96 protein-coding genes, 1 tRNA gene and 4 pseudogenes (2 of these 101 running past the window's edge) are annotated in these 115,343 nt (G+C 64.8%); 50 read left to right on the top strand and 51 right to left on the bottom strand.

Going from position 1 to position 115,343, the window contains the following annotated elements; translation table 11 throughout:
- The 4 genes from xseA to V7E00_RS14395 form a co-directional block, all read left to right on the top strand.
- Window positions 1-1,280, top strand: partial view of an exodeoxyribonuclease VII large subunit gene (gene xseA / locus V7E00_RS14410; protein WP_333573319.1) — the 3' portion only. It extends 229 nt beyond the left edge of the window; 1,280 of the gene's 1,509 nt are visible here — the last part of the coding sequence; its start codon lies off the left edge, out of view; it ends in the stop codon at window positions 1,278-1,280.
- 40 nt (window positions 1,281-1,320) lie between these two features.
- Window positions 1,321-1,521: a DUF2093 domain-containing protein gene (locus V7E00_RS14405; RefSeq protein WP_333573318.1), complete on the top strand. Its 201-nt coding sequence runs from the start codon at window positions 1,321-1,323 to the stop codon at window positions 1,519-1,521.
- A complete protein-coding gene (locus V7E00_RS14400; RefSeq protein ID WP_333573317.1) occupies window positions 1,518-2,360 on the top strand; it encodes a M23 family metallopeptidase in 843 nt (280 codons plus the stop codon). The genes V7E00_RS14405 and V7E00_RS14400 overlap by 4 nt, the downstream gene beginning before the upstream one ends.
- Before the next feature lie 398 nt (window positions 2,361-2,758).
- On the top strand, window positions 2,759-5,689 hold the full coding sequence (locus tag V7E00_RS14395; RefSeq protein ID WP_333573316.1) for a TonB-dependent receptor domain-containing protein: 2,931 nt from the start codon (window positions 2,759-2,761) through the stop codon (window positions 5,687-5,689).
- A 74-nt stretch (window positions 5,690-5,763) separates the two neighbouring features.
- Here V7E00_RS14395 and V7E00_RS14390 read toward each other — a convergent pair whose 3' ends face one another.
- Entirely contained in the window at window positions 5,764-6,003 is a 240-nt protein-coding gene (locus V7E00_RS14390; RefSeq protein ID WP_333573315.1) for a hypothetical protein, read from the bottom strand.
- A gap of 612 nt (window positions 6,004-6,615) precedes the next feature.
- Between V7E00_RS14390 and V7E00_RS14385 the strand changes: the two genes are divergently transcribed.
- Both V7E00_RS14385 and V7E00_RS14380 read left to right on the top strand, forming a co-directional pair.
- The gene (locus tag V7E00_RS14385) at window positions 6,616-9,795 is read left to right on the top strand and encodes a TonB-dependent receptor domain-containing protein (RefSeq protein ID WP_333573314.1); all 3,180 of its coding nucleotides are present in this window, start codon (window positions 6,616-6,618) and stop codon (window positions 9,793-9,795) included.
- 67 nt (window positions 9,796-9,862) lie between these two features.
- Window positions 9,863-10,840 carry a 2OG-Fe(II) oxygenase gene (locus tag V7E00_RS14380; protein ID WP_333573313.1) on the top strand — a complete coding sequence of 326 codons (978 nt, stop codon included), beginning with the start codon at window positions 9,863-9,865 and terminating at the stop codon, window positions 10,838-10,840.
- 43 nt (window positions 10,841-10,883) lie between these two features.
- On the opposite strand, the gene clpB is transcribed toward V7E00_RS14380, so the two are convergent.
- Window positions 10,884-13,463 carry an ATP-dependent chaperone ClpB gene (gene clpB / locus V7E00_RS14375; protein ID WP_333573312.1) on the bottom strand — a complete coding sequence of 860 codons (2,580 nt, stop codon included), beginning with the start codon at window positions 13,461-13,463 and terminating at the stop codon, window positions 10,884-10,886.
- A gap of 266 nt (window positions 13,464-13,729) precedes the next feature.
- Here clpB and V7E00_RS14370 point away from each other — a divergent pair, with 266 nt between their 5' ends.
- Window positions 13,730-16,081, top strand: a complete 2,352-nt coding sequence (locus V7E00_RS14370) for a TonB-dependent receptor domain-containing protein (protein WP_333573311.1) — start codon at window positions 13,730-13,732, stop codon at window positions 16,079-16,081.
- A gap of 57 nt (window positions 16,082-16,138) precedes the next feature.
- On the opposite strand, the gene V7E00_RS14365 is transcribed toward V7E00_RS14370, so the two are convergent.
- From V7E00_RS14365 to V7E00_RS14355, 3 genes are read right to left on the bottom strand one after another with little or no spacing between them, the layout of a single operon-like run.
- Window positions 16,139-16,366 (bottom strand): hypothetical protein, encoded by a 228-nt coding sequence (locus V7E00_RS14365; protein WP_333573310.1) that lies wholly within the window; start codon window positions 16,364-16,366, stop codon window positions 16,139-16,141.
- The gene (locus V7E00_RS14360) at window positions 16,366-17,316 is read right to left on the bottom strand and encodes an aldo/keto reductase (RefSeq protein ID WP_333573309.1); all 951 of its coding nucleotides are present in this window, start codon (window positions 17,314-17,316) and stop codon (window positions 16,366-16,368) included. The genes V7E00_RS14365 and V7E00_RS14360 overlap by 1 nt, the downstream gene beginning before the upstream one ends.
- Before the next feature lie 38 nt (window positions 17,317-17,354).
- Window positions 17,355-17,588, bottom strand: coding sequence for a hypothetical protein (locus tag V7E00_RS14355; protein WP_333573308.1), 234 nt, complete (start codon window positions 17,586-17,588; stop codon window positions 17,355-17,357).
- 116 nt (window positions 17,589-17,704) lie between these two features.
- Between V7E00_RS14355 and V7E00_RS14350 the strand changes: the two genes are divergently transcribed.
- The 4 genes from V7E00_RS14350 (at window position 17,705) to metH (ending at window position 23,493) form a co-directional block, all read left to right on the top strand.
- Window positions 17,705-18,655: an ArsR/SmtB family transcription factor gene (locus tag V7E00_RS14350; protein ID WP_333573307.1), complete on the top strand. Its 951-nt coding sequence runs from the start codon at window positions 17,705-17,707 to the stop codon at window positions 18,653-18,655.
- Window positions 18,656-18,669: 14 nt separating this feature from the next.
- A complete protein-coding gene (metF, locus tag V7E00_RS14345; RefSeq protein WP_121073296.1) occupies window positions 18,670-19,569 on the top strand; it encodes a methylenetetrahydrofolate reductase in 900 nt (299 codons plus the stop codon).
- A gap of 134 nt (window positions 19,570-19,703) precedes the next feature.
- Window positions 19,704-20,750, top strand: a complete 1,047-nt coding sequence (locus V7E00_RS14340; RefSeq protein ID WP_333573306.1) for a homocysteine S-methyltransferase family protein — start codon at window positions 19,704-19,706, stop codon at window positions 20,748-20,750.
- Between the two features lie 142 nt (window positions 20,751-20,892).
- Window positions 20,893-23,493: a methionine synthase gene (gene metH / locus V7E00_RS14335; RefSeq protein ID WP_333573305.1), complete on the top strand. Its 2,601-nt coding sequence runs from the start codon at window positions 20,893-20,895 to the stop codon at window positions 23,491-23,493.
- A 19-nt stretch (window positions 23,494-23,512) separates the two neighbouring features.
- Here the strand turns inward: metH and V7E00_RS14330 are convergent, their stop codons facing one another.
- From V7E00_RS14330 to mdh, 9 genes are all read right to left on the bottom strand, one after another.
- Window positions 23,513-25,513, bottom strand: a complete 2,001-nt coding sequence (locus tag V7E00_RS14330; RefSeq protein WP_333573304.1) for a TonB-dependent receptor plug domain-containing protein — start codon at window positions 25,511-25,513, stop codon at window positions 23,513-23,515.
- Between the two features lie 189 nt (window positions 25,514-25,702).
- A complete protein-coding gene (locus V7E00_RS14325; protein ID WP_333573303.1) occupies window positions 25,703-26,887 on the bottom strand; it encodes an NAD(P)/FAD-dependent oxidoreductase in 1,185 nt (394 codons plus the stop codon).
- 89 nt (window positions 26,888-26,976) lie between these two features.
- Window positions 26,977-28,371: a dihydrolipoyl dehydrogenase gene (gene lpdA, locus V7E00_RS14320; protein WP_333573302.1), complete on the bottom strand. Its 1,395-nt coding sequence runs from the start codon at window positions 28,369-28,371 to the stop codon at window positions 26,977-26,979.
- A 103-nt stretch (window positions 28,372-28,474) separates the two neighbouring features.
- Window positions 28,475-28,750 carry a GIY-YIG nuclease family protein gene (locus V7E00_RS14315; RefSeq protein WP_333573301.1) on the bottom strand — a complete coding sequence of 92 codons (276 nt, stop codon included), beginning with the start codon at window positions 28,748-28,750 and terminating at the stop codon, window positions 28,475-28,477.
- A 118-nt stretch (window positions 28,751-28,868) separates the two neighbouring features.
- Entirely contained in the window at window positions 28,869-30,089 is a 1,221-nt protein-coding gene (gene odhB / locus V7E00_RS14310) for a 2-oxoglutarate dehydrogenase complex dihydrolipoyllysine-residue succinyltransferase (RefSeq protein WP_333573300.1), read from the bottom strand.
- A 2-nt stretch (window positions 30,090-30,091) separates the two neighbouring features.
- Window positions 30,092-33,022 (bottom strand): 2-oxoglutarate dehydrogenase E1 component, encoded by a 2,931-nt coding sequence (locus tag V7E00_RS14305; protein ID WP_333573875.1) that lies wholly within the window; start codon window positions 33,020-33,022, stop codon window positions 30,092-30,094.
- A gap of 64 nt (window positions 33,023-33,086) precedes the next feature.
- A complete protein-coding gene (gene sucD, locus V7E00_RS14300; protein ID WP_333573299.1) occupies window positions 33,087-33,971 on the bottom strand; it encodes a succinate--CoA ligase subunit alpha in 885 nt (294 codons plus the stop codon).
- Complete coding sequence (locus V7E00_RS14295; protein WP_333573298.1) at window positions 33,972-34,574, bottom strand: hypothetical protein; 603 nt, start codon at window positions 34,572-34,574, stop codon at window positions 33,972-33,974.
- Window positions 34,544-35,506: a malate dehydrogenase gene (gene mdh, locus V7E00_RS14290; protein ID WP_333573297.1), complete on the bottom strand. Its 963-nt coding sequence runs from the start codon at window positions 35,504-35,506 to the stop codon at window positions 34,544-34,546. Before mdh ends, V7E00_RS14295 begins: the two co-directional genes overlap by 31 nt.
- Window positions 35,507-35,771: 265 nt before the next feature.
- Between mdh and V7E00_RS14285 the strand changes: the two genes are divergently transcribed.
- Both V7E00_RS14285 and V7E00_RS14280 read left to right on the top strand, forming a co-directional pair.
- Window positions 35,772-36,113, top strand: a complete 342-nt coding sequence (locus V7E00_RS14285) for a hypothetical protein (protein ID WP_333573296.1) — start codon at window positions 35,772-35,774, stop codon at window positions 36,111-36,113.
- Window positions 36,113-37,303 (top strand): glutathionylspermidine synthase family protein, encoded by a 1,191-nt coding sequence (locus V7E00_RS14280; protein ID WP_333573295.1) that lies wholly within the window; start codon window positions 36,113-36,115, stop codon window positions 37,301-37,303. The genes V7E00_RS14285 and V7E00_RS14280 overlap by 1 nt, the downstream gene beginning before the upstream one ends.
- Here the strand turns inward: V7E00_RS14280 and V7E00_RS14275 are convergent.
- The 4 genes from V7E00_RS14275 to rsmI all read right to left on the bottom strand — a co-directional run bounded on the left by V7E00_RS14275 (window position 37,261) and on the right by rsmI (window position 40,192).
- The gene (locus V7E00_RS14275; RefSeq protein ID WP_333573294.1) at window positions 37,261-37,848 is read right to left on the bottom strand and encodes a DedA family protein; all 588 of its coding nucleotides are present in this window, start codon (window positions 37,846-37,848) and stop codon (window positions 37,261-37,263) included. The two genes, V7E00_RS14280 and V7E00_RS14275, sit on opposite strands and share 43 nt — an antisense overlap.
- Window positions 37,849-37,863: 15 nt before the next feature.
- Window positions 37,864-38,820, bottom strand: coding sequence for a glutathione synthase (gene gshB, locus V7E00_RS14270; RefSeq protein ID WP_333573293.1), 957 nt, complete (start codon window positions 38,818-38,820; stop codon window positions 37,864-37,866).
- A gap of 30 nt (window positions 38,821-38,850) precedes the next feature.
- Window positions 38,851-39,210, bottom strand: coding sequence for a YraN family protein (locus V7E00_RS14265; protein ID WP_333573292.1), 360 nt, complete (start codon window positions 39,208-39,210; stop codon window positions 38,851-38,853).
- 148 nt (window positions 39,211-39,358) lie between these two features.
- Window positions 39,359-40,192 carry a 16S rRNA (cytidine(1402)-2'-O)-methyltransferase gene (gene rsmI / locus V7E00_RS14260; RefSeq protein WP_333573291.1) on the bottom strand — a complete coding sequence of 278 codons (834 nt, stop codon included), beginning with the start codon at window positions 40,190-40,192 and terminating at the stop codon, window positions 39,359-39,361.
- Between the two features lie 11 nt (window positions 40,193-40,203).
- Between rsmI and V7E00_RS14255 the strand changes: the two genes are divergently transcribed.
- Window positions 40,204-41,403, top strand: coding sequence for a penicillin-binding protein activator (locus tag V7E00_RS14255; RefSeq protein WP_333573290.1), 1,200 nt, complete (start codon window positions 40,204-40,206; stop codon window positions 41,401-41,403).
- 59 nt (window positions 41,404-41,462) lie between these two features.
- On the opposite strand, the gene hemW is transcribed toward V7E00_RS14255, so the two are convergent.
- From hemW to V7E00_RS14240, 3 genes and pseudogenes are all read right to left on the bottom strand, one after another.
- Window positions 41,463-42,605, bottom strand: coding sequence for a radical SAM family heme chaperone HemW (hemW, locus tag V7E00_RS14250; protein WP_333573289.1), 1,143 nt, complete (start codon window positions 42,603-42,605; stop codon window positions 41,463-41,465).
- A gap of 277 nt (window positions 42,606-42,882) precedes the next feature.
- Window positions 42,883-43,176 (bottom strand): hypothetical protein, encoded by a 294-nt coding sequence (locus V7E00_RS14245; protein WP_333573900.1) that lies wholly within the window; start codon window positions 43,174-43,176, stop codon window positions 42,883-42,885.
- Between the two features lie 145 nt (window positions 43,177-43,321).
- Window positions 43,322-43,486: pseudogene (locus tag V7E00_RS14240) on the bottom strand (transposase); the annotation flags it as partial.
- 187 nt (window positions 43,487-43,673) lie between these two features.
- On the opposite strand from V7E00_RS14240, the gene V7E00_RS14235 reads away from it, so the two are divergent.
- Window positions 43,674-43,952, top strand: coding sequence for a transposase (locus V7E00_RS14235; RefSeq protein WP_333573288.1), 279 nt, complete (start codon window positions 43,674-43,676; stop codon window positions 43,950-43,952).
- A 9-nt stretch (window positions 43,953-43,961) separates the two neighbouring features.
- On the opposite strand, the gene V7E00_RS14230 is transcribed toward V7E00_RS14235, so the two are convergent.
- The 7 genes from V7E00_RS14230 to V7E00_RS14200 form a co-directional block, all read right to left on the bottom strand.
- Window positions 43,962-44,624 (bottom strand): ABC transporter ATP-binding protein, encoded by a 663-nt coding sequence (locus tag V7E00_RS14230; RefSeq protein WP_333573287.1) that lies wholly within the window; start codon window positions 44,622-44,624, stop codon window positions 43,962-43,964.
- A 158-nt stretch (window positions 44,625-44,782) separates the two neighbouring features.
- A complete protein-coding gene (locus tag V7E00_RS14225; protein WP_333573286.1) occupies window positions 44,783-46,006 on the bottom strand; it encodes a glycosyltransferase family 4 protein in 1,224 nt (407 codons plus the stop codon).
- Window positions 46,007-46,083: 77 nt separating this feature from the next.
- Window positions 46,084-46,866: a methyltransferase domain-containing protein gene (locus tag V7E00_RS14220; RefSeq protein ID WP_333573285.1), complete on the bottom strand. Its 783-nt coding sequence runs from the start codon at window positions 46,864-46,866 to the stop codon at window positions 46,084-46,086.
- A 39-nt stretch (window positions 46,867-46,905) separates the two neighbouring features.
- Window positions 46,906-47,499: a D-glycero-alpha-D-manno-heptose-1,7-bisphosphate 7-phosphatase gene (locus tag V7E00_RS14215; protein WP_333573284.1), complete on the bottom strand. Its 594-nt coding sequence runs from the start codon at window positions 47,497-47,499 to the stop codon at window positions 46,906-46,908.
- Window positions 47,496-48,965, bottom strand: coding sequence for a D-glycero-beta-D-manno-heptose-7-phosphate kinase (rfaE1, locus tag V7E00_RS14210; RefSeq protein WP_333573283.1), 1,470 nt, complete (start codon window positions 48,963-48,965; stop codon window positions 47,496-47,498). The genes V7E00_RS14215 and rfaE1 overlap by 4 nt, the downstream gene beginning before the upstream one ends.
- A complete protein-coding gene (locus tag V7E00_RS14205) occupies window positions 48,958-50,157 on the bottom strand; it encodes an AGE family epimerase/isomerase (protein WP_333573282.1) in 1,200 nt (399 codons plus the stop codon). Before V7E00_RS14205 ends, rfaE1 begins: the two co-directional genes overlap by 8 nt.
- An 8-nt stretch (window positions 50,158-50,165) precedes the next feature.
- On the bottom strand, window positions 50,166-52,715 hold the full coding sequence (locus tag V7E00_RS14200; RefSeq protein WP_333573281.1) for a glycosyltransferase: 2,550 nt from the start codon (window positions 52,713-52,715) through the stop codon (window positions 50,166-50,168).
- A 176-nt stretch (window positions 52,716-52,891) separates the two neighbouring features.
- On the opposite strand from V7E00_RS14200, the gene V7E00_RS14195 reads away from it, so the two are divergent.
- The 22 genes and pseudogenes from V7E00_RS14195 to V7E00_RS14100 all read left to right on the top strand — a co-directional run.
- A complete protein-coding gene (locus tag V7E00_RS14195; RefSeq protein ID WP_333573280.1) occupies window positions 52,892-54,376 on the top strand; it encodes a glycosyltransferase family 9 protein in 1,485 nt (494 codons plus the stop codon).
- Window positions 54,373-54,900, top strand: a complete 528-nt coding sequence (locus tag V7E00_RS20100) for a glycosyltransferase family 9 protein (RefSeq protein WP_443019200.1) — start codon at window positions 54,373-54,375, stop codon at window positions 54,898-54,900. The genes V7E00_RS14195 and V7E00_RS20100 overlap by 4 nt, the downstream gene beginning before the upstream one ends.
- Window positions 54,901-55,062: 162 nt before the next feature.
- Window positions 55,063-58,212, top strand: coding sequence for a glycosyltransferase family 2 protein (locus tag V7E00_RS14190; protein WP_333573279.1), 3,150 nt, complete (start codon window positions 55,063-55,065; stop codon window positions 58,210-58,212).
- Between the two features lie 18 nt (window positions 58,213-58,230).
- Window positions 58,231-59,556 (top strand): polysaccharide biosynthesis/export family protein, encoded by a 1,326-nt coding sequence (locus V7E00_RS14185; protein WP_333573278.1) that lies wholly within the window; start codon window positions 58,231-58,233, stop codon window positions 59,554-59,556.
- 67 nt (window positions 59,557-59,623) lie between these two features.
- The gene (locus tag V7E00_RS14180; RefSeq protein ID WP_333573277.1) at window positions 59,624-61,564 is read left to right on the top strand and encodes a hypothetical protein; all 1,941 of its coding nucleotides are present in this window, start codon (window positions 59,624-59,626) and stop codon (window positions 61,562-61,564) included.
- 40 nt (window positions 61,565-61,604) lie between these two features.
- On the top strand, window positions 61,605-62,237 hold the full coding sequence (locus V7E00_RS14175; RefSeq protein ID WP_333573276.1) for a hypothetical protein: 633 nt from the start codon (window positions 61,605-61,607) through the stop codon (window positions 62,235-62,237).
- 10 nt (window positions 62,238-62,247) lie between these two features.
- On the top strand, window positions 62,248-62,880 hold the full coding sequence (locus V7E00_RS14170; protein ID WP_333573275.1) for an HAD family hydrolase: 633 nt from the start codon (window positions 62,248-62,250) through the stop codon (window positions 62,878-62,880).
- Window positions 62,881-62,891: 11 nt separating this feature from the next.
- Window positions 62,892-64,385, top strand: coding sequence for a glycosyltransferase family 2 protein (locus V7E00_RS14165; protein WP_333573274.1), 1,494 nt, complete (start codon window positions 62,892-62,894; stop codon window positions 64,383-64,385).
- On the top strand, window positions 64,385-65,080 hold the full coding sequence (locus V7E00_RS14160) for a hypothetical protein (RefSeq protein ID WP_333573273.1): 696 nt from the start codon (window positions 64,385-64,387) through the stop codon (window positions 65,078-65,080). The genes V7E00_RS14165 and V7E00_RS14160 overlap by 1 nt, the downstream gene beginning before the upstream one ends.
- A gap of 130 nt (window positions 65,081-65,210) precedes the next feature.
- The gene (locus V7E00_RS14155; RefSeq protein ID WP_333573272.1) at window positions 65,211-66,023 is read left to right on the top strand and encodes an ABC transporter permease; all 813 of its coding nucleotides are present in this window, start codon (window positions 65,211-65,213) and stop codon (window positions 66,021-66,023) included.
- 31 nt (window positions 66,024-66,054) lie between these two features.
- Complete coding sequence (locus V7E00_RS14150; protein ID WP_333573271.1) at window positions 66,055-67,230, top strand: lipopolysaccharide biosynthesis protein; 1,176 nt, start codon at window positions 66,055-66,057, stop codon at window positions 67,228-67,230.
- A gap of 128 nt (window positions 67,231-67,358) precedes the next feature.
- Window positions 67,359-68,510: a hypothetical protein gene (locus tag V7E00_RS14145; RefSeq protein ID WP_333573270.1), complete on the top strand. Its 1,152-nt coding sequence runs from the start codon at window positions 67,359-67,361 to the stop codon at window positions 68,508-68,510.
- 57 nt (window positions 68,511-68,567) lie between these two features.
- Window positions 68,568-69,605 (top strand): methyltransferase domain-containing protein, encoded by a 1,038-nt coding sequence (locus tag V7E00_RS14140; protein ID WP_333573269.1) that lies wholly within the window; start codon window positions 68,568-68,570, stop codon window positions 69,603-69,605.
- Window positions 69,602-71,647 (top strand): glycosyltransferase family 9 protein, encoded by a 2,046-nt coding sequence (locus tag V7E00_RS14135; protein WP_333573268.1) that lies wholly within the window; start codon window positions 69,602-69,604, stop codon window positions 71,645-71,647. Before V7E00_RS14140 ends, V7E00_RS14135 begins: the two co-directional genes overlap by 4 nt.
- 1,031 nt (window positions 71,648-72,678) lie before the next feature.
- Window positions 72,679-73,923, top strand: coding sequence for a hypothetical protein (locus V7E00_RS14130; RefSeq protein WP_333573267.1), 1,245 nt, complete (start codon window positions 72,679-72,681; stop codon window positions 73,921-73,923).
- An 85-nt stretch (window positions 73,924-74,008) separates the two neighbouring features.
- Window positions 74,009-74,458: an IS66-like element accessory protein TnpA gene (gene tnpA / locus V7E00_RS14125; RefSeq protein WP_333573266.1), complete on the top strand. Its 450-nt coding sequence runs from the start codon at window positions 74,009-74,011 to the stop codon at window positions 74,456-74,458.
- Window positions 74,455-74,553: pseudogene (gene tnpB / locus V7E00_RS20095) on the top strand (IS66 family insertion sequence element accessory protein TnpB); the annotation flags it as partial. The gene tnpA and the pseudogene tnpB (V7E00_RS20095), both read left to right, overlap by 4 nt.
- Window positions 74,554-74,602: 49 nt before the next feature.
- Window positions 74,603-75,827, top strand: a pseudogene (locus V7E00_RS14120) (IS256 family transposase).
- Window positions 75,828-75,833: 6 nt separating this feature from the next.
- On the top strand, window positions 75,834-76,136 hold the full coding sequence (gene tnpB, locus V7E00_RS14115) for an IS66 family insertion sequence element accessory protein TnpB (RefSeq protein WP_333573874.1): 303 nt from the start codon (window positions 75,834-75,836) through the stop codon (window positions 76,134-76,136).
- 61 nt (window positions 76,137-76,197) lie between these two features.
- The gene (tnpC, locus tag V7E00_RS14110) at window positions 76,198-77,790 is read left to right on the top strand and encodes an IS66 family transposase (RefSeq protein ID WP_443019199.1); all 1,593 of its coding nucleotides are present in this window, start codon (window positions 76,198-76,200) and stop codon (window positions 77,788-77,790) included.
- 121 nt (window positions 77,791-77,911) lie between these two features.
- The gene (locus tag V7E00_RS14105; RefSeq protein ID WP_333573265.1) at window positions 77,912-78,253 is read left to right on the top strand and encodes a hypothetical protein; all 342 of its coding nucleotides are present in this window, start codon (window positions 77,912-77,914) and stop codon (window positions 78,251-78,253) included.
- Window positions 78,229-79,017, top strand: a pseudogene (locus V7E00_RS14100) (IS66 family transposase); the annotation flags it as partial. The gene V7E00_RS14105 and the pseudogene V7E00_RS14100, both read left to right, overlap by 25 nt.
- 76 nt (window positions 79,018-79,093) lie before the next feature.
- Here V7E00_RS14100 and V7E00_RS14095 read toward each other — a convergent pair.
- On the bottom strand, window positions 79,094-79,669 hold the full coding sequence (locus V7E00_RS14095; RefSeq protein WP_333573263.1) for a hypothetical protein: 576 nt from the start codon (window positions 79,667-79,669) through the stop codon (window positions 79,094-79,096).
- A gap of 10 nt (window positions 79,670-79,679) precedes the next feature.
- Window positions 79,680-82,514, bottom strand: coding sequence for a Ti-type conjugative transfer relaxase TraA (traA, locus tag V7E00_RS14090; protein ID WP_333573262.1), 2,835 nt, complete (start codon window positions 82,512-82,514; stop codon window positions 79,680-79,682).
- A 172-nt stretch (window positions 82,515-82,686) separates the two neighbouring features.
- Between traA and V7E00_RS14085 the strand changes: the two genes are divergently transcribed.
- A complete protein-coding gene (locus V7E00_RS14085; RefSeq protein ID WP_333573872.1) occupies window positions 82,687-83,010 on the top strand; it encodes a conjugal transfer protein TraD in 324 nt (107 codons plus the stop codon).
- A gap of 16 nt (window positions 83,011-83,026) precedes the next feature.
- On the top strand, window positions 83,027-83,254 hold the full coding sequence (locus V7E00_RS14080; protein ID WP_333573261.1) for a conjugal transfer protein TraD: 228 nt from the start codon (window positions 83,027-83,029) through the stop codon (window positions 83,252-83,254).
- Between the two features lie 20 nt (window positions 83,255-83,274).
- Here the strand turns inward: V7E00_RS14080 and V7E00_RS14075 are convergent, their stop codons facing one another.
- The 4 genes from V7E00_RS14075 to V7E00_RS14060 all read right to left on the bottom strand — a co-directional run bounded on the left by V7E00_RS14075 (window position 83,275) and on the right by V7E00_RS14060 (window position 86,264).
- Complete coding sequence (locus tag V7E00_RS14075; protein WP_333573260.1) at window positions 83,275-84,114, bottom strand: GIY-YIG nuclease family protein; 840 nt, start codon at window positions 84,112-84,114, stop codon at window positions 83,275-83,277.
- Window positions 84,115-84,127: 13 nt separating this feature from the next.
- On the bottom strand, window positions 84,128-85,057 hold the full coding sequence (locus tag V7E00_RS14070; protein ID WP_333573871.1) for a HEPN domain-containing protein: 930 nt from the start codon (window positions 85,055-85,057) through the stop codon (window positions 84,128-84,130).
- Window positions 85,058-85,155: 98 nt separating this feature from the next.
- Window positions 85,156-85,380 carry an RNA polymerase subunit sigma gene (locus tag V7E00_RS14065; RefSeq protein ID WP_333573259.1) on the bottom strand — a complete coding sequence of 75 codons (225 nt, stop codon included), beginning with the start codon at window positions 85,378-85,380 and terminating at the stop codon, window positions 85,156-85,158.
- Window positions 85,377-86,264, bottom strand: a complete 888-nt coding sequence (locus V7E00_RS14060; RefSeq protein ID WP_333573258.1) for an ArdC family protein — start codon at window positions 86,262-86,264, stop codon at window positions 85,377-85,379. Before V7E00_RS14060 ends, V7E00_RS14065 begins: the two co-directional genes overlap by 4 nt.
- 577 nt (window positions 86,265-86,841) lie before the next feature.
- On the opposite strand from V7E00_RS14060, the gene V7E00_RS14055 reads away from it, so the two are divergent.
- Entirely contained in the window at window positions 86,842-87,051 is a 210-nt protein-coding gene (locus V7E00_RS14055) for a helix-turn-helix transcriptional regulator (protein ID WP_333573257.1), read from the top strand.
- Window positions 87,052-87,419: 368 nt separating this feature from the next.
- On the opposite strand, the gene V7E00_RS14050 is transcribed toward V7E00_RS14055, so the two are convergent.
- The 7 genes from V7E00_RS14050 to V7E00_RS14020 form a co-directional block, all read right to left on the bottom strand.
- On the bottom strand, window positions 87,420-88,640 hold the full coding sequence (locus tag V7E00_RS14050; RefSeq protein WP_333573256.1) for a tyrosine-type recombinase/integrase: 1,221 nt from the start codon (window positions 88,638-88,640) through the stop codon (window positions 87,420-87,422).
- 195 nt (window positions 88,641-88,835) lie between these two features.
- Window positions 88,836-88,909 (bottom strand) — tRNA-Gly (locus V7E00_RS14045).
- Window positions 88,910-88,946: 37 nt separating this feature from the next.
- Window positions 88,947-90,476: an efflux transporter outer membrane subunit gene (locus tag V7E00_RS14040; RefSeq protein ID WP_333573255.1), complete on the bottom strand. Its 1,530-nt coding sequence runs from the start codon at window positions 90,474-90,476 to the stop codon at window positions 88,947-88,949.
- On the bottom strand, window positions 90,473-93,673 hold the full coding sequence (locus V7E00_RS14035; protein WP_333573254.1) for an efflux RND transporter permease subunit: 3,201 nt from the start codon (window positions 93,671-93,673) through the stop codon (window positions 90,473-90,475). The genes V7E00_RS14040 and V7E00_RS14035 overlap by 4 nt, the downstream gene beginning before the upstream one ends.
- Window positions 93,674-93,679: 6 nt before the next feature.
- Window positions 93,680-94,915 carry an efflux RND transporter periplasmic adaptor subunit gene (locus tag V7E00_RS14030; protein ID WP_333573253.1) on the bottom strand — a complete coding sequence of 412 codons (1,236 nt, stop codon included), beginning with the start codon at window positions 94,913-94,915 and terminating at the stop codon, window positions 93,680-93,682.
- A gap of 205 nt (window positions 94,916-95,120) precedes the next feature.
- Window positions 95,121-96,047 carry a Gfo/Idh/MocA family protein gene (locus V7E00_RS14025; RefSeq protein ID WP_333573252.1) on the bottom strand — a complete coding sequence of 309 codons (927 nt, stop codon included), beginning with the start codon at window positions 96,045-96,047 and terminating at the stop codon, window positions 95,121-95,123.
- A gap of 345 nt (window positions 96,048-96,392) precedes the next feature.
- Window positions 96,393-96,773 (bottom strand): winged helix-turn-helix transcriptional regulator, encoded by a 381-nt coding sequence (locus V7E00_RS14020; protein WP_333573251.1) that lies wholly within the window; start codon window positions 96,771-96,773, stop codon window positions 96,393-96,395.
- 95 nt (window positions 96,774-96,868) lie between these two features.
- On the opposite strand from V7E00_RS14020, the gene V7E00_RS14015 reads away from it, so the two are divergent.
- Window positions 96,869-97,930: an SDR family oxidoreductase gene (locus V7E00_RS14015; RefSeq protein WP_333573250.1), complete on the top strand. Its 1,062-nt coding sequence runs from the start codon at window positions 96,869-96,871 to the stop codon at window positions 97,928-97,930.
- Here the strand turns inward: V7E00_RS14015 and V7E00_RS14010 are convergent.
- On the bottom strand, window positions 97,927-98,667 hold the full coding sequence (locus V7E00_RS14010) for a FadR/GntR family transcriptional regulator (RefSeq protein WP_333573249.1): 741 nt from the start codon (window positions 98,665-98,667) through the stop codon (window positions 97,927-97,929). The genes V7E00_RS14015 and V7E00_RS14010 overlap by 4 nt on opposite strands.
- Before the next feature lie 193 nt (window positions 98,668-98,860).
- Between V7E00_RS14010 and V7E00_RS14005 the strand changes: the two genes are divergently transcribed.
- From V7E00_RS14005 to V7E00_RS13995, 3 genes are read left to right on the top strand one after another with little or no spacing between them, the layout of a single operon-like run.
- On the top strand, window positions 98,861-100,480 hold the full coding sequence (locus V7E00_RS14005; RefSeq protein ID WP_333573248.1) for a sodium/sugar symporter: 1,620 nt from the start codon (window positions 98,861-98,863) through the stop codon (window positions 100,478-100,480).
- A complete protein-coding gene (locus V7E00_RS14000; protein WP_333573247.1) occupies window positions 100,471-101,349 on the top strand; it encodes a 2-dehydro-3-deoxygalactonokinase in 879 nt (292 codons plus the stop codon). Before V7E00_RS14005 ends, V7E00_RS14000 begins: the two co-directional genes overlap by 10 nt.
- Entirely contained in the window at window positions 101,346-101,972 is a 627-nt protein-coding gene (locus V7E00_RS13995; protein ID WP_333573246.1) for a 2-dehydro-3-deoxy-6-phosphogalactonate aldolase, read from the top strand. Before V7E00_RS14000 ends, V7E00_RS13995 begins: the two co-directional genes overlap by 4 nt.
- Window positions 101,973-102,011: 39 nt before the next feature.
- Here V7E00_RS13995 and V7E00_RS13990 read toward each other — a convergent pair whose 3' ends face one another.
- From V7E00_RS13990 to V7E00_RS13970, 5 genes are all read right to left on the bottom strand, one after another.
- Window positions 102,012-102,263 carry a hypothetical protein gene (locus V7E00_RS13990; protein ID WP_333573245.1) on the bottom strand — a complete coding sequence of 84 codons (252 nt, stop codon included), beginning with the start codon at window positions 102,261-102,263 and terminating at the stop codon, window positions 102,012-102,014.
- Window positions 102,264-102,401: 138 nt separating this feature from the next.
- Entirely contained in the window at window positions 102,402-103,454 is a 1,053-nt protein-coding gene (locus V7E00_RS13985) for a ribonucleotide-diphosphate reductase subunit beta (RefSeq protein WP_333573244.1), read from the bottom strand.
- 15 nt (window positions 103,455-103,469) lie between these two features.
- Window positions 103,470-103,787 (bottom strand): hypothetical protein, encoded by a 318-nt coding sequence (locus V7E00_RS13980; protein WP_333573243.1) that lies wholly within the window; start codon window positions 103,785-103,787, stop codon window positions 103,470-103,472.
- On the bottom strand, window positions 103,784-104,005 hold the full coding sequence (locus V7E00_RS13975; protein WP_333573242.1) for a hypothetical protein: 222 nt from the start codon (window positions 104,003-104,005) through the stop codon (window positions 103,784-103,786). The genes V7E00_RS13980 and V7E00_RS13975 overlap by 4 nt, the downstream gene beginning before the upstream one ends.
- The gene (locus V7E00_RS13970; protein WP_333573241.1) at window positions 104,002-104,337 is read right to left on the bottom strand and encodes a hypothetical protein; all 336 of its coding nucleotides are present in this window, start codon (window positions 104,335-104,337) and stop codon (window positions 104,002-104,004) included. The genes V7E00_RS13975 and V7E00_RS13970 overlap by 4 nt, the downstream gene beginning before the upstream one ends.
- 98 nt (window positions 104,338-104,435) lie before the next feature.
- Between V7E00_RS13970 and V7E00_RS13965 the strand changes: the two genes are divergently transcribed.
- Window positions 104,436-104,699, top strand: coding sequence for a DUF2171 domain-containing protein (locus tag V7E00_RS13965; protein ID WP_333573240.1), 264 nt, complete (start codon window positions 104,436-104,438; stop codon window positions 104,697-104,699).
- Window positions 104,700-104,825: 126 nt separating this feature from the next.
- Here the strand turns inward: V7E00_RS13965 and V7E00_RS13960 are convergent, their stop codons facing one another.
- A complete protein-coding gene (locus V7E00_RS13960; protein ID WP_333573239.1) occupies window positions 104,826-106,715 on the bottom strand; it encodes a ribonucleoside-diphosphate reductase subunit alpha in 1,890 nt (629 codons plus the stop codon).
- A gap of 243 nt (window positions 106,716-106,958) precedes the next feature.
- Here V7E00_RS13960 and V7E00_RS13955 point away from each other — a divergent pair, with 243 nt between their 5' ends.
- Window positions 106,959-107,096: a hypothetical protein gene (locus V7E00_RS13955; RefSeq protein WP_333573238.1), complete on the top strand. Its 138-nt coding sequence runs from the start codon at window positions 106,959-106,961 to the stop codon at window positions 107,094-107,096.
- Window positions 107,097-107,151: 55 nt separating this feature from the next.
- Here V7E00_RS13955 and V7E00_RS13950 read toward each other — a convergent pair whose 3' ends face one another.
- The gene (locus V7E00_RS13950) at window positions 107,152-108,033 is read right to left on the bottom strand and encodes an AraC family transcriptional regulator (protein ID WP_333573237.1); all 882 of its coding nucleotides are present in this window, start codon (window positions 108,031-108,033) and stop codon (window positions 107,152-107,154) included.
- A 140-nt stretch (window positions 108,034-108,173) separates the two neighbouring features.
- On the opposite strand from V7E00_RS13950, the gene V7E00_RS13945 reads away from it, so the two are divergent.
- Window positions 108,174-109,742 carry an amidase gene (locus V7E00_RS13945; protein ID WP_443019198.1) on the top strand — a complete coding sequence of 523 codons (1,569 nt, stop codon included), beginning with the start codon at window positions 108,174-108,176 and terminating at the stop codon, window positions 109,740-109,742.
- A 134-nt stretch (window positions 109,743-109,876) separates the two neighbouring features.
- Here V7E00_RS13945 and gpmA read toward each other — a convergent pair whose 3' ends face one another.
- On the bottom strand, window positions 109,877-110,563 hold the full coding sequence (gpmA, locus tag V7E00_RS13940; RefSeq protein WP_333573236.1) for a 2,3-diphosphoglycerate-dependent phosphoglycerate mutase: 687 nt from the start codon (window positions 110,561-110,563) through the stop codon (window positions 109,877-109,879).
- Window positions 110,564-110,639: 76 nt separating this feature from the next.
- Here gpmA and V7E00_RS13935 point away from each other — a divergent pair, with 76 nt between their 5' ends.
- The 3 genes from V7E00_RS13935 to V7E00_RS13925 all read left to right on the top strand — a co-directional run bounded on the left by V7E00_RS13935 (window position 110,640) and on the right by V7E00_RS13925 (window position 115,153).
- On the top strand, window positions 110,640-111,365 hold the full coding sequence (locus V7E00_RS13935; RefSeq protein WP_333573235.1) for a dienelactone hydrolase family protein: 726 nt from the start codon (window positions 110,640-110,642) through the stop codon (window positions 111,363-111,365).
- 1 nt (window position 111,366) lies between these two features.
- Entirely contained in the window at window positions 111,367-112,473 is a 1,107-nt protein-coding gene (locus tag V7E00_RS13930; RefSeq protein ID WP_333573234.1) for an FUSC family protein, read from the top strand.
- 133 nt (window positions 112,474-112,606) lie between these two features.
- A complete protein-coding gene (locus V7E00_RS13925; RefSeq protein WP_333573233.1) occupies window positions 112,607-115,153 on the top strand; it encodes a TonB-dependent receptor in 2,547 nt (848 codons plus the stop codon).
- Between the two features lie 102 nt (window positions 115,154-115,255).
- On the opposite strand, the gene V7E00_RS13920 is transcribed toward V7E00_RS13925, so the two are convergent.
- A protein-coding gene (locus tag V7E00_RS13920) for a LytR/AlgR family response regulator transcription factor (RefSeq protein WP_125976632.1) crosses the window boundary here: on the bottom strand, window positions 115,256-115,343 show its end. It continues 716 nt past the right edge of the window; 88 of the gene's 804 nt are visible here — the last part of the coding sequence; the start codon falls outside the window, past its right edge; the stop codon is at window positions 115,256-115,258.

Genomic DNA, 115,343 nt, shown 5'->3' with positions numbered 1-115,343 from the left:
TGATCTGGCGCGGTGCCGCGTCCGCGCTGCCCTTCCAGCCGCAGGATGGTCTGGAGGTGATCGCCACGGGCAAGCTCACCATCTATCCGGGCCGCTCCAAATACCAGATCGTCATCGAGCGGATGGAGCTGGCCGGCGAAGGCGCGCTGATGGCGCTGCTGGAGAAGCTGAAGGCGAAGCTGGCGGGCGAGGGGCTGTTCGACGCGCGCGCCAAGAAGCCTTTGCCGTACATGCCCAGGGTGATCGGCGTAGTGACCTCGCCCACCGGCGCGGTGATCCGCGACATCCTCCATCGGCTGGAGGATCGCTTCCCCAGCCACGTTCTGGTCTGGCCGGTAAAGGTGCAGGGCGACGGATCGGCGCAGGAGGTGGCGCGAGCGGTCCGCGGCTTCGACGCGATCCGGCCCGGCGGCCCGGTACCGCGCCCGGACCTGCTGATCGTCGCCCGCGGCGGCGGCTCGATCGAGGATCTCTGGTCGTTCAACGAGGAAGTCGTCGTCCGTGCGGTCGCCGAATGCTCCATCCCGGTGATCTCCGCCGTCGGCCATGAGACGGACACCACCCTGTGCGACTTCGCGGCCGATCTCCGCGCACCCACGCCGACGGCCGCCGCGGAAATTGCGGTGCCGGTGCTGTCCGAGGTCCGCCACGGCATCGCCACACTGGCGCACCGCACCGAGCGCTGCGTGCGCCGGTATCACGAACGCGCAGGCGAGCGGCTTGCGGCGCTGGTGCGCGTGCTGCCGCGGCGCGATGCGCTGCTCGGTCCCCAGCGCCAGCGACTGGACGACGCTGGCGCGCGCCTCGGCCTTGCGCTGGAGCGACGCGTGGCAGTGGCGCGCGGGCACCTGGATCGTGCGGGGGCGGCGCTGCGCCCCGCCACGCTTGAGCAGCGGCTGGCCGCGGCGCGCCAGCGGCTGGGCGGAATCGCGCTCGATCGCGCGGCCGACCGCGAGCTGCTACTTCTGCGCCAGCGCTTCGCCCGCCCAGCCGAAGCGCTCAAGCTCGCATCGCTCGAACGCCGCTTCGCCACGGCCGCCGAGCGGCTTGCGGCGATGGGGCGCCATCTCGAACTGCTCGATCCCGAACTGCCGCTCAAGAAGGGCTATGCCTGGGTCGAGGGGCGCGGCACCGGCAAGGTGGTCGCCTCGGCCGAGGATGCCCGCGCCGCGCAGGCCGTGACGCTGCATTTCGCCGACGGTTCGGTGGATGCCCGGGTTGAGCGTGGCGCGGCCAAGGCCTATGTTCCGCCCAAGCCCGAACAGCCGACGCTGCTGTGAGGCGCATCCAACCCACTCGAACGCAGGAATGGCGCCGCCCATGCTGATGTCCAACACCGCTCGCGTCGCCAAGCTGCACTATATGGCCAATGGCTTTCGCGTCCTGTCGCCCGGCGACCATGTGCTGTGCGCGGTAACGGGTGAGCGCGTGCCCCTCGACTCGCTGCGCTACTGGAGCGTGGCGCGGCAGGAAGCCTATGCCACGCCCGAGGCGGCGACCAAGGCATTGCTCGACGCATGATCGACCGCCGGCGGTTCGCCGCGGCGATGCTGGCGACGACGCTTGCGGCGCGGACGGCGCGGGCGGGGGGTGATGCCTTCGCGCTCGACGGCAGCTTCGAGCAGGGCGGCATCGCGCGCGGGCAGGTGCCCCCCGGCACCACCGAACTGCAGTTCAACGGCCAGCCGATCCCCTTCGCGCCCGATCGCCGCTTCCTTGTTGCGTTCGATCGCGATGCGGCGCCCCTTGCGGTGCTGGAGGCGAGGGCTGGCGCCGGGCGCACGGTGCGCGAGGAGCTGCAGATCGCGCCGCGCGGCTGGAACATCTCCAGGCTGGACCAGCTGCCGAAATATCCGGTGCCCAGCGCGGAATTCGAGGCGCGGCGTCCGGCCGAACTTGCCCGCATCAAGGCCGCCCGGGCGCTGCAGACTGCAGCGGAGGGGTGGCGCCAGCGCTTCGCTTGGCCAGCCACCGGCCGCATCTCCACGCTATTTGGTTCGCAGCGAATCTATGCCGGCGAGCCCGGCGCCTATCATTCTGGCATCGACATCGCGCTGCCTACAGGCGCCCCCGTACGTGCCCCGACCGATGGCGTCGTGATTCTCGCCGCGGACGCGCCGTTCACACTGGAAGGCAATCTGCTGATGTTCGATCACGGCATGGGCCTGTCGAGCGCGTTCCTGCACCTCTCGCGGATCGACGTGGCGGAGGGGGCGGTGGTTCGTCAGGGCCAGCTGCTCGGTGCAGTTGGGGCGACCGGTCGCGCGACGGGACCGCATCTGCACTGGGGTCTGATGTGGCGAGGTGCGCGGGTCGACCCGCTGCTGGTGGCAGGGGCGATCCCGTTCCGATCGCCATAAGGGCCGATATCTCCGATAGCTTGCATGATTCGCGCCGCCAAATTGCAGCGCGGCGCTTCCGGCTCTTCGCAGTTACAATCAGTTCTGCCCGGTTCCTCAGCAACAGTGCGCATTGCTCCGAAATTTTATTACCTAGCCAAGCGATTGCCGGACATTTCTGATTAAAGCTGTTGCGTTTTAGAGACATGTACGGAAAACCGTAGACGTCGTTGCGTTCGCAACTTTACACTTTGCTAGCTTCCTTGCTTCCTTGCCTCCCATCTCGATCCGGCCCGCTTACGGTCGGGTGCTGGGGAGGCATTCCTTGCCCATGAATAAGGGGTAGGGCAGAATGAGGGAATCCAATGAAAAGAGCGTATAGTAAGTTGCGTGGTGGGATTGCGTTGTCCGCAGTTGCCGTGGCAAGTGCGTTGGCAGCGACACCGGCTGCGGCGCAGGACGCGCCCGCGCCTCGCAGCGACACGACGGTCGCACCGGCCGATCCGGCACCGGCCCAGGCTGCGGATACCGGCAGCGAAGTTGTCGTCACGGGAACGCTTATCCGCAATCCCAATCTCACGTCCTCCAGCCCCGTTAACGTTGTTGGGCAGCAGGAGCTGTCCCTACGGCAGAGCAACGTCGCCGAGGAGGTGCTGCGGTCGCTGCCGGGCGTCGTGCCTAGCATCGGTTCGTCGGTAAACAACGGCAATGGCGGTTCCTCCTTCGTCGATCTTCGGGGCCTGGGCCCGCAGCGCAATCTGGTGCTGCTGAACGGTTCGCGCCTGGTGCCGGCGGACTTCAACGGCCAGGTCAATCTGAACATCATTCCCCTGGCGCTGGTCGAGCGGATCGATGTCCTCACTGGTGGCGCCACCACCACCTATGGTGCGGACGCCGTTTCGGGCGTGGTGAACTTCATCACGCGCAAGGATTTCAAGGGCCTCGAAGTCAATGCTTCCGAGCAGCTCACCGAGCGCGGCGACGGCAACGTCTTCCGCGTCGATCTGACTGCCGGTGCCAATCTTGCTGATGGGCGTGGCAATGTTACCCTCAGCCTCGGTTATCAAAAGGCCAATCCGGTTTACCAAGGCGATCGCGCCATTTCGGTTGCGCAGATCGATTCGGTGAGCGGTGAGGAGGCAGGATCCGGTACGACTGTTCCGATCCGCCTGAACCTGGGCGACGGCAACGGCACCAAGCAGTTCAACCCGGCCTCGGGTACGCTGGATCCGACCTTCGCGCTCTTCAACTTCAATCCGTACAACGTCTTCCAGACGCCGTTCGAGCGTTACAGCCTGTACAGCACCGGCCGTTACGAAGTGAAGGACGGGATCGAGGCCTATGCGGAAGGGCTGTTCTCGAAGACCAAGGTGTCGACGATCATTGCGCCGTCGGGGACCTTCGGTCTTACCTATCAGATCCCTTACAACAACCCGTATCTGCCCGCGGCCGTTCGCAACGCCGCTTGCGCCGCCAACGGTCTGAATGCGGCTGCCTGCGCCGCGGCAGCTTCGTCGACGGCGGCGCCGGTGATTGGCCAAAACACATTTGGTGCCACGCTGTCCCGCCGTTTCGTCGAAGGCGGCTCGCGCATTTCGGAGTACACGACGCAGCTGTTCCAGCTGCGTGCCGGCCTTCGCGGCGACATCACCAGCACGATCAACTTCGACCTGTCGGGCAGCTATGGCGAGAGCGAGAACACCTCGCGCAGCACGGGGCAGGGCCTGTTCTCGCGCGTGCAGTCGGCATTGCTTGCGAACAACACCCAAAGCTGTGCCAACGGCGCATCGGACTGCGTGCCAATCAATCTGTTCGGCGCGGCCGGGTCGATCACGCCGCAGATGTTTGCCTATCTGAACATCCCGACCAGCTCGGCCACCAAGACGTCGCTCACCACCGTTCGGGGCGTCGTCTCGGGTGACCTCGGGGTCGCGGTGCCCGGTGCGAACGATGCAATCGGCTTCGCCATCGGTGGCGAATATCGGCGCTACGTGGCCGAGAGCAGCTCCGATCTTTCGAGCCAGACGCCGGACGAAGTGCTCGGCGCGGGCGCTGCCAACCCGGATTCACGTGGTACCTACAACGTCAAGGAAGCCTTTGCGGAGCTCATTGCGCCGTTGGTTCAGGACAAGCCGCTCTTCCATAACCTGACTCTTGAACTCGGCGCGCGCTATTCGGATTACTCGATCGCGGGTACCAACTGGACCTGGAAGGCGGGCGGTAACTGGGAGCCGACTAGCTGGCTGAAGATCCGCGGCAATTATCAGAAGGCCGCGCGTGCACCGAACATTAGCGAGCTGTTCAGCCCGCAGGTGACCGGCCTCGACAACTTCGCCACCGACCCCTGCCAAGGCGTGGCGCCGGTGAACAATGCACAGCTTCGCGCGATCTGTATCGCGCAAGGTGCCCCCGCTTCCTCGATCGGCAGCATCGAAGCGGAACCGTCGGCGCAGCCGAACAATCGCACCGGCGGTAATCTCCGCCTGGGTGTCGAAAAGGCGACTACGTGGACGGCTGGCGTGGTGCTGAACCCCACCTTCGTGCCGGGTCTGACCATCACGGCGGATTACTACAATATCCGCGTGCGCGATGCGATCAGTCAGCCCTCGTTCGGTGATGCGCTGAACGCCTGCTTCCTCACGGCCAACAATCCTGGCCTGAACCCGAGCAACCCTGCCTGCACCGCGATCCGTCGCAATCCCGCCACGGGCTCGCTGTTCGGCACGGCTTCTGCTTTCGTCCCGCTGCCTTATTCCAACTCCGGCCGCATCTGGACGGATGGCGTCGACTTGACGGTCAATTATCGCCGCGACCTGAACTTCGCCAAGCTCGACCTGAACTTCTCGGGTAACTGGACCCACTCGTCGAAGTTCCAGGCGACGCCGGTTTCGGTTATTCGCGAATGCGTCGGCTATTATTCCAACAGCTGCGGCAGCCCGGGTGCTGGTATCAACTTCCGTGGTTCAATCCAGCCGGAGTTCAGCTTCAACCAGCGCACGACGCTCAGCTTCTCGCGGATCGATCTGTCGCTGCTGTGGCGCTACATCGGCAAGATGGACTATGAGCCGCTTGCCGTTCAGGAGTTGTTGAACGACAACAACGACGATACCGATCCGCCCGCGCAGCAGTTCCGCCACATCAAGGCGGCGCATTATTTCGATCTTGCGACCCGCTTTGCGGCAACCGACAATTTCGACTTCACGTTCACGGTGACGAACCTGTTCGATCGTAAGCCGCCCCTCGTCGGCAACACGATCGGGTCGACCTCGTTCAACAGTGGCAACACCTATCCGTCGACGTACGACGCGCTGGGCCGTCGCTATGCGGTGGGCGTCAAGCTGAAGTTCTGATCAGTCGCTTTAGCGACAAGAGACTTCGGGGGGGGGCAGCGGTGCCCACCCCCTTTTTGTTGGAAGCTGGTGGCTTATCCGTTGGGCCGCTGTGAATTGATCGGCGTGCGATCGCGCATGCGATTCAGTTCGGTGTCGTCGCGGCGCTCGATTAGGCGCCATTCTCCCTGGGTGTGGCAGATGCGCTTTTTGCGGATCAAGGAGCCTGTTTCCTCCACGCGGACACAGCGAACTTTTGGCGCGGCAGCCGGCGCGGCGGCAGAGGGAGATGCGGTTTGCGCGATAGCGAGAAGGAGCGCGACCGAGCCAATCATTTGATGCCTCCATGATAATCGAGCGAAAAACGTCTCATAATCCATGCCCGGCATCAATGGTGTCCCCCTCCGCCGGGCGAGGGACGACTGCCACAAAGCGCCCGTGGGGCAGCCTGTACCGAACTGTTGCTCAGCCTAATGGGCTGAGCTGGCGGTGCAGTCACCCTAGGGTCGCGGCGCGCGCTCCAACCGACCGAAGCGCTCCGATCATGGTGCGGGACATCAATACCGGTCGCTGCTCGCAGGTGAGGATTGCCTTGTATGGAGCCGTCGCTCTCGTCGGCCGGGCAGTCCGCTCCGCATGCCCCAAAAGAACCCAGTGCGGTTCGGCGGTTGTGCAAGCTATTGCGTGCTGTGTTTTTGAGCACGCTGCGACACTCTGCAATATAATGTTACGAGAACGACATTGATGTGGTTACATAATTTCCACACTGTTGCAAATTAGAGACGTTGTCGCGGGTGCGTCGCTAGATGATGAATGGAGGCTTTACAGCCGGTAACATTCCTTGCTTCCTTCATGCCATCTCTGCCGGCTGTGCATGGGGCGCTGCCGGCGGAAGGGGAGACAATTCCGGCGAGGGGAACGCAGCCGGGATAAAATGAGGGACATCCATGAAGAAGATGCAAAAGGGTCTGCGGACCGGAACGGCGCTGTCGGCGCTGGTCCTGGCGAGCGCAGGCGCGTTCGCCGGCTTGCCGGCATACGCGCAGGACACCGCAAGCAGCGGTGCGCAGCAGGAAGAGCCTGCAGCGCAGGACATCGTCGTCACCGGCTCGCGCATTGCGCGACCCAATCTTGAAGGCGCCACCCCGGTCACCGTTGTCACTGCGGAGCAGCTGCAGCAGACCGCGCGCATTTCGATCGGCGACGTCATCAACGATCTGCCGCAGGTCCGCAGCACCTACAGCCAGCAGAACTCGTCGCGCTTCCTCGGCACCGGCGGCCTCAACCTGGTAGACCTCTACGGTCTCGGCACCCAGCGTACGCTCGTGCTGGTCAACGGTCGCCGCCATGTCGGTGCCGACATTCTGAGCAACGCGGTTTCCCCGGACCTCAACACCTTCCCGACCGACCTGATCGAGGACGTTCAGATCCTCACCGGCGGCAGCTCGGCTGTCTACGGTTCGGACGCGATCGCGGGCGTGGTGAACTTCAAGCTGAAGCAGGACTTTGAAGGCCTGCAGATGCGTGGCCAGGGCTCGATCACCGACAAAAAGGATGCCGGCAGCTATTCGGCCAGCCTGCTCGCCGGCAAGAATTTCGCGGGCGGTCGCGGCAACATCGCCGTCGACCTCGAATATGCGCACCAGAACGACCTGTTCGCGTCCGATCGCAGCTATTATGCACGCAATGACACGCTGCTGACCGTCGACAACGATCCGGCGGGCCTCCCCAACGGCTCCGACGGCGTTCCGGACAACGTCTTCTTCCGCGACGTGCGCAGCGCCAGCATCTACAGCGGCGGCCTGGTCTCCTTCTCGCCGTCGACCACCCTCGGCACCGCGCCGTGCGGACGCGACAGCCAGACCAGCGCGGCCTTCCCGAACGGCCGCCCGTTCACCTGTAACTACATCTTCGCGTCGAACGGCGACCTGATCCAGCAGACCGGATCGCGCGTCGGCGTCCAGAACGCGACTACGGCTTCCACCTCGGCCTCGGGCGTCACTGGCGTTGCGCCCGGCGGTTCGTTCATCGGCGGTAACGGCAACACCCGCCGCGAAGACAAGCTGGTGCAGCTCCTTCCCCGGCTTGACCGCTACGCCGTCAACGTAATCGGTCACTTCGACATTTCGAGCGCGTTCGTGCCGTTCGTCGAAGCCAAATATGTGCGGACCGAATCGTTCAGCGCCGGTGGCTCCGGCCCTGCGTTCTTCACCGGCAGCACGATCGACGCGCTGTACGAGCGTCCGCGCCTCGACAACCCGTATCTTTCGTCGCAGGCGCGTACGACGATCACCAATGCGCTGATCGCAAGCGGCGTGCCGGCCGCGAACATCGGGAACAGCACCCGCTTCATCATGCGCAAGAACCTGACCGACCTTGGCATGCGTTCGGAAGAGGCGCGTCGCGAGACCTTCCGCATCGTCGGCGGCGTTCGCGGCGATTTGGGCTCGAACTTCCGCTACGAAGTCGCGGGCAACTATGGCCAGTTCACCGAGAACACCAAGGTGCTCGGCAACGTGAACACCCAGCGCCTCGCCTTGGCGCTGGATTCCGCACGCAACGGCAGCGGCCAGATCGTCTGCGCCTCGCAGATCGATCCTGACCGCGCGGAGGACTTCGTCGGCAACGATGCCATCCTCCAGAAGGACATTGCCGCCTGTAAGCCGCTGAACCCGTTCGGCACCGGCAACATCTCGCAGGATGCGAAGAACTACGTTCTGCAGAACACGGTTTCGCGCGGCAAGATCACGCAGCTGGACTTCACCGGCTTCGTCTCGGGCGATACCGGCACCTTCTTCAACCTGCCGGGTGGCCCGGTCGGCGTGGCGCTCGGCGGCGAATATCGCCGGGAGACGGCGTTTTTCAAGGCCGATCCGCTCGTCGAGGCGGGCTACACCTTCTACAACGCGCTGGCCGAATTCAATCCGCCGTCGTTCGAGGTGAAGGAAGCGTTCGGCGAGCTCAGCCTGCCGCTGCTCAAGGACATCTTCCTCGTCAAGCAGCTTACGGCGAACGCAGCTGCCCGCGTTTCCGACTACAAGGGTGGCGCCGGTACGGTCTGGGCCTATAATTTCGACGGCACGTACAGCCCGGTGAAGGGCATCATGTTCCGTGCGGCCTATTCGCGTTCGGTGCGCGCGCCGAACCTGACCGAGCTGTACGCGGCACCCGGCCAGAACTTCGCGCCGGGCTTCAGCGACCCTTGCTCGCAGGCGAACCTGGCCAACGGCACGCAATATCGTCCGGCCAATTGCGCCGCCGCTGTGGGGAGCGGGTTCAACTACAACTATGCCCAGTCGCTGGAGACGTCAGCGTCGGGCAACCCGAACCTGCAGGCGGAAAAGTCGGACTCCTACACCTATGGTGTCGTGGTTCAGCCGGCGATGATCCCGGGTCTGTCGGTGACGGTCGACTACTACAACATCGCGGTCAACAACGTGATAACGTCGCCGACGCCGCAGCAGGTCGCCAACGCCTGCTACGACTCGCCGACGACGAACAACCAGTTCTGCAACATCTTCAAGCGTGATGATGCCGCTGGCTCGGTTACCGGTACGCCGTTCCGCATCCTTGAGGGCAGCCTGCTCGAGCGGCCGCTGAACTACGCGCAGCTGAAGGTGCGCGGCATCAACGCCGAGGTCTCGTACCTGTACAAGTTCTCGCCGGAGAACAGCCTGAATGGCCGTATCGTGTACACCCACCAGCTGACAAACGAGGCGTTCCTCGATCCGACACAGCCCGGCTTCGCGGATAATTATCGTGCGGAAGTCGGCGATCCGCGCGATGCCTTCAACATCAACATCGACGGCAAGTTCGGGAAGTTCTTCTTCGGTTACCAGTTGCGGTACCTGAGCAAGATGGCGGCAACGTCGATCGAGGCGCTTGAATCCTTCCAGGGCCGTCCGGCGACCAATCTCGATTTTGCCGACATCCCCTGGTACCGCGCGGTTACCTATCACGATCTGCGCCTCGGCGTGTCGATCCGCCCGAAGCAGCAGTTCTTCCTGGGCGTCGACAACCTCACCGATGAGCGTCCGCCGCTCGGCTCCACCGGCATCGGTGGCGGTTCGGGTATCTACGACAACATCGGTCGTCGTATGTATGCGGGCTTCAACGTGAAGTTCTAAGCTTGCGGCAATGCTGCTAATGCGAGGGGAGCGGGCTTGCCCGCTCCCTTTTTTTTGAAGGAGTTCGATGGCACTCGGTTATTCCAACGCCGTCGTCGATCGTCTGCTGCAAGCGGGGGACGTGCCCGGTGCCGTCGCTTTGGTGGAGCGCCACAGCGCTTCGGGAAATCGCGACGCCTGCTTCCAGCTGGCAATGTGGCTGCTGGTGGGCTCGCCGATCACGCGCGATCTGCCGCGCGCGATGCTCGCCCTGAACGCTGCGGCAAAGGCCGGCCATGGCGACGCCGCGCTGATGGAAGTTGCGCTCGTCGCGAACGGCGCAGGCGGCAGCCCCGACTGGCCCCGTGCGCTCGGCTTGCTGCGGAGCGCGGCCGAACAGGGAAATGCAATCGCCCGCGACCACCTCGCGCTGGTGGAGGCCATGGCGCTCGACGCTGCTGGCGATCCGACACATCTGCCGCACGTGGAGGTCTTGAACGATTCTCCCCGCATCTTCCGGCTGCCGAAGCTGCTGACGCCAGCCGAGTGCGAGCATCTCGCACTGTCAGCCGCTGACCTGCTCCGGCCGGCGCTCGTGTTCGATCCGGCTACCAATCGCATGGTGCACCATCCGGTGCGGACGTCCGACAACGCCGTGATCGGTCCGACGCGGGAAAGTCTGGTCGTCCAGGCCATTCTCCGCCGGGTGGCGGCCGCCACTGGCACCGATGTCGGCCAAGGGGAGCAGTTGTCTCTACTACGCTATTCGCCGGGACAGCAGTATCGGCCGCATCTCGATGCGATCACCGGATCGGCCAACCAGCGGATCAAGACGGTGCTGCTGTACCTGAACGAAGGCTTTGTCGGTGGCGAAACCCGGTTCGAGCAGCTCGGCATCGACGTCGTCGCGCGGGGCGGCGACGCGCTGGTCTTCGACAATGTGCTGGAGGACGGACGGCCCGATCCACGGTCGCGCCACGCCGGCCTGCCGGTGCGTGCCGGCGCAAAATGGGTTGCGACGCGATGGATTCGCGCGGCGCCCTATTCGCCTTGGAGTCCGAACTAAACCGCAGAAAAGGGGACCGCCGCCCGGCGGTCCCTTCCCTTGTTTACCCCACGCGCAGAGTCAGCGCCCCATCCCCTTCATCGACATGCACGGTCGACCCGTCCTTCACCGCACCGCGCAGGATGAGGTCCGCCAGCGGATCCTGCAGGTACTTCTGCACGGCTCGTTTCAGCGGCCGCGCGCCGTACACCGGATCATAGCCGACCCGGCCCAGCCACTCCCGCGCCGCGGGCGAAAGGTCGATGCCCACCTTGCGGTCCTTCAGCAGCTTCGCCACGCGGCCGACCTGGATGTCGACGATCGGCGCCATGTGATCCGCGCCCAGCCGGTGGAACAGGATGATCTCGTCCAGCCGGTTGAGGAACTCGGGCCGGAAATGCGCCCGCACCACGTCCATCACCTGCGGCTCGACTTCTTCCACCCCATGCCCATCGGCCAGGTTGGTGAGATATTGGCTGCCCAGGTTCGAGGTCAGGATCACGATCGTGTTCGAGAAGTCCACGGTGCGGCCCTGGCCGTCGGTCAGGCGGCCGTCGTCCAGCACCTGGAGGAGGATGTTGAACACATCGTTGTGCGCCTTCTCCACCTCGTCGAACAGCACCACCTGATACGGCCGCCGCCGCACCGCTTCGGTGAGCACGCCGCCTTCCTCATAGCCGACATAGCCCGGAGGGGCGCCGATCAGCCGCGCGACCGCGTGCTTCTCCATGAACTCGCTCATGTCGATGCGCACCATCGCGTTGGGGTCGTCGAACAGGAATTCGGCGAGCGCCTTGGTCAGCTCGGTCTTGCCGACGCCGGTCGGCCCGAGGAACAGGAAGCTGCCCAAGGGACGGTTCGGATCCTGCAAACCGGCACGGCTGCGGCGCACGGCGGTGGAGACCGCCTTCACCGCATCCGCCTGGCCGATCACCCGTTTGCCGAGCTGCTCCTCCATGTGGAGCAGCTTCTCGCGCTCGCCTTCCAGCATCCGTTCCATCGGAATGCCGGTCCAGCGCGCAACCACCCCCGCGATGTCGTCGGCGGTCACTTCCTCGCGCAGCATCGCGCCCTTGGTGACGTTCTGCGCCTCGTCGAGCTGGCGGGTAAGCTGCGGGATCACGCCGTAGGACAGCTCCCCGGCACGCGCGAGGTCGCCCGCGCGCTGTGCCTGGTCGAGTTCGATCCGCGCCTGGTCGAGCTGCGCCTTGATCGTCGCCTCGGCGTTGATCTTGTCCTTCTCCGCCTGCCAGCGCGTGGTCAGCTCGGCCGATTGCTGCTCGAGATTGGCGAGGTCCTCCTCCAGCGTGGCGAGCCGGTCGCGCGAAGCTTCGTCGGTCTCGCGCTTCAGCGCCTCGCGCTCGATCTTGAGCTGGATGATCCGCCGGTCAAGCGTCTCGATCTCCTCGGGCTTGGATTCCACTTCCATGCGGATGCGGCTGGCGGCCTCGTCCATCAGGTCGATCGCCTTGTCGGGCAGGAAGCGGTCGGCGATGTAGCGATTGGAGAGGGTCGCCGCCGCGACGATCGCCGCGTCGGTGATCCGCACGCCATGGTGCAGCTCGTACTTCTCCTTGAGGCCGCGCAGGATCGAGATCGTGTCCTCGACCGTCGGCTCGCCGACGAACACCGGCTGGAAGCGCCGCTGGAGCGCGGGGTCCTTCTCGACATGCTTCTGATACTCGTCGAGCGTGGTCGCGCCGATGCAGTGCAACTCGCCGCGGGCGAGCGCGGGCTTGAGCAGGTTGCCGGCGTCCATCGCGCCCTCGGCCTTGCCGGCGCCGATCAGCGTGTGCATCTCGTCGATGAACAGCACGATCTGGCCCTCGGCGCCCTTCACCTCGTCGAGCACGCCTTTCAGCCGCTCCTCGAACTCGCCGCGATATTTGGCACCTGCGATCAGGCTGCCCATGTCGAGCGCCATCAGCGTGCGGTCCTTCAGCGTATCGGGCACGTCGCCATTGGCGATGCGAAGCGCGAGGCCCTCGGCGATCGCGGTCTTGCCGACGCCGGGCTCGCCGATCAGCACGGGATTGTTCTTGGTGCGGCGGGCGAGGATCTGGATGGTGCGGCGGATTTCCTCGTCGCGGCCGATCACCGGATCGAGCTTGCCGGCACGCGCCGCCTCGGTGAGGTCGCGGGCGAACTTCTTGAGCGCGTCATAGCGATCTTCCGCCGACGCGGTGTCGGCGGTGCGGCCGCCGCGCATGCTGTTGATAGCGGTATTGAGCGCCTCGGGCTTGGCGTTCGCCGCCTGCAGCGCCTTGCCGGCAGCGGTATTGAGGCTCAGCGCCAGCGCGACCAGCAGCCGCTCGACGGTGACGTAGGAGTCGCCGGACTTCTGCGCGATCGTCTCCGCCTGGTCGAGCACGCGGACCAGGTCATTGTCGAGGCCGGGGGTATGCTGCGCGCCCGAGCCGCTGACGGCCGGGATCTTGGACAGCGCCAGGTCGGTCTCGCTGAGCGCGCGCTTGGCGTCGCCGCCCGCCGCCTGGATCAGGCCGCTGGCCATGCCCTGCTCGTCCTCGAGCAGCGCCTTCAGAAGATGTTCGGGGCTGATCCGCTGGTGGTTCATGCGGATCGCCACGGTCTGCGCCGATTGCAGGAAGCCCTTGGCGCGGTCGGTGAATTTTTCGAGGTTCATGCCTGATCCCTGTTCGAAGTTGACCAGCAGATAGTGTTGCAATTCGGCAACACAAGAGGAGCTACGTGTGTCGTGGCTAACGTATTGCGACCGCGCCCGCCAACGGGAAATCCGGGCATTTCCGAAGGGTAAATCGAAGCATCACCGAAGCGTCACGATAGAGTCTTGGTAATGAAGCGTTAACTATCGAATGTTGCAACGCAGCGCGCGTAGCGGCGGCCCAGCACGGGCGAGGGGCCTGTGCTTTCCCAAGGGGATCCACGCGCATGCGCATCCGTATGCTTGCCGCCGGCCTTCTCGCCGGCACGTCGTTTCTCACTGCCGGCGCGGCGTTCGCGCAGACTTCGACCACCGCCAATCTGGTCGACGACAGCCAGCCGCAAAGCGGCGCCGACGAAATCGTCGTGATCGGCAAGGGTGAGACCCGCCAGGTCCAGACGCTGACCCAGGCCGACATTGCCCTGCTCGCGCCGGGTACCAGCCCGCTCAAGGCGATCGAGAAGCTGCCCGGCGTCAACTTCCAGGGCGCGGATCCGTTCGGCGCCTATGAATGGGCGGGCCGGATCTCGATCCGCAGCTTCAACCAGAACCAGCTGGGCTTCACGCTCGACGGCATCCCGCTGGGCGACGCGAGCTACGGCAACGTCAACGGCCTGCACATCAGCCGCGCGATCATCAGCGAGAACATCGCCGAGACTCGCGTCGCGCAGGGCTCGGGCTCGATCGACACGCAGGCGACCAACAATCTGGGCGGCACGCTCGAGTTCCTGTCGAGCGACCCCAAGGAGAAGCTCGGCATCGACGTCAATGCCACGGGCGGCAGCGACAATTTCTGGCGCGTGTTCGGCCGGCTCGATTTCGGCGAACTCACCCCGGGCGGCACCCGCGCCTATCTCTCCTACCTCCACTCGGATACCGACAAGTGGAAGGGCTGGGGGGCGCAGCGCGTCAATCAGGTCAACGGCAAGATCGTCACGCCGCTGAGCCCGGAGCTCCGCGTAGTGGGCACGTTCGGCTTCTCTGACCGGCGCGAGAACGACTATCAGGACATGTCGCTCGGCATGATCAAGCGCCTGGGCTACAGCTGGGACAACATCTCCAACGACTATGCCAAGACGATCCGGCTGGCCGATATCGCCAACAATATCGACAATGTGAACAATGCCACCGGCAAGCCCGGCCCGGACGGCCTGTCCGACATCACCGGCAACGCACCGAGCAATGCCGCGGCAGGCACCACCTTCCCCGCGCCGATTACGTCCCTGGATGATGCCTATTACAACGCCGCTGGCCTGCGCCGTGACTATCTCGCCTCGGCAGGCATCGAGACGACCGGCGGTTCGGCGGTCCATGGTGCGCTGAAGGGCTATTTCCACAACAACCATGGCCAGGGGCTGTGGTTCACGCCCTATGTGAACTCGCCCAACGGCACGCCGATGTCGCTGCGCACCACCGAATATGACATCCGTCGCGGCGGCGTGTTCGGCAATGTGGGCACCAAGATCGGCATGAACGACATCACCGTCGGCGGCTGGTACGAGCGCAACAATTTCCGCCAGGCGCGGCGCTTCTATGCGCTCTCCAGCCGTACCGATGCGGGCCGCGACAGTCTGTCGTTCCAGAGCAGTCCGTTCGCGACGCAGTGGTATTGGCGCTACCAGACGGACACGGTGCAATATTATGTGCAGGACAAGATCGAGCTCGGCGCGCTGACTGCGAACCTGGGCTGGAAGGGCTTCGCCGTCACCAACCGCGCGACGCCGATCGTTGCGGGCAGCCTCGCCGGCGGCAAGATCAAGGTGACCGACTGGTTCCAGCCGCATGTGGGCGTGAACTACCGCGTCACCGGCGATGCGGAGCTGTTCGCCGGCTTTACCCAGGTGACGCGTGCCTTCGTGTCGGCTGGCACCAGCGGCCCGTTCGCCACCACGCAGGAGGGCTTCAACGCGCTCAACAGCGGGTCCACCAAGTTGAAGCCGGAAGCTTCGGACACCTTCGAAGCCGGCGCGCGCTACCGTTCGGGCATCTTCACCGGATCGCTGGCCGGCTATTATGTCAACTTCCGCAACCGCCTGCTGGCAGTGACGACCAGCGCCGGCATTGTCGGCAATCCGGCGATCCTGCAGAATGTCGGCGATGCCCGCTCGATCGGCTTCGAAGCGACCGGCGATCTGCGGCTGCCGATGGGCTTCGGGCTGTTCGGCTCGTACAGCTACAATGACTCGACCTATCGCGATAACGTAAAGACGGCCACCGCGACGATCCTCACCAAGGGCAAGACCGTCGTCGACTCGCCCAAGCACATGCTGAAGGGCGAAGTGACCTGGTCGGGGCAGGGGTTCAATGCGCGCGTCGGCGCGAACTACATGAGCAAGCGCTATTTCACCTACACCAACGACCAGTTCGTGGACGGCCGCGTGGTGGTGGATGCGACGCTCGGCTACAAGTTCGACCTGGGTGGGCGGAAGCTGGAGCTGCAGGGCAACGTCACCAACCTGTTTGACAAGAAGTATGTGTCGACGATCGGCACCAACGGCTTTGGGAACAGCGGCGACAATGCGACGCTGATGGTCGGCGCGCCGCAGCAGTTTTTCCTGACGCTGAAGGTCGGTCTGTAAGGGCCGCCTGACGACGGAAGCGGGGGCGGGGCACCTGCGTGCTCCGCCCTTCTCCGTTTAGCCGATCACCACCGGATAGGTGATCCGCAGCTCGTCGAGCAGCTTCTCCACCGCGGCCACGTCGCCGGCGGCGCCGCTGGGCGCGAGCGACCAGTTGCAGTGCGGATGCGTCTCCGGGTCGTATACGCGTACCGGCCCCAGCACGGTTTTCCAGCGACGCACGGTGCCGCCATGGCGGCGCACGAGCTGCGCCACGATACGATCGATCAGGTCTGCTGCGGTCATCAGGCCCCGGCGGCGGTCAGGCGATCAAGCTGGTCGCGGGTGAGGTCCACGTCCCATGCGCCGATCAGTTCGTCCAGCTGCTCGATGCTGGTCGCGCTGGCGATCGGCGCGGTCACGCCGTCCTGCGCGGCCAGCCAGGCAAGCGCGATCTGGGCGAGGCTTGCCCCGGTCTCGGCCGCCACGTCGTCCATCACCGCCAGCACCGCGCCGCCCTTGCCGGCGAGCAGCTTGGCCATGCCGCCGCCGCGCACGCTCTTCGAGAGGTCCGCCTCGCTGCGATACTTGCCGGTGAGGAAGCCCGCGGCGAGGCCATAATAGGGGATCACGCCGAGATTCTGGGTGATGCACAGATCCTGCAGCTCGCCCTCGAACTTGCGGCGGCTGACGAGGTTGTATTCGGGCTGGAGTACGCGGAAGTGCGGCAGCCCTTCCTTTGCGGCAAGGTCGAGCGCGGACTTCAGCCGCATCGCGTGGAAATTCGACGCACCCAGCGCGCGGATCTTGCCCGCGTCGATCAGCGTGCCGAACGCCTCGAGATAGTCCTCCTGGGCCACGTCCTCATCGTCCTGGTGGGCGAAATAGAGGTCGATCGTCTCGATGCCCAGCCGCTGGAGCGAGGCTTCGGCCGCCGCGGCAATACGGGCGGGGGCCAGCTTCGCGCCGCCCTCGCCGGGCAGCATGCCTACCTTGGTGGAGATCAGCACCTGGTCGCGCTTGCCGGACGTACGCAGCCATTCGCCGATCACGCTCTCGGATTCGCCGCCCTGGTGGCCGGGCACCCAGGCCGAATAGACGTCGGCGGTGTCGATCATCACGCCGCCGCGCTCGGCGAAGCGATCGAGGATGCGGAAGCTGGCGGCCTTGTCGGCCGTCCAGCCGAACACATTGCCGCCCAGCACGAGCGGCGCGATCTCAAGGCCCGAGGCGCCGAGGTGGCGAAGGTGCGGCATGGGCGTACTCCGATAGGGAAGGGAGGGCGAGGAACGCGTCAGTCGGTGATCTCGTTGCCGGCAGGACCGCTGTCGTTGCCATAGGCGCTTTCGGCGTTGGCAAATGCGGCATCTTCGGCGGCGTTCACGTCGGCTACCGCTTCGCCCATCGTGTTGCTGTCGCCGGCCATCGCCTCGTTCGCCTCGGCGGCCTCGTTCTTCGCCTTGTTGCCGCAAGCCGAGAGGCCGGTGAGCGCCAGCGCGGCGACGGGGAGGAGGAGAAGCTTGCGCATGGGAATGGGTTCCTTCACGGGGTTTGCGGCCGGGCTAGCCAGACGCGCAAACGCACGCAACCGCGCAGCGATGCGTTGACCTGATATAAAGATATCTTTATATCTCTATCCCGCCCATGACAGAACCCCTCGCCATCTTCCGCGCGCTCGCGGATTCGACGCGGCTGCGCATCGTCGCATTGCTGCGCGCGATGGAGCTGAGCGTCGGAGAGCTCGCGCAGGTGCTGGGGCAGAGCCAGCCGCGCGTTTCCCGTCATGTGAAGATCCTCTGCGACGCGGGCGTTGCCGAGCGGCGCAAGGAAGGCAGCTGGGTATTCGTCGCGCTCGGCCGGCGTGCGGTGACCGCACCCGTGCTGGCGGCCCTCGATGCCTGGGAACTGGCGGGCGACCCTTGGGTGATCGCGGACCAGGCCCGGCTGGCGGCCGTGCGCGCCGACCGCGCGTCGGCGGCGGAGGCGTGGTTCGAGAGCAATGCCGGCCAATGGGACGCGATCCGCTCGCTCCATGTCGCCGAAAGCGAAGTCGAAGCGGCCATGGGTGCGGCGCTGGGCGAAGGCTCGCTCGGCACGCTGGTCGATATCGGCACGGGGACGGGGCGAATGCTCGAGCTGTTCGGGCCGCGTTCGGCCCAGGCGCTCGGCATCGACCGCTCGTCGGAGATGCTGCGGCTGGCGCGCGCCAAGCTGGCCGATCTCGGCCATGCCGAACTGCGCCAGGCCGATCTCTATGCGCTGCCGCTGGCGGACGGCGCTGCGGATACTGCTATATTGCATCATGTGCTCCACTTCGCGCAGCAACCGGCGGCGGCGATCGGTGAGGCGGCGCGGGTGCTCGGCCCCGGCGGCCGGCTGCTGATCGTCGATTTCGCGCCGCACGAGCGCGAGGAGCTGCGCACCCGCGATGCGCATGCGCGACTGGGTTTCTCGGACGAGCAGATGCTCGGCTGGTTCGATCGCGCCGGGCTGGCCCCGGTGCAGGTGCAGACGCTCGAAGGCGGCGCACTGACGGTGAAATTATGGCTGGGTCGCAAGACCGGCGAGGTTGCAGAGAAGGTGAAGGCGGCATGAGCATCGTAGACCCCATGGCACCGCCCCTGTTCGCCGATGTGGCGGGCGACGTGGCAGTGAGCTTCGAATTCTTCCCGCCCAAGACCGAGAAGATGGAAGAGACGCTGTGGCAGTCAATCGAGACGCTGTCCCCCCTGGGGCCGCGCTTCGTCAGCGTCACCTATGGCGCCGGCGGCACCACCCGCGAGCGGACCCATGCCACGGTCTCGAAAATCGCGCGCGAGACGCCGCTGGCCGCCGCCGCCCACCTCACCTGCGTCGAGGCGACGCGCGAGGAGATCGACCAGATCGCCGAGGAATATTGGGCGGCGGGCGTGCGGCACATCGTGGCACTTCGCGGCGACCCGCCCCGTGCCGGCGAAAAATATCGCACGCATCCCGGCGGCTATGAGAATGCCGCGGACCTGGTCGCGGGCCTGCGCCGGCTCCACCCGTTCGAGATTTCGGTGAGCGCCTATCCCGAATGCCACCCGGACTCGCCGAGCCCCGAGGCGGATCTCGACAATCTCAAGCGCAAGATCGATGCGGGCGCCAACCGCGCGATCACCCAGTTCTTCTTCGAGGCCGAGACCTTCCTGCGCTTCCGCGACCGCGCGGCGGCGGCGGGGATCGATGCCGAGATCGTGCCGGGCATCATGCCGGTGATGAACTATGCCAGCGTGGTGAAGATGTCCGCGATGTGCGGCACCGACGTGCCGGCCTGGATGGAGAAGCTGTTCGAGGGGCTCGACGAGCATCCCTCGGCGCGCCAGCTGGTCACCGCGACGCTGACGGCGGAACTGTGCCGCAAGCTCTATGCCGGCGGCGTGCGGCAGTTCCACTTCTACACGCTCAACCGCGCCGAGCTGAGCTACGCGATCTGCCACCTGCTGGGCCTGCGCCCGCGGCAGCAGGCGGCGGTAGCGGCGGCGTAACCCAACCTAAGCCCCTCCTCCTGGGAGGAGGGGTTGGGGTGGAGGGATGCCAGAGCCTCTGTTGGTCTCGGTGAGACCCTGCCCCACCCCAAACCCCTCCCCTGAAGGGGAGGGGCTTACGTGAGGAATTTGACATGACTGCACGCGAGAAACTGCTGGCCGAAGCCGCCAAGCGCATCCTGATCACCGACGGCGCGTTCGGCACCGAGATCCAGAACTGGAAGCTCGACGAGGCCGCCTATGCCGGCACCCTCGGCCTGAGCCACGATCAGAAGGGCAACAACGACATCCTCGCGCTGACCAAGCCCGAGGTGCCCGGCTCGATCCACCGCGCCTATTTCGAGGCCGGTGCCGACATCGCCGAGACCAACACCTTCTCCGCCAACCGGATCAGCCAGGCCGATTACGGCGCCGAGCATCTGGTGCGCGAGATCAATATCGAGAGCGCGAAGCTCGCCCGCAGCATCGCCGACGAGTTCGAGGCGAAGGACGGCCGCCCGCGCTTCGTCGCCGGTGCGCTGGGCCCGACCAACAAGACGTTGTCGCTCTCGCCGGACGTCAACGATCCCGGCTATCGCGAGATCGACTTTGATTACCTGAAGGACGTGTACCGCGAGCAGATCGACGCGCTGGTCGAAGGCGGCATCGACTTCGTGCTGATCGAGACGGTGTTCGACACGCTCAACGCCAAGGCCGGCATCATGGCGGCGATCGAGGCAGGCGAGGCGCTGGGCCGCGATCTGCCGATCATGCTGTCGATGACGCTGACCGACCTGTCCGGCCGCAATCTCTCCGGCCACACCGTCGAGGCGTTCTGGCACGCGGTGCGCCATGCCAAGCCGGTGACGATCGGGCTCAACTGCTCGTTCGGCGCCGAGCAGCTGCGCCCGCATGTGAAGACGCTGTCGGCGCTCTGCGACACGCTGATCATGGTCTATCCGAATGCGGGCCTGCCCAACGAGCTCGGCGCCTATGACGAGCTGCCGGCGACCACCGCGGGCCTCGTCAAGGAATGGGCCGATGCGGGGCAGGTGAACATCCTCGGCGGCTGCTGCGGCTCGACCCCGGCGCATATCGGCGCGATCGCGAAGGCGGTGCAGGGGCTTACCCCGCGCAGCATCCCGACGCCGGACGTGCGGACGCGGCTCGCGGGCCTCGAACCGTTCACCATGGCGGCGTGACTTCATAAGCCCTCTCCCTTCCGGGGAGAGGGTTGGGAGAGGGGCAGGACGCTGCCGCTCTTCCGCCCGCGATCAACGACACACTGCCCCTCTCCCCGGCCCTCTCCCCGATGGGGAGAGGGAGAGAAAAAGAACCCAGATCATGACCACGCCTTCCTCCACCAACTTCGTCAATATCGGCGAGCGCACCAACGTCACCGGATCGGCCCGCTTCAAGAAGCTGGTGATGGCCGGCGATTACACCGCCGCCGTCGAAGTCGCGCGCCAGCAGGTCGAGAACGGCGCGCAGGTGATCGACGTCAACATGGACGAGGGCCTGCTCGACGCCGTCGAGGCGATGACCACCTTCCTCAAGCTGATCGCCGCCGAGCCGGACATCGCCCGCGTGCCGGTGATGATCGACAGCTCGAAATGGGAGGTGATCGAGGCGGGGCTCAAGTGCGTTTCGGGCAAGCCGATCGTCAATTCGATCAGCATGAAGGAAGGCGAGGCGGCGTTCCTAACCCATGCGCGCAAGTGCATGGCGTACGGTGCCGCCGTGGTGGTGATGGCGTTCGACGAGGTCGGCCAGGCGGACACGCAAGCGCGCAAGGTCGAGATCTGCGAACGCGCCTACAAGCTGCTCACCGGCATCGGCTTCCCGCCCGAAGATATCATCTTCGATCCCAACGTGTTCGCCGTGGCGACGGGCATCGAGGAGCACAACAACTACGGCGTCGACTTCATCGAGGCGTGCCGCGAGATCAAGAAGCGCTGCCCGCACGTCCATATCTCGGGCGGCCTGTCGAACCTGTCGTTCAGCTTCCGCGGCAACGAGCCGGTGCGCCGGGCGATGCACAGCGTGTTCCTCTACCACGCAATCCCCGCGGGCATGGACATGGCGATCGTCAATGCCGGCCAGCTCGACGTGTATGACGCGATCGATCCCGAGCTGCGCGTGGCGTGCGAGGACGTGGTGCTCAACCGCGATCCGGACGCCGGCGAGCGGCTGGTGGCGCTGGCCGAGAAGTATCGCGGCACCGATGCGGTGGCGGAGAAGCAGGCGGCGGAGTGGCGCAGCTGGCCGGTGACCAAGCGGCTCGAGCATGCGCTGGTCAAGGGCATCGACATGTATGTCGTCGAGGATACCGAGGAATGCCGCCTCGCCTTTGCGCGCCCGATCGAAGTGATCGAGGGCCCGCTGATGGACGGCATGAACGTCGTCGGCGACCTGTTCGGCTCGGGCAAGATGTTCCTGCCGCAGGTGGTGAAGTCCGCCCGCGTGATGAAGAAGGCCGTGGCGCATCTGCTGCCCTATATCGAGGCGCAGAAGGAGCCGGGGGCGAAGGGCAAGGGCAAGATCGTGCTCGCCACGGTGAAGGGCGATGTGCACGATATCGGCAAGAACATCGTCGGCGTGGTGCTTCAGTGCAACGGCTTCGAGGTAGTCGATCTGGGCGTGATGGTGCCCTGGTCGAACATTCTCCAGGCGGCGGTCGAGCATGATGCGGACATGATCGGCCTGTCCGGCCTGATCACCCCCAGCCTCGACGAGATGGTGACCGTTGCCGAGGAAATGCAGCGCGCGCAGATGACGATGCCGCTGCTGATCGGCGGGGCGACCACCAGCCGCGTTCACACCGCGCTGCGCATCGACCCGGCCTATACCGGCCCCGTGGTGCATGTGCTCGACGCCAGCCGCGCGGTCGGCGTGGCGACGGCGCTTGTCTCCGATACCCAGCGCGATCCCTACGTCGCCAAGGTGGCGGACGAATATGAGCATGTCCGCGTCACCCGCGCGGGCAAGGGCCAGAGCGAGCTGCTGCCGCTCGAGGACGCGCGCGCCAACGCCTTCGAGGCGGACATGTCGCTGAAGCCGGGCAAGCCGCGGCTGCCGGGCGTGCATACGTTCGACGACTGGGACCTGAAGGACCTGCGCGACTATATCGACTGGACGCCCTTCTTCCGCGCCTGGGAGCTGGCCGGCAACTATCCGGCGATCCTGCAGGACGAAGTGGTCGGCGAAAGCGCGACTTCGCTGTTCGCCGACGCGCAGAAGATGCTCGACAGGATCATCGACGAGCGCTGGCTCACCGCGCGCGGCGTGGCGGGGCTGTGGCCGTGCCGGCGCGAGGGCGACGACGTGATTGTGCATCTCGAAAACGAGAACCACGTCCGCCTGCCGTTCCTGCGCCAGCAGATCGCCAAGCGTGAGGGCCGGGCGAACATGTGTCTGGCCGACTTCATCGATCATGACGGCGACTGGATCGGCGGCTTCGCGGTCTCGATCCACGGCATCGAGCCGCACCTCGCCCGCTTCAAGGCGGCGATCGACGATTATTCGGACATCCTGCTGAAGGCGCTGGCCGACCGTCTGGCCGAGGCGTTCGCGGAGCGGCTCCACAAGTTCGTCCGCACCGCGCTGTGGGGCTATGCCGAGGGCGAGCAGCTCGACAATGACGCGCTGGTCCGCGAGCAGTATCGCGGCATCCGCCCGGCGCCGGGCTATCCGGCCTGCCCCGAGCATAGCCTCAAGCCGATCCTGTTCGACCTGCTCGATGCGCACAAGCGCACCGGCATCAGCCTCACCGAAAGCTTCGCGATGCTGCCGACGGCGGCGGTGTCCGGCTTCTATTTCGGCCACCCGCAGGCCGAATATTTCGGCGTCGCGCGTGTCGGGCCGGACCAGCTCAAGGACTATGCTGCCCGCCGCGGCATCAGCGAGGAGCTGGCGACCCGCTACCTGCGGCCGAACCTGGACTGAGCGATGCCGCCGGGCGCCCCTACAGCGCCCGGCGGATCTGCACGTAGAGATATTGTCCGCGCCGCTGGGTGCGATGCTCGCGGTACAGCAGCGGCGAGGCGTTGCGCTCGCCGATGTAGAGGTCGCGGTCATAGATCCGCGCCGCATTGTTGAGGTTGCCGGCGTCCAGCCGCACCGTCAGCCGCTTGCTCGGCTTCCAGATGCCGTACACCTCGAAGCTCGGCTCCACCTCGGTCGTGCGATATTCGCCGATCCGGTAGAGGTGGGTGCCGGGCTGCCCGCAGCTGCCGTACACGCCATAGGTGAAGCGGCCGCCGAACAGATCCTGGCTGAAGCTGCCGCTGCAGGTGAACGGCACTTCGTTGGTATAGCGCCGACGCTCGGCGGTCAGCGGATCGGTGACATGGCTGCGCACCACCGACGCGTTGCCCCGGAACCGCGCATTCTTGATGCCCAGCTTGTCGAACGGCAGCGTCAACGTGCTCGACAGCGTATCGCGCGTGCCGGTGCCGATATTGCCGATCGCGTCGTACCCGCCCTCCAGCGGGATATAGTCGATGACGTTGCGCGTCGCCTCGTGCTTGGCGCCGAGCTCCAGCGCGCCTTTGCCCCAGAAGCGGTGCTCGACCACTGCCTCCAGCGTCAGCATCTGCTCGGGCACCAGATCGCCATTGCCGGCGCGCACCGTGCCCAGGTTGATCTCCGTCGCCGCCACGAAATCGTTGAAGTCCAGCTGGCTGACGCTCTGCTCCACCCGCAGCCGCAGCTGGTCGCGCTTGTTGGGTCGCAGGGTCAGCTGCAGGCGCGGCTTGGGGTAGAAGAAGGAGCGTGTGCGGCCGGTGTCGGCATCGGCGGCGATCCGCGACACTTCCGCACGCATGCCGGCTTCCAGGGTGATGCGGGTGGAGGGCTGCCACCGCGCCAGCCCGAACAGCTCGCCGCGCACTTCGCTCACGAATACGCTCTGGTCCGGCAGCGGCTTCGGCACGCCCTGCTCGGCATAATCGGTGCGGTTGTCGAGGAAGTTGTACGCGATCTCGCCGCCGCCCTCGAGCGACAGTGTCTTGCCGGGCTTGTAGCGGAGGATCGGGCGCAGGACCGATTCGCCGTTCCGCGACTGCTGGCCGAAGGTGGAAACGAAGCCGCCGGCATTGGTCGTGGAATCATAGCCGGTATGGCCGAGACGCTGGAGCGCGATCAGCTCCACTTCGCCCTTCGCGCCGAGCGGCCGCGCCCAGTTCGCGCCGACTTCGCCCTTCCATTGGTGCGTCACGTCGGTCGCGCGCCCGCTGCTGCCGATGCCTTCCAGCAGCGTGACGGTCTGGCTGGTCGGATAATCGAGGTAATCGAACCGCGCATTGACCGTCAGCAGCCCGCCGACGGCCGCTCGCTGCAGCGACGTCCGCAGCGTGGCGGTACGATCGCGGTCCCACAGGTCGAGGCTGTGGCGCTGGAGCAGGTTGCCGGCGGCATCGCGGCGGGTGCGGATGCCCTGCGCGGTGCCGCTGGTGCGATCGCTGATCAGTTCCAGCGAGAGCTCGTCGCGCCGATCGCCGTCGCGCCGGGCGTACTGCAGCGTCACGTCGGGGCCGACATAGCCGTCGCGGTAGATATAGCTCTGGAAGTTGATCAGCTTCTCGGTGGACGCCGTACGCTTCAGCACCACATTGGCGATCACCGCGCGTCCCTGCATGTCGATGCCCGGCGCCCCGCCGCGGATCAGCTCGATCCGCGCGACACTGGAGGCGCTGATCCGGCGCAGGATCTCGCCCAGCCCATCGGTCTTCGACGCGGGAGGCTTGCCGTCGATCAGCACATTGCCCGTGTTGCCGGCGATGCCGCGCGCCTCGCCATTGCCGGTATCGAGCGTAAAGCCGGGCAAGCGCTGCACCATGTCCAGCGCGGTCGGCAGCGCGGTGTTGCCGAAAAATTCCGGGCCATACACGAGCACGCCGGAAGCAGGGGGCGCGCCGTTCGCGCCTGCGGCAGGATCAGGCTGCTGCTGGGCCTGCGCGGTCACCGGGCAAGCCAAGACGGCGGCCGCCAATACGCACCGAACTCTCATCGCAGACCTGAATTGTCCCCCCGGACCAGCATGATAGCGGGTCTCTGTGACAAGTTTGGCCGAAGGAGCGCAACCTATGCAAATGAAAAGGTCCTGTTAAGCAACTTTACGTAGACCCACGTGCTGTTTGCGCAACAGGCGGGGCTAGAGTGCTTGTGCCGCCGCCCAGCCGCTCGCCCAGGCCCATTGGAAATTATACCCGCCCAGCCAGCCGGTGACGTCGACCGCCTCGCCGATCGCGTAGAGGCCGGGCACACGGCGCGCTGCCATGGTCTGCGAGGAAAGATCGGCGGTGCTGATGCCGCCGACGGTCACTTCGGCCTTGGCGAAGCCTTCGGTGCCGTTGGGTGCGAAAGGCCACGCGGCGAGCTGCGACTCGGCCTGCTCCAGCAGCGCGTCGCGGCAATTGCCGAGCTCGCTGGGCAGGGCGATACGTTCGGCCAGCGTGACGGCGAGGCGATCGGGCAGTTGGCGATTCAGCAGGCCGCGCAGGCCCAGGCGCGGTTCGCTGCGCTTGGCCTCGCGGAGCCATCCCTTGGCTTGATCGGGCAGGAAGTCGATCGCGATCGACTCGCCCGGCCGCCAATAGGACGAGACCTGCAGGATCGCCGGGCCGGAGAGGCCGCGATGGGTGAACAGCGCCGCCTCGCGAAACGCCGCCTTGCCGGCGCTTGCGGCAACCGGGGTGGAGACGCCCGATAGATCGCGGAACAGCGCCTGGTCCGGGCCGAGGGTGAGGGGGACCAGGGCGGGGCGCGGCTCGACGACCTTGAGGCCGAAGCGGCGGGCGAGATCATAGGCGAAGCCGGTTGCGCCGAGCTTGGGGATGGCGGGGCCGCCGGTGGCGATGACGAGCGCAGGGGCCTCGGCAACGCCTTGGCTGGTGGTCACGCGGAAGCGGCCATCGGCATGATCGACGCTGCCGATGCTTGCACCGAGCGTGATCGTCACCTGCCCCATCGCGCATTCGCCGAGCAGCATCTCCACGATCTGCCGCGCGGAGCCGTCGCAGAACAGCTGGCCCAGCGTCTTTTCGTGCCAGGCGATGCCGTGGCGCTCGACCAGCGCGAGAAAGTCCTGCGCGGTGTAGCGGCCCAGCGCCGACTTGGCGAAATGCGGGTTGGCGGAAAGGTAGCGATCGGGCGCGGTGCCGAGATTGGTGAAATTGCACCGCCCGCCGCCGGAGATCAGGATCTTCTTTCCCGGTGCCTCGGCATGATCGAGCAGCAGCACGCGTCGCCCCCGCTGGCCTGCCATCGCGGCGCAGAACATCCCCGCCGCGCCGGCGCCGAGGATGATTGCGTCATGGGTGCCTAGGGAGGTGGTCATGCCGGGGCGTTAGCGTGGTTCTTGGGCCCCGAACAGCAAAACGCCGCCGGGGATGCCGGCGGCGCTTGCTTGAATCCGGGATGACCGGATCAGATGTGGATCGGCTTGCCGAGCACGCCCATCGCCGCTTCCTTGATCGCTTCGGAATGCGTCGGGTGGGCATGGCAGGTGTACGCAATGTCTTCCGACGTCGCGCCGAACTCCATCGCCTGCGCGACCTGGGCGATCATCGTGCCGGCCGGCGCGGTGATGATCCAGGCGCCGAGCACCTTGTCGGTCTTGGCATCGGCGATCACCTTCACCCAGCCGGTGGTGTCGTCGATCGCCTTGGCTCGGCTGTTGCCCGCCATCGGGAACTTGCCGACCTTCACTTCGCCCTGTTCGCGCGCCTGCTCCTCGGTGAGGCCGACGCCGGCGATTTCGGGGTGGGTGTAGACGACGCTCGGGATCACCGCGTGGTTCACGATGCCGGTCAGGCCGGCGATGTTCTCGGCGACCGCGATGCCTTCGTCCTCGGCCTTGTGCGCGAGCATCGGGCCCGGGATCACGTCGCCGATCGCCCACACGCCGTCGATCGCGGTGCGGAAGCTGTGGTCGGTCTCGATCTGACCGCGCTGGTTCGGGGTGATGCCGATCTTGTCGAGGCCCAGGCCTTCGGTGTTCGGACGACGGCCGATCGAGACGAGCACGACATCGGCTTCGATGGTCTCAGCGGCACCGCCGGCGGCGGGCTCGATCGTGACGGTCGCCTTGTCGCCATTGACGGCAACGCCGGTCACCTTGGTGGAGAGCTTGATCTCCATGCCCTGCTTCTTGAAGATCTTGGAAGCTTCCTTCCGCACTTCACCGTCCATGCCGGGGAGCAGCTGGTCGAGATACTCGACCACGGTCACCTTGGCGCCGAGGCGCTGCCAGACCGAGCCGAGCTCGAGCCCGATCACGCCGCCGCCGATGACGACCATGTTCGCCGGCACCTTCTCCAGCGCGATCGCGCCGGTGGAGTCGACCACGACCTTCTGGTCGATCGTCACGCCGGGCAGCGGGGTGACCGACGAGCCGGTGGCGATGACGATATTCTTGGCGGTGACGGTGCGCTCGCCCACCTGCACGGTGTGCGCGTCGATGAAGGTGCCGCGGCCCTTCACCCACTCGACCTTGTTCTTCTTGAACAGGAATTCGATGCCGCCGGTCAGGCCCTTCACGGCCTTGTCCTTGTCGGCCATCATGGCCGGCAGGTCGAGCTCGACATTGCCCAGCTTGACGCCGTGCTTGGCGAGCGCGCCCGAGGCGGCTTCGTAGAACAGCTCGGAGGCGTTCAGCAGCGCCTTGGAGGGGATGCAGCCGACGTTGAGGCAGGTGCCGCCCAGCGTATCGCGGCTCTCGACGCAGCCGGTCTTGAGACCCAGCTGCGCCGCGCGGATCGCCGCGACATAGCCGCCGGGGCCGGAACCGATGATCAGGACGTCGAAATCATATTCAGCCATTTTCCGCTCCATGCGTGCGCGCGGGGGCGCCTGTCCGTGCTCCTGCGAAGGCAGGAGCCCAGGGTTGCGAAGGTCGTTCTTCGATCCGGCGCCATCGCGCGGCTCAGCCGAAGAGCGTCCCGTACAAATCCTTCCACTGCGGGTTGTCGCGTTCGATCAGCTCGATCTTCCACGCCCGCTTCCATTTCTTCATCTGGCGTTCGCGAAGTCGCGCTCCGTCCAGATCCTCATGCGCCTCGTACCAGACGAGGCGTCTGCAGCCATTGTCCTTGGTGAAGCCCTCGATCATGCCGGTGCGATGCTGGTACACTCGGGCAGACAAGTCGCTGGTCGATCCCACATAGATCGTGCCGTTGCGCTTGTTCGCCATGATGTACACGCAGCCGGATTTCGTAGGGCTTCTCCTAAGTCCGTGCTCCTGCGGAAGCAGGAGCCCAGTGCCACAAGCGTTGTACTTTCCTACCCTGGGCCCCTGCTTTCGCAGGGGCACAAGGAGATCAGAGGTCGATCAGCAGGCGGGTCGGATCCTCGATCGCGTTCTTGATCGCGACGAGGAAGGTCACCGCCTCGCGGCCGTCGACCAGGCGGTGGTCGTAGCTGAGCGCGAGGTACATCATCGGGCGGACGACGACCTGGCCGTTACGCACCACCGGACGATCCTCGATGCGGTGCAGGCCGAGCACGGCCGACTGCGGCGGGTTGATGATCGGGGTCGACATCAGCGAGCCGAACACGCCGCCGTTGGAGATGGTGAAGGTACCGCCCTTCATCTCGTCCATCTTCAGCGTGCCGTCCTTGGCGCGCTTGCCGAAATCGCCGATCGTGCGCTCGATGCCTGCGACCGAGAGGTCCTGCGCGTCGCGGATCACCGGCACGACCAGGCCCTGCGGGGCCGAGACCGCGACCGAGACGTCACAATAATCGTGATAGACGATCTCGTCGCCTTCGATCGAGCCGTTGACGCCGGGGATGTCCTTCAGCGCCATGCACGCGGCCTTCACGAAGAAGCCCATGAAGCCCAGGCGAACGCCGTGCTTCTTCTCGAACAGGTCCTTGTACTTGGCGCGGGCCTCGATCACCGCAGTCATGTCCACGTCGTTGAACGTGGTGAGCATGGCGGCGGTGTTCTGCGCTTCCTTGAGGCGCTTGGCGACGGTCTGGCGCAGGCGGGTCATCCGCACGCGCTCTTCCTTCCGACCGCCGGTAGCGGCAGGCGCAGCAACCGGGGCAGCGGCCGGCGCCGGAGCGGCGGCGGGCTTGCTGCTGGCGGCGGCGATAACGTCGTCCTTGGTCAGGCGGCCGTCCTTGCCGGTGCCCTGCACGGTCGAGGGGTCGACGCCCGTTTCGAGCACCGCACGGCGCACCGACGGCGACAGCGCAGCGGCATCGGCCGAGGGGGCCGGAGCAGCGGCGGGCGCAGGAGCCGGGGTGGCAGCCGGGGCAGCAGCGGCGGGAGCAGCAGCCGGAGCGGCGGCCGCACCTTCACCCGCGATGATCGCGATCACCGCACCCACTTCGACGGTATCGCCGACCTTGACGATCTGCTCGCCCATCACGCCGGCAACCGGCGACGGGACTTCGACCGAGACCTTGTCGGTCTCGAGGCTGGCGATCGGCTCGTCTACGCGGACGGGATCGCCCGGATTCTTCAGCCATTCACCGACGGTGGCTTCGGTGATCGATTCGCCCAGTACAGGGACTTTGACTTCGGTGGCCATTTTCAACCTTTCCGGGTGCGGCGGATTTCTTCGCGGACATTATGGCCGAGCGCGTCGGCAACGAGCGCGCCCTGCTCTGCGGTGTGGCGCTTCATCAGGCCGGTGGCGGGCGATGCCGCCGCCGAGCGACCGGCATAGCGCGGACGCTGCGGCTTGACGCCGGCATCGATCAGGCACTGCTCGATCAGCGGCTCGACGAAGAACCAATAGCCGTTGTTCTTCGGCTCTTCCTGGGCCCACACCACCTCTTCGAGGTTGGTCATGCGCTTCAGCCGCTCGGTCAGCGGCTCGCCCGGGAACGGGTAGAGCTGCTCGATCCGGACGATCGCGGTGTTCTGGTCGCCGGCCGCGTCGCGCGCCTCGATCAGGTCGTACGCCACCTTGCCGGTGCAGAGCACGAGGCGCTTGACCTCGGTATCCGCCGGGGCCTTGGGGTCCGACAGGATCCGCTTGAAGTGACTGTCGCCCAGGAACTCCTCGGCGCTCGACACCGCCATCTTGTGGCGGAGCAGCGACTTGGGCGTCATCTGGATCAGCGGCTTGCGGAAGTTGCGGTGCATCTGCCGGCGGAGCAGGTGGAAATAGTTTGCCGGGGTGGTGATGTTCACCACCTGCATGTTGTCCTGCGCGCAGAGCTGGAGGAAGCGCTCCGGACGTGCCGAGCTGTGCTCGGGGCCCTGGCCTTCATAGCCGTGCGGCAGCAGCATCACCAGGCCGTTGGCGCGGAGCCACTTGGACTCGCCCGACGCGATGAACTGGTCGATCATGATCTGCGCGCCGTTCACGAAGTCGCCGAACTGCGCTTCCCACATCACCAGCGCCTTCGGATCCGCCAGCGCGTAGCCGTACTCGAAACCGAGCACGCCATATTCGCTGAGCGGCGAATCGAGCACCTCGAAGCTGCCATGCGGCACCGTGGTGAGCGGCACGTACTTGGCCTCGGTCTTCTGGTCGACCCAGACGGCGTGGCGCTGCGAGAAGGTGCCGCGGCCCGAATCCTGGCCGGACAGGCGGACGGTATAGCCCTCCGAGAGCAGCGAGCCGAACGCCAGCGCCTCGCCGGTCGCCCAGTCGAAGTTGGTGCCCGACTTGAACATCTCGCGCTTGGCATCGAGCACGCGGCCCAGGGTCTTGTGGATCTCGAGATCCTGCGGAACCGTGGTCAGCGTGCGGCCGAGGCTGTCGAACAGCTTCTTCTCGATGCCGGTCTCGACGTTGCGACGCGAACCCTCGCCGTCCGACGGCGCGCCCAGGCCCGACCAGCGGCCGGCGAACCAGTCCGCCTTGTTCGGCAGATAGGTCTTGCCTGCCTCGAACTCCCCTTCGAGCAGCGTCGTGAACTGGTGGGTCTTCTCGTCGATGAAAGCCTGGTCGACCACGCCCTCGGCGATCAGCTTCTGACCATAGATGCTGCTGACACCGGGGTGCTGGCGAATCTTCTGGTACATCAGCGGCTGGGTGAAGCCGGGCTCGTCGCCTTCATTGTGGCCGAAGCGGCGATAGCACCACATGTCGATCACGATGTCGCGGTGGAATTCCTGACGGAACTCGATCGCCACCTTGCAGGCGAAGGTCACGGCTTCGGGATCGTCGCCGTTGACGTGCAGGATCGGCGCCTGGACGCCCTTGGCGACGTCCGACGGATAGGGCGAGGAGCGCGCGAACTGCGGGCTCGTCGTGAAGCCGACCTGGTTGTTGATGACGAAGTGGATGCAGCCGCCGGTATTGTAGCCGCGGATGCCGGAGAAGCCGAGCGTCTCCCACACGATGCCCTGGCCCGCAAAGGCCGCGTCGCCGTGGATCAGCACCGGCAGCACCTGCTCGTGCTTTTCCAGGTCCCCGCGGATCGTCTGCAGCGCGCGCGCCTTGCCGAGCACGACCGGATCGGCCGCCTCGAGGTGCGACGGGTTGGCGACCAGCGACATATGGACGCTGATGCCGTCGAACTGGCGATCGGTGGAGGTGCCGAGGTGATACTTCACGTCGCCCGAACCGGCGACGTCGTCCGGATTGGCCGAACCGCCGCCGAATTCATGGAAGATGATCCGGAACGGCTTTTCCATGACGTTGGCGAGCATGTTCAGGCGGCCGCGATGGGCCATGCCGTACACGATCTCGCGGACGCCCTGCTGGCCGCCGTACTTGATGATCGCTTCCATCGCCGGGATCATCGATTCGCCGCCGTCGAGGCCGAACCGCTTGGTGCCGACATATTTCTTGCCGAGGAATTTTTCCCACTGCTCGGCTTCGATCACCTTGGACAGGATCGCCTTCTTGCCATCGGCAGTGAAGGTGATCGCCTTGTCCTTGCCTTCCATCCGGTCCTGGAGGAAGCGGCGCTCCTCCACGTCCGCGATGTGCATATATTCGAGGCCGACATTACCGCAGTAATTGGCCTGGAGGATCGCGACGATCTCGCGCACCGTGGCATGCTGAAGCCCAAGCGCCCCGCCGAGATAGATCGGGCGATCGAGATCGGCGCCCGAGAAGCCGTGATATTCCGGCGTCAGATCGGCGGGCAGGTTCTGGCGGGCGAGGCCCAGCGGATCGAGATTGGCGGCGAGATGGCCGCGCACCCGGTAGGTGCGGATCAGCATCATCGCGCGGATCGAATCTTCCGCGGCCTTGGTCACGTCCGCCGTGGAAGCGGCGGGGGCGGCCGGCTTGGCCGGGGCGCCGCCCTTGGCGGGCTTCGGCGCGGGCTCCATCTGGGTGGGGTCGAGCCCGGCCGTCAGCGCGTCGGTTTCGGTCAGCGGCCAGTTGGCGCGCTGCCAGCTGGGGCCGGAGGCCGTGGATTCGAGACCCTCGAACCAGGCACGCCAGCTCGGTTCGACGGAGGCCGGATCGCTCTTGTAGCGCCGGTACAGGGTCTCGACGAAGCCGGGGCTCACGCCGCCGGCGATGTCGTCGAAGTCGAGGCCTTCATAGCCCATGATCATGCTTCCGTTCGTGTTAGCGCTCCCACTCCCACCTATATAGGAGCGCTACCGTTGCAGTTTAGCCCTTGAGCACTTCCATCAGCGTCTCGCCGAGCAGCGAGGGGCTGGGGGAAACGCGGATGCCGGCGGCTTCCATCGCTGCGATCTTGTCCTCGGCGCCGCCCTGGCCGCCCGAGACGATCGCACCGGCATGGCCCATGCGGCGGCCCGGAGGCGCGGTACGGCCCGCGATGAAGCCGGCCATCGGCTTCTTGCGGCCACGCTTGGCCTCGTCGATCAGGAACTGCGCGGCCTCTTCCTCGGCCGAGCCACCGATCTCGCCGATCATGATGATCGACTGGGTGGCTTCATCGGCCAGGAACAGCTCGAGCACGTCGATGAAGTTGGTGCCGTTGACCGGGTCGCCGCCGATACCCACTGCGGTGGTCTGGCCCAGGCCCGCATTGGTGGTCTGGAACACCGCCTCATAGGTGAGGGTGCCCGAGCGCGACACGACGCCCACCGAGCCCTTGGAGAAGATGCTGCCCGGCATGATGCCGATCTTGCATTCGCCAGGCGTCAGCACGCCCGGGCAGTTCGGGCCGATCAGGCGCGACTTGGAGCCGGAAAGCGCGCGCTTCACCTTCACCATGTCCAGCACCGGAATGCCTTCGGTGATCGCTACGATCAGCGGGATCTCGGCGTCGATCGCCTCGAGGATCGAATCGGCCGCGAAGGGGGGCGGCACGTAGATCACGCTGGCATCGGCGCCGGTCTTCGACTTGGCTTCGGCGACCGTGTCGAACACGGGCAGGCCGATATGCGTGCTACCGCCCTTGCCGGGGGTGACGCCGCCGACCATCTGCGTGCCATAGGCAAGCGCCTGTTCGGTGTGGAACGTGCCGGTGGCACCGGTCATCCCCTGGACGATGACCTTGGTGTTCTTGTCGACGAGGATGCTCATTCAGTTCGCCTTTTCCGGGTCGCTGGGAGGAGGGGTAAAGGAGCGCAGCGCAATCCAGCCGCCGAACGTGGCGAGCGAATATTGCGTCGTTCCGAACGAAGCGGCCGTAAAGGTCGCGCGATCGGGCTTGGATTCGGGCCGCGCATAGAGCGGCACCTTTTCCTCGCTCGGCAGCACGATCTTGCGGGCCGCGAGATAATCGTCGCCGCCGCCGATCCACAGGACCATGCAGGATTCGGCGAGGGTACCCGTGCCGGTGCCGGCCTTGGGTACGAACAGATACGTATTGCCGCCCGCAATGCGGTAAATGCTGTTGGGCACCGCCGCCGGTTCAGGCGCAGGCGCCTTCAGCGCATCGGCGGCATTCGCGGGCGATACGGCGCCGATGCCGATCGCGCGCTGCGCGGGCAACGGCAGCGTCGCATAGGTCGCGGCCTCGGACATGCCGCGAGTCAGCCGGGCGCTGCCGCCCATGCACACGGCACGGAACAGCGCCACCGGCTCCGTCGGTGCCGTGGCGATCGCTTCCTGTGCGGAAGCGACGCCCGGCACCGCCATGAGCGCGGGAAGGATCAGGCGAGCGAGGAGTCGATCGACTTGCATGCCGCGACCAGTTCCTTGACCGCGTCGACCGAGACGTCGAAATTCTGCTTCGCCGAAGCGTTCAGTTCGATCTCGACGATGCGCTCGACGCCGTCCTTGCCGATCACGATCGGCACGCCGACATACATGTTGTCGACGCCGTACTGGCCGGTGAGGTGGGCGGCGCAGGGAAGGAGGCGCTTCTTGTCCTTCAGGTAGCTCTCGGCCATCGCAATTGCGCTGGTCGCCGGGGCGTAGAAGGCCGAGCCGGTCTTGAGCAGCGCGACGATCTCGCCGCCGCCCGAACGGGTGCGGGCGACGATGGCGTCGATGCGCTCCTGGGTGGACCAGCCCATCTTGATCAGATCGGGCACCGGGATGCCGGCGACGGTCGAATATTCGATCACCGGGACCATGGTGTCGCCGTGGCCGCCCAGCACGAAGGCGGTGACGTCCTCGACCGAGACGTTGAACTCTTCGGCGAGGAAGTGGCGGAAGCGCGCCGAATCCAGCACGCCGGCCATGCCGACGACCTTCTGGTGCGGGAGCCCTGAGAATTCGCGAAGCGCCCACACCATCGCGTCGAGCGGGTTGGTGATGCAGATCACGAACGCGTCAGGCGCATACTGGGCGATGCCTTCGCCCACGGCCTTCATCACGCCCAGGTTGGTCTTGAGAAGATCGTCGCGGCTCATGCCCGGCTTGCGCGGGATGCCGGCGGTGACGATGCAGACGTCGGCGCCCGCAATATCCTCGTAGCTGTTCGCGCCCTTGAGGTTCGCGTCGAAGCCTTCGACCGGGCCGGACTGCGCGATGTCGAGCGCCTTGCCCTGCGGCGTGCCCTCGGCAATGTCGAACAGGACGATGTCGCCCAGTTCCTTGATGGCGGCGAGGTGCGCGAGCGTGCCACCAATCATGCCGGAGCCGATCAGTGCGATCTTCTTGCGGGCCATGGAATCTCCTTGGTTGGGTCCAAGCAAAGCGGTCGCGTGAACATGCGCCGCGAAAGCGAGGGCGGGATAGGCCTATAATAGCGAGGCTGCAACCCGGGATTCGGCTTGGGTGCAGGAATATCTTTGCAATTCGTTCGCAGGAGCAATAAGCGGCATTTTGCCCGGAAAGGCGCGGGTTACGGTTTCGCGCGACAGCCATAGCGGCACTCGGTAAATAGAGGCTTTCTGGCGCGCATGGGGATGCGTGGCAGCTGTTGGGGGTAGCATGCGCAAATCACCTGATTTCAGCCGGCTGCGGATCACCGCGGCAACGTCGATGGCGCTGCTCGCCGCGGGCTGCGGCGGCAGTAATGTGGCCAACCAGCCGGTGCGCTATTGCACCGATGCTGGCGGCCGGCGGGTCGCCGATGCCTATTGCAGGAGCGGCGGTGGCGGCGGCGCGCATTATTATTACGCCGGCAGGGGCGCGACGGTGCCGGCGATCGGCGACTCCGCTCGCGGTGGGTCGTATCGGCCGGTAAGCGGCGTGCGGTACGGTGGCGCGGAGGCCGTGACGCGCGGCGGCTTCGGCAAGAGCGGCGGCTTCTTCGGCAGCCGGGGCGGCTGATGCGCCGCACGACGCTGGTTCCCCGCGCCGACTGGCAGGCCCGGGTGGAGGCCCTGGGACTGGTGTGGCACAGCCTCGATGGGCAGCTCTATTGGGACGAAAGCGCCTGCTACGCCTTCACCACGGCGGAAATTGCCGAGATCGAGGCCGCCAGCGCCGAGCTGTACCGGCTCTATCTGGCGGCGGGCGAGCATGTGATCGCGGAGGGAAGGCTGGGCGAGCTCGGGATTCCGCGGCCAGCCTGGGATGCGGTTGCCGCGGCATGGGAGGCGGAGCCGCCGGCGCTCAATTTCGGGCGGTTCGATCTCGGCTATTCGGGTGACGGCCCGCCCAAGCTGTTCGAGTTCAATTGCGACACGCCGACCAGCCTGCTGGAAGCCGCGGTGATCCAGTGGGACTGGAAGCAGGCGGTGTTCCCGATGCTCGACCAGTATAACGGGATCCACGAGGCGCTGGTGGCGCAGTGGCAGGCGATCGCCCCGCTGCTGGGCGGCGGGCCGCTCCATTTCGCGCACATGGCCGATCTGGCGGGCGAAGACAGCGTCACCGTCGCCTATCTGCGCGACACGGCCGAGGAAGCCGGGCTGGTCACGCTGGCGGTGGAGATGGCGGCGATCGGCTGGGCGCATGGCGCCCGCCGCTTCGTCGACGGGGCGGACCGGGCGATCGATTCCGTCTTTCATCTTTATCCCTGGGAATGGCTGCTCGCCGAGGATTTCGCGCCGATGTTGGTCGAGAGCCTTGCCACCACGCGCTGGATCGAGCCGATCTGGAAGACCCTGTGGAGCAACAAGGCGATCCTGCCGATCCTGTGGGAGCTGTTTCCCGGCCATCCCAATCTGCTGGAGGCAGGCACCCGGCCGATCGGCGGCGACCAGGTCGCCAAGCCGCTGTTCGGGCGCGAGGGCGCCAATGTCTCGATCCGCTGGGGCGACAAGGTCGTGGCGGAAAGCGACGGCGACTATGTCGAGCAGGGCTGGATCTACCAGCGCTTCCATGCGCTTCGCGATTTCGGCGGGGGCTATCCGGTGATCGGGTCCTGGCTGGTCGACGGTGTGCCGGTGGGCATGGGCATCCGGGAGGACGGGCTGATCACCGGCAACACCGCGCGGTTCGTGCCGCACGTGATCGACGGCTGGGGGGGGGGTCAGGCCGCGCGCGGCTTCCAGGTCAGCACCCGCCAGACATAGAAGACCAGCATCGCAGCCACGCAGATCAGGATGGCCGGCGTGATGAACCGGTCGATCTCGGCGATCGCGGCGCCGAGGCCGTAGCCCACGCCGACCAGTGCGGCGTTCCACAAGGCGCTGCCGGCGGCGGTGTAGAGGCAGAACCTCCAGAACGGCATGTGCATCAGCCCGGCGGGCAGCGAGATGATCGTGCGGCCGAAGGGCATGAAGCGGAACACGAAGATGGTGGGGCCGCCCCAGCGATCGAAATAACCCTTGAACCGCTCGACATCGTGCCACTCGACGGTCAGCCATCGGCCCCAGCGCGCGACGAAGGGCTGCAGCCGCTCATAGCCGAGCCGCCGCCCGATCTCCCACCAGAAGAGGTTGCCGAGCACGGTGCCCAGCGTGCCGACCAGCACGAGCAGCACGGGATCGAAATGGCCTTTCGCCGCCCCGATCCCGGCCATGCCCATGATCGCCTCCGACGGCACCGGGGGCACGACATTCTCGAGCACCATCAACAGGAAGATGCCCCAATAACCCCAGCCGAGGATCATGCCCATCGCGTCAGGCTCCGATCAGCCGCGCGCGGCGACCCGGGCCTCGATCGCGTCCCAGATCATGCCCGCCGTGTCGGTCCCGTTGAACCGGTCGATCGCGACGATGCCCGTCGGCGAGGTGACGTTGATTTCGGTCAGCCATTGCCCGCCGATAACGTCGATGCCCACGAAAAGGAGCCCGCGCTTCTTCAGTTCCGGCCCCAGCACGGCGCAGATTTCCCTCTCGCGGTCCGTCAGCTCGGTCTTGGCCGCCGATCCGCCGACCGCGAGGTTGGAGCGGATCTCGCCCTCGCCCGGCAGCCGGTTGATCGCACCCGCCACTTCGCCGTCGACCAGCACGATGCGCTTGTCGCCCTTCACGATGTCGGGAAGGAAGGCCTGCACCATGTGCGGTTCGCGATAGGCGGTGTTGAACACCTCGATCAGCGAGGAGAGGTTGGCCCCGTCGCGGCCGATCTTGAAGATCGCCTTGCCGCCATTGCCGTGGAGCGGCTTGACGACGATCTCGCCATGTTCGGCGAGGAAGGCCTTGGCCTCGTCGACCGAACGGGTGACGAGCGTCGGCGGCATGAACTGCGCGAAATCAAGCACCCACACCTTCTCGGGTGCGTTGCGGACCTGCGCGGGATCGTTCACCACCAGTGTGCGATCGGCGATGCGCTCGAGCAGGTGAGTGGCGGTGATATAGCCGAGGTCGAAGGGCGGATCCTGGCGCATCAGCACCACGTCGGCCTCGTCGCCGAGATCGAGCTTCACCGGATCCCCGAAGGCGAAATGGTCGCCGTCAACGCGCTGCACCGTTACCGGATGCGCCTTGGTCCACACGCGGCCGGCGCTGTAGTTCAGATCCTCGGGCGCATAGTGGAACAGCCGGTGCCCGCGCGCCTGGGCGGACAGCATCAGCGCGAAGCTCGAATCGCCGGCGATGTTGATCGAATCGAGCGGGTCCATCTGCACGGCGACGGTAAGCGACATTCTGCCTCCTAGGTGTCTTGCCGGGCTCACTCACCCGATCCAGGCATTCTCGATATGGCGAGGCATGGTGCGCGGGGCAATGAGGATCACGTCGACGCGGATATCGTCCCCCGGTCCTGCATAGCGCGGCATCAGCAGTTCGGCGGCGGCCGCGACGCGGGCGAGGCGGCGCTCGTCGACGGCATAGTCGAGCGCCGCGGCAGACTTGCGCGTCTTCACTTCGACGAAGGCGACGAGGTTGCCGCGCCTTGCCACGATGTCGATCTCGCCCGCGGGGGTGCGCACGCGCTGGTCGAGGATGCGCCATCCGCGCAGCCACAGCCACCAGGCGGCACGGCGCTCGCCGTCGCGGCCACGGGCCTCGGCGGCCTGGCGCTTGGGGCTTTTCATCTGAGCGAACCGCCCGCCACGCAAACCATCGTCATTCCCGCGAAAGCGGGAATCCATTCGCCTGTGCGCCGGGGGAAAGAACCGCGGCACCAGCGCCAATGGCTCCCCACCTTCGCAGGGATGACAGCGGAGAGGGTGCCGCGAGGCGTCACCCCTTCAGTTCCATTGCCCGGGCGTAGAGCGCCTTGCGGTCGAGCCTGAGCTTCTTGGCCACTTCGCCGGCCGCCTTGGAAGCGGGAAGGCGGGTGAGTGCTTCCACCAGCGCCGCCTCGCCATCCTCCAGCGTGGCGGGCGGGGCTTCGCCCGGCGGGCCGACGATGATGACGATCTCGCCCTTGGGCGGTGCCTCGGCGTAGCGGGCTGCCAGGGTGGAGAGCGTGCCGGTCACGCATTCCTCGAACTTCTTGGTGATCTCGCGCGCGACACCCGCCTCCCTGTCGCCCAGCCCCTCGGCCAGTGCCGACAGGCAGGCGGCGAGGCGCGGGCCCGATTCATAGAGGATCAGCGTCGCCTTGATCGCCGCCACCTCTGCGATTGCCTCGGCGCGGGCATGCGCCTTGCTGGGCAGGAAGCCGAGGAAGAAGAAGCGATCCGTCGGCAGCCCGGCCAGGGTGAGCGCGGCGATGGCGGCGCAGGGGCCGGGGATCGTCACCACCATGTGCCCGGCAGCGCGCGCATCGCGGACCAGCTTGTAGCCGGGATCGGAGATCAGCGGGGTGCCCGCATCCGAAACCAGCGCCACCGCTTCGCTTGCCATCCGTGCGATCAGGCCGGGGCGCACGGCATCGGCATTATGGTCGTGATAGGGCTGCATCGGTCGCTTTGCGCCGATGTGCCGCAGCAGCCCGGCCGTCACACGGCTGTCTTCCACTGCAACCACATCGGCTTGCGAGAGTATCTTGCTGGCGCGCGGTGACAGGTCACCGAGATTGCCGATCGGGGTGGCGACGATATAGAGGCCGGGCGCAAGCGTGTTTTCCATCGGGGAGTGTCATGGCAGAGGGTAGCGGCAGATCGCAACTGGGGCGCTTCGCGTCCATCCGTTTGGCCGTTACCGGTCTCGCCCTTCTGGCCAGCGCCTGCGTGGCGCCGCGCGGGGGGCCGCCGCCTGTGCCGACCGCGCCGGTCGAGCGTCCGGTGGAGCGGCCGAGCACCCCGATCACCCAGGGGCTGCCGCAGGACGTGGCGCGCCACCGCGTCGCACTGCTGGTGCCGCTGACCGGCACCAATGCCGGCCTCGGCCGCTCGCTGCAGAACGCCACCCAGCTGGCGATTCTCGACACCAATACCGATGCGATCCGCATCACCAGCTACGATACCGCCGGTCCCGGCGGTGCGATCGCCGCGGCCGAACGCGCGGTGGCGGAAGGCAACAAGCTGATCCTCGGGCCGCTGCTCGGGGAGGATGCACGCGCCGTGGCACCTGTCGCGCGCCGTGCACGCGTGCCGGTGCTCAGCTTCTCGAACGACGCCAGCGCTGCCGGGGGCGGCGTGTACCTGCTCGGCTATTCGCCCACCCAGTCGATCGAGCGGGTGGTGGACTATGCCAAGGGCAACGGCATCACGCAGTTCGCCGGGCTGATTCCGTCGGGCGTCTATGGCCAGCGCAGCTCGACCGCGTTCCTTCGCGCAGTGGAGGGCGCCGGCGGCAAGGTGCTGGCGATGCAGAATTACGATGCGCGGCCGGGCTCGATGAACGCGGCGATCGCCAAGCTTTCGGGCGTGCCCTATCAGGCGATTCTGATCGCAGGCAGCGCAGGTTCGGCCACCGTGGCGGTGCCGGCGCTCCGCCGCACGGGCGCGGGCAAGGCGGCGCGCGTGCTCGGTACCGAGCTGTGGAACACCGATTCGGCGATCGCCAGCCGGCCGGTGCTTAACGGGTCGTGGTTCGCCAGCGTGCCGGACGGCGTGTACCGCCAATATGCGGTGAAGTATCGCACGCGCTTCGGCGCGGCACCCTACCGCCTGTCGGCGCTCGGCTATGACGCGGTGCTGCTGACGGTGCGCATCGCGCGCGACTGGAAGAACGGCACGGACTTCCCCGCATCGATGCTGGTCGATCATGATTTCGGCGGCGTCGACGGCGCCTTCCGCTTCGGTCGCGACGGCATCGCCGCGCGTGCGCTGGAGGTGCAGGAAGTGCGCGACGGGTCGATCGTCACCGTGTCGGCCGCGCCGGCAAGCGCGCAATAAGAAGGGCCCAACGTCCAACACCGTCATCCCGGCTTTCGCCGGGATGACGGTGTTGTGGTTCAGGCGACGATCTCGCGCAGGATGGCTTCGAGCACGGGCATGCCGGCCTCGGTGATCCGCAGCCGACTGCCCTCGCGCACCGCCAGACCCTGTCGCACGATGCGTTCCATCGCCCTGCCGTCGATCGGCGGTGCGCCGTCCGCCAGCGCGGCGATGCGGTCCAGGTCCACGCCCTCGCCGATCCGCAGCCCCATCAGCAGCGCCTCGATCGCGCGGTCCGCGGGCTCGAGCCGGTCCTCGCGCTCCATGCCATGGCCGTTGCGGTCGAGCGCGGCGAGCCAGTTCTCGGGCTTCTTGTGGCGCAGCGTCGCCAGGCCGCCGCGGCGGCCATGCGCGCCGGGGCCGATCCCGGCATAGTCGCGGTAGCGCCAGTAGGTGAGGTTGTGCCGGCTCTCCGCACCCGGGCGGGCATGGTTGGAAATCTCATAGGCGGGCAGCCCCGCCGCGGCGGTGATCGCGCGGGTCATCTCGAACAGGTCGGCGCCCGTATCGGCATCGGGGATCGTCAGCTGGCCCTTGGCTGCCAGCGTGGCGAAGCGCGTGCCGGGCTCGATCGTGAGCTGATAGAGCGAAAGATGCTCGGTGCCGAAGCCGATCGCGCGGCGCAGTTCGGCTTCCCACGCCTCCAGCGACTGGCCGGGGCGGGCGTAGATCAGGTCGAAACTGACACGGGAGAATGCCGCCTGCGCGGTCGCCAGCGCCGCCAGCCCCTCGTCGACGCCGTGCGCGCGGCCGAGAAAGACCAAGGCGTCGTCGTCGAGCGCCTGCAGCCCCAGCGACACCCGGTTGACGCCTGCCCGGGCGATGTCGGCAAAGCGCGCGGCCTCGACCGAGGAGGGGTTCGCCTCCAGCGTGATCTCGATGCCGTCCTCGAACGCCCAGGCCTTTGCCGCCGCGTCCAGGATCGCCGCCACCGTCTCGGGCGGCATCAGCGATGGCGTGCCGCCGCCGAAGAAGATGGAACCTAGCCGCCGCCCCGGCAGCACTGCCGCTTCATGGGCAAGGTCCGCCAGCAGCGCATCACGCCACCGCGCCTGATCCACGCTTTCGCGGACATGGCTGTTGAAGTCGCAATACGGGCATTTGGACACGCAGAACGGCCAATGCACATAGAGTGCGAGCGGGGCGGGATCATCTGTCATGGGCGCGAATTGGAGCGGGTAGCAGGAATCGAACGACTTTCAAAAGAAGCCTTTAATCAATTTCTTACCGCACTGCAGCAAAAATCGGGCCCCACCAGTTAGGCCCCATCCCCTTTTCGTAATTCGGGTTCGAAGCACAAACAGGTCAGGTTGAAACGCGAGGGCGCCTTCTGCGCCCGCATGTGCGGACCGTCATTTCTGGTGCGACTGGCAAACACACCGGCCAGCAAGATTTAGGGCAGGAGCGTCCAGGGAACAAGGACGCGCTTTGCCGTCATCATTTTCGTTTGGCGGGCAACAGCGCCTTGTAGATCTTGGCCGCTACCCCGACGCTGCGCCCGGCGAGGTTGGGTACGCTGAAGCGCATTGCAACACCCAGCACCTGCGCCGCCTGCGAGAGCGTCAGCCCGTACTCCTGCTGGAGCCACTGGATCATGCCCGTGCTGGCGGACTTCAGCGCCTTGTCGAGCGATCCAGCCTGGCCGATCACCATGATCTGGGTCGGGGATTCCACCCGCTGCATCGCCACGCTGCGCCCTTTGATGACATCGACGGTGACTGTCACGTCCATCGACGTCTCCAGAGCATATTGTGCGGTCTCGCCGTCGCCCCGGAGTGCGTGCGCGCGTCGGCGCAATGCTGGGCTGAGGCGGCGGCGCCTCCGACACCGCGCCATATGGAATGAACTGCAATGGCTCGCTGGCGACGTTCGACCCCTTCCGCTGCGCCGAGCGCCAGTTGTGGATGAGGCTCTCCGCTATGCCGAGCCGCCGCGACACCTCGCGCACTGTCACACCCGGCGTGGACGCTTCCGCGACTACGGCCGCCTTCTCCGCATCGCTGTAGATCCGCCGCCGCTCCGTTCGAGTGATGACCTCCATTCGCCCCATCTCCTGACCTCCTTCTGGACTCCAGAAGGAGGCCACGACAGATCGGCACATTGGCGACCCCGGCGCGCACGACAACACGCCGCTCACCGGACGCTTATCCACCGCCGACGTCGAAGGCAAGCCGCTCGCCCTCTTCCTGACGCCTGGCCAGGCGGCAGACTGTCGGGCAGCGGAGGCGTTGCTCGACGTCCTGCCGGCTCGCTGCATCGTCCATGTGGACCGCGCCTATGACACCAACCGCATCAGTGACCTTATCGAGCGGCAGGGGGCTGTTCCCAACAAGGCCAACCGACGCTGGAAGCTGCTTCAGCCGCAGCCTTTACAAGGGATGCAACGCCATCGAGCGCTGTTCTGCCGCCTCAAGGACTGCCGGCGCCTCGCCACGCGCTATGACCACACCGCCGCCATCTTCCTCGGCAGCATACACGTCGCTGCCACCGTCATGTGGTTTTTGTGAGTCTCAGCCCTAGTGAGACAGAGTCTGTAGCCGGTGATGCACTTCGGCCGCTTCATCAATGGTGTCGTAGAACACCAAGCTTCCCCCATAGACGACCGCACCGCGACGGCAATATTGACGAAGCGTACCGGGGTCGTGGGAGATCATGATCAGCGTCGCGTTGTCGCGCCGGTGAAGCAGGGCCTCCTCGCAGCGGATTCGAAATCGCTCATCCCCCGCGCCGGTGATTTCGTCGACCAGATAGCATTCGAAATCGATTGCCAGGGAAATGCCGAACGCCAGGCGTGCTACCATGCCAGCCGAATATGTTCCGACGGGCTGATGCAAATATGGTCCTAGTTGTGCAAAATCTTCTACATAGTCCAGAATTGCTTGCTCCGGCTGCGCGTAAATGCGTGAAATAAAGCGGGCGTTATCCGCGCCGGTGAGGTTGTGATAGAAACAACTGGCGTAGCCGATTGGCCACGAGCAGCTCATCGTCCGCGAGACCTTCCCTGAGGAGGGGTATTCCACGCCGGCGATCATTCGCATCAGCGTCGATTTGCCGGCTCCGTTGGCTCCGCAGATGCCAACGCTTTCGCCTTTTGCGATCTCGAAGTTCAGGTCGTTGAAAACCTGCTTCTCGAATTTGCGAATATGGTAGGCTTTCGAGACATTTTCAAACTTGATCATCCGGCTTCACTTTCACTCCGGTGCGGAGCTTCATCGAGAAACGCACCAGTCTCGCACTTGAAGAGGGCCTTTGTGCCACGCCGCCGGATACCAGCGGGACGAGGCAATTACTATGGGCGCATCATCCTCTGGCCGCCGAGGGGGTAATTTTGTATCAATCATGGCGATGTCCATCCATCAAACAGCGCGCGCAGCCTTGCCGCATAAGCTTCGGGGGAGAACTGCGCCGCTTGCCTGATGCCGGCCGCCTCGAGCCGGCTGCGCAGCAATTCCCCAGTGTCGAGCGCAGTTATCGCGTCGCGGATGCTTTCGACGGAGTAGGGGTCGACCAAAAGGCCTGCATCACCGACAACCTCGCGAAGCGACGCATTGCCCGCCGCTACCACCGCCGTACCCATGACCATCGATTCGAGGGCCGGCAGCCCGAAGCCCTCGTACAGGCTTGGGAACAGCGTCGCCTTGGCATGCTCGATTAGATGCATCAGCTCCTCGCGCGGCAGATAGGGAAAAACGCGGACGCGTGATTCCGGGTGTTCCGCCAATGCGCGCAATCGGGCACGCTCTGCGTCGCACCCCCATCCGCCCGCTGCTACCACGACCAGCGGCGTGTCGCTGCCGCTCGCCTCGAACGCGTCCAGTAGCCGCCCGATATTTTTCTTCGGCTCGATCGCGCCAAAGAACAGAAAGTAGCCGCGCGTGGTGAAACCCTGCGCAGCGACCCAATCTGCGGCGCGCTGCTTTTCGCCCTGCCGCGGTGCCACGTCAAAAGGCTGGTAGGTATTGATTACCCGATGCTCGGCAATCGCGAACTCCGACAGAATGTCGTTTCTCGACGTTTCGGAGACGGTCACGATGTCGAACCCCCGCCGCGCAATAGCCGCGCAGGTGCGCCGATATTCCGCGGCGCCTCGATCAACCATCCAGGGGAATTTGATCGGCACGAGATCATGGACCGTGTAGATGTTCCGCGCGCCGGGGACATAGAGCGGCAGCGGATAGGTCCAGTGCGCCAGCTCGGCACCCGGGATGCGCACGGCAACGAACCGCCCTGTGCGGCGGAAGTATCGCTTGGCTGCTCGGAAGAGGCGGGCCCTGCTCCAAGCAGCGTCGCAGGAGACGGATGCCGTGCCATGCGCGGCATCTGCCGGGGCAGTGCCGTCGACGATCCGTGGATCATAGCCGAGCGGCGCGACGAGGAAGTCGCTTGCGACCTCCGCCCACCGACGGAATTTTCCGGTACCGACCGCGTGGGGTTGGTCGCCGCAAAGCAGGTCTACGCGGTGCCCCAGTCTCCTCGCCGTCGCGATGAAATTGCGCCCATAGGTCGCAATGCCGGTCCCTTTTGGCAACGAGATGTTATAGCCATCGACGATCAACTGCATGACGCCGGATAGGCGGCGACAGGAGGAAGTGCAAAGGCCTACGCGCGTTGGGGCGTTGCCTGCCTCTTTCTCCCGGATCAGTCGAGCAACGCGGCGCGGGCAAGATCCACTCGATTAAGGGCGCTGCGCTGATCCAGGCCCAGCTGAATATAAAACTCGCCTTCGGTCGTCGGCGTAAATGAAATCTCTGCAAAGCGGGTAAAGCCCAGCGCGTTGAGATCGTGGATCAACAGCCGGAACGCGTTGGGCGTGAATGCCCAGACGTGCGTATCACAATAGGCTCCAGCGCTTGATCGCTCCATCGCCGCCAGCGCGTCGGGGACGCCGTGGATGAGCACAGGGTTGCCGATACTGCCGGCGTTCCAGCAGATATTCCCCTCCAAGGCCGACGCGTTGAGGAGCATTTCGGCCAGCGCGCCCGCGGTCGGGCGGCGTACCGCGTGCAGAAATGTGTCGATCACGCGAGCAAGCGCAGCACTGGGCCGGTAATGGTCAAAGCAATAGCGCTTGTCCGGCACGGCTAGCGACAGGATACCGCCTTGCGTCAAAATGGCCTCACATTCTTGGAGGAAGCGAATCAGACAGGGCATGTGCTCGATCACATGCGACGCAACGATCCAGTCGAAGCGGTCCTCACCCACCAGTTCGGCGTAGTTCGCCCCGTTCCACACATAATCCACGTGCGGCACGTTTTGCGGATCAGCGCCTTCTGCCGCGAATTTGGTGCGCAAGGTTTCTTGATCCGCCTGATCAAGATGGCGAACTGAAGGGCCTGTTGCCAAAGGGTTGTACCCGCCGCCAATCTCCAGGCCGAGCCCGTCCTGCCGCAACCCTGCAAGTATCTTTTCAGAACGCATCATATCCCCGCTATACCCTTCAAACTCGCTGCTTGTGGCGGTTTACCGCTGTGGGTGCGCGTCCACCGATGGAGGTTCGAGAAGACGCGCCGCCGTGGCGATCGTTTCCGTAACCGGGTAGCCGTGTTCGATTGCCCAAGCATGATCATGGCAGCCGTGGCCGGTCAGGACCAGCACACCCAGCGCCCCCACCGCGATAGCCGCTTCAACGTCGCTTCGCTTGTCGCCGATCACCACCGATTGCGCCAAATCGATGGCAAGCGTGTCGGCCGCTGCGATCAACATCCCCGGTGCGGGCTTTCTGCAGTCGCACCCGTCCGCCGGACCATGAGGGCACATATAGATGCCTTGAAGGACAATGCCTTGTGCCGCCAGCTGGTCGCGAACCTCTTCGTTCACCCGCCGCGCCTGCGCCTCCGAGAAGAAGCCACGAGCAATCCCCGACTGATTGGTGATCATCACGAGCAACCAGTGGGCCCGCTGCAGTGCGGTCAAGCCGGCCACCACCCCTCGCTCGAGTTCGACGGCGGCGGGGTCAGACAGATAGTTGCGCTCGACAATGAGCGTACCATCTCGATCAAGAAATATCGCTTTCCGCCTTGGCTCCATCGGGCGGGGCGCTTCCGTCGCGCTCACGCGGGAGTCCGCGCGCGCGCACCAGCAGCCATCTCGACGATTCGGGTCGTGCTGCGCCCTTCTAGCAACTCGAACCGCTCGACCCGGCCGCCCGCCGCGAGAACGAGGTCGGCACCGACAATATTTTCTATCGCATAGTCCGCGCCCTTGACGAGCAGGCCGGGCCGCAGCGCCGCAATCAGCTCGAACGGTGTGTCCTCGGCAAAAGGTACTACCGCATCCACGGCCGCGAGCGCCGCGAGCACTTGGCTGCGGTCCTCAAGCGAGTTGATTGGTCGCGAAGCGCCCTTGAGACGGCGGATCGAAGCATCGTCGTTTATCCCCACGATCAGGCGATCGCATCGGCTGCGGGCGAACTGAAGCAGCTGGATGTGGCCGGCGTGGAGGATATCGAAACAACCGTTGGTGAAACCCACGGTGAGGCCGGCAGCACGCCACTCCGCCGCACGCGCCGCTGCCGCCATGCCGTCGAGAACCTTGACCGCGCTGCTCGACCGGTCGGCGATATGGTGCGCAAGCTCGTCCATCAATTCGCTTCGGGTAAGGGTGGCAGTGCCGTGTTTGGAGACAACGATCCCCCCCGCGGTGTTGGCGATCGTTGCCGCCGTGGCTGCATCCGCGCTTGCACCCAGCATCAGCGCGAGAACCGCGACGACAGTGTCCCCGGCGCCGACAACGTCGAACACGTCGCGAGCGGTCGCGGGAATGTGCAGGATCGCACCATCCTGCGTCCGTAGCGACATTCCCTGTTCTGCACGGGTCAGCAACACCCCGTTCACGCCGAACTGCGTGGCAATGGTCGCCAGGGCACTTTCGGCGGACGCGTCATCGCTGGCGCGGATCCCGGTAGCCGCGAGCGCCTCGTGAACGTTCGGCGTTATGAGAGTGGCGCCGCGATAGCGATCCAGGCTGATCGTTTTCGGGTCCGCGATGACGGGCACGCCTGCCTCGATGGCGAGGAGCACAAGCGCGCGGGTCACGGCATCGCTGAGTACGCCCTTGGCATAGTCCGAAAGGACGAGCACATCATGGGCGCGAATATGCTCTGCGGCAGCAGAAATCAGCGCGTCCTGCACCGCTTTGGAACATGGGGTGTTCTCTTCGCGATCGACCCGCAACAGGTGCTGCCCGGCTGCGGTGAATCGCGTTTTTTCCGTTGTCGGGCGCGAGTGATCGCGCACCGCGTGAAGGCGGATGCCGCCTTCTGCATCGATCGCGGTGACCAGTTCCTCAGCAACGGGATCATCGCCGAGGACGCTCACCAGCGTGCAGGTCGCCCCAAGGGTGACGACATTGCGAGCGACGTTGGCGGCGCCACCGGGGACCTTGCGCGACTGCTTGTAGCGCAGAATCGGTACCGGGCTTTCCGGCGAGATCCGCTCCACCGCGCCCTCAACGAAGCAATCGAGCATCACGTCGCCCACGCAGAGAACGCGAACGCTATCGAAGGCTGGCAGATTAACCATTCAACACCTTGTCGAACAAAGGGCGTAGCCCAGTCATAACATGATAGAGTGAGGAAGCTGGAGCGGCCTCGGGAACCGGCACACCCTCTGTGTCCAGCCGGTCATACCACGCACCACCGGGCGAACGGAGAAAGCGTCGAAAGGACGCGATGCAGGCAAGCGTCAGCGCGACCGACTGATCCGGCGCCTCCGTCCCCACAGTTAGGACGGCGCGAAGACGTTCGGTCTGTTGCCACAGGCGGGAACCGAGATCCAGCGGCCGCCCCGCAGCATCCACTGCAGCGATCACCCGCCCGTCTGTCACTCCGTAGCAACTGCCGAAGCGATAGAGGCGAGCGACATGCGTGCTCAGATCCTGACCCAGCAGCCCCCCCGCCTGATCGAGCAGGAACGCCCATTCGAACTGGTGGCCAGGCTCTCGGACCTGGCCCGGGTCGCCAGGATGGAAACGCCAGTCACCGTCGTAAAACTCGCCGACCGCGCCGGTCGTGTGGTCGAGCAGCGAGCCTGTCGCCAGTCGGACGATTTCCTCCGCCGCCGCGCGGAACGGCGCATCTTGATCGTACTCGATCCAAGCGAGCAATGCCTCGAGTAGATGCATGTGCGGGTTTGACCGAAGGGGCAGCCGACGCGGGCTGGCCTCCTCGAAGCCTAGCACGGGATGCGACAGCGTGGTGCGAAGACGATCGAGCAGCGTCTCCGCATCTCGGCGCAATGTATCGGGCCGCCCTCTCGCCTGCCACGCTGCCGCTAGGGCGAGCAGTACGAAGCTCTGATCGTAGAGATCAACCGCGTCGGAGACCACGCCGCCATTGGGATGTACCGCTGCCCTGTAGAGGCCGTCGTCACGTCGGAAATGACCAAACAGCGCGCGTAACCCATGGTCGACCGCGTCGGCCCAGGGCCCAGTCCAGCCCATTCTGCCCGCTTCGGCATAGGCGAATATCTGTCGTGCCTGGACGCGCAGTCGCATCGGACGGCGTGCCGGCTGGCCGCCGGTGTCGAGAGCGTCATGAAACCCGCCCGCTGCAGCGCGGTTGGCGCCGCATTCCCACCAGAATGGCAGGGTGTCGTTGAACAACCAAGACCGCAACGCCGTGATCTCGTTCTCAAGAACACGTCGCTGCTGTACCAAATCCATCTTGGCCAATTCTTCAAAGTGCGGAATGTGCCGCTCGCCGTCCGTCTGCATGAGGCTTCCTACGCTCGAGACGCGCTTTGGAAAGGCCTGGGCGCCTGAAGGCGTGTGAAGGGCGGCGCTAAGCGGTCGAAGTGCGGATTATAATAGGGGTCCGTCGCATAGGTCGGCCAGCGCGCCTTCAGCATCTGTGTCGCGGCGAACGCCCGGCGTTGCTTGTGCGCGTCGTCATTGTACCCGCGTGACTTGGACTCGAAATGATAGAGGCAGGCCTGCCCCTCATACAGAACCTTCAGCCCCAGGGAGCGAACGTGCAGGCAATAGTCGGTGTCGTTGCCTTCTACTGGAAAGGCGGTCGCATCGAAGCCGCCAATCCGGCGGAAAACATCGGCGCGTGTGGCGAGACATGCTCCCGTCACCATCGAAACCTCCCGGGCGACGAGGTTGCGATCGAGATAGCCCCCCGCGTTTCCCGCTAAGCCGGTGCCTTCATGGCTGGCAAAACTGTGCCATTCATCCATTACAACGCCCGCGTGCTGTACCGTGCCATCCGCGTAGAGAAGACGTGCGCCCACCGCGCCCACTTCGGGGCGTAGCGCCTGGGCGCTGAGCGCATCCCAGCAGTCGGGGGACAGGATTACGGTGTCGTTGTTGAGGAAGACGAAGATGTCCGCATCAGACTGGGCGGCCGCCACATTGTTCATCGCCGCCCAATTGAAGCTACCATCATATCTCACGACGCGCCCCACCGCGGACGATGCCACTTTTCGGAGGAACCGGTCCGTTTCTGGTTCCTGGCTCTGATTGTCGACGACGATCAGTTCCAGGTCTACTTGGTTGTGCGAGATCGAGGCCTCGATGCTGCCTAGACATGGCATGAAAAGGTCTAGCCTGTCGCGGGTCGGAACGATCATGGCAACTTTCGTCTTGGGAAGTGGCCATCGCACGCGCAGCACCTGTGTGGGTGCCTCCATCACGTCGCGCATCGGCTCCACCGTTGCGGCGGGATGGAACTCCGATAGGAGCGCTTCAACCGCCTTCAGACGATCGGCAACCTCGGCCTCCTTGCGATGCTCGATATGATAGAGGATGCGGGGAACATGACGCGGCGCCGCACCCGAGTGTGCGGCGCGTAAGATGAATTCGTATAGCGCTGCCGTGCCAAAGCCATCTCGCAGCGGCACATCGAGCAACTGGTTCCGCTGGATCGCCAATACTGGACCGCAGATCTCCTGCTGCAAGGCACGGGTCACGTCGAATGCAGCGCGGAATTGAGGCGCAACATGACGCGGTCGAACCGACCACGGTTCCCCCTCCAGCTGGTCCGAGTCCGAAAAGGCAATCGCCGCGCCTGCGGACAGCGTGGATGCGAACATCTCGATTGCGTCAGGAGCAAGTGCACAGCCGGCGGGCAACCACAAGATGTAGGGCTGATCCGACTTTGCCACGAGCGCGTTGGCAATAGGAGCCAGTGTCGATCCGCTGATGCTTTGTGCGGAAACAAGCGTTCGGCGCCCGTTCCTGGTTCGATAGGAGTCGACGAGAGCGAGCATCTCCAGCGCCGTGTCGCCGTCGCGGTACAGCAACATCAGTTCCGCGGGCTGGGCTGTCTGCCGGTCCAGCGTTGCGAGTGTGCGTGCGAGTGTGGCCGGCGACGCCTCAGTCGCGTCGACAAGCGCACACATTGGCGCGTGGGAGGCGCCCGCCACGGCGTGCTCCTGTAAAGGCGCGTAATACGCTTCGAAATACGCGTCATAGCTGTCAAGCGAAAAGCCAAGCGCTGCCTGGAAGTCGGGCAGTTTGCCCTCGATACGATCGATCATCTGCCGCAACGCGCGAAGTTGGTCGCGAATTTCACCGATCGCGTCGACCGGCGGCGCCCTGAAGTCGCGCGTTTCAAAACGACCTATCACGAAACCGCTGCTCGCCTCCCGAACCTCTGCCAAGCGATCGGTGCCGGCGAGTGCGCCTGCCGGGATGGAAATGGTGAAGCCGGTCGCCCCCGCATGGCTCCACTGGTCACCTATGGGATGTTCTTGCCCGGTGCCCGTCTGGCCTGCCGCGATGAAACGCCCCCCAAGCCATATCTCAACGATCAGCGATCGATCAGGCATATGGCGGTCCGCGGCCCAGCCACGCACGCTCGAATCTGACCAGGCATCGACTGCGCCGATGATGCTGGCCGGCGCCTTTTGCAATGCGCGAAGGCCGGCAAGAAAGGCGCGCAACGAGAGGCCGCGCCATTCCCGCGCAATGTGCTTGCGAAAACGCCAGTCGCTGAACAGTACCTCGAACAGGTTGGGCCAGTCGCTTGCGCGGCGAACGGCTTCGCGGGTCGGATGCGGAACGGGGAAGAAGTCCGCAGCCCAGCGGAGAAGTGCCGCATCGGGCGGAATGGCATGATCACCAGCGTCGAGCGGAAGCCTGCGCGCGACCCGACTGCGCAACGCCTTAAAATCACGGCTGCGAAACAGGCCCGGCACGCAAACAGACATCGGCTGGTTCAACGCCGTTGCCAATTCCTCCGTCGACGGCAGGCGGCCGAGCGCTAGGCGGAACAGGAAGCGGACGTCCTCGGCAGTAGGAGTGTCGTCGCGAATATAACCTGTCATGAAGTCACGATTCTCCGTCCGTCGCCACATCCGCAGCGTCGAAGCTGGCGGACGAGCGCGGGGCGGCTTTATCGGCTGCGCACCGCGAGGTCTATATTCGCACTGGTCTCCCTCGACCATTTTAGAAAGTCTCGCTAGGGCTAACGAAGCCTCCTTTTCGGTTACAGGATATTCTCGTGCAACAGCAGCGCGCCGCTGCCTCCTCCGTGATGAGTGAACCCAGGCGCCGTCGTCTTGAGACGCTCACGGGACTCTCGCTGGCCGAGGCCTTTGTTATCCAAGCGGATGGAGTGTGTGCGGCAGACGGGGTGCACGCGACGGTAATTGCGGACAACCGGTTGCATCATGCGGGCGACTATCGGGCAGCGCTTCAAGCTTGGTTCGGGGCAACCCGTGTGGGCGGCCATCTTGTCATAATCGTTCCACATGCATTTCTCCGCGACCGGCAGATCACATTGCCGGCAACCTGGGAACCGCAGCAGAGGCGTTTGTACACCCCCGCCTCGCTCGTTGGAGAAATCGAAGAGGCGCTTGAGCCCAACAGCTATCGCGTTCGCATGTTGTACGACGACGATCAGCACTATGATTATAGTCTTTCCTTGGATACGCCGCCCAGCGGTGCCTGCGACATCGTGCTCATGATTGAGCGGATCAGGCCGCCAGCTTGGACGTTGTTGCCCCAAGCGGACCCAGCGCCAGCGGAGCCTGCGCTCTTTTACCCACCCGCCACCCGCGTTGAAATTGCCGCCCGGCGTCCCGCGCCCGCGCGAATCCTGTTGCTGAAGCTCGATCATCTCGGCGATTTCGTGCTGGCCGTGCCGGCGCTTCGGCAGCTTCGTGCTGCCTTTCCGCAGGCGCATATCGAACTGGTTGTCGGCCCCTGGAACGCGGATCTTGCCCGCGACTGCGGACTAGTGGACACTGTCACCCTGTTCTCGGTTTTCCCACGTAACGCCAGCGAAGAGGCGGTTGACGTCCGTGGGCAACGCGCGCTTTTCGAGGCAATAGTGACCGGTCACTACGATGTCGCGATCGACTTGCGGACCGATGCCGATACGCGTTTCCTGCTGGCAGGCGTTTCCGCCGATGTGCGTGCAGGGCTAGGGAACAGCGAAGATCACCCCTTCCTCGACATCTTCCTGCCGATCGACCACAGTCGCGACGGCCGGGAAACCTCAACCGCGGCGCTCTGGGACCATGGCGCCTTCGCGTCGTCCACGGTTTGCAGCACCAGTCCCTATCGAACGATATTCACGGGGTCTCGGCGGCCGAAACGAGGCGCCTTGCTCTGGGGCCCCTATCGGCGCCTCCGGCATGGCAGCTATATTTTTCAGCCGCGCATCGAGATCGAGGCGGCGCGACAGGGCGCATCGCTTACGATGGACGTCGTTCTCGATGATTCGGTCCTTCAGGCAAAAACCGTGACGAGCGGATCGGTGCCGGACTTCGAGTTTGGAGTCGGGCCCGAAGGGGGGGTCTTCCAGTTCCGGATTTGGGTGCCGCGCTGGAAGCGGGCGTCTCCGTTCAGTTTTTATGGCGGCAAATTATACCGTCGAGGCTCGGGAAATGTTCTCCACCAGTCTGAATATCTGGCGCTGCTGGTTCATCTGGTAACGCAGCGTCTTCGAGAGACGGGGCATCTCGTCGCTCCGGCTGCATGACAATGGAGGTCGTGATATCGCCCTTTTCCAATAGTTTCGTGAGAGACTGGCCGGCGGAGCACTATCGTACGCTCGCGGGGATGCTGGTAGATACCTTGCCGGGGGCGACTATTCGTCTTATCGGAACCAAGGCGCAGGCATTGCGCGCGAACGAGATCGTACGGCCATTGGATTCGCGACGGGTCCTTAACGATTGTGGCAGGCATCCGTGGCCGGTGGTCCAGACTGCCATCCTCCGGGCAAGTTGCGTAATCGGCAACAATTCCGGCGTCGCACATCTTGCTGCAAGCGCAGGCGTGCCGACTGTCTGTATTTTTGGTGGGTCGCATCAGCGACGCGAGTGGCGGCCAGTAGGCCCCAACGTTATCATTGTCTCGCGGGACATTTGGTGTTCGCCCTGTCATCTGGATCGACTATCGCAATGCCGATTTGAAAAGTCTTGCCTGCGCGATATCGAGCCCAGCGATGTTTTGTCTTCCGTGCAGCGCGTGCTGTCCTTCAAGGAGCGGTTGGTACCTCGCTAGACGCTTGCAAATTGGCCGCAGAGGTGGCGCCACCTACGTGGGAAGCCAATGTTGCGCTGCGGGAATAGGGTTGTCTCTCGGCGGGCTGTTGGGTGATAGCGCACGCTACGCCGGTTATTATCTGTTTGAGGCGGGGTTTGAGACTCGGGGATGGAGTATTTGATGCAAAAGGTAGCGCGCCGGCTAAAGCGCATGTTTTCGGGATCGCCGGCTTCGTTTACGGCCTCGCAGTATCAATCCAATGAAGGCGGGCTGACAGCACCTGCCTCCGGCGAGGATGTGATCAATTGCTACCGGCTCATTCTCGGGCGTCCACCGGAAAACGAAACCGTCATCGCAGAAAAGGTGGGCATAGAACGGCAGCAGCTTCTGCATGCATTCATGTTCTCAGAAGAGTTTCGGAAGGATACGCGTTCCTTTCTCCAAGGGGAGCTGGACGCAAGTTTATTCGAAGGTCCTGTGACAGGTGATTTGCGCCGGTGGGTACATGATTTGCTGTTGCCGGGCGACCATGATGCAGAACGGCTGGCGGAGATCCAGGACTTAGCCCCCATGCTTGGCTTTTGTCTTCGCTACCCGATCTTGGGCGATTTGCTTGATGCGGCTCTTGGCGATGGCTGCGCAGTGGAATTGGCCGGGTTCGCTGACAGGTTAGGCAAGCCACGATTGAAGGCCTCCACCAGCCGGGAGGATCTGCAGAACTGCTATTTGCTTTTTCTGGAACGGGCTCCCGAATCTGATCTGGTCACCGCTGAGCGTCCCGACACCCCGCTGGCAGAATCCGTATGCGATTTCATTGCGTCGCCCGAGTTTGCTGCCAAGGTGGCGTATCCGGCGATGGATGGACGCTACACAACCCATTTGGTTCCATCGGCCGTTGCTTCCTGGGCGTCCGACAGGCTGCTGCTTGAAGCAACGCAGTCTCTGGACGCTGCCGCCATCATCGCAGGGGCGCTGACACAGCCGGCGATCGCGCACGCGCTGCAAGGCCGTAGACTTACCTGGGTGGTTGAAGAAGTCGTGCGGCGGCTTCAATTCGGGGCCGGTGTTGAGGCCGCCCAGAAGCTGGCTTCGCTGCATGAGCGGCTTGAGCAGATCGGCCAGAATGTCGAAGTACTCGCAAGCAACAACATGGAGATCTCGGCCAACGGGCACGTCGTTGAGTTCACGGGCGGCGATCCGTGGTTGATCCTGAAGCCGACAGGACCCGCCATCGAAGGCGACCTAATGTCCTTCCGATTTCGGGCGGCAATCGACGGGCACGCGACCACGGGGCAGCTTTATCTGGACTATGGATCGGGCTTCAGCGAAGCGAATTCCCTTCCGTTGGTGCCCGATCGCGACGGCTTTCATAAAGCGACGGTCGCCGCGCCAAGGCGGCTCTTGGCAGCCCGCTGGGATCCGGCTGCGAGCATCGGCACCGCGAGCATTTCCATGCTTGAGGTGGCCCCGCTCACGACCGAAGCCTATTGCGCCGAAGAATTCGGCGACTTTGGCGAGGCCGGAACCTCTAAGCTTCTGTTGCGCGTTTCGATGGAGGCCAGTCGGCGGCCGGATGCGCCTGCCGCTGTCGTGCTTACCCGTGCTCTGTCCCCCTCGGGCGATGCGGGCTACACGCACTGGATCGCCCGGAACGAATTCCAGAGCGCGAAGGGCGTTGTTGAGCTGAAACTGAGGAATGAGGCTCTAAAGCAGCGGCCGCGTATCAGCGTCGTCGTGCCCGTCTACAATCCGCCGGCTGCGTCGTTGGCGGAAATGATCGCCAGCGTTCGAGGGCAGATCTACGATAATTGGGAGCTCTGCATCGCCGATGATGCGTCGACACAGCCCCACGTGCGACGGACTCTCGAAGAAGCGGCCGCGCAGGACCATCGCATTAAGGTGTTGTTTCGACCGGAAAACGGCCATATCTGCCAAGCTTCCAACTCCGCTTTGGAGCTGGCCAGCGGCAGTTGGATTGCCATGCTCGATCATGACGACGTCCTTGCGCCGCACGCGCTGCTTTTCGCCGCCGAACACATCGCCGAGCATCCCGAGGTCAAAATTCTCTACTCCGACGAGGACAAGCTCGATGAGCGCGGTCAACGATTCGACCCCTATTTCAAGCCTGATTTCTCACCAGAATTGCTGCTTGCGCAGAACTACATGAACCATATGACCGTGGTTCGTACGGATCTGGTTCGTGATGCGGGGGGGTGGCGCGTCGGTTTTGAAGGTAGCCAGGATCACGATCTCATCTTTAGGATCGTGGAGAACCTCAAGCCGTCTGAGGTGGGGCATCTGCCCTACGTTTTGTACCACTGGCGGGCGCTCACTGGCTCGACCGCGCTTGGCAACGAGCAGAAGGACTATGTGCTGGAGAGCGGCAGGGCCGCCGTCCGCGACCATTTGGAACGAACCAAGCGGCGTGCGAAAGTCGAGATCATAGATCAGGTCCATCACTATCGCGTTCGTCACGAGCTTCCGGAGGAGCGGCCGCTGGTTTCGCTGATCATTCCGACGCGCGACAAGGTGGATATTCTGAAGGTTGCCGTGGACTCGATTTTGGAGAAATCGACCTATGACAACTACGAGATTCTCGTGGTCAACAATGGCTCCGTGCAGCCTGAATCGCTAAAATATTTCGCTGAGATTTCGCAGATCGCAGGTGTACGGGTTCTGCCGTATCCGCACCCGTTCAACTACTCCAAGATCAACAACTTCGCGGCAGAGCATGCCAAGGGTTCGGTAATCGCCCTCGTCAACAACGATGTGGAAGTAATTACGCCCGACTGGATGGAGGAGATGACAGCGTGGGCCATTCAGCCGGAAATCGGCTGTGTCGGTGCGAAGCTATTCTATCCCGATATGTCGATTCAGCATGCTGGTGTAATTGTCGGTATTGGCGGATGTGCGGGCCACTCGCACAAATTCTTCCCGCATGATGCGGCGGGATACTTCAACCGCCTGCAAGTTCACCAAAACCTCTCTGCGGTAACGGCAGCTTGTCTTTTCCTGCGCAAGGACGTCTTCTTTGAGGTCGGTGGACTTGAAGAGGAACTGAGCGTTGCTTTCAACGACGTCGACCTTTGTTTGCGCGTTCGGGAAGCGGGATATCGTAACCTCTTTACGCCATTCGCGAAGCTATTCCATCACGAGAGTATCTCCCGCGGTGCCGAAGATACGCCGGAAAAGATGGCGCGAGCTGCCGGCGAGGTTCGGTTCATGCAGTCGCGCTGGGGACGCAAGCTGATGGTAGATCCGTTCTATTCTCCGAATCTCCCATATGATCGCGAGGATTTCGGCATCAATATTGCCACGCTTCGGCACTGAAGGCGGTAGTGGCAGGCAATGCCGACGTGGGTTGTCCTGTCGCCCGCCATGCCGGAAACGCTCCCTTGGTTGGGCGTGCCCAGCTTCCGGTTGAGCTGTTGTCTTCTTGCGGATAAGGGCTCGCTGGCGATGCCTAAACGACCTTGCTGTTCGCCGAAATTGGGGTCGGCGCAATTCTGGAGAAAGTTGCTGTTTACCCAATCGTTTCGGAAGTCGCGCGCCTGGGTGTTGATGGCGGGCGCGGCCAGCCTCTCGGCCTGTGCGACCTTGCCAACGAACGGCCCGACGGCGGGTCAGGTAACACGCGTGGTCGGCAGCCCGCAGGACCAGATCGGCATGCGGTTGCAGGACATTACCCTGCCGCTGATTACCACCATGGTCGACGAAAGCCGCCAGGCCGATGAAAAGATCATAACGCTAGCGCAATTTGCCGAAGGTGCGGGCGCGGCCACGAACGACGTTGTCGGGCCTGGCGACTTGCTTTCGATCAAGCTGTTTGAGGTCGGCGTCAGTATGTTTGGCGGCATGGTAGCGAATGGCGAGGCGCCGATGCCTGCGGCGCGGGCGCAGGATTTCGACGCGGTGCTCGTCGATCGCAATGGGACGATCAAGCTGCCCTATGTCGGAACTCTGATGGTGGCCGGGCGAACACCGACGGAAATCGGCAAGATGGTCGAGCAGGGATATGCGCGTCGTTCGCAGGCTCCGCAGGCGCTGGTGATGCTCAAGCGCAATCTGAGCAACACCGTCTACGTGACCGGCGATGTTCGCAAACCGGGCCGAATCGAGCTGACCTTGCGCGGCGAGCGGCTTTCCGCCGCGATCGCGGAAGCGGGCGGGACGGCGAGCAATGCGCAGGACATTCTGGTGCGCTTCAGTCGCCGCGGTCGCGTGATCGAAGAGCGTCTCGATCGGATTCGGGTTGGCGCCGCCGACGACATCCGCCTGCAGGCGGACGACGTCATCGAGCTGATCAAGGAGCCGCAGACCTATACGGTGTTCGGTGCTGCGGCCAAGGTGACGCAGGTTCCGTTCGACCAGACCGAGTTGAGCCTTGCTGAGGCTATCGCGCGTGCCGGTGGACCGAACGACGCGCTGGCCAATCCAAAGGCGATCTTCCTGTTTCGCTACGTGCGACCTATCGACGGATCGGAGGCGAAGCCTACGATCTATCGCTTGGATCTGATGCAGCCGCAGAGTTATTTCCTCGCGCAGAAGTTCATGATGCGTAAGGGCGACGTGTTGTATATCAGCAACGCTAAGATCAATCGCATCTCCAAGTTCGTCGGTATTTTGAACCAGTTGTTCTCTCCGTTTATTACGGCAAGGGCACTTTCGCAATGATTGGACGGCAGTGAAGTCGTCTGCGGGACCGCGAGACGGGGAGGTCTGGATGGGGAGGGGCAATACGGTGTCGTTGGATGACCAGGTATCGGAATGGGTTGCGATTCGCGACGCCGGTGACGTTGCCGCTGCCTCGGTGGGCCTGGAAGCTCTGGTGGCAAGCGATCCGAGCCATTTTCGCGCCACGCTCGAACTGCTGGTCGTCACAACGACCTTTAGCGTGTCGGATGTGCCGGACCGTATCCTGGCCGGGATGCCGGAATCGTTGCGGGCGCATCCGCACATCCGTCTGCTGATGGCGCACCACCACCGTCAGAATGGTCGCCTGTCCGAGGCCATGACGTGGTTGCGTGGCGTTCCCCAAGAAGCCGTGGCGGGGGTGCCAAGCTTCGCGCGACTTCGGAAGGATCTGCTTGCGGCCCTTGCCAGCCACAGCGTCGATCTGGCCTCGCCGTTCATCGACCTCTTGCCCAGCCAGCAAATGCACGCGGCACGTCTGATGGTGGCCGAGACCCTGCTGCAGGATCTGATCGCGTCCATCGACGCACCGGACGACCTGTTCACCCATCTTCAAGAATGGACCTTCCTCAGGCCCGATGCGCTGCATCTGCGCGCGGACGTTTTCGCGCGTTTGCTCAGCCACTTGCCGGAAAATGCGCCGACGTCCATCCTTTCCACCGCGCTCGCCTATATGGTGGCTACCAGACGATGGGACGAGGCGCGTCAGATGGTCGATCGCCTGCTGCGCAAGCCGGATGCCGCATCCGACGCAGTCTTCGTCAAGGCGCTCTTGAACTTCGCGGATGAGGGCGATCCTGCCTATGCGCAGGCCGCTGCCCGTATGATGGTGGACCATTGCAGCGTAACCGCGCCCGACGACAGTGCGCGCAAGCTCCGCACCGCCGCCGTGCTCAACGCTCTGGAGGTCAAGGCCCGCAAGCTACGACTTGACCTTCAGCCGCCTGAGGCGTTTGCCGCACTGGGAAGCCTCGCGCCGACCTACGCGGCACAGGCGGCGCCTGTCGGGCGGCATCTCTATGTCGGCCTGTTCGGGCAGGTGCGCTTCGGCAAATATCTGCTCGCGCCGCTTGCAGACTATCTGCAGCAGCAGTTCTCCGCTTTCGTGGAGAGCGGAGGCTCGCTGAGCTTCGGCATTGCGACGTGGAAGGACAGCGGCCAGCGCGAGCTTCAGGAGCAGGACGGTTATTCCTTCCTGCGGGATCTGCTCCCGGTTCCGATCATGGATCGGCTCGCATCGCACCGACTAATGCAGGTGCGCGACGCAGCGGCGTATATACCGACGATTACGCGCAAGCTCATCGACGAAGGGCGCGAGACACAGAGCTTGGATGCGGCGACATTGCAGGGCCAGTTCATCGCCGATGCGCTCGTTTCCATCGAGGATGACGAGCGCTACATGGGGGAGCTTGGCGAGCGGCTGAAGGAGGTGTTCGGCAATTCGGTCCCGGTGTTGAACCAAGGCCGCATGTGGAACCGCATATCCGCGCACCGCGCTCTTGTTGCTGAGGCCGAACAGCGGGCGGCTCGGCCGGTTACCCATGCCCTGTTGATCCGATCCGATCTCACCAGTCTGTCGGGGCCGCTGGGCAACCTTGTCGACGCCCAGATTCGGTCCGGCGAGACCAACTGGGGCATGTTCGACCACGACCCTCATGCGACCTACATCGAGGGGGTCGGCGACCGCTACATGGTGGTGGACCGGGCTGCCTTCGAGCGGCTGATGGACGGGTACCAGTTGCTGCAGTCGATCGTTGCGCCGAACACGCCCGTCAATGCAGCGTATCGGGTTCGCCTGTTCCCGCACACGCACCTCCGCACGATCTTGTTCGAACACGCGACCAAGATCCGTGAAGTCCTGCGTTCATCCGTTGAGTTCGAGATCTATCGGGGACGGCGAACGGTGGAGCAGTTGCGCGCCGAGATTGAAGAGGATGCCCGGCGGACCACCGTTGCGGGTATGGCCGAGTTCCTGAACTCGCTTGTCTGAGCGAGCGGCGGGGGGCAAATATCGACTGATAGGGGGGAACGTGGACTATCTGGCGCATCGTGGCTTCTGGCGCACGCCGGAAGAAAAGAACAGCGAGCGTGCGATCCGTCGCGCATTCGAGAATGGTTTCGGGATAGAGACTGATGTTCGCGATCACGAAGGGGTTTTGGTGATTAGCCATGATCCCCCAGTAGATGGGGCGATGCATTTCGACCGATTTCTTGAAATATATCTGGAATATCCTGAGCGGACCAAGCTGGCACTGAACGTCAAGGCCGACGGGTTGCAGGAAGCGCTGCAGCGCAGCCTGGCCTCGGCTGCCGTTACCAATTATGTCGTGTTCGATATGTCGGTTCCCGATCTCCTGGGCTACCGCAAGGCAGGCATTCCATTCTACGTGCGCAGGAGCGAGTTCGAGGGGGCTTCCCCGCTCGATTCGGATGCTGCGGGCGTGTGGATGGATTGTTTCGAGCGTCCGTTCGCTGATGCTACCGCGATCGCTGAAGCTGGCACGCACGTCGCAGGCGACATTGCACTCGTGTCGCCGGAACTGCACCGCCGCCCTCATCTTGATGCATGGGCCTGCTGGAAGAATATCGAACCCCATGTTCGAAAGCGGCTGCAACTGTGTACCGACTTTCCCGATCAAGCACGCGCCTATTTCGAGAGGTGAGGAAGACAACATGATTAAAGCGGTACTCTTCGATATGGACGGCGTTCTAATCGAAGCTAAAGACTGGCACTATGAGGCGCTGAATCTTGCGCTCGCCCATTTCGGCATGGAAATCGCTCGAGATGCGCATCTCGCTACCTTCGACGGACTGCCGACGCGTGACAAGTTGAACATGCTGACGAAAACGCGTGGGTTCCCGCGGGGTCTGCATGACTTCACCAACCGGTTGAAGCAGAGTTTCACGCAGGAAATCGCTTATGCTCGTTGCCGTCCGGTGTTTCACCATCGCGATGCTCTCTCGCGCCTGAAGCAACAGGGCTATCACCTCGCTGTCTGCTCGAACTCGATTGTTGATTCGGTCAAGCTGATGATGAGCCTTTCGAAGCTCGATGCGTATCTTGATCTCCAGCTGTCGGCACAGCACGTCGAACGCGGCAAGCCCGATCCGGCTATCTATAACCTGGCGATGGAAAAGCTGGGGGTCACGCCGGCCGAGACGCTTATTCTGGAAGACAATGACCACGGCATCCAGGCCGCTCGCGCCTCGGGGGCGCATCTAATGACGATCGGTACGACCGAAGACGTCACCTATCCCCGCATCCGCCAGACGATCGACGCGATCAACGCTGCCGCAGCGAACTGAGGAATCTCACCGTGCAAATTCTCGTCCCGCTCGCAACCCAGTCGCCCTTCTTCAAGAAGGAGGATTTCCACTTCCCCAAGCCGCTGGTGGAGGTCGCTGGTCGGCCGATGATCGAACGCGTCGTGGAAGGGCTGAAGCGCCTTCACCCGGAGCCGCGCTTCCTGTTCGTGATCCGTCGAGAGGATGCGGCCGCCTTCTCGCTGGATCGGTCACTGGAAATCATCACCGAGGGGCGTTCGAAAATCGTTCAGCTTGGCGCGGAGACAAAGGGCAGCTTGTGCACCTGCCTGATGGCTATCGACGAGCTTCAACTCGACCAGCCGCTGATCATTTCCAACGGCGACCAGATCATCGACGCCGATCTCCAGCAGATCGTCAACGACTTCCAGCACCATGGCAGCGACGCCGGCGTCGTGACGTTCGACTCGGTTCACCCGCGCTGGTCTTATGTCAGCCTTGGTGAAAACGGCGAAATCGCGCAGGCTGCGGAGAAGCGCGTCATCAGCCGACAAGCGGTGGGCGGACTCTATTATTTCAAGACGGCGGCGACTTTCATCGACGCGGCTAAGGCGTGCATCGAATCGGGCGCCAGCCACCAGGGGCTCTATTATATCGCACCCGCGCTGAACGAGATCATTCTCGGCGGCGGCAGTGTCCGTAGCATCGAGATTTCGGCAACGTCGTATCACAGTTTCTACTCGCCGACGAAGATCGAGGAGTATGAGGAGGGTCGCATCCTGCGTTCGCTGGGAACGACAGAGGCGCCTTCTCTGGCGACGGTTCAGGTGGTAATCCCCGCGGCAGGGGAGGGTAGCCGTTTCGCCAAGGCAGGGTATGAGAAGCCGAAGCCGTTCATCGACGTGCTCGGCCGGCCGATGATCCGTCACGTGATCGATAATGTAACGCCTAGCGGCGCGTCGGTTCGGGTGTTGCTGCGTCGCGAGCACGCACGGCGATGCGAGGCAGAACTGGCCACGCTCTCGGGACTTGGCCTGCAGTTCACCGAGGTGGATCAGCTTACCGAAGGAACGGCCTGCACGCTGTTGCTCGCGCGGGCCGCGTTTGACAATGATCAACCCCTGCTTGTGGCCAATTCGGATCAGCTGGTCGACTTTTCTGTCGACGACTATGTCCAGGATTGCCTGAAGCGCGGCCTGGACGGTTCGATTCTGGTCTTCCGTGACCCTTCGCGTGATCCCAAATGGTCATTCGCGCGCCTCAACGACGAGGGTCTTGTGACCGAAGTGGCCGAAAAAAAGCCGATTTCGGATCTGGCCACGGTCGGTATCTATCTGTTCCGCAGAGGCAGCGACTTCGTCGACGCTGCGGTGGACATGATCGCCCGCAACGATCGCGTGAATAACGAGTTCTACACCTGTCCGGTTTACAACTACATGATCCGTAACGGTGCGCGCATCGGGGTGTATGAGGTGCCGGCGAATGCGATGTCGGGCCTCGGCACGCCTCCGGATCTCGAAGCGTTTCTCGAGCGGCACGCACGCTGATGCAGGTCATCGTCCCGCTGGCCGGTCCCGATTTCGAGACGGGCGCCGACGATACACGGGCAGAGCGTATGGTCGAGGGGGCGCCGCTCCTTCGACGTGCGCTCGAGAGCCGGAGCTGGTGGCGGAACGGCACCGTTTCGGCGGAGGACTGCGTCTTTCTGCTGCGCGATACGCCAGTGTCGCGCACGTTCGCCGTCGAACGCCTTGCCGAATGGTATCCAGGGTCTCGCAACGTCTTCCTGGGGGCATTCACCGGTGGCGCCGCGCTGACCGCGCTTTGCGGCGTCGCCCTGGCCGATCCGGGCGCCCCGCTTTGCATCGATCTGGCGGACATCCTCTTCGACGACGAAGCGGATCCACTTGACTATTTCCGTGCTCCGGATGCCGGTGGGTTGTTGCTCACCTTCCCATCGTCTAGCCCCGTTTACAGCTATGCCGAGTTGGACCCCGAAGGAGCGGTCCTGCGAACAGCAGAGAAGAAGGTTATTTCGTCGCACGCATCGGCTGGCGTCTATTTCTTCCGCAACGCGGCGACCTTCCTGCGGTCGGTCGCCCACAGCCTCGACAATCGCGAGGCGCTCTCTCACAATGGTTTGCTCTTCGTCTGCCCGTTGTTTAACGGGGTTTTGGCACAAGGGTCGAAGGTGGGTGTGGCGCCGGTCCGTAATATTCGCGATGTGAAAATATCGGCCTGACGGACCCGCGCGGCGCAGCCATCGACACGGCACTGGTAGGACGCTATCGGGACACGCTGCGGGCGTGGCGGCATGGTGGCCTGCAGCATGTCGCGATAGGTATCGAAATGCGTAGGATTGAGTTGCCCCAATGGGACCTGTGATCGCCAGCAGCCAAGGCGGGGGTTCGCTCCTGCGAGGTTTGTCCGTGCAGGGGCGCGTGATCGGCGCCATCATCATGCGCGAACTGCACACGCGCTACGGCCGCGAAAATATCGGATATCTGTGGCTCTTCGCGGAGCCGATGATTCTCGCCAGCGTGATGGCGCTACTCCATCGTAGCGGACACACCGAATATGGCAGCGACATCAAGCCGCTCGCTTTCACGGTGCTAGGTTACACGACGTTCATCATGTTTCGACAGATCGTGAACCGCTCGGAGGGCATCGTCGAAAGCAGTGCCGTGCTGCTCTACCATCGCATGGTTACGATCTTCGATGTTGTTCTTGCCCGCTCCATTCTCGAAGCGGCCGGCACCTTCACGACCTATATATTGTTGTCTGCGCTGTTGTGGGGCGTAGGTCTCATGGCGCTTCCGGCCCGGCCGCTTTACCTCTTCCTGGCTATTGTCGCGATGTTCTGGTGCTCGTGGAGCCAATCCATGATCATCGCGAGCACCACGCACGACAATCGCACGCTGGAGCGGCTGGTTCACCCCTATGCGTACTTCATGATTCCGATCTCTTGTGCTTTCATCCAAGTGTCCTGGATCCCTGAGCCGTACCGTACGGTCGTTCTCTATTTCCCGCTGCCGCATATTTTTGAACTTGCTCGCTATGGACAGTTCAACAGCGCCAAGCTCGATTATTTCGACGGCGGGTATTTGATCGCGGTATGCGCGATCCAGACCTGGCTCGGGCTTGTGTTTATTTCAAGATGCCGCAAGCGGCTTCATCTCCGCTAAAAATTTGAACGCTTGAACAAGGCAATCTTGCATGAATATGCATGGTATAATACAGCCCGCCACGGTCGGTGGGAAGCGTCGTGCTTCGGTACTTCGACGTTCAATTGAATGGGTAAAGGCGCATTACCTTTTCTTTGTCGTAGTGGTTGCGCCCGTAACTGCGACGGCAGTCTATCTGTTTGGCTTTGCGTCCGACCAATATTCCTCCGAGGCGCATTTCCTCGTGCGAAGCACGGAATCGCCTGCGGCACCGGCGCTCAACGGAGGGCTCGGTCAGATCATCAGTATGGCAGGTGGCGCGACGTCATCGCAGAGCGAGGCAATGAGTGTCGCAGACTATCTCTCGTCGCATGATGCTGTCGCCGCGCTGAAGACCAATGATAGGCTGATCGAACGCTACAGCCTTCCGGGCATCGACTTCTTCAGTCGGCTGGACACCAGTCGACTGACACCGGAAAGCCTGCTGCGCTATTATCAGAGCATGGTGACCGTTTCGTACAGCACCGAGACCGGGATCACGACGCTGAGCGTGCGCAGCTTTCGTCCGCAGGATTCCTACGATCTCGTCCGCAAGCTGCTGCGCCTGGGTGAGGCGCGCGTGAACGAACTGAACCAGCGCAGCTACAACGATTCGATTGCGCTGGCGAAGCAGCAGTTTGCGGCGGCTGAGAAGAGCCTGGCGGATGTTCAGGGACGGATGACGCAGTTCCGCCAATCGCGGTCCGATATCGATCCGCTCATCACGGGGCAGGCGCAAATTGCGCTGGTCGGCGGCCTGAACGAGCGCCTTGCGGCGGCGCGTGCCCAGCTCAATGTGATGCGCGGAAGCATCAGTCCATCCAGCCCCCAGTATCGCGCCATGGCGGCGACGGTGGCTGCACTTGAAGGGCAGGTCAGCGCGGCGTCAGCCAAGCTCACGGGGCCTAGCGACGCAATAGCGACGGATATCGGCGGATATGAGCAGCTCAAGTTGCAGCAGGAATTTCTCGCAAAGCGGTATGAGGCGGCAGCAGCGGCCCTTGCCTTGGCGCGCGAACAGGCACAGCGGCAGCAGCTCTATGTGGTTCACGTCGTGGAACCAAACAAGCCGGTAAAGAGCCTGTACCCCGAACGGTGGCGAGTCACGCTGACGGTGCTAATTGCAACGCTGCTGGTATACTCGATCAGCTGGTTGATCGCTGCGGGTGTGCGTGAGCACGCTTCCTGAGTTGGGCGCTGGTCTATCCGGTCAGAACGACGAGCTTCTGATTGGCTCTGGCGCTGGTGGGACCTTGCGGTAGGTGGCCGTACGGCGGGTCTCTGCCCACGCGTCCCGCCAATTGCCGAACGGAGTTGATGAACAAGCTTATGTCCAGTGGAGGTTCAGCGCCGGCGGTCCTCGATCCGTTCTCGTTTCATGACCACACGGCCAGCGTTATCAAAGGCATCGGCGGCGCTACGCCGAATGCCGATCCTTCCTACGCGTTTCACACCGATTATGTGCGGCTAGCCCGGGGCAGGGCAAATTTCGCCATTCATCTTTCCGATCTCGAGGCGAAGCAGGGCACGCTCGTCCTGCGCGTGCATCTGTTGCCGGACGAGCCGGGGTCGGTAGCCTCGATGGTGACGAGTGAGCGCATCCAGCTCAATCGGCTCGCACAAAATGGCGGGCACGTCCAAGTAACGTTCGAGGCGTTTCGCTCGGCGCGGTATGCCTTGATGGGTCTGGTGGCCGGACAGACCGATGCATCGGCCAGCGATCTGCGCGTCACGGTTGAGCGATTATACGACGAGACGGCGATCGATCTCGAGGATCGTGGCGAGGGCGCGCCGACGCGGTTCGGCAACTTCGCCGGTTTCAAGAAGGCGGCGCACATCATAGCAGTCGAGGCGCCGACCCTGGGCGCGCCGACGTCGCAAATCGCAACGCGCGCGCAACTGGACGAGCCCATCTTCGAACAGCAGCGACGCGCGCTTGGCCTGGGCGGTGCGGACGAACTTGCGGCTTGGTCCGCCGTGTATCAGCGGCAGGCGCTCGCTGTATTCGAGATGGCGCAGGCAGGTGCGCGAGGCCTGCTGGTTGGCAGCAGCAGCGACCACCTCGCTGCGCCGCTGGCAGCACAGGGCTGCGCCCTGACCGTGCACACTGGCGGAACGTCGCCGTCCGACATGGCGGATCTGCAACAGGCACTCAACCAAGGTGACCTGCTCGACTTCGATTTCGTATGTTCGGCCTGGCTCGAACCTGGGCTGAATCCGGACGCAGTGCAGCGCATGATCGAGTCCTCGTTCGGTTGCTTGCGGCCGTCGGGTCTGGCAGTGCATGTCGTCGGCACCGGGGGTTATGGTCCAGGCTTTAGTCGCGCCGCTTTGGAGCGGCTTTCTCTCAACATGTTGTCAAAGGGCCACGATGTCGCTCAACTACGGTTGGCGCCGCACCGACCGGAGTTCGACCGCGAGCCTGGCGCGGCCGGTTTTATCGCGCGTCGAACTTCCCGCTGGTTATAATGTCAGCACACGTCCGTAACCGTTGCAACTCACGTACCGTGTCGAGAGATTTGATCTATGACTGCTAAGCTGACGTCGGCCGACCGCGAGAAGATGAAGCTGCTGCTCAGTCTTGTCGACGAGCAGTCTCGGCCGAACATTAATGCCCTTTCAGAGCTCGTGAAGAACCTGCCGCTCGCCTATCTAAATATCAAGACCTTCGGCTACGATCTTGCGCGGAGGCTGTCGGAGGTAACGCCACTCCCGTCGGGGGACCAGGAGCCCGGCTATCTTGGTTTGCCGTGCAAGACATCAATTCAGGCGGACATCGAAAGCGCCTGGTCCGCCTACTGGTGCCGCGAACTCCAAATCCCGGTGACCTATCACCGCAAAGTGTGGGAGTTAGTCTACGTACTGCAAGTGCTGCATGAGCACGGCCATCGTCGCGCGGGCGCGCGGGGACTTGGTTTCGGGTGCGGTGTCGAGCCGCTGCCGAGCTATTTCGCCTCTCGTGGCATCGAAGTGACAATGACCGACATGGAGCCGGACCGTGCCCAGGCTGCGGGCTGGGCGACTACTAGTCAGCACACCGCCAGCCTGGAGCTTGCTTTCCATGCACATCTCGTCGATCGAGCGACCTTCGACGACAAGGTAAGCCTGCGCTATGTCGATATGAACGCTATCCCGGCTGATCTCCAGGACTATGACTTTTGCTGGTCGGTCTGCGCGCTTGAGCACCTTGGTTCCATTCAGAAGGGCCTCGAATTCATCAGGAACTCGCTCAAGGTGTTGAAGGTCGGCGGGGTCAGCGTGCATACGACCGAATTCAACATCAATCCGAACGGTCCGACGATCGACAACTGGGGAACCGTTCTTTTCCAGCGCCACCATTTCGAGCAGTTGGCTGCCCAGCTGGTCGCGGAGGGCCATCGCGTGGCGCCGCTCGATTTTTCCCTTGGTGACAAGCCGTTCGATCGCTTCATCGATCTGCCGCCTTTCCATCATGACCTTCCCGATGCGATCACGGACTGGCTCGGTGCGCCGCAGCATCTGAAGGTCGCTGTCGACGGCTTCCCTGCGACCTGCTTCGGCTTCATCGCTTGGCGGGGCGTGTGAGCAGGAAATTGCCGGCCGGTACTGCGGCTCGCCCGCCTGCATCGAAGATGCCGGTGCGGGTTGCCAAGCTTGTCCGCTTGCGCTTTGGTCTTCCTTTCGCTCGTCGTGGGGATGCGGCGCGTCTACGCGACGAGTGGCTTGAGGCGGTCTATCAATATCGCCGAGCGATCGAATGGTTGCCATGGCGCGAGGATCTGAAAATTCAGATCGGTAATTGCTTGCGTGCGTTTGGCGATATCGAGGGCGCTCTTTCCGCCTATCATTCGGTGGGCAGCGTCGCGCATCGTGCCGCCGCGCTGGCGGAAGCGGCTGAGGCGCACAAGCTGGAGGGGTTCCGCCGGCACGCGTTCCACGTGACCGCGGAGGCGGGCGAGCTGCCCGTACCGATCAATGTGCAGCCTCTCACTGTCCAGGCGTCGGCATTGCCGCGAAGAGTAAAGCGGTATTCTGGTGATGCCAGGGCGATGCTGGGCACGCTTGGCGATACCTCCGGCGTACCCCGTCGGTTTGCCGGTGGCGCCATTGCGGCGGTCAAGCTCGACCAAGTCGGAGCAATGGCCATGGAACGCGACGGCGTTCCCGAACCGCTGCTCTGCGGGGTCGTTGCGCTGAGGGGGCGGGTCCTATCGGTCATGCCGGTGGATCATGTCGAGCTTTGGTGCGGCTCGGGCGTGGGTGAGCAACTGCTCATGCGTGTCGCCACTCGGCCCTCCCAGCTCAACCGCGCATTGAAGCTACAGGTCTTCAATCTCTGGTTCGACAGTGCCCGGTTACCGCCTGGCCGCCACTGGCTCAGCATCAAGGCAGGGGGGCGCATCGAGCCGGCCGGCCTGTACGTGAACGTCGGCGTCGTCGAAGACGGTGCAAAGCTTGCCCAGTCGAATGCGTATGTTCCTTCCCCGCCTCGCCCGGACGAGGATTGCGATACCTATGTCCGGGAGTTGCCTGCGCTCATCCGTCCGGCACGTCGAAGTCTCTTCTCCCGCCCAGTCCAGTCGATCCTGGCAGTGCGGGCCGATCAACTCGGCGACGTGTCCGCCTCGCTCCCCGCATTTGCGCGGCTTCGCGCCCTGTTTCCGGAGGCGTCGATCACTGCGCTGGTCCAGCCTGGCCTGCGCGACATCGTCGAGGCTAGCGGCGTCGCTGACAGGGTGCTGACGGTTACCCTGGACTATGATCCGTCGGCGGAAAGGCGATGCCTGCGCGAGGCAGAACAGGCGCGTCTTGTCGAGATGTTGAACGGCGGCCGCTTCGATCTTGCTATCGATCTTTCGCCCGGTGATGAAACGCGGCCACTCCTGCTACTTTGCACCGCGGAGGTCTTGGTCGGCTTCAATTCCGATCGATTCGCCTATCTTGACTTTGGCATCTCCGTTCGCTCGCGTGACAAGGTAAACCTTTTGGAAAATGTTTCGCACGCCAAGACAGTTTCCATGCTGATCGAGGCACTGGCGATTGCGGCGCAACCGGCGATGCAGAATGTTCCCAGCCTGGAATTGGGTGCGGCCATCCTGTCGGGGTACGGCCTTGAACACGGCAAGTACGTCGTTCTTCATACGGGCGCGCGGCATCCAATCAATCGCTGGCCCCTCCAGCAATATGTGGAATTGGCGCGGCGGCTGCTCGAAAAAACCATGTTGCAGGTCGTCATGTTTTTTGACGACGCAGATTCGAAGAGTAAGGTGGCCAGCCAAATCGTGCAGGACGGCCTGCGCTTGTGCGATAAGATGCCACCGGCCAGCTTCGATGCTATCCTGTCCAGTGCGGGACTGGTTATCGCGAACGACTCCGGTCCGAAGCATCTTGCCGCCGTTCGCGGTGTCCCTACGGTGAGCCTGCACGTGGGGCGCCTCAACTGGAACGAATGGGGGCAGGATGGGTCTGGTGTGATCGTGAGCAAGCGCGTTCCCTGCGCGGGCTGCGCCCTCAATGATGTCGTACTCTGCGGCAAGGAGGCGTTGTGCCTGACGAGTATTACGGTTGAAGAGGTGCTAACGGCCTCCGAAGAGGCTTTAGGCCTCCCGGCAGGCACTCTCAGGTGATATCCTGCCTGGGGCCTGAATAAACCGCGGGACGAGTAGGGGAAGAGTTTGTCAATGTCGAAGCGGAAGCGAGATGGAGATTTTGCAGCTGCGCGTACTATCTTACTCGCTATGATTAATCGCGATGACGCGATAGATCGGCTCACGACCGATGCTGGTGCGGCTCCGCTCCAACAGGCACGGCAGGTGACTGCACGGCTCCCATGAGGCAAGCAGCACCCTACTCAAATTGTTTGTTGTTTGCGTCGGTTGCCACGGTGACCTGCTCGCTCTGTCCGAGCGTTTGAGCGTGTGGCCCTTTTCGGATTGCGTGCCACAACCATCTCGCCGCGGTTCGACAGCTGAGTCCGCCGTCACGCGCAGCCATCAACCGAACACGCAAGTCGATCTATAAAGAATGACACATCCAAGCCGGTCTCCTCCTCCGACAGGAATGCCGAACCAGGATCAGACTGAGAGGTAATCTATCGCCGATGCAATCCACTCTAACGCAAAGATCAAAAGCGATCTCGAACGCAGAGGAGGCTTTGGCAAGCTGGCATGGAACCTAAGGTTTATCATATTGCGTTCGTTGAACGTCTAGGACGTTCGGTACAAAAGTATGAGCATATATTTGCTTGGAGTAAGGAGTTGGGCACGCTGTGAGCAGCGATAGAAAGGGCGCGCGGTCTAGTAGCCGGCTGGGCATTATCATACTTGGCATGCATCGGTCTGGCACAAGCGCGTTGACGAGGGCCCTCAATCTGCTTGGTGCTCATCTCCCGAACGATCTAATTGGACCGGCCGATTCGAATGAAACGGGGCACTGGGAGCCCAGCGCGGTCGTCTCGTTCAACGAGGCGCTGCTTGCGTCGGCAGGCTCTCGTTGGGATGATTGGCGGCCACTCTCTTTGGCATCGGTGAATTCCTCGGAAAGCGCGGAATTCCTAGGCCGCGCACGCACTCTTCTGCGCCAGGAGTACGAGTCCTACCCCCTCATTGTACTAAAGGATCCAAGAATCTGCAGACTATCGCGATTTTGGTTCCTTGCTATGCAATCAGAGGATATCGAAACTCGCGCCTTACTACCAATTAGATCCCCTGAAGAGGTCGCCAGCTCACTTCAGCAGCGCGATTTGATCGTGAGCGGTTACGCTCACCTGCTCTGGCTCAGGTACACGCTCGACGCTGAACATGGTAGTCGTGGGATTATTCGGGCGTTTTGCAGATATGATGAACTTTTGGAAGATTGGGAAGCGGTCGTTGAAAGAATGGAAGACCGCTTGGGTATCAGATTCCCCAATCGATGTCCTGCAGTGGAAGCGGAGATCGCCGACTTTCTGACGGTTCGGCACCGTCATTTCTCGACGAAGTTTGAACAAGAGCCAATCAACGACGAAGTTCATGCTTGGGCAAGCGAAGTCTTTTCAATTCTTTGTCGGTGGAGTCTGGAAGGTGAGACCTCTGAAGGGCGAAGGCGACTAGACCAAATCAGAAATAAGTTCGATGCGGCGTCGGCTGCATTTACTCAGATCGGCATTGTGGGAGGGCCGGTTCCCGGGCAATCAGGTGCTGGTCTGGCGAGAATTCGACAGCTTGAGGCCGAATTAGAGACCAGCCAAAGGGCGGTGGTAGCTCAGGCGGATGTCGCTCTTCGGAGTCAAAGTCAATCAGCTGAGCTGCAACTGGTGCAGTGGGAGCAAAGTCAATTATTTACTCGAGCGCGTGCCGAGGCGGAAGCGGAGCGTGGTCGGAGGGAGGCTGCTGAACAAGAGCAAAAAAACCTTGCAGATGCCCTTGATATTGCGCGAGGTTCAGTCAAATCTCTTCAAGAGCAGCTGGATATACTATTAGTTAAATACGAAGATGTCCATCGTAGAATGGATCTTCTCTGTGAAGAGCTATTAGCGTCGGAAGTTCGTGAGTCTGCCGCGATTAAGGAGATTAGTAAATTATTGGAACAGATTTCATTGTTTCATAATGTCACCTATGAATCGCAGCGACTCTGCGATCAATTGGCCCGAGAACGCGATGGCGCCTTAGCGGAATCTGAAGCGCGCCTGGGCAGAATCGATTGGCTCCTCAAAGTTAACGCGTCTATACTCGCAGCTCCGGCATGGTGGTATCTGTTGCCGCACCGATTGAAGATGCACAAAATAGAGCAATCGCTTTCAAGGCAAGAGCTGTTTGACGAGCGCTCTTACCTCGCAATTCATCCAGACGTGGCAGCGAGCGGCTCGAATCCGCTTGAGCACTATCTTCTTCATGGTATTCGAGAGGGTCGCCCGCAGCGGTAGTATCGATTCGATGGGTCGTCGTCTGATCGCGGGCTGTTTGTAAGCGTGTTCAGCAGGCCGCCTTGTGGCATCGTCGATAGCCGGGATGCTTGCCGCCTTTGACGAGGGCGGTGGTGGTGCAGGAAGTTTCGGGGTCTACGACCAGTCATACGAGCACTCGTATGACTGGTCGCATGGAGGTGGTGGGCCGGGTGTCGGCCGGCGGCGCTGGTCGGATGCGGAGAAGCTGGAGATCCTGGCCGAGGCGTTCCGGCCTGGGGCCAGGGTCTGCGATGTGATCGCCCGGCGCGAGGTGTCGAGCAGCCTGATCTATACGTGGCGCAAGCAGTTGCGGGTCGGCAAGCTGGCCGGGACTGCAGCGTCGCTGCCGGTGTTCGCCGAGGTTCGGCTCGCGGAGCCGATCGTGCCGGCGTCACCGCCGGTGCCGTGTTCGTCGGGGCGCATCGATATCGCGTTGCCCGGCGGCGTGCGGATCAGCGTCGACGGCGGGGTGGATGCGGATGCGCTGGCACGGGTGTTGTCGGTGCTGCGGTGAGCCCGGCGCCGTTGCCGACGCGGGTATATCTGGCGTGCGGCGTGACCGACATGCGCAAGGGGTTCGACGGTCTGGCGGTGCTGGTGGGCAGTGTCAGGAATTTCGTGTGCGGGCGGGCATAAGAGGGTAAGAAGGAGACCCGAGATGTCCCGACGCAAAGAGCCTGCGATACCGAATGAGTTGCTGGACCAGTTGCTGGCTGGCGGGGATGCGGCGGCGGCGCTGCAACAAGGTGGCCTGCTGGATGCGCTGAAGAAGGCGCTGGCCGAGCGCGCGTAAAACGCGGAGATGGACCATCACCTCGCCGGCGATGGGCGGTGCCGGCAACATGCGGAGCGGCTATAGCCGGAAGACGGTGATGACGGACACCGGCAGCCTGGCGCTCGCGGTGCCGCGCGACCGTCAGTCGAGCTTCGATCCGCAGCTGATCGCCAAATATCAGCGTCGTTTCCCGGGCTTCGATGAAAAGATCGTGTCGATGTACGCGCGGGGGATGAGCACGCGGGAAATTGCCGGCCATCTCGAGGAGTTGTACGGCATCGATGCCTCGCCCGACCTGATCAGCACGGTGACCGACGCGGTGCTCGACGAGGTCGCCATCTGGCAGCAGCGTCCGCTGGATCCGGTCTATCCGCTGGTCTTTTTCGATTCGATCCGGGTCAAGATCCGCGACGAGGGCATGGTGCGCAACAAGGCGATCCACATCGCGCTGGGCGTCCGTGCCGATGGCGCCAAGGAGGTGCTCGGCCTGTGGCTCGAGCAGAACGAAGGCGCCAAATTCTGGCTGCGGGTGATGAACGAGCTCAGGAACCGCGGCACCGAAGACATCCTGCTCGCCGTGGTCGATGGGCTGAAAGGCTTCCCCGAGGCGATCACCGCCGTGTTTCCCGACGCCGTCGTCCAGACCTGCATCGTCCATCTACTGCGAAATTCGATGGAATTCGTCTCCTGGAAGGACCGCAAGGGTCTGGCGACGGCGCTCAAGGAAATCTACCGCGCCCCTAGCGCCGAGGCCGCCGAGCAGGCGCTGGCGGCGTTCGAGGCCGGCGCCTAGGGCAGCCGCTATCCCGCCATCGGGCAGAGCTGGCGGCGGGTCTGGGCCGAGGTGATCCCGTTCTTCGCCTTCCCCGAGGAGGTCCGCCGGATCGTCTATACGACCAACGCGATCGAGGCGCTGAACTCGAAGCTCCGGCGGGCGGTGCGCGCCCGCGGGCATTTCCCCAGTGACGACGCTGCCACCAAGCTGCTCTACCTGATCTTGAACAGGTCCGAGAAAGAGTGGAAAATGCCGCCGCGCGAGTGGGCCATGGCCAAGGCGCAGTTCGCCGTCATCTTCGGCGAACGATTCATCAGGGCCATGGCGGCGTAATGTTCAATCCGCCCGCCCGCACACGAAATTCCTGACACTGCCGTGCTGGTGCAGCAGGTGCTGGCGAAAGACCCGCATTCGGGCGCGCTGTTCGCGTTTCGCGGCAAGCGCGCGCATCTGGTCAAGCTGTTGTGGTTCGACGGGCAAGGCCTTTGCCTGTTTTCGAAGCGCCTCGACCGGGGCCGCTTCGTCTGGCCGGTGACGGCGACCGGCACGGTGGTGCTGACGCCGGCGCAATTGTCGACGCTGCTGGAGGGCATCGACTGGCGCCGCCCGGAGCGGACCTGCACGCCGACGCTGGCGGGCTAAAACCGGCGGTTTTGCGTCGCTTTTGCTCGCTTGAGTCCCCGCGATCTGCTAGGAAATCCGGGTGTCGGAAGCGCCCGTTTCCCCTGCTGATGCCACCGCGCGGATCGCCGCGCTGGAGGCGTTGCTGGCCCGGGCGAATGCCGCGCTCGCCGCCCGCGATCTGCTCATCGACAGCTTGCGCGGACAGATCGCCCGGCTGCGGCGGATGCAGTTCGGCGCCTCGTCCGAGAAGCTGGGCCGCGAGATCGAGCAGCTCGAACTGGCGCTGGAAGAGCTGGAAGCCGAGCGCGACGCGGCGCCGGTAGAGGCGCGCCCGTCGGAGGCGACGGCGCGGCCGGCACCGGTCCGCAGCCTCCCGGCGCATCTGCCGCGCGAGGACGTTGTCCACGAACCGGCCTCGGGCACCTGCACCTGCCCGGATTGCGGCGGCGCGTTGCGCCGGCTGGGCGTGGATGCCCATGAGATTCTCGACGTGGTGCCGGTGCGCTGGCGGGTGGTGCGCAACGTCCGCCCAAAATATAGCTGCCAGGTCTGCGAAAAGATCGTCCAGGCACCCGCGCCGGCCAGCGCCGTCGCGCGCGGCAAGGCCAGCTTCGCGACGCTCGCGCATGTCGTGATATCCAAGTTCGAGCACCACCTGCCGCTGTACCGGCAGGCAGAAATGATGGCGGCGCAAGGGCTCGATATCGACCGCTCGACGCTGGCCGGCTGGGCCGGACAGGCCGCTACGCTGCTCGATCCGGTCGTCGCCCGCATTCGCGACGAAGTCCTGCACGCCGACAAGATCCACGCCGACGACACCCCGGTGCCGGTGCTCGACCCCGGCCGCGGCAAGACCGCAACCGGGCGGCTATGGGTGTACGCGGTCGACGACCAGGCCTCGGGCAGCACCGCGCCGCGCGCGACCTGGTATCGCTTCACGCCGGACCGCACCGCCGCCCACCCGCTGGCGCATCTCGCCGGCTTTCGCGGTCTCCTCCAGGCCGATGCCTATGCCGGCTATGATGGACTTTACCGCAATGGGGTGACCGAGGTGGCCTGCTGGGCGCATTTCCGGCGCAAGATCTTCGACCTGCATGAGCGCACCGCCACGCCGCTGACCACCGACATCCTCGAGCGGATCGGCGCGCTCTATGCCGTGGAGGCCGAGGTGCGTGGCCAGCCACCGGATATCCGGCACCGGGCGCGGCAGGAACGCAGCAAACCGCCGGTCAAGGCGCTGCGTGCGGTGCTCGACACAGCGCTGCGCCGCCTGTCGCCCAAATCCGACATGGTGAAGGCGATTGCCTATGGCACCAAGCGCTGGCTGGCGCTGTCCCGCTTCCTCGACGATGGCCGGCTGGAGATCGACAACACCGAGCATTGTAGCCATGCCGGGGGCATGGCGGAGACGCGCAGGGCCGAGCGCGCGCTGCGGGGCGTGGCAATCGGCCGCCGCAACTGGCTGTTCGCCGGCTCGCGCGTGGGCGGCGAGCGTGCCGCCGCCATCTACACTATCATCCAGACCTGCAAGGCCAACGGTGTCGACCCGCAGGCCTATATCGCCGACATCATTGCCAGGATCGCCGATGACTGGCCCGCCAGCCGCTGGGATGAACTCCTCCCGTGGAACTGGAATCGGCCAGCTGATCAGCCAACCGCGCAAGCCGCATAACCTGCGGCCTGCAGACCACGTTTACTCCATCCGGCGAAGGCCGCGCCGAGGTCAGAGATCCTTCATGAATGCTGAGCGGCGATCGTCGAGAAGCTCTTCGACGCAGTGTAGCCCGCTGGAGGTGAACGCGGTGATGGAGTCTGCTGGTCTTTGCCGCGGCTATCTCGGCGGCGGACGCGTTCTCGGCAGCGTAGGCCTCGAGATCTTCGAGCTGCAGTTCCATCTGGTGGAGGAGGCGACGCGTGAGCCCCTGCTGAACCATCAGCGCCAGGCCCTGCATCCCCTTCCCCATATCGGTGTGGCCCATCGCGATCCATACCCGCGCTCCTGGAGGAATCACCGCAGCGCCTTCAGGGCTGCGCCCACCAGCGTCGGCGATGCCGAGGGGAAAATGCTCACCCTCCTGCCGCAGGCCAGATCGATGACCATCGCCGGCACTTGCTCTGCCGCCGCACCTTCGTGATCGCCGACGATCGTCGCCTCGCCGCGCTGGAGGCGTTGCTGGCCCGGGCCAATGCCGCGCTTGCCGCGCGCGATCTGCTCATCGACAGCTTGCGCGGCCACATCGCCCGGCTGCGGCGGATGCAGTTCGGCGCCTCGTCGGAGAAGTTGGACCGCGAGATCGAGCAGCTCGAACTGGCGCTGGAAGAACTGGCAGCCGAGCGCGACGCGGCGCCGGTAGAGGCACGCCCGTCGGAGGTGACGGCGCGGCCGGCACCGGTCCGCAGCCTGCCGGCGCACCTGCCGCGCGAGGAGGTCGTCCACGAACCAGCCTCGGGCGCCTGCACCTGCCCGGATTGCGGCGGCGTGCTGCGTCGGCTGGGCATGGACGCGCATGAAATGCTCGACGTGGTGCCGGTGCGTTGGCGGGTGGTGCGCAACGTCCGCCCAAAATATAGCTGCCGGGTCTGCCAAAAGATCGTCCAGGCCCCCGCGCCGGCAGCGCCGTCGCGCGGCAAGGCCAGCTTCGCCACGCTCGCGCATGTCGTGGTCTCGAAGTTCGAGCATCATCTCCCCTTGTATCGCCAGGCGGAGATGATGCCGGCGCAGGGGCTCGACATCGATCGCTCGACGCTGGCCGGCTGGGCCGGACAGGTCGCAGCGTTGCTCGACCCGGTCGTCGCCCGCATTCGCGACGAAGTCCTGCACGCCGACAAGATCCACGCCGACGACACCCCGGTGCCGATGCTCGACCCCGGCCGTGGCAAGACCGCGACCGGGCGGCTATGAGTGTATGCGGCCGACGACCAGCATCAGCAACCCACACCCACCCGCGCACAGGTCTCATATGGCCCAGATTCAGTCAATTTTTCTCAGGCGTGTGGTTATTGTCGCCGGCTTGGCCGTTGTAAGTGGCCTGTTCCTTGCCCAACGTCCGCGCCGCCATCCACTGCGGTACATGCCAGCTTTCGGGAAGGGAGCGGGCGATCATCCCGGGCAGGAAAGACCAAAGCAAAATTCCGGAAAGGAAGGCACCGAGCATCATCCATAGCTCGCGCCTGCGCTGGAGATCGGTCGACCGCGCTCGAACGACCAGCCCATCCATTCGTCCGATCACTTTATGTAGGTCGGCACGAGCGTCATCCATCTGACGCTTATCATCCGCCCTCGCATCTGCCGCTGCCTTCGCCAACTGCTGGACCATTATGGCTGGGGTGAGCTTGACGCCCGGCGCCTGCTCGATGCGGGTGATACCCTCGGTCATCGCTGCAAGCTGCCGGCTGATCGCGCCCAGCGTCGGGCTGTAATCCGGCATTTTCTCGCGCGCGGCGGTCAGTCCCTGAATGGCTGTATGGAGAAGGGAAATCTCCTGCCGCAGGCTTTCGAAGGCCTGGGTGGGATCGTCGGCAATGCCATACTGGCGGGGAATGTCGGTCATGGGCGCGAGCCTACATCCCAATGTTGAGGCCGCGCGAGCGGCCGAGCCATTCCTGGAGGTCGTGAGACATCGACGCGCCTCCCTGAGACTTCAAACCTAGCTCCAGTGCGCGATTGCGCAGCAGCGACTCGAGCTGGGGATCGCGGTGCAGCGCTTTGGCCATCGTGGTCATGGCATCTCTGGTGGACCGCGCGGCATCGTAATCGCCGCTCCTCTCCAGAGTTTTCAGCTGCCGTGCCTTGTTCTGCCAATCGGCGACGAAGCGATCGGCGCGGTTAGCGGCATCGACGCGTATTTCGCCCTCGGCGACCATCGCTTGGATCGCGCGACTGGTCCGGCCATTCGCGGCTTCGCTGATAAGGGCAGGGTCCTTGTTCATCGCGATGCGCATGTCTTCGCTGCCGCCGGGGCGAAGTGCGTCGATCTCCTTGCGGGCAGTACCAAAGGCCTCGCGCTGGTGGGGCAGGGGTTCGAAGCCCTGCTGTTTCATACCGATGATGTCCTGCGCCGCGCGGCCAAATCGCTGCACCGCCTGTTCGAGCGGGCCGGGCTGGGTCGGCATACGGATCGGCGCGCTGCTGAGCTTCAGCCCGTCGAACATCCCGCGACGGGCAGACGCCGGCGCTGGCGATAGCGCCGGTTGCACGTCGAGCGCGCGGGGGTAGTCCGACGCCATGTCCTTGCTGCGCTCGCGCGCCAGCGCTCGGGCCAGCCGCCCGGCATCGGCGAAATCATCCCGGCCATAATGCAGATCGACACGCCCCCGATGACGCGACAGCGCGACATAGGCAGCATGCCGGTCCAGCCCCGGCGTCGCCAGGACATGGACGCGATCCACGGTCATGCCCTGTGCCTTGTGGATGGTGGCGGCATAGCCGTGATCGACATGGGCATAGTCCTTGAGGTCAAAGGCGACACTTCGCCCGTCATCGGTGCGCACACGCATCGCGGTTCCGCTGGCCTGTTCGATCGTGCCGAGCGTGCCGTTCTTCACCTCCAGGCAGCGCTCATTCTTGAGAAACATCACGCGATCACCGGCCGCGAACGACCGGCTTCCCCGCTCGACGACGAGGTCGACGTCCGCTCCCAGCATCTGCGCCGCCCGCATCCGGTCACGCGCCGCCGTGTTCAGTTCGCGCACTTCGTCATTGGTGTGGGTGAGGATGATGCGGCCGGCTTGCGGGGCAGCCTGTCGGTCCTTGTCCCAGCGGTCGATCAGCGCCTCGCGCGCAGCTTCGCGCGTCTCGGCGGCATGGACATGGCCAGCCTCCGCATAGGCGGCCAGTGCTTCGCCGGTGCGGCCGGTGGCGAGCTGCCGCGTTGCGTCGCGCTGCCAGTCTTCGGACTGGCGGCGGATGGTGGTGATTTCCACCGCGCCATGCCACTCGGCAATCGAGCGGAACGCCGCACCGGCTTCGATCGCCTGGAGCTGCTGCGGGTCCCCCACGAGCACGACCTTCGCGCCGCGCTTCTCCGCTTCGCGGATGACGCGCTCCATCTGCCGTGTGCCGATCATCCCGCCCTCGTCGATGACAAGGACGGATTTGTCGGTTAGCAAGTCGCGGCCCTGGCCCCATTGATGCTCCAGGCTGGCGATGGTGCGCGACGCGATGCCCGAGCCACTTTCCAGATTCTCCGCAGCGATGCCCGACAGCGCCGCGCCGTAGACGGTGTAGCCCGCCGCTTCCCACGCCTCGCGCGCGACGCCGAGCATCGCACTCTTGCCCGTGCCGGCATAGCCGATGACGCTGCTGATGCCGCGCGCGGCGGTCACGTGCTCCAGCGCGCCACGCTGTTCGGGCGAGAGGCGGAGGCCGCGCTGTTCGGCGACGCCGACAGCCCGTTCCAGATGCCGATCGCCAACCGAGTGATGCCGTCGCGCGTCGAGCGTTGCAGTGGCGTGTTCGAGCCGCTGTTCGGTCTCCAGCATCGCGCGCGACGTGAAGCGATCGTCGCCGCGCCCGTCCTTGCCCAGCTTCACCAGCTCGGGCGACGCGCGCACCGCCGCCATCACCTGGTCGAACTGGTCCTTTCCCTCGCTATGCCGGTGCACGAACATCGCAAGGTCGCGGGTGGTGAAGGTTGCCTGGCTGTGGGTAATCGCGTCGAGCGCGATGCTGGGGTTGGCGAGGATCTTGTCGCCATTGGCGCGGGCGATGGCGTGGTGTTCTTCGAGCCGCTCGCTGTCACGCCCCTGTGCCACCATGCGCGACGCGGCGGGGCCGATCTTGTGCTGGGGCTCCAGACCGATGCCCTGCGCTTCCAGGCTGCGGTGATCGACCCGCGCGTCGATGTCGAGTTCGGCGAGGCGATGATTGATGTGCTCCGCCCAGGCTTCGCGCCAGTGGGTAAGTAGCTCGGTGCGGTTCCAGTCGCGCACCTTGGCGCCGAACCCGTTATCGCTAACCGAACGAAGTCCGAGCATCACATGCGCATGGGGCTTCGCCAGCCCATCGGCGCCGATGTCCCAATGGACATTGAGATCGGCGACCATGCCGCGATCGACAAATTCGCGCTGGACGAACGACCGCGCCAGTTCGATGCCGTTGGCCTGCTGCATCTCGCGCGGGATGGCGAATTCGATTTCGCGGGCAAGCTGCGCGTCCTTGCGCAGCTCGGCGGCCTCGACATCATTCCACAGCCGCTCGCGGTCGCGCCACGCCTCGGGCGCGTTTTCGGGCAGCAGCACTTCGCTGTGCACGACGCCGGCCTTGTTGGAAAAGTCATGGCTGCGGCCGAGCCGCTGATCGTGCAGCCGCGACGCCGAGCGATAGGCGGCAGCCGCCACCGCACTCGACCCGGCAGCGCGGGAAATGATTTTGGCGGAGAAGTGGTAGATCGCCATGGCGACGCACCAGATACGCCTAAAAGCGCACGTCGGCACGACGTATAAGCGCGCCCTCGAACGATTTCATCGCTCTCGGGACCGCGAAATCTCACGAAGTTTCAGGATATTGGCGCGGATTGCCGGCAACGATATCTGGTCTGTCCGACCGACACAAGGGAAGGGCAGGACCATGCGAAAACTCCGAGACTATGATGCAGACCTGAAGGCGCTTGCCCACAAAGCGCGTCAACTGAAGACGCGCAAGCAAAGCCAGCTCGGTGAACTGGTGATGGCGACCGGCGCTGATGCGCTGGGCGTGGAGGAGCTGGCCGGCGCCTTGTTGCATGCGGCCGGCACCGACGCAGCGACGCGGGAGGCGTGGCGCAAACGGGGCGCCGCTTTCTTTCGAGGTGAGCGGAAAGGCGCTGGCGACCGCACTGGTCGCGAGCCGGGCGGCACTGCGGCGGGTGTCGGAGACGCGGAACAGGCTCCAGGCGAAGCAGGCGCGGTATGATCGCCGTGACTGGCAGGTGAAACGGCGCGAACGCACGCGCCAGTTGATCGAGCTGGGCGGGCTCGTGACTAAGGCTGGCTTGGTCGAACTGATCGACGACGACCGTGCGGCAATCCTCGGGATCTTGATCGAAGCGGCGGCGAAACTTCGCGCGACGGATGGTGCCGACCACGAGCAGTTGGTCGCCATCTGGCGTAGGCGAGGACGCCGCGCATTCGGCGAGGATAACGTGGGCTCGCGCTGACCATTGTCGGCGCGCGGCCTTCAGTTCCGATTGAGGCCCAGCTCGCGACTTTGCAGCTTCCGCTTCCACAGGCTTTCGAGGAGAAGAACCTGTTCGTAGCTGGCCGCCGATCCGGCACATTCGAGAATGGCGATCTGATAATCGCTTGGATCGGCGCTTTTCAGGCCGATGTTGCCGCCATGCCCGTCCGATGCATAGTTGAGCCAACGGGCGTAGAATCCTCCGTCGCCGGTAGCCGATCCAACATATTGTTCTTTCGTGCGTGCTGATGTCAGCAGATAGACACCACGCGCCGCGCGCAACGCCGCGACCCAGCCGAGCGGAAGGGTAACAACGTCCGAGACATTTGCGATGAATCGATCGTATCCCGGGAATGCATCTTCGCGGAATTCCCGTGTGAGCTGAACGATTGCCTTGTCCTGGTTGTCGGCTCGCTGGATCCAACTCCGAGTGCCGGCGCCCCATTCGATCCAAAGCTTGCCGATGTAACTGGCGAGCAACGGCGAAGGCGTCACGCGATATCGATCTAGTTGGCTTGTCGTCAGTTCGCTACCGGGTCTCTCGTACAGCGGGTCGACCCAGTCGCTCGCCGCTGGTCCGATGCGCTCGGCGACGTAGAGCCCGGAAAACAGTGTGCCGCCATTTGCCGGGACCACAAAGCTTGCCCAGAACGGGGCCGCGAGCTTCGCGCGGTTCGTGTCGCTCTGCACGGACTGATATTCGTCAAAGGCAGTCCGCTGATCGCGCCAGAGGAGATAGGGCGTGCGGCCCGAAGGCGATTTGGCCTGGTGACGCAATAGGCGCACATCGGAACGCGCCAAGCCGCATTTCGCCAAAGCATCACCGAAGGTCAGGTCCATGGCTGGCCCCGCATCATCCCGCGTTCCTCGCTGTCGCTTCCAGCTGGGCGATGCGCTCCGAGCAAATTTCCTGCACGACGCGGCCCAGTTCCTCGACCCGCTCGCCGAGCCACGTCAGCTCGTCAGCGCTGATGCGGTAGTGCTTCGAATACCGCGCCTTCACATAGGCTTCCTTCAGCTTCTCGAACATGCCGCGCTGCTTGCGGTTGTCGCCCGGCCAGACGTAGGCGAGACGCCGGTCGAGCCTCTCAGCCTGCGTGCGCAGGAAGGCCAAATTGTGAACGTGCGGCGTGTAGAACGTCACAACAAGCAAGGCCGTATGATACAAGCGCTCTGTTGCTTGATGCAGCTGGAACGCCGCGTTGTTAAATCGCTGCTGAGCGAGGTTGAAACGAAAATTGTCGAAAAACTCGCCGCCGCTTGGATACCACTCGTCGAAATATTCCCTGGCCATGGAGAGCGCCGCATGTGGCGACTTCGGCTTGGGCTGGTGCAATTCGCTGTCGTCGCTCTGGTACAGCGCGATGCCGTCACGGGCGACGTCCATGAAGAAATAGCGGCCATGGGCGAGGCCGTCGTTCACCTCCTGCAGGCTGTGAACGATGAAATTGACCGGGGTCTTGATGCTGCCGGTGATACCAAATTCGCGCATCAGCCGGTCATCGACATTCGCCCAATATTTGATGCGGTCGGTCAGCCGTTTGTCGTTGACGATGATCAGCAGGTCATAATCGGACTTGTAGCCCTTGGCGGTATGCGGCTCGTCGATCCAGTTGCCGCGCGCATAGCTGCCGTACAGAATGACCTTGAGAATGCGGCTCTTCTTCTTCCACTCATTGCTGGCGAGCGCGAAGGCGTCGTCGAATTCCTCGAAGACGATCTGCACCACGCGCTCCAGCTCGCGCTGCTTGGCAGGTGGAAGATGATCGAGATTGCTGCGCATGGCGGAAGCTACCCTGTCGGGCTTGCCGCCCGATGGCAAGCCACCCGGCGGCCAGCGGTTGGTTCGAATGGCGGCGATCACCAGGGCCAGAGGCGCCGTCACCACGGTTCCGGCGTGTCGATGATCCGCATGAAGAGGGTGAGGGCGGCGGCAAATTCCGCCTCCACCTCCTCTGCGCTGATGCCGTGGCGATGCCCAAGCGTCGGATAGTCGACATCCTCGAACCGCATCGCCCAGAAGATCGCGCGCTGCCGTTCGGTCATCCGACGAAGGGCACGGAAGCCCCGGCGCCGAAAGACATGGGGTGGAAGCCGCTCGGTCATGACCGCGCCTCCCCGGTGGAAAGGAGGAAATCCGCCGCCTTGCTGGCGGCGCTGGCGGCACGGAAAATCGCCTTCTCGTCACCGCGCAACACCGCGAGCCACGACCCGATATAGTCGCTGTGTCGGACGCTGGGCATAATGCCGAGCGACGCGCAGGTGAATGCCGCCGACATTTCCGCGACGAGTTCTTCCTTTGCGTACGACGCCGATCCGAAGGCACCGGACTGGTCGCGGTCCAACCGGCTGCGATGGCCGGTGAAATGGCCAAGCTCGTGCAGCGCCGTCCGGTACCAGTTCACCGGATCATGAAAGGCAGCCTGTGGCGGCACCTGCACGACATCCTGCGACGGCGAATAATAGGCCTCGCTCCCGCCGATCCGGAAATCCGCGCCGCTGGCGGCGATCACCCGATCCGCCTCGGCAATCGCCAGCACTGGATCGGGCAAAACCGGAATGCTGGTCATCGCCTCGGGCAGGTCGTCGCACTGATCGACGTTGAACACGGTGAAGCGCTTCAGAAAGGCAATGGTCCGCGCCTCCCGGTCTTCGCCCTGCGCCTTCTCGGCCTCGTCCTTCGGGGTGAAGCGATCCGCATAGCACACAACCGTGCCCTTCTCGCCGCGCCGAACATGCCCGCCCGCCGCTTCCGCCTGCCGGTAGGTCAGCCAGCGCTGGCCAGCATAACCGCCACCGATCGCCGCGGCCCACAGGATCAGTACGTTGATCCCCGAATAGGCTCGGGCCGATACGGCGTTCCTCGGCATGGTACAGGGGCACCGCGCCGCATCCCAGGGCTGCACCCAGGGCAACCGGCCTTGCTCCAGCTCGGCGATGATCCGGGTGGTCACCTCGCCATAGAGGCTCTGACGCTCGTTGCTCTGCATCTCCTCTGCTCCTTCCTAAAACCGCCATCGACCGGCGCCGGGGTGGCGGGGGGCGGCAGGAGCGGACCGACAGCCCCGCCGGACGCAGGCGGGGCGCACCTGAAGGGCAGGAACGAACGTGGATGACCCGGCAGCGAGGCTGCCGGGTTGCGCCGCGCCGAGGCGGGGCTACAGGGCCGTGACGCCCCCCGCCACCATGACGCCGAAGGCACCACGCCGCCGCGCCACCGGCGCGGCGACCACCAGAGGCATGGCACCCATGCCGACCGGGCCGCATCGCGGGCCGGCCCCACGTCATGCGATCGTCACGGCGAAGCCGCCGAGACGCCGCAAGGCGGCTCGGCTGGAGCGGCACGCGGAAGTAGAGCGCGGTCAGGCTGGAACAGCCTGAGACGCCACATCATCCGCCTACAAATAATTTTCCCGCACATTTGGAACGGTAGCGGACGAATAGGAACGTCTAGGGACAAAATCCCGTAAAACAGCCAATTTTCATGCCATTGACGACGGCGATCGTCACCCCAACTCTGTCTCCAACAAGCACAAAAGGACCCCGCAAGACACAGGAGACTGAGCCATGATCCAACAGCAACCCGACCGCTTCCTTCGCCTCAAGGAGGTGCTCCGCCGCACCAGCCTGTCACGCGCGACGCTCTACCGGAAGATCCAGAAGGGGACCTTCCCCAAGCAGGTGCGTATCGCCACCCGCTGCGCCGGCTGGCGGGAGTCCGCCGTCAACGAGTGGATGCACAATCCCATCTTCTACCACGTAGACGATTTCCGCTGAAGCGTGCCACATGGCTACGATCGTCCCGTGACGCTACCCTCCAGCAGCATCGCTCCGTGGCTGGATGGACAAGACCGTGATGCCTGGATTTGCGGATCACACTCTCGATTTCGACGCGGCGGTGGCCTATCGCTGCGCAGCGCTCCGCGTCCCTGATCCGCCATCAGAACGCGACGCGGTGATCGCCGCCACCGCCCTCGTGCACGGCCTCACCGTCGTTAGCCGCAACACCGCCGACTTGGTCGCAACCGGCGTTCTCCTCCTCAACCCTTTGGGAAGACCTTGCCCACTAAATCTGGGGCGCCGCATACCCAGACCTCACCGACGGGCGATCGGGCGCGGATGGACCGAAGGCGATCAGCCGCCCCTCACTCCCGGAAGGGCAGGATGGTGGCGCCACTGCGCAGGCTGTCCAGCAGGTTCGACCACCACTGTGCCATCGCTACCCGCTCCTTCCAATGCGTGCCCCGATGATAGGCGGCGCGCACCCTGTCGGTGTCGCCATGCGCCAGCGCGCGTTCGATTGCGTCGTAGGACCATTTGCCCGACTCGTTGAGGAGGGTGCTCGCCATGGCCCGGAAGCCATGCGCGGTCATTTCATTGCTGGCATAGCCCAAGCGGCGGAGTGCGGCGTTAAGGGTATTGTCCGACATCGGCCGCGTGCGCGAACGCATCGACGGGAAGACATAGCCGTTGGATCCGGTGATCGACCGGATCTCCAGCAGAATGTCGATCGATTGGGTCGACAGCGGAACATGGTGCGGCTTGCGCATCTTCATCTTCTCCGCCGGGATAGTCCACACGGCGATTTCCAGATCGATCTCCTCCCATCGTGCGTGGCGCAATTCTCCAGGGCGGACAAACACGTGCGGCGCCAGTTGTAGCGCCCACTTGGTCATGCCTTGACCTTCATAGGCGTCGATTGCCTGCAGCAGCTTGCCGACATCCTTCGCTTCGGTGACTGCGCCATAGTGCGTGACGGTTGGCGTCAGCAGCGCGCCGCGGAGGTCTCTCGTTGCGTCTGACTTCAATCGGGCGGTGGCGACGGCATAGCGGAATACGGCGCCGGCCAGCTGCAGGGTACGCCGCGCGCTTTCCAGCTTGCCGCGCTGTTCGATCTTCCGGATCGCGGTTAGCGCGTCGATGGGTTCGATCTTGTGGATCGGCATTTTGCCGATGGAGGTATCGAGCAGGCTGAGAAGATATTCGCACCGTGCAGCGGTGGAGGGCGCCCAGGCCCGGTCGCCATCGCGCCGCCGCTTCGAGCAATATTCATTTGCGATTCGAGTGAAGGTGTTTTCCGCTAGCGCTTCGTTCCGGGCTTTCTCCCGCTGCCGCTCCAAGGCGGGGTCCTTTCCCACGGCAAGGAGATCGCGCGCCTCATCGCGAAGATCACGCGCGTCGCGCAGGCTTACCTCCGGGTAGGAGCCGAAACTGAGCTTCTTTTCGATGCCGTGGCGTTTGTATTTCATGCGCCAGAGGCGGGAGCCGGATGGCGATACGACCAGAAAAAGGCCCAGCCCGTCATAGAGCTTGTACGCCTTGTCGAGGGTCTTGGCCTTACGAATTGCGATATCGCTCAGAGCCATGGTTCGGGCCTTTCGTCGCGAGGGGCCACAGCCGTGGGGCCTCGTCCAAATTTAGGCCCGAAATCTTCGAAAACAGGCCCCACATGCGCTTGGGCTTTCATGGGACGGGACGAGCGATCACGAGCCGGACGACCCGAAAATACCGCAGATTTCCGCGGTTTACAAAGCTCTGTGGGATTTCGTGAGATCGGAAAATGGAGCGGGTAGCGGGAATCGAACCCGCGTATTCAGCTTGGAAGGCTGCTGCACTACCATTGTGCTATACCCGCCCGCTGCGATCCGCCTGCCACAAGCAGGGGCGTGCGGTCAACCGTCCGGATGGGCGGCGGTTCCTGGGGCCTCGGCGGGCTGCGGCCCCTCGCGCGTCACCTCCAGCTGCGAATCGCCGCCGAGCGCGCGGTAGAGGTTCACTCGGTTGGTCGCGGCGGTCAGCTGCACCGTCACCAGCTGCTGCTGTGCTGCATAGAGAGAGCGCTGCGAGACGAGGCTCTGCAGGAAGGTGTCGATGCCCCCCCGGTAGCGCGCCTCGCTCAACCGGAAGGTATCGGCCGCGACGTCGGCTTGGAGCTGGGTGGCGCGCAGTTGCGCGTCGATCGTGCCACGCACCGCCAGCGCGTCGGCGACATCACGGAACGCGGTCTGGATCGCGCGCTCGTAATTGGCGATCTGCGCCTGTTGCTGTGCCTCGCTCAGCTGCACATTGGCGCGTCCGGCGCCGCCGCGGAAAATGGAGTAGGTGCCGGAGCCGCCGGCCTGCCAGTTGAACGCATCGCCGTTGAACAGACTGGACAGCGCGGTGCTGGCGAAGCCCAGTACGGTGGTCAGGCTGATGCGCGGGAACAGCGCGGCGCGGGCGGCGCCGATCTGGGCATTGGCGGCGCGCAGCTGATATTCGGCCTGCACCACGTCCGGCCGGCGCAGCAGGATGCTCGAATCGAGCCCGGCGGGCACAGCGGCAATGGTAGCGGCCGCCTGTTCGATCGAGGCGGGCAGCAGCGCCGGGTCGATCTCGGATCCGGCGAGCAGCCGCAGCGCGTTGACGTCCTGCGCCAGCGCGGTGGTCTGGCGGGCGACGTCGTTCTGCGCGGCCGCGAGCGTCTGTTCGGCCTGGCGCAGATCGGTGCGGGGGGCGACGCCGCCTTCCAGCCGGGCGCGGGTGAGGCGCACGCTGTCCTCGGCGCTCTTCGCGGTTTGCTGCGCGACCGCGAGCAGGCTCGCGTCGGAGGCGTAGTTGAGCCAGGCGGTGGCGATGTCGCCGACCAGGGTGAGCCGCGTCGCGCGGGCGCCCGCCTCGGTGGCGAAATAGCTGTTCTGCTGGGCGCGGGTGAGCGAGGCGAGCCGACCGAACAGGTCGAGCTCGAACCCGGTGATGCCGAGCTGCGTCGAATAGTTGGTGCGCAGCCCGTTGCCGCCGGCTCCTGCGTTGGTGCCGGTACCGGTGCCGGTGCCGGTGCCGGTGCCGGTGCCCGTGTTGCCGGTGCCGTTGCCCAGCGACGTTGTGCTGCCGCGCCGTTCGGTGATGCCCAGGCTCGCATCGACCTGGGGCAGCTGCGCGCCGCGCTGGATCTGGTACTGCGCGCGCGCCGCGGCGATGTTGGCGGCCGCCACGCGGAGGTCGCGATTGTTGGCGAGCGCCTGTTCGATCAGCGTCTGCAACCGCGCGTCGCGGAAGACCTCGCGCCAGCTGAGCGCGGGCAGCGTCGCCTCGCTCGTGCGCAGATAGGAATCGCCCACGGGCCAGCTGGGCGGCACCGGGGCTGCGGGGCGCACGTCCTTCGGCGCCATCGAGCAGCCGGCAAGCGCGGCGGTGGTGAGGAGGGTCAGCGCGCGCTTCATGCCTGGGCCTCCGGGGTGTTGCGGCGATGGCGATTGCGCAGGGCTGCCAGGCCGTCGCGCACGCCGCGGCGGACGAGCACGAAGAACAGCGGGATGTAGAAGATCGCGAGGATCGTCGCCGTCAGCATGCCGCCGATCACCGAGGTGCCGATCGCGATGCGGCTGTTGGCGCCCGCCCCGGTGGAGATCGCCAGCGGCAGCACGCCGAAGATGAAGGCGAGGCTGGTCATCAGGATCGGGCGGAGACGGATGCGGGCTGCATCCAGCGCCGCCTCGATCACGCGCTTGCCCTGCTTCTCGGCCTGCTCCGCGAACTCGATCATCAGGATCGCGTTCTTGGCGGCCAGCCCCATGGTGGTGAGCAGGCCGATCTGGAGATAGACGTCGTTCTGCAGGCCCCGCAGCGTCACCGCGAAGATCGCGCCGACAAGGCCGAGCGGGATGACGAGCAGCACCGCGATCGGGATCGACCAGCTTTCATAGAGCGCCGCGAGGCACAGGAACACGACGAGCAGCGACACGCCGTAGAGGAGCGGCGCCTGGCCCGAGGAGAGCCGCTCCTGATAGGAGAGGCCCGCCCAGGCGACGCTGGTGCCGGGGATCTGCGCGGCGAGTTCGGCGATCCGCCGCATCGCCTCGCCCGAGCTCTTGCCCGGTGCCGCCTGACCGCTGATTTCGAACGACTGCACGCCGTTGAATCGCGCCATCGAGGTAGGCGCCGTCGCCCAGCTGGTCGAGGAGAAGGAGGTGAAGGGCGCCATCTGGCCGTTGCTGCTGCGCACGAACCACTGGGCGAGATCGCCGGGTTCCGAGCGATAGGGTGCGTCGCCCTGCACATACACGCGCTTCACGCGGCCACGATCGATGAAGTCGTTGACGTAGCGGCCGCCCCAGGCGGTCGACAGCGTCGAGTTCACGTCGGTCTGGCTGAGGCCCAGCGTGGCGAGTTTCTGCTGGTCGAGATCGACCTTCAGCGTGGCGACGTCGGGCAGGTCGGCGAGGCGGACCTGCGCCAGCTCCGGATCGGCGTTGGCGGCGGCGAGCAGCTTGTCACGCGCGGCGACGAACTGGTCGCGCGGCATGCCGCTGGAATTGAGCAGTTCCATGGTGAAGCCCGTCGACTGGCCGAGGCCACGGATCGCCGGGGGCACCAGCGCAAAGACTTGGGCGTCGCGGAAGTTGCGGAAGGCGCCGGCCGCGCGGTTGACGATGCCGTCGGCGCTGTTGTCCTTGCCCTTGCGATCGGACCAGTCGGTCAGGTTGAGGAAGCCCTGCCCGGTATTCTGCCCGGCGGGCCCGCCACCGCCGCCGCCGCCGGCGACCGAGAACATCACGGAAACGTTCTTGGCTTCCTGCGTGAGGAAATACTTCTCCACCGCGAGCTGGATTTCCTTGGTGCGCGACATGGTGGCGCCGGCGGGCAGGCGGAACTGGACGGAGGCCGCGCCCTGGTCCTCGGTCGGCAGGAAGCCGGTGGGCAGGCGGACGAACATCAGCACCAGCAGCGCGCAGACGCCGACATAGACGAGCAGGAAGATCCACTTGCGATCGACCACCGCCTGCACCGCGCGGGTATAGCGCTCGACGCCGCGATCGAAGCCGTTGTTGAACTTCGTCTTGGCCGAATGCAGCCCGCGCCCGACCCAGGGGAAACGCCGCGCGAACCAGCTGTCCTCGATATCCTTTTCCTGGTTCTTCTGCTTCAGCAGCGTGGCGGTGAGCGCGGGGCTCAGCACCAGCGCGACCAGCACCGACAGCACCATCGCCGAGACGATCGTTACCGAGAACTGCCGGTAGATCACGCCGGTCGATCCGCCGAAGAACGCCATCGGCAGGAACACCGCCGAGAGGACCAGTGCGATCGCGATCAGCGCCACCTGGATTTCGTCCATCGATTGGATCGTCGCCTCGCGCGGCGTCATTTCCGGATTCTCCTCCATCAACCGCTCGACATTCTCGACGACGACGATCGCGTCGTCGACGAGCAGGCCGATGGCGAGGACGAGGCCGAACAGCGTCAGCGTGTTGATCGAGAAGCCGAGCGCGTAGAATACGCCGAACGTGCCGAGCAGCACCACCGGCACCGCGATCGCCGGGATGAGCGTCGCGCGCCAGCTCTGCAGGAACACGAACATCACGATGACGACGAGAATGATCGCCTCGATCAGCGTCTTCACCACTTCCTCGATCGAGAGCTTGATGAAGCCGGTGGTGTCGTTGGCATAGGCGTATTTGAAGCCGGCCGGGAACCCCTTGGAGGCGGCCTCCACCTGCTGCTTGACGAGGTCGGCGGTCTTGAGCGCGTCGGCGCCCGGCGACAGCGAAATGGCGAGGCCGGCGCCGGGATGGCCGTTGATCCGGCTCGAGGAATTGTAATTGTCCGAACCCAGCTCGACCCGCGCCACGTCGCGCAGCTTCACCGCGGCGCCGGTCGCATCGGTCTTCACGATGATGTTCGCGAACTGCTCGGGCGTCTGCAACCGCGACTGCGAGGTCACGGTCGCGTTGAGCATCTGCTCGTTCGGCATCGGCTGGCCGCCGAGCTCGCCGGCGGCGATTTCGGTGTTCTGCGCCTGGATCGCGGCGATGATGTCGTTCGGGATCAGGCCATAGCTGGCGAGCCGCGACGGGTTGAGCCAGATGCGCATCGCATAGGGCGCGCCGAACACATTGGTGTCGCCCACGCCTTCGATGCGCGACAGCGGATCCTGCAGGTTGGAGGCAAGCCAGTCCGAGACGTCGAGATTGGTCTTCTTGTCGGTCGCGTCATAGACGCCGACGATCATCAGGAAGTCCGGGTTCGACTTGGTGACGGTCAGGCCCTGCTGCTGCACCTGGGTGGGCAGGCGAGACAGCGCCTGCTGCACCTTGTTCTGCACCTGGACCTGGGCAATGTCCGGGTTGGTACCCTTCTCGAACGTTGCCGAGATCGACACCTGGCCGCGCGAGGTGGACGAGCTGCTGAAATAGAGCAGCCCGTCGATGCCGCTCAGCTGCTGCTCGATCACCTGGGTGACGCTGTTCTGCACCGTTTCGGCCGAGGCGCCCGGATAGGTGGCGCGGATGTTGACCTGCGGCGGCGCGACGTCCGGATATTGCGCGATGGGCAGCGAGAGGATCGCCGCCAGGCCCATCAGCATCACGATGATGGCGAGCACCCAGGCGAAGATCGGCCGGTCGATGAAGATGCGCGACATGAGGGCTCAGCCCGCCTTGGCCTGGCTGCCGCCCCTGGTCTGGGCGCCGCCTTGCCCCTGGCCCTTCTTGGGCGGCTCGATCTTCTGCGGGGCGCTGGCGGGCACGGGCTTGATGTCGATGTCGGGCTTGAGGTTCGCCGTGCCCTGCACGATCACCTTGTCGCCCGGCGCAAGCCCTTGCGTGATCACCCAATTCTGCCCGATCGTACGATCGGCCACAACGGTGCGCGCCACCGCCTTGTTGCCCGGCCCGACCACGAACACCGTCGCGTTGCCCTTGGGATCGCGCGACACGCCGGCCTGCGGCACCAGATAGGCTTGGGTGTCGATAGCCTGCGCGAACATCGCGCGGACGAACATGCCCGGCAGAAGTATATTCTGGGGATTGGGGAAGCGCGCGCGCAGCGTGACGGTGCCGGTGCTTTCGCTGACGATCACCTCGGTAAACTCGACCGTGCCGGCCGCGCCATAGTCGCTGCCGTCTTCCAGCTTCAGCCGCACACTGGCGCTGACCGGCGCGATGCCGTCACGCGCGAGCGCCTTGCGCAGGCTGAGCAGGTCGGCGCTCGATTGCTGGATGTCGACGAAGATGGGGTCCAGCCGCTCGATCACCGCCAGCGGATCGGCCTGGTTGGCGGTGACGAGCGCGCCCTCGGTGAACAGCGAACGACCGATGCGGCCGGTGATCGGGGCTGGCACGCGGGTGAAGCGCAGGTTGATCTGCGCGGTCTGCAGCGCCGCGCGCTGCTGGGCGACTTGCGCTGCCGCCTGCCGCGCCTGGGCGACGGCATCGGTGTAATCCTGCTGGCTTACCGCCTGCATCTGGGCGAGCGGCTTGTAGCGATCGGCCCTGATCCGCGCCGCTTCCAGATTGGCCTGGGCGTTCTGCAGGTTGGCCTGCGCCTGGGCGACGCTCGCCTGATAAAGGCTGGGGTCGATCTGATAGAGGGTTTCGCCCTGGCGGACGACTTCGCCTTCCTTGAAGAAGCGGCGCTGGATGATGCCGGCGACCTGCGGCCGTACCTGCGACATCTGGAACGCGGTGACGCGGCCGGCGAGTTCGGTCGTCATCGGAACGCTGCTCGGCTGGACGACGACATAGCCGACCTGCGGTGGGCCCGACGGTCCCCGGCGGCCGCCCTGCTGCTTGCCGGCACCGTCGCCGGAACCGCAGGAGGCGAGGAGCAAGGCCGATGCAACAAGGATCAGGCCCGAACGGCCATGGCTGGTCGGAGCGTTCAAATTTCAGAACCCGCTTAGGGGTGGCCCGAGGAATGCCGAACCACCGGTCACTGCCAAACTCGGCATTAGATGCCACGTTTCCGTGGTGCCACAAAAAGGTTGTCGCAAAATATGTCGAACGGCGTAGCGACTTGCGCGGATTTGCTGCAATTGCGCGTTACCTGCACCGCGCCGGCGTACCGGCGGGTGCAGGTGCAGCGTGTCTTCAGAAGGCGAAGGTCTCGCCGATCGCGCGCTCCCCGACCAGGAAGGCATCCGCCACCAGCTGCAGCGGCCGCACGTCCACGTCGCTTTCGCCTGCGGCCACCAGATCGGCGAAACGGGCATAGAGGCGGGCATATTCGCGATCCGGAGCCTTCTGCTCGTCCTCGCCGGGCAGCTGCAGGATGCTGCCGCCCATGCCGAGGCGCAGCGTGCCGGCGTCGGTGTCGATCTCGATGTCCCAGGTCTGCGGGCCGGTCTGGAGGAAATCGAAGTCCGCGGTCACCGCGGCGCTGCCGCTGCGCATGTGCAGCTTTGCGCGGAGCGGCGAGGCGCGGCCTTCAGGCACTTCCATCCATGCCTGATCGAGCAGCAGTGCGTCCGGCAGGATCTTGGTAGCGATCGACAGCGCATTGATGCCCGGATCGAACACGCCGAAGCCCCCCGCAGCAAGGATCCATTCCTGCCCCGGATGCCAGCGGCGGATGTCCTCGCGCCAGGTGATCCGCGCGGCCGTGATCTGCTTGCCTTCCAGCCATGCCTTGGCCGGCTCGACGCCGGCTGCCTCGCGTGAGTGCCAGGTGGTGAACAGCGTCACACCCTTGGCGCGGGCGCGTTCGGCGAGGTCGAAGATTTCGGTCAGCGTGGCGGCCGGCGGCTTCTCCAGCATCACGTTCAGGCCGGCCTCGATCGCCAGCCGGGCCTGGTCGTAGCGGCCTTCCGGCGGCGTGCAGAGCGATACCGCGTTAAGGCCATGCCCACCGGCGATCAGCGACTCAATGTCCTTGTGTGCAGCAACGCCATCGACCGAGGCATTGCGACTTGCGGTGGCGACCAGCTCGAAGCGGTCATCGCCCGCCAGCGCCGGCAGATGCTGATCCCGCGCGATCTTGCCGATGCCTATCAACCCAAGACGAATCCGCTCCGACATTTCAGCCCATCCTTTTATGAGATATATTGTTGCAGTCGCAGCGGTTATCAAGCTGCGCTACGGTGCCTCGCAGCCACCCGTAGCGGAGGAATCATGTGCGAAGAAGCCGCAACTCGCATCGGTGCGCCGCGCTTTCGCCTCTGGATTGACGAACCAATAACTCCGACATGAACTGCTCTATGTAGCGTCTCGCAGGAAGTTTCAACGGCAGCTGAAGCGCGCCACAAGCAGCGGGTGCCAGATGCTCCGGTGTGCGAGAAGCTCCCTGCCGGGGCGGTGACAGCGTATCCCGGTTCCTCCGAAAGGCAGGGATTTGTCGGGCAATCCATTCGACTGTCCGGGCCGTCAGGTGCGACGGGCGGTGGGCCGGCTGCCGAGCTGGTCGAGCGCATCGGCATTGTCGCGCCCCCAGGCGTAGAGCAGCTCGACCGGCTCGACAAAGCGGTCGCCCAGCGGAGTCAGCCGGTATTCCACCGCCGGCGGCACCGCGTTCTGGACGATCCGGTCGATCAGGCCGGTTTCCTCCATCTCGCGCAGCGTCTGGGTCAGCATCTTCTTGGAGATGCCGGGCAGGCTGCGCAGCAGCACGCCGCTCCGCGCTGCCCCGCCATGGCGGGCATGAAGCGTGTGCAGTACCATGCTCGTCCATTTGGTGGCGAACAGCGCCAGCACGCGCCGCGGCGCGCAATCCTCGCGCCATTCCGAATCCGCCGTGCCTGGCTGCATGGGTACCTCCTGGTGCCTAGGTTCCGATTTGGTGCCGTCTAGAAGCCGCGGGTGCGGCTGCCTAGCTCGCTTGCCAACGCTTTATGGAGGCAGAAATGGCCAAGACGGCTTTGGTGGTAGGCGCAAGCGGGATCGTCGGCAGCGCGACGGCAGACCTGCTGGTGGCGCAGGGCTGGACGGTACACGGCCTGGCGCGGCGCCCGGTCAAGCAGGCGGGCGTGGCGCCGATCGCTGCGGACCTTACCGATGCCGCGGCGACCGCGGAGGCGCTGGGCGGTGTTGATCCCGACGCGGTGTTCATCACCACCTGGCTGCGGCAGGACAGCGAGGCAGAGAACATCCGCGTGAATTCGGCGATGGTGCGCAATCTGCTCGACGGGCTGCCCAAGCCCAAGGGGCCGCGCCACGTCGCGCTCGTCACCGGGCTGAAGCATTATCTGGGGCCCTTCGAGGCCTATGGCAAAGGCAGTCTCCCGCAGACGCCGTTCCGCGAGGAGCAGGGCCGGCTCGACGTCGACAATTTCTACTATGCCCAGGAAGACGAGGTGTTCGCCGCGGCGGAACGCGATGGCTTCACCTGGAGCGTGCATCGCCCGCATACCGTGATCGGCAAGGCCGTGGGCAATGCGATGAACATGGGTACGACGCTTGCCGTCTATGCGACGCTGTGCCGCGAGACCGGGCGCTCGTTCCGCTTCCCGGGATCTGCCGCGCAGTGGAGCGGGCTGACCGACATGACCGATGCGGGGCAGCTTGCCCGGCACCTGCTCTGGGCGGCAGAAACGCCGGCAGCGGCGAACGAGGCGTTCAACGTCGTCAACGGCGACGTCTTCCGCTGGCAATGGATGTGGGCGCGGATCGCCCAATGGTTCGGGCTCGGGCCCGCGCCGTTCGACGGCACCGTTCAGCCGCTCGAGCAGCAGATGGCCGGGGACGCCGATCTCTGGCGCGCGATTGCCGAGCGCGAGGGGCTGGCAGAGCCGAACCTCGCCCGGCTCGCCTCGCCCTGGCATACCGATGCCGATCTCGGGCGGCCGATCGAAGTGGTAACCGATATGTCGAAGAGCCGCCGGATGGGCTTCACCGCCTACCAGCCTACCGACGACGCCTTTTTCGCGCTGTTCGAGCGGCTGCGCGCCGACCGGCTGATTCCCTAGGCCGCTTCGGCGCCCTCGGCGGTGTCGATCAGCTCCACCACGTCGCCGATCAGGGTCCGCATCGCGGTTCGGGCCGTGGCGGAGTCCCTGGCGGCGATCGCATCGCGCACGGCGGCATGATCCGCCACGCTTGCGCTGCGGCCCTTGATCCGGTTGGTGAAGCGGATCGAGGTGCGCAGCGCGGTTGCCACCATGTCGCGGAACTGCGCGTAGAAGGGATTGCCCGACGCGCGCAGCACCGCGACATGGAAGGCGATGTCGGCATCCAGCGTGTCGTCCAGCCCGCGCTCGGCCGCTTCCATGCGGGCGAGCCCGGCAGAGATGCGCTGCAGGTCCTCGGCCGTACCGAATTGCGCCGCCAGCGCCGCCGCCTCGGGCTCGATCGCGATGCGCAGCTGGCTGAACTGGCGCAGCAGATCGACCGAGAATTGCCGCTCGAGCAGCCAGCGCAGCACATCGGTATCGAACAGGTTCCAGGAGGAGGCCGGCTGCACCAGCGTGCCCTGGCGCGGACGCGCGCTCAGCAGCCCCTTGGCGGTGAGCATCTTCACCGCTTCGCGCGTTACCGACCGGCTGACGCCGTGCTGCTTGGCCAGCTCCGCCTCGGTGGGGAATGCCTCCGTCTCATAGCGGCCGGTGACGATCGCCCGGCCCAGCGCATCGAGCATCCCATAAGTGAGGTTGCGGCCGAGCCCCGAGCGGACTTCCTCGGCAGCATGGGGAAGGGCGGTGGACATCCTCGCGATTGCTTTCCTGTTCTCGGCCGTACGATGCTGTGCACGACCAACCTGTTGCAGACATGGTACTCCAGCGGCGTTGCTGGACAACCCTGATAGATAAGATAAATGAACAACGGACCGTCGCATCCGGGCGGGAACGGGGCAAGATGCGCGGGCCATGCCGCTCGCGCCGCGGCCGGCAGGAGTGGGCATGAGTCTATCCAACATCGATCTGGTCGTGGTGATCGCCTATGCGATCGGCATCTTCGGCCTCGCGCAATGGGTGAGCCGCGACAAGGCGGGCGCCACCAAGGATTCGAGCGACTATTTCCTCGCCTCGAAGAACCTGCCCTGGTGGGCGATCGGCGCCTCGCTGATCGCGGCGAACATCTCCGCCGAACAGATCGTCGGCATGTCCGGCTCGGGCTATGCCATCGGCCTGGCGATCGCCTCCTATGAATGGATGGCGGCGCTGACCCTGCTGATCGTCGGCAAGTTCTTCCTGCCGATCTTCCTGCGCAACGAAATCTACACGATGCCGCAGTTCCTGGAGCAGCGCTTCGGACCGACCATCCGCACCGTGATGGCCGTGTTCTGGCTGATCCTCTACGTGTTCGTGAACCTCACCTCGATCATCTGGCTCGGCTCGATCGCGGTCACGCAGGTGGCGGGCGTCAATCAGGACGTGGCGCTGATCGGGCTCGGCGCTTTCGCCTTGCTGTACCAGCTGCGCGGCGGCCTCAAGGCGGTGGCGCTGACGGACATCGTCCAGGTGACGCTGCTGGTGCTGGGCGGCCTCGTCGTCGCCTACCTGACGCTGACCAAGATCGGCGGCGACAGCGGCGTGATCGGCGGTTTCCAGGAACTGACGCGGCGGGTGCCGGACCACTTCGACATGATCCTCTCGCCCGACAATCCGCACTACAAGGATCTGCCCGGCATCGCCGTGCTGGTCGGCGGCATGTGGATCGCCAATCTGAGCTATTGGGGCTTCAACCAGTATATCATCCAGCGCGCGCTGGCGGCGAAGAGCCTGGCGGAGGCGCAGCGCGGCGTGGTGTTCGCGGGCTTCCTCAAGCTGCTGATGCCGGTCGTCATCGTGCTGCCGGGCATCGCCGCGGTGGTGCTGGCGCCGAACCTCGCCAAGCCCGACCAGGCATACCCAACGATGATGGCGCTGCTGCCCACCGGGCTGCTCGGCCTCGTCTTCGCGGCGCTGATCGCGGCGATCATCGCGTCGACCGCGTCCAAGATCAATTCCATCGCGACGATCTTCACCCTCGACATCTACGCCAAGCTGAAGGGCGTGCAGAGCCGTGCCGAGGACGGCGCGGACAAGGCCGCGTATGAAACGCATCTGGTACGCGTCGGCCGGATCGCGGCGGTGGTCTCGATCATCATCGCGATGTTCACCGCGCGGCCGCTGCTCGGCAGCCTCGATCAGGCATTCCAGTATATCCAGGAATTCTCCGGCTTCGTGACGCCGGGCATCACCGTCATCTTCCTGCTCGGCCTGTTCTGGCCGCGCGCGACCGAGGCGGGGGCGTTGGTGGGCGCGGTCGCCTCGGTGGTGCTCAGCTTCGTCTTCTGGTTCCCGGCCAAATGGGGTGGGATCGAGGCGCTGAACGCGGTGCCGTTCATCAACCGCATGGGCATCGTCTTCCTCGCCTCGCTCGCGCTGGCGGTGATCGTCTCGCTCGCCCGTCCGGCGGCACGCGGCAGCAACCGCATCCGCATGGAAGGCGTTCGCTTCAACACCACCACCGGCTTCAACGTGGCCGCGGTGGTGATCATTCTGATCCTGATCGGGTTGTACGCGACATGGTGGTAAGTTTCTCCGGCTCCTTTCTCGCGGTCGACTGGGGCACGACCAACCGGCGTGTCTTCGTGGTCGAGAACGGCGCCGTCACCCACACCGAGCGCGACGACAAGGGCGTCACCTCGGTCACCGACTTTGCCGCGGAAGCCGCCGGCATCCGCGCGCGGCACGGCGAACGGCCGCTGCTGATGGCGGGCATGGTCGGCGCCAATATCGGCTGGGCGCCGGCGCCTTATGTCGCCGCACCGGCGGGCATCGCCGAGCTGGCAGGCGGGTTGCTTTGGGTGGAGGAGCGCAGCGCCATCGTGCCGGGCGTCTCGACCATGGTCACCGGCCGACCCGACGTGATGCGCGGCGAGGAAGTCCAGCTGCTCGGTGCGGTGCATGCCGGGCTGGCGCCTGCCGACGCGCTGCTGGTCCAGCCGGGCACGCATTGCAAATGGGTGGAGATGGTGGACGGCCGCATTGCCGACTTCACCACCGCGATGACCGGCGAGCTGTTCGCGCTTCTCCGGAAACATGGCTTGCTGGCGGCGCAGCTGGGCGGCGACGTCCAGGTCGGCCCCGCCTTCCTCGCGGGCGTGGAAGAGGGCCGCAAGCGCGACCTCGCCGCCTCGCTGTTCGGCATCCGCGCCGCCAAGATGCTGGGCGTGCGCGACGATGCCGAGGCCGCGGCCTTTGCCAGCGGGCTGCTGATCGGCAGCGACGTCGCGGCGCGGCTGGAACATGCGGGCCATGACACCGTCCATATCCTGGCCGACCCGATGCTGGGCGGCCTCTATGCCGCCGCGATTCGTACGCAGGGCCGCGAGGCGGTGATCGCCAGCAGCCATGACGCGTTCGTCGCGGGAATCCTTGCCATTGCGGAGCAGATTGCATGAGCCACATCGCCGAATTCGACGCCGCCTTCGCGCGTTGCCCGCTGATCGCGATCCTCCGGGGCGTGAAGCCCGACGAGGTCGAGGCGATCGGCGACGAACTGGTCGCGGCCGGCTTCACCCTGATCGAAGTGCCGATGAACTCGCCCGAGCCGCTGGAGAGCGTGTCGCGGCTTGCCAAGCGCTTCGCCGGGCGTGCAGTGATCGGTGCGGGCACGGTGCTCAAGGTGGAGCAGGTCCAGGCGGTGGCGGACGCGGGCGGCACGATGATCATCTCGCCCAACGCGAATCTCGACGTGATCCGTGCGAGCGCGGCGGCGGGCCTGGTTTCGCTGCCCGGCATCATGACGCCGAGCGAAGCCTTCGCGGCGCTCGACGCGGGCGCGACCGCGCTCAAGCTGTTCCCGGCCGAGGCGGCGAGCCCGACGGTGCTCAAGGCGATGCGCGCGGTGCTGACCGAGGCGCGGATCCTGCCGGTGGGCGGCGTGTCGCCGGACACAATGGCGCCGTGGATCGCCGCGGGCGCGCCGGGCTTCGGCCTGGGCTCGGCGCTCTACAAGGTGGGGATGACCGCCGAGCAGGTCGGCGCCAATGCGCGGGCGTTCATCGCCGCGCTGGGAGCTTAATGACAGACGGGCGGGAGGTTGCCCTCCCGCCCGCTGTTGTCAGTTCAGGCGAACTGTCGGGTTAAGCAGATGCGTTTCTTCCCTCAAGTTGCGCAAGGCTTCTGCTTGAGAGTCAAAATGGCGGTCTGACCGGAGATAGACTCCATCTCCGTCTACGACCTCCCACTGCCACGAGCCTCGATTGTCGAGGTAGATGTCTGCGTTCATGATTTGTCCTTCAATGATGGTGAAGGCGGCAATCTGATCGTAGAGAAGTCCTGCTATGTGGGGTTCTGGATTCTCTTCCGCCATCCTGAATTGCCCAAAGAGACATGGCTTTCGTGTCTTCTTGCAGCCCTGCATATCAAATCAAGCCTTTAAAAATCTCCTTTCGTTTAGCTGAAGATGACCGGGGCCAAGTTTTACCTTGGCCCCAGATAAAGAGATGTCTTACTCCGCCGCGATTCCCGCCTTGGCGAACATGTCGCCTTCGATCGCGTCCTCGTTGGCGATGATGCTGGTCTTCGCCTGGCGGCGCTTGTCGAAGCTGTCCCACACCTCGTTCCACTGGCCGCGCGTCGCCGCCTTCGAATATTCGGTCGCGCGCGTCTCGAAGAAATTGGCGTGCTCGACGCCGTTGAGCAGCGGGGCGAGCCAGGGCAGGGGGTGCTCGTCGATCATGTAGATCGGCTTGAGGCCCAGCTGGCCCAGGCGCCAGTCGGCGATGAAGCGGACATATTTCTTGATGTCCTTCGGCGTCATGCCGTTCACCGGGCCCATTTCGAAGACCAGGTCGATGAACGCGTCCTCGATGCGCACGGTCTTCTGGCACATGTCCAGAATGTCGTCGCGCACGCTCGGCGTCATGCAGTTCCGTTCCTTGCAGAAGGTGTGGAACAGCTTGATGATGCCTTCGCAGTGCAGGCTCTCGTCGCGGATCGACCAGGTGACGATCTGGCCCATGCCCTTCATCTTGTTGAAGCGCGGGAAGTTCATCAGCATCGCGAAGCTGGCGAACAGCTGCAGTCCCTCGGTGAAGCCGCCGAACATCGCCAGCGTCTTGGCGATATCCTCGTCGGTATCGACGCCGAAGGTGCTGAGGTAATCATGCTTGTCCTTCATCTCCTTGTACTGGAGGAAGGCGCTGTATTCGGTCTCGGGCATGCCGATCGTGTCGAGCAGGTGGCTGTACGCCGCGATGTGCACCGTCTCCATGTTGGAGAAGGCGGTCAGCATCATCTTGATCTCGGTCGGCTTGAACACGCGGCCGTATTTCTCGTGGTAGCAATCCTGCACTTCCACATCGGCCTGGGTGAAGAAGCGGAAGATCTGGGTGAGCAGGTTGCGCTCGTGATCGGTCAGCTTCTGCGCCCAGTCGCGGCAATCCTCGCCCAGCGGCACTTCTTCCGGCAGCCAGTGGACCTGCTGCTGGCGCTTCCAATATTCATAGGCCCAGGGATATTCGAAGGGCTTGTAGGTCTTGCGGGCTTCGAGAAGCGACATCTGGGGTACTCCGGATCAGAACAATTTTTGAATGGCGAAGAGTAGAAGCGCTGCCCAGGCGACCAGCAGCAATGCTCCTTGAACGCGAATGGTACGAGGTGACTGGCCATCCTCAGCCGCCTCATGGCTGCGGTTGGGCGTGAGAAGAAGTCGAAGGGCTTCGAAAATTCCGTGGGATGCGACGACGGCATATCCCCAGTGCATCACATTGTCTTTGACGGGCAGCATGCTCAGCAGCCCCAGAATGCCCAGGCCTATAATCAGCTTCAGGGCAAACCAGTGCTTACCGGTGGCTTGATAGCCGCTGCGCTCGAGTTGGACGGTATCCCTCACGCCACCCCTCCCGCGCTCGCAAAGGCCAGCGCGAAGCCGGTGAGGAACAGGCCGAGCGCGACCAGCATCATGCCGCCGATCCGCAGCGCATAGGTCGCCGGTTCGCTGGCCTCCATGCGCAGCAGCCCGCGCGCCGCCGAGGGGCGGAGGAGGACGATCAGTCCCGCCGTGCCCGAGGCGATGCCAAGGCCGGCCTGGAGAGCGAGGGTACGGGTCATTGGTCGATCACGCGTCCGCGAACGGTCTTCATGCCATCGCGCACGACGATGCGCTCGCGATAGACGACCTTGCGGCCACCCTGCGCGCCGACGCCGAGGAACACCACGCCGATGAAAAAGCCGAAATCATACCAGCCGCCATTGTTCGGCACCGCATAGACCGCGACCTCCGGGAACAGCAGCGACAGCCCCCAGGCGACGGGGAAGATGAAGCCGTGCCACAGCCCGAGCAGGAAGCCCGGCGCCTGCGGCTGCACGGCGCTCGCTACCTGGTGCGCGCAGGCGGTGAGCAGCACCAGAGCGGCGACGGCAAGGGGGGCGCGGATCTTCATGCGGCTATCCCTAGGTATGGCAGACGTCCCTTGGGGCAGCGTGCATCGTTTCGCGACCGCGTGCGTTCGGTGCGCGAACCCCTAGCAGGAGAAGACCCATGGCAGATCTGAGCGCAATCCAGGAACATATGGAAGTCATCGGCGCCGACGGCGTCCATGTCGGCACCGTCGACCATGTCGATGGCGACCGCATCAAGCTGACCAAGAAGGATTCGGGTGCCCAGGTCGAAGGCGCCACCGGCAGCCATGAAGGGCACCACCACTACATCCCCGGCGGCCTGGTCGCCGAGGTCGAGGGTGACAAGGTCCGCCTGTCGGCCAACGCCGATGTCGCGGCCGAGCTGTTCGAAGAAGAGGCGTAAGGCAACGGGCGGTGAGGAGGCATCTGCCTTCCTCACCGCTTCCTCTCGTGCCTTAGCACGAGCCCCTGCCTCTCCCGCGACGGGAGAGGAGGGCAAGAGGGTGGGCCGCCGCTGCATCGCCGAGGTTCACTGGCAGGCCAGGCATTCGTCGTAATCGGTCGACTCGCCCAGATCGAATTTGGGCTTCTCGATCGTGTTGTCGGCCTCGACCCCGCCCGCGAAGCCGGCGCGCTGCACCGACTTGGAGCGCAGATAGTAGAGCGACTTGATGCCCAGTTCCCAGGCGCGGAAGTGGAGCATCAGCAGGTCCCACTTTTCCACGTCCGCCGGGATGAACAGGTTGAGCGACTGCGCCTGGTCGATGAACGGCGCGCGATCGCCCGCCAGTTCCAGGATCCAGCGCTGGTCGATCTCGAAGCTGGTCTTGTACGTGTCCTTCTCTTCCTGGGTCAGGAAGTCGAGGTGCTGGACCGAGCCGCCCTGTTCGAGGATCGAATTCCACACCGCGTCGGAATTCTTCGACTTCTCCTTGAGCAGCTTCTCCAGATACGGATTGCGCACCGAGAAGGAGCCGCTGAGCGTCTTGTGGGTGTAGATGTTGGCCGGGATCGGCTCGATGCAGGCGCTGGTGCCGCCGCAGATGATCGAGATCGACGCGGTTGGCGCGATCGCCATCTTGCAGCTGAACCGTTCCATCACGCCCATGTCGGCGGCGTCCGGGCAGGGCCCGCGCTCGACCGCCAGCGCCATCGACGCTTCGTTCACCTGCGCGCTGACATGCTTGAAGATGCGCATGTTCCAGCTCTTCGCCATCGCGCCTTCGAACGGAATGCCGCGCGCCTGGAGGAAGCTGTGGAAGCCCATCACGCCGAGGCCGACCGAGCGCTCGCGCGCTGCCGAATAGCGGGCACGGGCCATCTCGTCCGGCGCGCGCTCGATATAGTCGGTCAGCACATTGTCGAGGAAACGCATCACGTCCTCGATGAAGCGCTTGTCCTTGTTCCACTCGTCCCAGGTCTCGAGGTTGAGCGAGGACAGGCAGCACACCGCGGTGCGATCGTTGCCGAGATGGTCGCGGCCGGTGGGCAGCGTGATCTCCGAGCACAAGTTCGAGGTCGAGACCTTGAGGCCCAGATCGCGGTGGTGCTTCGGCATGGTCGAGTTCACGTGATCCGAGAACACGATGTACGGTTCGCCGGTGGCGAGGCGGGTCTCGACCAGCTTCTGGAACAGCGCGCGCGCATCCACCGTGGCGCGGACCGAGCCGTCCTTCGGGCTCTTCAGCTGCCATTCGGCACCCTCGCGCACCGCTTCCATGAACGCGTCGGGGATCAGCACGCCGTGGTGCAGGTTGAGCGCCTTGCGGTTGAAGTCGCCCGATGGCTTGCGGATCTCGAGGAACTCCTCGATCTCGGGGTGCGAGATGTCGAGATAGCAGGCGGCCGAGCCGCGGCGCAGCGAACCCTGCGAGATCGCCAGCGTCAGCGAATCCATCACGCGGACGAAGGGGATGATGCCGCTGGTCTTGCCGTTGAGGCCCACCGGCTCGCCGATGCCGCGCACGCTGCCCCAATAGGTACCGATGCCGCCGCCGCGCGAGGCGAGCCAGACATTCTCGTTCCAGGTCTGGACGATGCCGTCCAGGCTGTCCGGCACCGAGTTCAGGTAGCAGCTGATCGGCAGGCCGCGGCCCGTGCCGCCGTTCGACAGCACCGGGGTGGCCGGCATGAACCACAGCTTGGAGATATAGTCGTACAGGCGCTGGGCATGCGCCTGATCATCGGCATAGGCCGAGGCGACGCGGACGAACAGGTCCTGATAGCTTTCGCCGGGGAGCAGATAGCGGTCCTTCAGCGTCTCCTTGCCGAAATCGGTCAGCAGCGCGTCGCGCGCATGATCGACCTCGACCGGATAGGGCTGCGGCACGATCGCCTTGCTGTCGAGCGCCTTGCTGGCGGGGGCGGCTTCGATGGTGGCGGTCTCGTTCACGCTGGTCTCACTATCTCTGAATTCCATCACTCGGACCCCTGTCTTCTGCCTTACGCAACAACCGACTCGGGGCACGGTAGCAATCGTAGCACCAGCCGGGTTTGCGCGAGAACAAAAAGTGTCCATCGGCCCGGCGCCCGGCACGAGTCTACCCATGCCGCATTTGGGAATGCGGGCGATGGGTTACCAGTGCTTGGGTTTGCCCCTTGGTGCGACCACTACAGATTGTGCCAATCCGAGTTCAGGCACAAGAGCCGAAATGCAGCTGGAATGCAACGGTTCATCGCCCGAATGACTCGGCTCGTGGCGGGCAAGGCGACGCAAAAAGCGCGCGACGCACGGACCTTCCTCGCCTCCGGAAAAGGCAAGGGAACGAACATGGAACTGCAAATAAATTTTGGGGGATGAATCACCGCCGCCACAACCGATGGTGGCCGTGGCGGTGCAAGCTGCACCATGGGGGCTATCGAAGCGGCAGATAGAGTTCGGTGACCGATTCATGCTCGGGCACGTCGGGGAAGAAGGCGACCCGGCGCGCGAAGAGCGGGAAGTCGCCCGGTTCCTCGCCGCTTTCCGGCAGCCATTCGCGGTAGAGGAACAGGGCGGCGGGCTCGAGATCGTCGGCCTGCCCCTCCACCCGCAGCATCGCGCAGCGGCCGGCGGGGATCAGGCCCGGTTCGATGCCGTGGCGCGGCTCCGCCGCCGGGTGCGCCACGCCGGCGCACAGGTCGAGGCGATAGTTCTCCAATGGCGTCGCGCGCGGATCGGTGTGGAAGATGGTGTAGGTGGCACTTGCCGGCGGGCGATGGCCGCTTGCCTTGCGCCAGGCGATGAAGCGGCGAATCGTATCGCCGAGATGGGCGGGGTCGCCGCGGTGCGTGAGGAACGCCACCGGCGTGGCGGGGAAATCGAGAATGGTCACGTCGGCACAAGCGAATCGGCTCTGCATCGTCTGGATCCGGGCTTGGGTGAGCGGCGCGAGGGCCGCGTGCCAGGGCTGCCAGTCCGGCGCCGCGCGAAACTGCGAGGGCGCCTGGCCGAAACGCTGGCGGAAGGCCCGGGCAAATGCTTCGGGCGCTTCATAGCCGGCGTCGAGCGCGATGCCGGTGATCGGCTCGCCCGGCCGGTAGGCAAGGCGATACGACGCCCGCTTCATCCGCACGAGCTGGACATAGCGATGCACCGACAGGCCGAACAGCGCGCTGAACTGGCGGTGGAAATGGTGCTTCGAAAACGCCGCGACGCCCGCCAGCGTCTCCAGGTTCAGATCGTCCTCGGCATGCGTGTCGACATGGTCGAGCACACGCTGCATCCGGGCATGGTAGCGGGCGAGCGGCGTCTGCATCTTTTCCTCCGTGGCGACGCCTTCCTATGCGGCGGGGGGGCAGCCTGCCCGACCGATCTTGCCGTACGTCAATCGGAGCAGGATTGCGCGTCGGCTGCGGCAGGGTAGGCTGGCGATGAACCACGCAAAAGGGGGCGACGATGCGGACTTGGGGTATGGCGATGCTGGCGCTGGCGGCGGCAGGCCCGGCGATCGCGCAGGTGCAAGTGGCGGAAGTGCCGGCAACGAAGATCGCCGCCGACCTCGCTTCGGGCAAGACGAGCAGCGCCGCGGTGACCGCTGCCTATCTCGCCCGCATCGCGGCGGTGGACCGCAAGGGGCCCACGCTGCGCTCGGTGATCGCGGTGAGCCCCGATGCGCTCGCCCAGGCGCGCGCCAGCGATGCGCGGCGCAAGGCGGGCAAGCCGCTGGGGCCGCTGGACGGGGTGCCCGTGCTGATCAAGGACAATATCGAGACGAAGGAACTGCCGACCACGGCCGGCAGCCTCGCGCTCAAGGATAACCGCACCGGCCGCGACGCGCCGTTGGTGGCGCAGCTGCGCGCGGGCGGCGCGGTGATCCTTGGCAAAACGAACCTCAGCGAATGGGCGAACATCCGATCGGACCACTCGATGAGCGGGTGGAGCGCGATCGGCGGGCTGGTGCGCAATCCCTATGCGCTCGACCGCACCGCCTGCGGCTCGTCGAGCGGATCGGGCGCGGCGGCAGCGGCGAGCTTTGCCGCCGTCGCGGTGGGCACGGAGACCGATGGTTCGGTCGTGTGCCCGTCCGCCATGAACGGGCTGGTGGGGTTGAAGCCGACGCTGGGGCTGGTGAGCCGCACGCACGTCGTGCCGATCAGCCACAGCCAGGATACGCCGGGCCCGATGGGGCGCAGCGTGGCGGATGTCGCGCTGCTCTTCTCGGCGATGGTCGGCGAGGATCCCGCCGATCCGGCGACGAGGGGCGCGAATGCGCATCGCAAGGATTATGCGCAGGGCCTCTCGGCCGGCGCACTGAATGGCATGCGGATCGGCTATTGGCGTCCGGACATGGCCGACGATCTGGCGGCTCGGTTCGACAAGGCGCTCGACGAGCTGCGCGCGGCGGGGGCAACGCTGGTCGAGGTGAAGATGCCCAAGCTCGACGGGTTGGGCGAGGCCGAGGGGCTGGTGCTCTACACCGAACTTAAGGCCGATCTCGCTGCGTATCTCGCAACCGCACCGGGGGCGGTGAAGGTGCGGACGCTGGCCGACGTGATCGCCTTCAACAAGGCGCATGCGGGCGAGGAGATGGCGTTCTTCGGCCAGGAGACCTTCGTGAAGGCCGAGGCGACCAAGGGCCTCGACGATCCCGAGTACAAGGCCGCGCGCGCGACGTCGCAGCGGCTGGCCGGGCCCGAGGGGATCGACGTGATGCTGAAGGCCGCGGGGGCGGAGGTGCTGGTGACGCCAACCTACGGCACGCCCTGGCTGAGCGATCCCGCGCATGGCGACCAGTTCGTCGGCCCCTCGGCGAGCGAGTTGCCGGCGGTGTCGGGCTATCCGCATCTCACCGTGCCGATGGGTCTCGTGAACGGGCTGCCGGCCGGGCTGTCGTTCATCGGCACGGCCTATGCGGACGGGCTGCTGCTGCGTGCGGGCTATGCGTACGAGCAGGCGAGCAAGGCGCGCGTGGCGCCGCAGTACCGCGCGACCATTCCGGCGGATCTTGGGCCGCGCGGGGGGTGAGCTATGACGCTTAGCCCCTCCCCTTCAGGGGAGGGGTTGGGGTGGGGCAGGGTCTCACCGAGACCAACGTCTGTTCTGGAATCCCTCCACCCCCAAACCCCTCCTCCCAGGAGGAGGGGCTTAAAGGCAGAACATCACCGCTCGCTGAGATAATAGCGCTCGACTTCCTTCAGATCCGCGTCGAGCTCGTACACGATCGGCTGGCCGGTCGGGATTTCCAGGCTGACGATTTCGTCATCGGGAATGCCCGACAGATGCTTGACCAGCGCGCGGAGCGAATTGCCATGGGCGGCGATCAGCACGCGCTTGCCGGCCTTCAGCTCGGGCGCGATCCGCTGCTCCCAATAGGGCAGCACGCGGGCGATCGTGTCCTTCAGGCTCTCGGTCTGCGGGATGGGGATGCCGGCATAGCGCGGATCCTGCGTCAGATCCCAGGGCGAGCCTTCCTCCGGCAGCGGCGGCGGCACGTCGAAGCTGCGGCGCCAGATCTTCACCTGCGCGTCGCCATGCTTGGCGGCGGTCTCCGCCTTGTCGAGCCCGGTCAGGCCGCCATAATGGCGCTCGTTGAGGCGCCAGTCTTTCTCTTCCGGCAGCCACAGGCGATCCATCGCCTCCAGCGCGAGGTGCAGCGTCTTGATCGCGCGGCTCTGGAAGCTGGTGAAGCACTGGTCGAAGTCCAGCCCCTTTCCCTTCATCAGCGTGCCGGCGGCGGTCGCCTCGCGCACACCCTGCTCGGTCAGGTCGACGTCCCACCAGCCGGTGAAGCGGTTTTCCAGGTTCCAGGCCGACTGGCCGTGGCGGATCAGGACGAGGGTGGGCATGGGCAAGCTCCTTGTAACTGCGCGTCGCCGTCCTTAGCGGAAGGGGCGGCGGGGACAAGCGCAGGAGACGACAAGCATGGCATTGGTTCGGCAGACGCTGGTCTATGAAGGTCCGGGCGGCCCGTTCGAGGGCGTGGCGGCGTGGGACGCCGCGGCTGAAGGGCACCGCCCGGCGGTGCTGGTGCTGCCCAACATTCTGGGCCAGAAGGAAGAGGACAACCAGAAGGCCGACGCGCTCGCCGGGCTCGGCTATGTCGCGCTCGTCGCGGACGTCTATGGCCAGGGCAAGCGCACGACGCTGACCGACCCGGACATGGGCCGCTACATGGCCGAGCTCAACGCCGATCGTGGGCTGCTGCGCGCGCGGCTTGAGGCGTCGCTGGCGGCGCTGGCCGGCCTCGCACAGGCCGACCGCACCCGCATGGCGGCGATCGGCTTCTGCTTCGGCGGCAAGTGCGTGCTCGACATGGCGCGCGCCGGGCTGCCGATCCTGGGCGGCGTGTCGTTCCACGGCGTCTATGACCGGCCCGATGATGCCATCGTGTCGCCGATCACCGCCAGACTGCTGGTCTGCCACGGCTGGGAAGACCCGATCGCGCCGCCCGAGGCCACGGTCGCGCTGGCGCAGGAGCTGACCGAGGCCGGCGCCGACTGGCAGCTCCATGCCTATGGCCATGCCGGCCATGCCTTCACCGATGTGAGCCGCAAGGGCGGCGACAATTCCAGGGTCGCGTTCGAGCCCAAGGCCGATCGCCGCAGCTGGCAGGCGATGACCAACTTCCTCGCCGAGCTGTTCGAATGAGATGAGGGCCGCGCGGACCGCCTGGAACGCCGTGCTGGCCCGGATCACGCCGCGCACCGTCGATGCGGGCGAGTGCGTGGTCTCGGTGCTGCTGGCGATCCTGGCGGCGCATGCGATCGGCGGCAGCAACGTCGCCTGGGCGGCGTTCGCCGGCTATATGGTGATGCGCGGCCATGCCAGCGAAACGGTGCTGCGCGGGCTGTTGCGGATCGTCGGCACGGTGGCGGGCGGGCTGCTCGCGCTGGGGCTGGCGCCGCTGGTGGCGGCCAGCTGGATCGGCGCTGCCAGCGCGATGATGGCGGTGGGCACGCTGAGCCTGTACCGCGCACTCACCGCCCGCCGCGCCTATGCCTGGCTGTTCTTCGGCCTCACCTTCGCGATGGTGCTCCTCGACAAGATCGAGACGCCGGCCACCGCGCTCGACCAGTTCGTCCTCACCCGCGTGCTGGAGACGGTGGCGGGCACGCTCTCGTGCATGGCGGTCAGCATCGTCTCGACGCTTACGGTTCGTCGGCGCTGGCCGGCGCCCGCCACGCCGGCACCGCCCGTGGCGCTCTGGCACCCGGCCGCCTTTCGCCATGCCGCGCAGGCGGGCGTGGCCCTGGCGCTGCTGATCGGCATTGCCCATGCGCTGGCGCTTCCGGCGCTGGCGCAGAGCGCAGTCGGAGTGATGGCGGTGATGCTGGTGCCGGTCCAGGGGCTGGGCGCCGGCGGGCTCGTGCCGGTGAGCGTCCGGCTGGCGCAGCGCTTCGTCGGCTGCCTTGCCGGTGCCGCGCTGGCGGCGGCATGCCTGTTCCTGGCGCAGGGCCATGCCGCGATCCTCCTCGCCGGCACCGGGATCGGGGTTGCGAGCGGGCGGATGATCGAGAACGGGCCGCACCGCTATCGTTATGTCGGCACCCAGTTCACGCTCGCCGTGCTCGTGATGCTGGTGCCGGACAGCTATGCGGACGGCGACGTGCTGCCGGGAATCGAGCGGCTGATCGCCGTGCTGATCGGCATGGCGATCCTGGAGCCGGTGCTGCTGCTCGGCCACGGGCTGGCGCCGCGCGGGGAGGGCGGCACCGCCAGGTCGAAGCGCGGTCTGGACGAACCCGGCGGCGTCTGAACGGGTGCCGGGGGGCACCGAAGCAAATGGGCAACGTCACGGGAGTTTTATCGAAACGCCGCCGAACTGAAACACGGGCCCCCTAGCGGCGCGATCACATCCGCAACATGCCATCAGACCTGGGGGGTCCGTCATGAAGTTCCACCACGCACTCCGCGCGACGGTTTCCGTCGCCGCGTTCCTCACTGCTGCCGCGGCGCTACCGGCGCAGGCGCAGCAGGCCAGCAAGGTCGTCGCCGATCCGGAGACCGGCAGCGATGCCGACACCGACACCGCCGGCAACATCGTGGTCACCGCGAAGACGACCCGGTCGGCCACCGCGCTTTCCTCGGAAGAGATCCAGAAGATCCTGCCGGGCGTCTCGCCGCTCAAGGCGATCCAGACGCTGCCCGGCGTCCTTTACGTCACTGCCGATCCGTGGGGGAACAACGAGCAGAACGCGCAGATCTTCATCCACGGCTTCAACTTCCAGCAGCTCGGCTACACGATGGACGGGATTCCGCTGGGGGACCAGAGCTACGGGAACTATAACGGCCTGTCGCCGCAGCGCGCCGTGATCTCGGAGAATGTCGGCCGCGTCGTGGTGACGACGGGCGCCGGCGATCTCGGCACCGCCTCCACCAGCAACCTCGGCGGCACGATCGAAACCTTTTCGGCCGATCCGGCGAAGACGCTGGGCGGCACGTTCAACCAGACGGTGGGCAGCTACGGCACCTCGCGCACCTATCTGCGGCTCGACAGCGGCGCCTTCGGCCCGAACGAAGAGAACAGCGCCTATGTCTCCGGCGTCCGCCAGCGCGCGCGGGCCTGGGACTTCAACGGCATCCAGGGCGGCTGGCAGGCCAACGCCAAGTTCGTCCATGACGGCGCCGAGGGCAAGCTGACGCTGTTCTTCGACTATTCGGACAAGAAGGAGCCGAACGAGGACGCGACCACCTTCTTCAAGCCATCGGTGGGCGGTGCGCCGGCGACGGCAGCACAGCTCTACACCCCGCGCACCCGCCCCTTCTACTATTCGGACCTGGCGGGCATGCGCGGCTATATGGACGCGTTCGGCAATACCCCGAAGGCGCAGGGCGGCAACTATCGCAACTATTATTCGGATGCGCAGCGCACCGACTACCTGACCTATGCCCGCTACGATGCCAAGCTGGGCGATCGCGTGACCTGGTCCAACACCGGCTATTTCCACCATAACGACGGCGTCGGCGTCGTGGCGGGGCCGCTCGGCCAGTCGATCACGGTCATCCAGGCCTATCTCGATCCCGCCTATGTGCCTGGCAAGGGCTTTAGCTCGAACAACAATGCCTCGGCGGCACTCGTCGCCGCAACCGGCGGCTCGGGCCTGGTGACCCGCACCACCGAATATCGTATCGATCGCACCGGCGGCATTTCCAACCTCGACCTGGATTTCGGCGCCCACCACGTCCAGCTTGGCGCCTGGTTCGAGCATAACAGCGCGACCCAGTGGCGCCGCTGGTATGGCTTCGACATCAACAACCCCGGTGCCAGCACGCCGTATATCCGGCCGTCCAACCCGCTGTTCACCCAGTATCAGGGCGAGGCGCGCGTCAACGTGCTCCAGCTCCACCTGCAGGACGCCTGGAAGGTCACCGAGAAGCTGCGCGTCGAAGCCGGTGTGAAGACCAGCGCGCAATGGGCGAACGGCTATTTCGTCGTCCAGCCGAAGCTTGGCTCGCTCTCAGGCCTGACCGGCAACCTGCCGAGCGGCCGCATCAATACCAGGAACTGGTTCCTGCCCTCCATCGGCGCGACCTACGACCTGAACGGGCACGAGCAGCTCTACTTCAACGTCCAGAAAAACCTGCACCAGTATATGGCGTATCTGGGCGGCGGCTCGCTTTCGCCCTGGTTCACCGGCAGCCAGTCGGCGTTCGACGCCTTCGCGCAACAGGGCAAGCCCGAGACCAGCTGGACCTACGAAGCCGGCGCGCGCACGCACCGCAGCTTCGACGGGATCCTGAGCGGGCTCGACGCGCAGGTGAACTATTACCACGTCACCTTCAGCAACCGCCTGCTCGCGATCAGCACCAACCCGGGCGGCATCGCCGGCGGCGCGATCACCGGCGGCACCTCGATCCTGGTGAATGTGGGCAGCGTCCACACCGACGGCGTCGACGCCGCCTTCACGCTGCACTTCGGCCGGGCGCTGTCGCTGTACAACGCCACCTCGTACAACAGCTCGACCTATCAGAGCGACTATAGCTCCACGGCGATCGGCATCGGCGCGGCGGTGCCGGGCTGCCTTGGCGGCGGCGTAGTCGGCAGCGGAAAGGCGGCGGATGGAACGCCGATCCAAGTCGTGCCGACCTGCGGCAAGCAGGTGCCGGGTTCGCCGAAATGGATGAACAAGTCGGTCGCGACGTTGGCGCTCGGCGCGTTCGAGGTGCAGGTGACCGGCGACTATGTGGGCCGCCGCTATGCGACCTATGCCAACGACACCAGCGTGAAGTCCTACTTCCTCACCTCGCTGCGCCTCGCCGCCAAGCTGCCGGCGGAGATGGTCCGACTGAAGAAGGCGGAACTGAGCCTCAACGTCACCAACCTGGCGGACGTCGGCGGCTGGTCCACCATCTCGGTGGGGTCGGCGACCAACAGCTATTCGGTCTATCCGATCGCGCCGCGTCAGTGGTTCCTCACCTTCTCGGCCGGGTTCTGATCGGAGCCTGGTATCCCGCTCCCGGCCGGGAGCGGGGCGCCCGACAAGAAAAAGGCCTCGTCCTGCGGGACGAGGCCTTTTTTGTGCGCGGTTGGATGGACCTTAGTGAACGAAGCGCGCCACCACGTCCCGATAGGAGCGCGACACCTTCACCTGCGCGCCCGAATTGAGCACCAGGAAACATTCGCCA

The sequence above is a fragment of the Sphingomonas sp. genome, assembly GCF_036731925.1.
In the GTDB taxonomy this organism is placed as follows: domain Bacteria; phylum Pseudomonadota; class Alphaproteobacteria; order Sphingomonadales; family Sphingomonadaceae; genus Sphingomonas.
Note: the sequence above shows the minus strand (reverse complement) of the source record. Positions and strands in the feature narration are given on the sequence as shown.

What these genes read in the sequence shown, in the direction of transcription:
- V7E00_RS14305 (WP_333573875.1), bottom strand. Translation starts at nt 33,022, where the DNA reads ATGGGCTATGAAGGCCTCGACTTCGACGACATCGCCGGCGGCGTGAGC.
- clpB (WP_333573312.1), bottom strand. Translation starts at nt 13,463, where the DNA reads ATGAACCTCGAAAAATTCACCGACCGCGCCAAGGGCTTCCTGCAATCG.
- V7E00_RS14005 (WP_333573248.1), top strand. Translation starts at nt 98,861, where the DNA reads ATGAGTCTATCCAACATCGATCTGGTCGTGGTGATCGCCTATGCGATC.
- V7E00_RS13950 (WP_333573237.1), bottom strand. Translation starts at nt 108,033, where the DNA reads ATGCAGACGCCGCTCGCCCGCTACCATGCCCGGATGCAGCGTGTGCTC.
- V7E00_RS14060 (WP_333573258.1), bottom strand. Translation starts at nt 86,264, where the DNA reads ATGCAGAGCAACGAGCGTCAGAGCCTCTATGGCGAGGTGACCACCCGG.
- V7E00_RS14265 (WP_333573292.1), bottom strand. Translation starts at nt 39,210, where the DNA reads ATGAAAAGCCCCAAGCGCCAGGCCGCCGAGGCCCGTGGCCGCGACGGC.
- gshB (WP_333573293.1), bottom strand. Translation starts at nt 38,820, where the DNA reads ATGTCGCTTACCGTCGCCGTGCAGATGGACCCGCTCGATTCGATCAAC.
- V7E00_RS13930 (WP_333573234.1), top strand. Translation starts at nt 111,367, where the DNA reads ATGAGGGCCGCGCGGACCGCCTGGAACGCCGTGCTGGCCCGGATCACG.
- V7E00_RS14055 (WP_333573257.1), top strand. Translation starts at nt 86,842, where the DNA reads ATGATCCAACAGCAACCCGACCGCTTCCTTCGCCTCAAGGAGGTGCTC.
- V7E00_RS14160 (WP_333573273.1), top strand. Translation starts at nt 64,385, where the DNA reads ATGCAGGTCATCGTCCCGCTGGCCGGTCCCGATTTCGAGACGGGCGCC.
- V7E00_RS14205 (WP_333573282.1), bottom strand. Translation starts at nt 50,157, where the DNA reads ATGCAGACGGACGGCGAGCGGCACATTCCGCACTTTGAAGAATTGGCC.
- rsmI (WP_333573291.1), bottom strand. Translation starts at nt 40,192, where the DNA reads ATGGAAAACACGCTTGCGCCCGGCCTCTATATCGTCGCCACCCCGATC.
- metF (WP_121073296.1), top strand. Translation starts at nt 18,670, where the DNA reads ATGGCACCGCCCCTGTTCGCCGATGTGGCGGGCGACGTGGCAGTGAGC.
- V7E00_RS13990 (WP_333573245.1), bottom strand. Translation starts at nt 102,263, where the DNA reads ATGGCGGAAGAGAATCCAGAACCCCACATAGCAGGACTTCTCTACGAT.
- V7E00_RS14280 (WP_333573295.1), top strand. Translation starts at nt 36,113, where the DNA reads ATGCGCCGCACGACGCTGGTTCCCCGCGCCGACTGGCAGGCCCGGGTG.
- odhB (WP_333573300.1), bottom strand. Translation starts at nt 30,089, where the DNA reads ATGGCCACCGAAGTCAAAGTCCCTGTACTGGGCGAATCGATCACCGAA.
- V7E00_RS14040 (WP_333573255.1), bottom strand. Translation starts at nt 90,476, where the DNA reads ATGAAGCGCGCGCTGACCCTCCTCACCACCGCCGCGCTTGCCGGCTGC.
- V7E00_RS14190 (WP_333573279.1), top strand. Translation starts at nt 55,063, where the DNA reads ATGCAAAAGGTAGCGCGCCGGCTAAAGCGCATGTTTTCGGGATCGCCG.
- V7E00_RS14200 (WP_333573281.1), bottom strand. Translation starts at nt 52,715, where the DNA reads ATGACAGGTTATATTCGCGACGACACTCCTACTGCCGAGGACGTCCGC.
- V7E00_RS14150 (WP_333573271.1), top strand. Translation starts at nt 66,055, where the DNA reads ATGAATATGCATGGTATAATACAGCCCGCCACGGTCGGTGGGAAGCGT.
- mdh (WP_333573297.1), bottom strand. Translation starts at nt 35,506, where the DNA reads ATGGCCCGCAAGAAGATCGCACTGATCGGCTCCGGCATGATTGGTGGC.
- rfaE1 (WP_333573283.1), bottom strand. Translation starts at nt 48,965, where the DNA reads ATGGTTAATCTGCCAGCCTTCGATAGCGTTCGCGTTCTCTGCGTGGGC.
- V7E00_RS14355 (WP_333573308.1), bottom strand. Translation starts at nt 17,588, where the DNA reads ATGCGCAAGCTTCTCCTCCTCCCCGTCGCCGCGCTGGCGCTCACCGGC.
- V7E00_RS14285 (WP_333573296.1), top strand. Translation starts at nt 35,772, where the DNA reads ATGCGCAAATCACCTGATTTCAGCCGGCTGCGGATCACCGCGGCAACG.
- V7E00_RS14070 (WP_333573871.1), bottom strand. Translation starts at nt 85,057, where the DNA reads ATGCGCAGCAATCTCGATCATCTTCCACCTGCCAAGCAGCGCGAGCTG.
- metH (WP_333573305.1), top strand. Translation starts at nt 20,893, where the DNA reads ATGACCACGCCTTCCTCCACCAACTTCGTCAATATCGGCGAGCGCACC.
- V7E00_RS14155 (WP_333573272.1), top strand. Translation starts at nt 65,211, where the DNA reads ATGGGACCTGTGATCGCCAGCAGCCAAGGCGGGGGTTCGCTCCTGCGA.
- V7E00_RS14015 (WP_333573250.1), top strand. Translation starts at nt 96,869, where the DNA reads ATGGCCAAGACGGCTTTGGTGGTAGGCGCAAGCGGGATCGTCGGCAGC.
- V7E00_RS14390 (WP_333573315.1), bottom strand. Translation starts at nt 6,003, where the DNA reads ATGATTGGCTCGGTCGCGCTCCTTCTCGCTATCGCGCAAACCGCATCT.
- V7E00_RS14035 (WP_333573254.1), bottom strand. Translation starts at nt 93,673, where the DNA reads ATGTCGCGCATCTTCATCGACCGGCCGATCTTCGCCTGGGTGCTCGCC.
- V7E00_RS14340 (WP_333573306.1), top strand. Translation starts at nt 19,704, where the DNA reads ATGACTGCACGCGAGAAACTGCTGGCCGAAGCCGCCAAGCGCATCCTG.
- tnpA (WP_333573266.1), top strand. Translation starts at nt 74,009, where the DNA reads ATGCTTGCCGCCTTTGACGAGGGCGGTGGTGGTGCAGGAAGTTTCGGG.
- V7E00_RS14385 (WP_333573314.1), top strand. Translation starts at nt 6,616, where the DNA reads ATGAAGAAGATGCAAAAGGGTCTGCGGACCGGAACGGCGCTGTCGGCG.
- lpdA (WP_333573302.1), bottom strand. Translation starts at nt 28,371, where the DNA reads ATGGCTGAATATGATTTCGACGTCCTGATCATCGGTTCCGGCCCCGGC.
- V7E00_RS14360 (WP_333573309.1), bottom strand. Translation starts at nt 17,316, where the DNA reads ATGCCGCACCTTCGCCACCTCGGCGCCTCGGGCCTTGAGATCGCGCCG.
- V7E00_RS13955 (WP_333573238.1), top strand. Translation starts at nt 106,959, where the DNA reads ATGCAACGGTTCATCGCCCGAATGACTCGGCTCGTGGCGGGCAAGGCG.
- V7E00_RS20100 (WP_443019200.1), top strand. Translation starts at nt 54,373, where the DNA reads ATGACAATGGAGGTCGTGATATCGCCCTTTTCCAATAGTTTCGTGAGA.
- V7E00_RS14010 (WP_333573249.1), bottom strand. Translation starts at nt 98,667, where the DNA reads ATGTCCACCGCCCTTCCCCATGCTGCCGAGGAAGTCCGCTCGGGGCTC.
- V7E00_RS14145 (WP_333573270.1), top strand. Translation starts at nt 67,359, where the DNA reads ATGAACAAGCTTATGTCCAGTGGAGGTTCAGCGCCGGCGGTCCTCGAT.
- V7E00_RS14170 (WP_333573275.1), top strand. Translation starts at nt 62,248, where the DNA reads ATGATTAAAGCGGTACTCTTCGATATGGACGGCGTTCTAATCGAAGCT.
- V7E00_RS14350 (WP_333573307.1), top strand. Translation starts at nt 17,705, where the DNA reads ATGACAGAACCCCTCGCCATCTTCCGCGCGCTCGCGGATTCGACGCGG.
- V7E00_RS14230 (WP_333573287.1), bottom strand. Translation starts at nt 44,624, where the DNA reads ATGATCAAGTTTGAAAATGTCTCGAAAGCCTACCATATTCGCAAATTC.
- V7E00_RS14130 (WP_333573267.1), top strand. Translation starts at nt 72,679, where the DNA reads ATGCAATCAGAGGATATCGAAACTCGCGCCTTACTACCAATTAGATCC.
- V7E00_RS14025 (WP_333573252.1), bottom strand. Translation starts at nt 96,047, where the DNA reads ATGTCGGAGCGGATTCGTCTTGGGTTGATAGGCATCGGCAAGATCGCG.
- hemW (WP_333573289.1), bottom strand. Translation starts at nt 42,605, where the DNA reads ATGACAGATGATCCCGCCCCGCTCGCACTCTATGTGCATTGGCCGTTC.
- traA (WP_333573262.1), bottom strand. Translation starts at nt 82,514, where the DNA reads ATGGCGATCTACCACTTCTCCGCCAAAATCATTTCCCGCGCTGCCGGG.
- V7E00_RS14095 (WP_333573263.1), bottom strand. Translation starts at nt 79,669, where the DNA reads ATGACCGACATTCCCCGCCAGTATGGCATTGCCGACGATCCCACCCAG.
- V7E00_RS14085 (WP_333573872.1), top strand. Translation starts at nt 82,687, where the DNA reads ATGCGAAAACTCCGAGACTATGATGCAGACCTGAAGGCGCTTGCCCAC.
- V7E00_RS14325 (WP_333573303.1), bottom strand. Translation starts at nt 26,887, where the DNA reads ATGACCACCTCCCTAGGCACCCATGACGCAATCATCCTCGGCGCCGGC.
- V7E00_RS14140 (WP_333573269.1), top strand. Translation starts at nt 68,568, where the DNA reads ATGACTGCTAAGCTGACGTCGGCCGACCGCGAGAAGATGAAGCTGCTG.
- V7E00_RS14405 (WP_333573318.1), top strand. Translation starts at nt 1,321, where the DNA reads ATGCTGATGTCCAACACCGCTCGCGTCGCCAAGCTGCACTATATGGCC.
- V7E00_RS13965 (WP_333573240.1), top strand. Translation starts at nt 104,436, where the DNA reads ATGGCAGATCTGAGCGCAATCCAGGAACATATGGAAGTCATCGGCGCC.
- V7E00_RS13935 (WP_333573235.1), top strand. Translation starts at nt 110,640, where the DNA reads ATGGCATTGGTTCGGCAGACGCTGGTCTATGAAGGTCCGGGCGGCCCG.
- gpmA (WP_333573236.1), bottom strand. Translation starts at nt 110,563, where the DNA reads ATGCCCACCCTCGTCCTGATCCGCCACGGCCAGTCGGCCTGGAACCTG.
- V7E00_RS14220 (WP_333573285.1), bottom strand. Translation starts at nt 46,866, where the DNA reads ATGATGCGTTCTGAAAAGATACTTGCAGGGTTGCGGCAGGACGGGCTC.
- sucD (WP_333573299.1), bottom strand. Translation starts at nt 33,971, where the DNA reads ATGAGCATCCTCGTCGACAAGAACACCAAGGTCATCGTCCAGGGGATG.
- V7E00_RS14365 (WP_333573310.1), bottom strand. Translation starts at nt 16,366, where the DNA reads ATGACCGCAGCAGACCTGATCGATCGTATCGTGGCGCAGCTCGTGCGC.
- V7E00_RS13960 (WP_333573239.1), bottom strand. Translation starts at nt 106,715, where the DNA reads ATGGAATTCAGAGATAGTGAGACCAGCGTGAACGAGACCGCCACCATC.
- V7E00_RS13925 (WP_333573233.1), top strand. Translation starts at nt 112,607, where the DNA reads ATGAAGTTCCACCACGCACTCCGCGCGACGGTTTCCGTCGCCGCGTTC.
- V7E00_RS14275 (WP_333573294.1), bottom strand. Translation starts at nt 37,848, where the DNA reads ATGGGCATGATCCTCGGCTGGGGTTATTGGGGCATCTTCCTGTTGATG.
- V7E00_RS14020 (WP_333573251.1), bottom strand. Translation starts at nt 96,773, where the DNA reads ATGCAGCCAGGCACGGCGGATTCGGAATGGCGCGAGGATTGCGCGCCG.
- V7E00_RS14380 (WP_333573313.1), top strand. Translation starts at nt 9,863, where the DNA reads ATGGCACTCGGTTATTCCAACGCCGTCGTCGATCGTCTGCTGCAAGCG.
- V7E00_RS13985 (WP_333573244.1), bottom strand. Translation starts at nt 103,454, where the DNA reads ATGTCGCTTCTCGAAGCCCGCAAGACCTACAAGCCCTTCGAATATCCC.
- V7E00_RS14050 (WP_333573256.1), bottom strand. Translation starts at nt 88,640, where the DNA reads ATGGCTCTGAGCGATATCGCAATTCGTAAGGCCAAGACCCTCGACAAG.
- V7E00_RS14075 (WP_333573260.1), bottom strand. Translation starts at nt 84,114, where the DNA reads ATGGACCTGACCTTCGGTGATGCTTTGGCGAAATGCGGCTTGGCGCGT.
- V7E00_RS14400 (WP_333573317.1), top strand. Translation starts at nt 1,518, where the DNA reads ATGATCGACCGCCGGCGGTTCGCCGCGGCGATGCTGGCGACGACGCTT.
- V7E00_RS13975 (WP_333573242.1), bottom strand. Translation starts at nt 104,005, where the DNA reads ATGACCCGTACCCTCGCTCTCCAGGCCGGCCTTGGCATCGCCTCGGGC.
- V7E00_RS13995 (WP_333573246.1), top strand. Translation starts at nt 101,346, where the DNA reads ATGAGCCACATCGCCGAATTCGACGCCGCCTTCGCGCGTTGCCCGCTG.
- V7E00_RS14000 (WP_333573247.1), top strand. Translation starts at nt 100,471, where the DNA reads ATGGTGGTAAGTTTCTCCGGCTCCTTTCTCGCGGTCGACTGGGGCACG.
- V7E00_RS13970 (WP_333573241.1), bottom strand. Translation starts at nt 104,337, where the DNA reads ATGAAGATCCGCGCCCCCCTTGCCGTCGCCGCTCTGGTGCTGCTCACC.
- V7E00_RS14185 (WP_333573278.1), top strand. Translation starts at nt 58,231, where the DNA reads ATGCCGACGTGGGTTGTCCTGTCGCCCGCCATGCCGGAAACGCTCCCT.
- V7E00_RS13945 (WP_443019198.1), top strand. Translation starts at nt 108,174, where the DNA reads ATGCGGACTTGGGGTATGGCGATGCTGGCGCTGGCGGCGGCAGGCCCG.
- V7E00_RS14065 (WP_333573259.1), bottom strand. Translation starts at nt 85,380, where the DNA reads ATGACCGAGCGGCTTCCACCCCATGTCTTTCGGCGCCGGGGCTTCCGT.
- V7E00_RS14255 (WP_333573290.1), top strand. Translation starts at nt 40,204, where the DNA reads ATGGCAGAGGGTAGCGGCAGATCGCAACTGGGGCGCTTCGCGTCCATC.
- V7E00_RS14370 (WP_333573311.1), top strand. Translation starts at nt 13,730, where the DNA reads ATGCGCATCCGTATGCTTGCCGCCGGCCTTCTCGCCGGCACGTCGTTT.
- V7E00_RS14225 (WP_333573286.1), bottom strand. Translation starts at nt 46,006, where the DNA reads ATGCAGTTGATCGTCGATGGCTATAACATCTCGTTGCCAAAAGGGACC.
- V7E00_RS14295 (WP_333573298.1), bottom strand. Translation starts at nt 34,574, where the DNA reads ATGCAAGTCGATCGACTCCTCGCTCGCCTGATCCTTCCCGCGCTCATG.
- V7E00_RS14245 (WP_333573900.1), bottom strand. Translation starts at nt 43,176, where the DNA reads ATGGACGTGACAGTCACCGTCGATGTCATCAAAGGGCGCAGCGTGGCG.